This window comes from Lysinibacillus zambalensis (assembly GCF_040183165.1).
Classification (GTDB): domain Bacteria; phylum Bacillota; class Bacilli; order Bacillales_A; family Planococcaceae; genus Lysinibacillus; species Lysinibacillus zambalensis.
The window spans coordinates 1-115,343 of record NZ_JBEGDG010000011.1 but is presented as its reverse complement, the minus strand read 5'-3'; the positions used below and the strand labels follow the sequence as shown (position 1 = coordinate 115,343).

Genomic DNA, 115,343 nt, shown 5'->3' with positions numbered 1-115,343 from the left:
TAAAATAAGTAGAGTACTAAAAGATAGGAGGCAGTCGACTTGAAGAAGTTTTCAATCGGCTATCGTACATTAAAAACGGCATTTGGCGCAGCACTCGCTATTGCCATTGCCCAATACTTTGAATTAGCTTCTTATGCATCTGCTGGTATTCTAACAATATTATGTGTACAGCCAACGAAGAAAAAATCTCTTCATGCTGCTTATACACGATTTGTCGCAAGTATTATCGCAATGTTTTATGCATTTTTGAGCTTTGAGCTATTTTCCTATCATCCACTTGCATTAGCAGGTATGCTACTCATTTTTATACCAACAATCGTGTCATTAAGGGTAGCGGATGGCTTTGTCTCTAGTGCAGTTATTATCATGCATATATATGCAGCTAAAAGCTTTTCATTAGCGCTTGTTTATAATGAATTCGCATTAATGGCAATTGGTTATGGGACGGGAATAGCTATAAATATGTATATGCCAGACATTCAAAAGGAATTAAATTACTATCGAGTTAAAATTGAGGAACTTTACAGTAAGATTTTTTTAGAAATTGCCAACTATTTAAGAGAAGGCGATACATTGTGGGATGGGCAGGAAATTATTGAAGCAATTAAAGTGTTGAATAGTGCAAAATCCCTAGCGTTTAAAGATGTTGAAAATCATTTTACGAGGCGAGAAAATGACTACTACGTGTATTTTGATATGCGTGAACAGCAGCTGGAAATTATAGATCGAGTTCTGCCTAAAATAACGGCGCTTCCTGTTATAGTACAAGAGGCTGTGATCGTTGCTGACTTTTTACAAGACCTCGGTGAACATGTTCATTCAGGAAATACGGCTAGTCATTTTAGAGAAAAATTAGAGCAAGTAAAGGTAGATTTCGCCCAATTACCATTGCCGAAAAATCATGAGCAATTTTTAGCACAAGCGGCACTTTATCAATTTATTGAGGAAATGGATCGATATTTAGAAATAAAGCAGTCTTTTAAGGGAATAAAGGTAAAGAAAAAGCGCCCGCAGTAATGCGGACGCCTAGCCTTTCATTAAACTATCATCGATAGGCCGAATGCTAGAGTTGAAATTACCATGATCGCGACCATAGTATAAACTACGATTTTTTGAAATTTTTTATTACTCATATGCTCGTTCGCTCCTTCTTTTCTTATAAATAGTTTAGCAAATCTGAAAAATTTCTCAAGTAGTAGAGTTTTGACGAAAAAGTCTGTAAAATAGATTATGTACCATAACAGAAGGAGATGTCACCATGGAGAAAGTAGATCATATTGGGATTGCGGTCCGCAATCTTGATGAACGCATTACATATTATACAGAAACTTTAGGCTTAAAGCTGCTAAAAGTGGAAGAAGTAGAATCTCAACAGGTTCGTGTTGCATTCATAGATGCGGGTAATGTAAAAATTGAGTTATTAGAACCGATGAGTGAAAAAAGTACTATTCATGGATTCATCGAAAAACGTGGAGAAGGTATTCACCATGTAGCTTTCGGTGTAACGGGGATTCGTGAGCGTATGGCTGAGCTTCGTGAAAAAGGTGTACGTCTTTTATCAGAAGAGCCAGGACCAGGTGCTGGTGGTGCAGAGGTTGCTTTCATGCACCCGAAATCATCTTTCGGTGTGTTATATGAGTTATGCGATAAAAGTGGAAAAGGGGATAAGTGATCAGTATGGATATGTTCGACAAAATTAATGAGTTGTATGACCGTAAGACAGTAATTGAACTTGGTGGCGGCTATGAGCGCATCGAGAAGCAACATGATAAAGGCAAATTAACTGCTCGTGAGCGTATTGAATTATTACTAGACGAAGGTACATTTTTCGAGATCAACCCATTCATTACACACCGTACAGTAGACTTTGGCATGGACAAGATGGAAGGTCCTGGCGACGGAGTAGTAACTGGTTTCGGTAAAATTAATGGACGTCCAGTATACTTATTCTCTCAAGACTTCACAGTATTTGGTGGAGCGCTTGGTGAAATGCACGCCAAAAAAATGGCAACAGTAATGGATCTAGCAGCAAAAAATGGTACACCATTTATCGGTATTAATGATTCAGGTGGTGCTCGTATTCAAGAGGGCGTACTTTCACTTGATGGTTATGGTCATATTTTCTATCGTAATGCAATCTACTCTGGGGTAATTCCGCAAATCTCAGTTATCATGGGACCATGTGCTGGTGGGGCGGTATATTCTCCAGCAATTACAGACTTCATTCTAATGGTTGATAAAACATCTCAAATGTTTATTACAGGACCTAAAGTTATCGAAACGGTAACAGGTGAAAAAATTTCTGCTGAAGATTTAGGTGGTTCTAAAGTAAACAACGCTATAAGTGGTAACGCACACTTCCGCGCACCTTCTGAAGAAACAGCTATTGATCAAATTAAGAAACTATTAGGCTACTTACCACAAAATAATAAAGAAAAAGCTCCACGCCAGGCACGTCCAGAGGGTGACGACTATCGTCCAGAAATCGTGGATACGGTACCAATCGAAACAACTCGTCCTTATGATGTTCGTAAAGTAGTCGAGCAAATCGTGGACGAAGGTTCATTTATGGAAGTGCATTCAGAATTTGCAAAAAACGTAGTAGTTGGTTTTGCGCGTATTGCTGGTGAATCAGTTGGTCTTGTATGTAACCAACCTAAAGTATTAGCCGGTGGGTTAGATATTGATTCTTCAGACAAGGCTGCTCGTTTCATTCGTACTTGTGATGCTTACAATATACCAATCATCACATTTGAAGACGTTTCTGGTTTCTTCCCAGGCGTTAAACAAGAGCATGGTGGTATTATCCGTCACGGAGCGAAAATTCTTTATGCATACTCAGAAGCAACTGTACCAAAAATTACTGTGATTCTTCGTAAAGCATACGGCGGTGCGTACGTTGCGCTTAACTCTAAATCAATTGGGGCTGATTTAGTATTTGCTTGGCCTAATGCAGAAATTGCTGTTATGGGTGCGGCAGGTGCAGCTAATATTATCTTCGCGCGTGAAATTGCCAAATCAGAAGATCCAGAAGCAACTCGTGCAGCGAAAATTGAAGAATATAAAGAAAAATTCGCAAACCCATACGTTGCGGCATCTCGCGGTATGGTGGACGATGTTATCGATCCACGTGATACACGTATTAAGCTAATTCAAGGGCTAGATATGTTAGCGAACAAACACGAAACGCGTCCAGAGAAAAAACACGGAAATATTCCTCTATAACAATTGTACAAGCCTAGTATCCATTCGGATTCCTAGGCTTTTCTACTTTAGATAATAAAACAGTCGTATTGAATAGGAAAATATAGGTTTATTATTGGCTGATAAGAGGATTTTTTTGTTGATATTTTGCTAATGTTGCCTATTTTAACTGATTGTAGCGTAGGGCTACTCGACTCCCGCAGGAAAGCGAGTAGCCTGTAGAGGAAATCAGAGCCTTCTAATTAGGATAAAAACGGTTAATAAACACGCTTAATAATAATAGATTAATTATTAATAACAGATAATTGAAACATATTTGCATTTCATCCGTACATATATGTATGAGGAGTTGAGATGAATGGAATGGAAACAATTACAAAAAGAGCAAGGAATAATACATGCACAATTAAGAACTGCCAGTAGATTAAGTGAACAAAAGGTATTAATTGAACAGCAAATCGGGCATGCCCAACAGGAAATTGACAAACATTCTAAAGCACTCAATCAAATTCGTTTGAGACTCGATAAGTTAGAAGGCTTTTCTTTTATGAATATGATTCGTACGTGGACAGGGCAACAAGATGAGCTACGTGTAGAAAAAATTGATAAGGCAGCTATTCTTGAATTAAAAATAAATGAAGCAAAGAAGATGGATGTTGATTTGACACATGATTTGGGGCAAATAAACACCAAACTTTCTCAAATTAATGAACAAGAGTTACAAGAAGCTTTAAGCCAATTAAATGCTAAAAAGAAAGGCTACTTACAAATCTATGAGCCTGAGCAGGCAAAAAGACTTGAACAATTAGCTCATGAGGAACTGCTTACGAAACAACTACTGATAGAGATAAAGGAAGCAGAAGCGGCTGGTGAAACAGCACTTACTAAGCTTGGACAAGCAGCAGAGTCATTGCATTCCGCTAATGGGTATTCAACTTGGGATACGTTTTTTGGTGGAGGATTCTTTGTTACGCATTTAAAGCATGATGCACTGGATAAGACCGAAAATTATCTTCACAATGCTCAAATTGCGTTACAACGCTTCCATAATGAACTGCTGGATGTACATGATATGTCAACGAAATCATTACAAGTTGATACAGATGGATTTGTGAAATTTGCGGACTATTTCTTTGATGATATTTTTTCAGCTTGGTCTGTCCATTCTAAAATATCCACTGCAAGAGATCAGGTATCTCGTGTACAAGATGATGTACATAATACAATTTTGCGTCTACAGGATAAACATAACAAGGCAGATGATTATTTGCAGTCTCTGCAAAAAGAAAAAGAAGCGATCTTTTAAAACGTAGATGTAAAGTAAACTGTGAAAAGATTTTCCCTTTTTCTAACGGGTTCGGTTGATCGGGAGAAAAAAACGCTCAGTAATTTGAGCGTTTTTTTTGTGTAAAGTCCTCGTTTGACTGACGAACGTTTTTAAGTATCACCGTAGTAATCTGCAAAATGTAAAAAGCCAAATTTCCTCACGAGAAAGTTTCTTAATTCGCCATGAGTAGCTTTTTCTATTGGAGGATTTGTTAGGGAGTACGCTTTGGCATTTAATTCGGCAAATTTATCTTTATTTACTTCATTATGTTCTTTATCTTCAATAATTCCTGAAGAAATTGCGGCCTTTGGATAACCCATAAAAAATATATGTGTTCTTAATGCCATACTGGGTGTTGAATGCAACAATATAATTACAACCAACAAAGATACAATAACTATAACTTTTTTCTTCAAGTCACCACTCCAAAAAAATTGACGTTAATAATCTATAAAATATTTTAACGTAATTTTCCATTACAAAGTTCATTTAAAAACCTAACTACCAGATAAATAATACTTTTAAATTCTTGGTGATTTACATTTCAATCTATTCGTTTCCTTGAGGTGAGCAGTGTGAATTCATGAACGGTTCTGACCAGTACGTTATGAAGATAACGAAAACATGATTTGTCATGTTAGTCATCGAACTGTCCATTCTATATTTGTTCAGCCGTTTATATATATGTTAAGTGCTCATTTCCTTTCAATCTGAAACAAGGTGCTTCCAAAATTATCAGGATTTTCACCTGTATATAATTTGCGAATCGAATAGAAGTGGGTAATTACAACCATCAATTGAAAAACAATGTAATCGTTTTATTTTCCCAAACGCAGCAGTGTGCTAAAATATAGAAGATAACTATGACGTGGAAAAACACGTAAACTAAGGGAGTCCTACAACATGACAAGTCGTTTAGTAGAAGAGTTTTTTGAGCTCGTACAAATCGATTCAGAAACAAAATATGAACAAGTGATTGCGCCGGTTTTAGTCGACAAACTAACAGCGCTTGGTTTTACAGTAGAACAAGATGATGCACATACTAGAAACGGGCATGGAGCAGGTAATATACTTGCTACGCTAAAAGGTTCATTAGATATCGAACCAATTTATTTTACTTCTCATATGGATACAGTTGTCCCAGGTAAAGGGATTAAACCATCTCTTCGTGAAGATGGCTATATTGTTTCAGATGGTACAACTATTTTAGGTGCTGATGACAAAGCTGGTATCGCTGCATTATTTGAAATGGCTAAACGCTTAAAAGAGCAAAATATCGAACACGGTGATATTGAATTTATTATTACAGCTGGCGAGGAAAGTGGCCTTGTTGGCGCTAAAGAGTTAGATCCATCTAAAATTAAGGCGAAATATGGCTTTGCTGTCGACAGTGATGGTAAAGTAGGAGGAATTGTCACAGCAGCTCCATTCCAAGCGAAACTTTCCGTTAAAATAATTGGTAAAACAGCGCATGCTGGTGTTGCACCAGAAAAAGGAATTTCAGCGATTACGGTTGCTTCTAAATGTATTGCAAAAATGAAGCTAGGTCGATTAGATGAAGAAACAACAGCAAATATTGGTCGTTTTGAAGGTGGTCAGGCAACAAATATTGTGTGTGATGAAGTAACGATTCTTGCAGAAGCTCGTTCAATCGACAAAGCGAAGTTAGATGCACAGACTCAGCATATGCAGGAGACGTTTGAGCAAGTTGCTGCTTCATTAGGGGCAAAGGCAGAAGTTGAAGTAAAGCTAATGTATCCTGGATTCCGTGTAACAGAATCAGATAAAGTTGTTCAAGTAGCGATCGCAGCTGCACAGAACATCGATCGCACACCAAAGCTAGGTATTTCAGGCGGAGGTTCCGATGCTAATGTTATTGCAGGTTTTGGCATCCCTACAGTCAATCTTTCAGTTGGATACGAGGACATTCATACAACAAATGAAAAGATCCCAGTAGAAGAATTAGAAAAATTAGCAGATTTACTTGTTGAAATCGTAAAAGAATCTGCGAAAAAATAACAACAGAACCGAAGGATGTGACCGCATGGAAAGTGTGAAGGCAGTAGTTTTTGCTTGTGGTACAGAGGAATACGCAGTGCCTGTGGAGCAAGCGATTTCGATTGAAAAGTTAGAGCAAGTAACACCGATTCCTCATTTACCTAATTATCTTCTAGGTTTCACAAGAATTCGTGGCGAGCTTGTGCCAGTGCTTGATTTTGAGCGTATTCTTTATAATCGTTCCTCTAATGCTGCAACAGCACGTATTATTGTGTTGAACACGGATGTTGTGAATTATGGATTACTTGTCACAGAAGCTCGTGAAATTCTTGATTTTGATGAGTCGGTATTAAAACAGATGGGACTAGTAAATTATTCAAAAACACGCTACTTTACAGCTGTGGCAAATCTAGAAAATCGTATGATTACTTACGTTGACCCGAAAATACTTGTGAATTCATTAGAAGGTATACGTGAAATAATTAATTATTTGCACAAAATGCTTGAAAATGAAAAAGAAAACGTAGAGGCTTGAGTTTTATAAAGCTAAAAAATTAATTCAATAATACACATCAAAGTGGATGGTCTAGACAGAATTACAAATATGTGATTCTGTCTCTTTTTTAACTTTTTTCTGCCAGTGTCTTGAAGTTCATCGTCAAAACAAAGGTGGTTTCTGTTACGACGGTTACTGAGGGGGGGAGAGGTGCCGTGGACTTAGTCTGAGGTCCTCTATCTACAAGACCTCATCTTCAGAAGATATATTTCGTAAATAATTAAATAATTATTTTGGGAGGTATTCGTCACATGGATGAGAGAATTTAAGACAAAATGAATTAAAAAACAATCCTACGGGTGCTTTAAACGATGGGGTAAATAGGGGGAGTAGTGGGGATTTAAATGGTATGGGTTGGAAAGAAACGCTAGTATTAATTTTAGTGTTATTTATAGGATACATTACGTATAAATTGTTTTTCAGTTAAAGGAATATTTATAGATAATCTCTTCTATGTTTATATGTTGATATAGTAAAAATAACCTGTGTTCTTTTTTTCTAGTTGAAAGTTGTTAATAAAATTTATGCGTAATACCTACAGACATCTTCGTTTTAACGTCGTATTATGTAAGGGAAGAAAACTACTATAAATGTCCGCATCGAGATGTACATTTTTGCTTGTCTAAACATGTACACTTTCGCTCAAAATGTACTTCTCTATTCATGTGTATGAATAATTACAACTTGACTTGGAGACCTCTACTCGCATGAATCGGCAGCCAAAACCCAGCTACTACAAGGGCTGGCTAGCCGAAAAAGGCTATCATGCTCGCCACTCCAAGTAAAGTTGTAATATACATTGGTGAGCAAAAATGTACATGGTTATACGAGCGTTTTTGTACGTACTTATAAGCGCATTTATAACTACTGTAAAAGGCAAACTTCACCGAAAGGGAAGGACGCAAAGCCGTGAGTCTAAACACTATTTTTAGTGCATGATCGTCAGGTTGCCAGGTTCTGTTCTATGAGCCTCGGCAAATAGAATGGAGATGTGATTATATGGTACGTTCACTATTAAAAACAATTATTGTTTTTATAGTAACAATTGTAAGTGTGCTAGGATTAACAATGGGAAAGGTTGACGCAAAGTCCATGCAAGATAAGGCTACTTGGTTATGGGATACGACAAAGATTGTTGAAGATGAATCAGGGGTACTCTCATTTTTAGAAGGCAAACAAGTAAAGAAATTATATTTACAAATTAATAGTGATATAGAAAGTAACGATTACAAAAGTTTTATCAATAAAGCTACGACAAAAGGTATAAAAGTATATGCGTTGGATGGTTCTGCAAGCTGGGTATCAGCAGATGGCTATAAAATGCAGGATCAGCTGTTTGATTGGATACAATCATATAATGAAAATGCAGCAGTAACAGAGCAATTTTCTGGAGTTCATCTCGATGTGGAGCCTTACTTAAATAGTGGTTGGAGCTCGAACCAAGAAAAAACAATTGAATCCTATCAAGCGCTCCTCACTAGAGCCAAAGGGAGTACTGAGCAATTACAATTGCCTTTAGAAACAGATATGCCATTTTGGTTTGACGAAGTCTCATATAATAACCAATTTGGTCAAGGTTTATTAGCGAACTGGGTCATTGACCAAGTGGAAAGTGTTTCAATAATGGCTTATCGAGATGCTGCTAAAGATATTATTAAAATTGTTGAACATGAAATAGATTATGCCAAAAAAGTAAACAAATCAATTGTTATTGGTGTGGAAACAGGAGCCTCTAATGAAGGGAAAAATATTACCTTCTATGATGATGGAGAAGCCTATATGAATAAACAGTTAGCACAAGTTCATAAACAGTATGCCAATAAAACAAGCTATAATGGTTTTGCCATTCATCATGTTGATAGTTGGATGAATATGAAGCCGTAAAAAATCCTCTCCAGCGATAAGTTGGAGAGGATTATCTTTGGTATTATGAAAGTCGGCCGCTATAGTCTTCAAATTTAAATTTACGAATGACTTTAATGCCTTCTTCATCGTTATAAGAAACGATGGATGGAAGGTTTACACCATTAAACATATGATTTTTCACCATTGAGTAATGCGCCATATCTGTAAATACTAGACGATCGCCTGGTTGTAAAGGTTGTTCAAATGAATAATCGCCAATTACATCACCTGCAAGACAAGTAAGCCCGCCTAAGCGATATGTGTGAGCTAGTTCATTTGGGTGACCTGAACCGATAATCATTGGACGGTATGGCATTTCTAGAACATCTGGCATATGGCAAGTTGCCGATGTATCTAAAATTGCTAAGTCCATACCGTTTTTCTGTATATCAAGGACAGTTGCTACTAAATAACCTGTATTAAGTGCAACAGCTTCACCTGGCTCTAAATATACGAGAAGGTTATACTTGTCTTGAATGTAATTAATGATATTTACAAGCTTTTCTACATCATAATCCTCACGAGTAATATGGTGACCTCCACCAAAGTTTAACCATTTCATTTGATGTAAGACATCACCAAATTTTTCTTCGACAACTTGTATAATACGCTCTAACGTATCTGAGTTTTGCTCACACATCGCATGGAAGTGTAAGCCATCAATACCGTCAAGCTGTGACTTGTCGAAGTTGGCTAAAGTTGTGCCAAGACGAGAATTCGTGTAGCAAGGGTCGTAAAGTGCTGTTTCAATTTCAGAGTACTCAGGATTGATACGAATACCACATTCAATTGTTTTACCAGCAGATTTTACTTTGTTCTTATACTGGTTCCATTGGTTAAATGAATTAAACACAATATGATCAACATAGCCAAGTAGTTCGTCCATTTCATGCTCCACGTAAGCTGGTGCATAAACGTGAACTTCTTTACCCATTTTTTCATAGCCAAGTTGCGCTTCAAATAATGAGCTAGACGTAATCCCTGCTAAATATTCACCCACTAAAGGGAATGTTGAATGCATAGAAAACCCTTTTAAGGCAAGTAAAATACGGCAGCCTGTTCGATCTTGAATCGATTTTAAAAGTTCTAGATTTTTTGTTAATAATCGTTCATCCACTACGTAAGAAGGGGACGGAACTTTTGAGAAATCAATTGGCTTCATCGATTTAATTCCTTTGCATCTAACTCTAGGTCAAGTAATTCTGGGTTATGGCTTTCTTGCCATGGTAGACCCCATGTATTTAGTGCATCCATGAATGGATCTGGATTGAAATCTTCGACATTCCAAACGCCAGGTTTACGCCATTGACCGTTCATCACTAGCATTGCACCAATCATTGCTGGTACACCAGTTGTATAGGAAATTGCCTGTGAACCAACTTCTTTATAGCATTCTTCGTGGTCACATACATTGTACACATAATAAGTTTTTTCCTTACCATCTTTTAGACCGCGAATAATACAACCGATGTTAGTTTTTCCTTTTGTACGTGGTCCAAGTGATGCTGGATCAGGTAGTACAGCTTTAAGGAAGTGAATTGGTTGAATCATTTGTCCTTCAAATTCGATAGGCTCGATAGAAGTCATACCAACATTCTCTAATACTTTTAAGTGAGTTAAGTATTTTTCAGAGAATGTCATCCAGAAACGGATTTGCTTTAAGCCTTTAATGTTTTTAGCAAGTGATTCTAGTTCTTCATGGTATAAAAGGTAAATATCTTTTGGTCCGATTTCTGGTAAGTTATAAACCTCTTTTTTCTCAAGTGGTGCAGTTTCAACCCACTCACCTTCTTTCCAGTAACGACCATTCGCTGTAATTTCACGAATGTTGATTTCTGGGTTGAAGTTTGTTGCGAAATGGTAACCGTGATCACCAGCATTTGCATCCACAATATCAATGTAGTGGATTTCATCAAATTCGTGTTTTTGTGCATGAGCTGTGAAAACGCCCGTTACGCCTGGGTCAAAACCGCTACCAAGTAAAGCAGTTAAGCCGGCTTTTTCGAACTTCTCTTTATAAGCCCATTGCCATTTATATTCAAATTTTGCCGTTTCAGGTGGCTCGTAGTTTGCAGTATCCACATAGTGTACACCCGTCGCTAAGCAAGCATCCATAATCGTTAAGTCTTGATAAGGTAGTGCCACATTAATAACAACTTCTGGTCCAAAGGCTTTAATAAGCTCAATAACCTCTTCCGTATTGTCTGCGTCTACCTGTGCAGTATGAATCTTTGTTTTTCCGCCGTCTAGTTTTTCTTTTAGAGCGTCACATTTTGAAACAGTTCTACTTGCGATACAAATCTCCTCAAATACGTCCGAATTTTGAACACACTTGTGTACCACAACACTGGCTACTCCGCCAGCTCCTATAATCAATGCTTTACCCAATTGTCTACCCCCAAGTTCAAATAAGTATTGTCAAACAAGCTGATTATACAGAAAATTGAATCACTACTCAATCATTCTTTTTAAATTTTCTACAAAATTTTTTATTTTTCAACAATAATTAGTCGTATTCAGAGGGGAATACCACAAAAAAAGAAGCTTTTCATGAAAAAAATCCCCAAACTACTAACTGTAGAGAAGGGGAAATTTGTTTATTTTAAATCACCCGACTTATTTAGAAAAACGATTCGAAATTTGTTGTTTTTCATCCCCCCATAAATAAAAAAAGATTAGTAGTGATGTGCTTAAGAACCCCATCACAAGGGCGTATGTGCTGAGGGCCACATCCACTTGACTTTGCATAGCATATATGAAAATAGCTCCTAGTGTTAACAAATTTCCGATAATAAGTGATACAAAATGCAATCGTCTATTCAAAGTAAGCCCTCCTATTTACAGTTTACATGCCTCAAAAATGAAAATATACTTCAATTATCTCATAATTCAGAACTTTATCAAACCCTTTTTGATTTTGAGGCTTATCACTAAAACGTAGGGTTGATTTCTGTTCCGACTGGGCGCTTTATTGTTGCTGTCGCTTCGCTTTCGCACAGAAAAAACATTGTTGCTGTCGCTTCGCTTTCGCACGTTCCTCTATTGCTGATCCCCGATGAGTCACCAAGTATTAACGAAGATTAACTTCTAGTATTATGGTCTTTCTATAAAGATAGTGCTAAACAATTGATAGAATTATAGAAAAATTATTGCTATTTAGTTTGTTTTAGATTTAAAGATGGTAAAATACTTATAAGATTTTTCTTTTGTGAAGGTGAGGATTTATATAGTGATCAATCAATTTGATGAGCAAGTTCAACAAATCAATGAATTATTTATAAATGGTCATGTGAAAGAAAGCTATCAATTAGCCAAAGCACTTATAGCTAATAGTGCGTTTTCAGAACATGAATCATGTTCAACCATTCAACAGCACGTCGCATTGTTGGAAGCGAACGGTTATGCAAATATGCCTATTCCTACTGCTGAAAAAATGAAGCAAAGTGTTGAACGAACAGATGGATCTTATCTAGAGCGTGATGTACTCGCTGCATACATAGGAAGTGAGGATGAAAAGCAATTTGGTAAAGTAGTTGATGAATTGATGGTTGGATCGGCAGAGGCACAAGCGAATGCTTACTATACAATGGCCGAATATTTTGCTCTTGCTAAGGAGCATGACAAAGCACTTGTGCAATATGCGGAAGCGATAAAACTACAACCAAATAAAGCTCTTTACTGGGGAGCTTTCGCACAGTTTTTGAACCGCAATGAAGGCAGTCCGTATTTGGCACTACGTCTTATTGAAGAGGCAATTCAACTAGATAGTATGAACCCTCGCTGGTACTATATTCAAGGGAATATTTTTTTACAGCTTGTCGCAGCTACAAAAAATTTAAGCTATTTACCTGCTCTAGAAGAAGCTTGGGAAAAGGCTAAGAAACGTTGCTCAAATAAACAGGTTTCATTAAAAGTGGACATTGCGAAATCCAATGACGTGCTGTCGCAATGGAAAAAACAAATGCTATAAGACGGATGAGAAGAGAAGTTGTCCTAAAAGTTGCATGATTAAAAAATAGATTTATTGAAATAAAGGTACAATTCAAGCCTGTTAGGTGGATTTACTGTAACGGGTGGGGAAATGATTATTAAATATCAATAGAAATAGCATAATTAGATAATAAACAAGGTAGAGATTGATCATGAAACCTTTGCCTTGTTTATTATTATTTAATTAATTGAATCATATCAAATATATCTTTTCATGAAAGTCCAGCTCTTTGTTCAGCAGTATTTTGGTTAAAATAGCACTCGGTTTTTATCGATTACCGACATCTTATTATTATGTTCGAAAGCTTTCTGAATATTTTAAAGCAAGTTGCGTTCGGGAAGTTACTTGAAATTTTCGATACAGATTTTGCAGATGCTTCTTTACTGTATTTTCACTGACATATAAAAACCTAGCAATTTCAGCATTTTTAAAGCCCTTACATAAATATATTAACAACTCTTTTTCACGTTGTGTAATTTGCAATGACTCGCCTGGCTGAACATATTGATGTAATAAATAAACATTTTCAATCATCCGCTTTACATATGATAGCTTTTGACTATCCTGTGCTGTAAAGGGTAATTCTCCTTCTTTTCGTAAAAAGCCAATAGCCGCTGTTGGCATTTGCTGATTATACAGATACATAACCATTTCATCGATAAAATCATTTTTTTGTAAAAAGCGCTCAACATAATATCGCTTTTTCTTCTTTGATATTGCTTCATTTCGTTGCATTAATTGAATATCGGGTTGGTTTTTCATATTCACTGGGTGTAAAGGATCATAATATTTAAATTCATGTAAATAATTTTGTATCGTATATGTCTCTACATTGAAACAGACAGGCTGTTCATGTAATTCCCCATCTGCTACTTCCCAAAATATAGTATGTTCATATTGAAAACATTCACTCAACACTTGCAACATATTCAATTTAAAGTCTCCACTTGTTTGTTGCATATTCATATTCGAAATCCTAAACGTTGTTTCTAATAAAAACTCCACCTCTTTTTGCTCATACAAAATAATTCCTCCTTTTCTCTATTAGACTCATATATTCTCGTTCGAAACAAATTATCCTTTTGGGTAATATCGATTTTTATTATTTCAATTTAAGATGAATTTGTAAGTCAAAATTTTAACGAGGTGATCAGATGAATTTACAGGAATACGCATCATATGACGGTCTTGGATTAGCGGAGTTAGTAAAAACAAAGCAAGTGACACCACAAGAACTTACAAAATTAGCGTTACAAGGTATTGAAAAAGTTAACCCTTCGATTAATGCCGTTGCCAGTGTGTTAGAGGAACATGCTGACAAAGCGATTCCAACTTTAAATGATAATCAACCATTCGCAGGCGTCCCATTTTTAATTAAAGAAGTTGTGCTGCATGCGGAAGGTGTGCCACATAGTATGGGCAGTCGTGTTGCTGAAAATGCTGTAATGTCTGTCGATAGCGAATTAATGAAACGTTTTAAAAACGCTGGTCTTGTGTTAAGCGGTACAACCACAACGCCAGAGTTTGGCTATAATGCTGCAACAGAAGCTGTCATTTATGGTCCAACACGTAACCCATGGAACCTAGAACATAGCCCTGGTGGATCAAGTGGCGGTGCAGCTGCTTCAGTCGCAAGTGGTATCGTTCCAATCGCGCATGGTAATGATGGAGGCGGATCCATTCGTATTCCTGCATCATGTAGTGGTATCGTTGGCTTAAAGCCTTCACGTGGTCGCGTGCCAATGGGGCCTTATAATAGTGAGGCATTAAATGGGCTAGCAATTGAATTTGCACAAACAAAAACCATTCGTGATACCGCTACATTACTGGACCAAGTAGCTGGGCCAGACTTAGGATGCTACTCGATTATTCAAAGCCCAGAAATGCCTTACAGTCAAGCGATTCAGCAAAAGGTACGTCCACTGAAAATCGCCTGGACAACAGAAACAAATTCTGGTGCATTCGTTGATCCGGAATGTATCGAGGCCGTACATAAGGCCGTAAAATTATTAGAAGAATTAGGACATGAAGTAGTCGAAGCTCGACCAGCTTACGAAGAAGCACCATTTTCACGCGCAACGGTAAATATTTGGACAGCGAATATTTATAAAATGATTGTGGGGGCAGCAGAATTAACAGGTAAAACTCCATCACGCGATACTATTGAAGCAGCCATTTGGCAATGCTATGAATATGGCAAAAACTTAAAAGCTAGCGCACTTTTAGAAGCAATTAATACGAATGCACTCGTATCACGTCAAGTAGCGACATTCTTTGAAGATTATGATGTTCTTTTAAGTCCAACAATCGGCACATTACCAGCGAAAATTGGCGAGCTAAATGCAAATAATCCTAATATCTCGGCAATTGAATGGACAGAGCAGATTTTCACATACGCGCCGTTTACCAATTTGTTTAACGCAACAGGTCAACCATCATTATCATTACCACTCGCAATGAGTGCGTCTGGCTTACCAATCGGGCTACAATTCACAGGACGCTTCGCCGATGAGTTAACCCTTTTACAGCTTGGAAAACAATTAGAAGAATCAGCTCCATGGAAAGATCGAAAACCACCCGTACATGTGGGTGCAGAAGTTGTGGAAATTGCAACAACATAAAAAGTAGGTACAAGATTTTTTCTTGTACCTACTTTTTGCAATTTTACAGACATGCACGATGCTCCATTTAATTAACGTTCTTAATAGTTCCTGAACTAACTTATACCGTTCTCCATACTATGTTTATATGCGATTGTTGTTATATATTTCATTATAACAATAGTAAATCAGTGAGTTTTCAGAAGCCAAATGTTACAATTAATGTACTAAATTTGAAGGGACGATGAACAAATAATTCTATTTTTAAACGTAAAATGTATATGCATTTTCAAATAAAAATAGGATTAGTCTGTCTATTTATTATACTTTTATAAAGCTTACCTTTTCGGAGGCTTATTTTTGTACACAATAAATTTATTTACTAATCCTTCTGAAGCTATATTCAGAGGGATTTTTTATTTGTTTTTGCGTTTACATTCAAATTTAAAGGAATGGGATGATACGATGCATAGTAAAAGATAAATCTTCGAAGATATAATTCAAATAATGAAAAGAGATTATGCGGGTTTTTTAGATAAAAAGCATAGTAACTGTCCTGAAAATTATGTCATTACAGATGATATGACGGATAAAGATTTTGTAGAAACGATACAGTCCTATTTACTCGATTTTAAAGATGGACATTTATCATTTAAAGCGAAAAAGACAGAAATGCCGAATAGAGGATTTAAAGTACGACGCTATCAAAGGCGTAAAGCCACACATCTATATACCTTGGACACCACAACATTTACATGAAGATATTGATCTCAATTATGTTTTACGTTTATGTCATCAAAATCAAGAAAAATCACTTTAAGGAGATTGCGATATGCGGTACATAATAAAAAGAATTTACCCAACCGAATTAAAGGAAGTTGCCCATTTTATTGCACAGCTAAATATCGAAGAACAACATAACATTGGGTATTGTGGTCAAAATGAACAAGAACTATTGAGTACATTACAGGAAGATTTTATCGATGGTGAATTTACATCGATTGTAGCTGCTTACGATAATGAACATATACAAGCACTTATTGGATTAGATATAGACGGCGATTCAACTGAAGTGTGGGGACCATTTTCTATAAATGAAGATGTAACAATCCAAGAGAAATTACTTTGCACATTGCAGCAGATATATCCACAAATTTCGAACTTTTATTTCTTCATTAATGAACTGAATACTCGACAATTAGCATTTCTGGAGCAAATAAACGCCAATAAAACAGGTGAGCATTTATTACTTGGAGTTTCGAAAGATTCTTTTGAAAATGTAGTTGCTATTACTAGTCGTTATTATAAAACATCGGACTATGAGCAATTTAAAAAGATTCATTCAAATGCATTTTCAAAAACGTATTACGATGCAGATACAATTTTAAATAGAGTTCAATTAAATAAAGAAAATGTTTTAAGAATTATGGAAATGGATGGGGTCGTTCAAGGATATGCTTATTTTGAGATGGACTTAACGGCAAAAGAAGCCCATTTAGAATATATAGCTATTAATCCTAAATACAGAGGAAACGGAATAGGCACCAAGCTACTAAAAGAAGTTTTAACAGAAATGTTTCGATTTGATGAAATCTCTCATATAACACTAAATGTAAATAATCAAAATGATCAGGCAAATCACGTTTATTTTAAAGCTGGATTTAAAAAGAAAGCGACTTTATGGAGTTATTGTTTAAAGAAATAAAGTAAATTTTAAAGTCTAAGTTGAAATTAATAGTAGCATAAGATTTTCGAGCTTTGAGCAAGTTTTAAAACTTCTCCCTGACTTTGTTACACTAAAAATGGTTAATTCCTATCAAAAAGAATCACCTAGAACATTGTTTTGAAAACGTTCTAGGTGGTTCTATTTTTGACCGCAATAACTTATGATACAATTCTCTTCATCTTATTTACTGATGATTTGGACTTTATTTAAATTTCAATTGATTGTCAGCAGTAAAATAAATTGAAAGGGGAAGTTATAGTTTGATTGATTATTTTGAACGTAAAATTAGATTAAGGGACTTTGAAGTGTGGGCTGTTCGAATTGGCGATCAACATTATGCTTTAGCCATTTTAGATAAATTTCGACCTGCCACATTTGATGATTTTGAAATTCCAGATTTTATTTGTGAAGAAGATGACCAGTGCGCAAACTAAATCTCTGCTACATATTTCTCTGATGAAGCTGTTAAAGATGAACATAAAGAAATACTGCGTGAATTTGCACAAATGCTTCAGAACACATAGCTTTGGCACATTTTGAAGTAATTATAAAGATTTATCAAGAGAACCCTGAAAAAGCTATAGAACAAATGATATTAACGAAATATGATTTTAAAGAAACAGATATGTCATTAGTTAAATTATTGCATTTTAATCAAGGGTAGAGGGCGTTAGCTCTTATTCAATTAACGGGGCAATTTAGTTGAATAAGCATAACTCTTGTATTTAGTTGTTTTTCCATATGCTGTATAATTTTAAATAGTAATATTTAACTTTTAGTATTTCTAATAAATGATTTCGGGAGGGAAAACTTGTTATATTTAGCTGTATTAATTGGCATCATTTCAATTGTAATTACGGATAAGCTTACGCAAGCTTTTAAATTATCAAGCATTTGGGGGCCATTTGGTCAAATTTGTGCATCACTTGTAATAATAATGGTTGGCAAACTTGAGGTTAGTTATATTAATCTAGGTAATCACTTTGAATTAGGATATTTGACGATTCCGTTTACTTTATTATTTCTTGTAGGTTTTACAAATGTAATGAATATAGAAAAAATGCAAAATCCTTCAATATTGCTATTGCCATTCATTTCTTTAGTTTGTTTCTCAATGTCTGCTTTCATCATAGGCAATTCATTTGTTTTAATAACGGGAATTTGTGCCAGTTTAACAATTATGTTTATTCTGCTATACGGCTATTTTTCAGGTAAAGCATTTGTAGGAAGAACTCTTACTACGTCAATAGGCTTCGTAATAGCAGTACTTTCAATATCCCTTATTAAAATATCTATTATAACAATTTATATTCCGATATTTACTTTAGCAATACCATTCACTTTATATTATTTTATTAAAGATAAATTTACGAGTATACAATCAATTAAAGTTAGCACTTTAACAGCTATTTTATTTGGTGTATTAATGTTCATAGTTCCTTTTCATTTAATGTGGTATTTCGTTGTTGGGTTAACGATTATTTTGATTATCACGCAATTTTCACGTAAATACCGCTTTATTTAGAAACTAAAGTTCTTTTTAAACTAACGGCGCTGTTTATTTTAAGAAAGAGTAACTAATTCCTATTCGATGCTGTTTGAACCAATGATTTTATGAAAAACTAAATAATTTATGTTCAGCTAAAGGTTCCAGAATAGTTGAAGTACGAAGCAAAGAAATGGAGTAATTATTTAAAAGCGTGTTTTGAAAAGGATTGATCAAAACACGCTTTAATTCAATTTGAAGCATCCTTTAATATGACCCTTGCTCGATTAGAGCGCCCTTTAATTGAATAAGTGGTGATGAATTCTTTATTATCGGCTGGCTACTCGGGGAGTTCTATAAATTAATTTCTTCGTAAGCTTCAACCATCTGTCAACCAATTCCTTTATTTTGAAATTAAATTTAAATCATCTAGTTCATTGACTGAATTTTTCGGTATATCTCGTAGAACTTTTTGTCTTTCGTAAACAGCGGAGTTCATTTCGTTACATGTAGCTACCTCACCTTGATAGATACCAAAATTAAACCATGTTGACTCATTATCCCGAATGAGAGTTAGATGATCGAAGATGTTTTCATCATGGAAAACGATTTTTTCATAATCATAAAGATTTACAACACGTAAATTAGAGCACATCCATTTATACTCATCGCTATCAGTATTTATTTTTAAAATTTTTGCAGCTTCTTGGTGAATTATCTCTCTTCTAATATATGAGTCTTCAAGTAATACTACAAAACCAAAAATATTTTCGATGTAGAACTCATTATTACTTTCAAAAGGGGAATATTCTTTTGAAAATTTATTTTTTATATGTTTGTATAAAGATACCAGATGTGTTGTTAATCTTGATTGAGTCTTATCTATTATATCTGTTTCGAGATTCCGTATAGAAATTCTAGGTGACATACTTTAAATATAGTGGCGATGGTAGTGAGTACCTCGAATCAATAAATTCTAAATATGATTCTTCTAAAGACAAGCTTTATTTTGAGCAAGGTTTTCTAACAGAGTCTGCAACAACTAGCTTAGAAAATGATTTTAATGCAATTGTAAGAGCAATGTTCTCTGGAGATAAAATTCTCTAGGATAATATTGATAATAACCCATCTTTAAATGGAAAATTAGATTTAGCTATAAAGTTCTATCATTCATTAGACCCTATGTTTACGAAAGAATACTTCAAGAATCTATAGGATATTTTGGATATAGTTAAGTCTGATCTTTGGTGAATAATTTATAATATAGTTGATAGATGTAAAGTTCAAAATTAATCGTTCTAAAAAGAAGGGATTATCTAGAAAGTGGACAGTCTTACTAATTTAGTTGGTCTGTTTTTTCTATTTACTAAAATAGTTAAATAATGTGAAGTTAATTTATGTCCTGCTCCGCTTAAATGAAAGGTTGAGTTTCTATGGTTGGTTTACGGACGGACTGGTGACAAAAGTCTTAGAACTCAGACAAGCAGTTTATAAAAAGAACTACCTAGAACTAAGGACTTTTAATAATTCAATATCATTTATTAATAAATGTAACTACTAAGGTTATAAGAAAAGTAAAATGAGGTGAAAAATTTGAAGAACAAAGAAGATTTTTATGTTGATATTAAAGAGAGAGCGCTAAGTATACATGAACAATACCAATTTCTTATGAAAGAAGTTTTAAAAAATGAAACTTACATTTCAAGATATAACTTGAAATTCTCCATTAAGGAAGATGCAAATTTAGGAGGTAAGGCATGGTGTGATAAATATACAGATAATATACAAATAAATAAGGGAGTTATAGATAACTTTTTTGACTATTTTTATGGATTTACACAAATGCAAAGTGAAAATTTTTTGAAAAAAATGCAGATTAATGACGAAGAAGATGTTGGAGTATCATATGAGTTTTTGAAATTCGATGATAATGGAAACGCTAATATTTTTGATAGTAAAATTATAGATTATAAATTAGCAGGATTACTTACTATTTTTGTATCACGCTTTATTATTACTCATGAATTAGGTCATTTACTTAATGGGCATTGTGAATTCATAAATTCAAAAGATAAAAAAAGCTTACAATATATCCCGATGTTTGAGACAGATAATAATCAAAATTTCAAAAACGTTTCCCCACTAAATTATAGAACGCTAGAAATGGATGCAGATGCGTTTGCTGCAACAGATAATTTTAGAAATTTGATTTTACTTTATGAACGCTTTGAAGAAAAGGTGGACAGGGATTTAGATATAAAACCGATTGAATTATTTTATTGGTGGTCATTTGCAATTAGAAGTAATTTTTTAATAACACAAAGAATCTTAAATGATGAGGAATATAAAACTAACAAAACGCATTTACCAAGTGTGGCACGCTGGATTTTAATATTAGGTTCAATGTTAAATCTCATAGAAAGCGATACATATAAAGTAAACTATAGGGATGGAGATAACAAACAGAAATTATTACAAGGATTAGCAGATGGATTTATATATGCTGAAAAGTGTTATAATGAAAACTTTTATACAAATTATAATTGTATAGAAGAAACTATTAATAGTACAGATTATAAACATTATGCAACAGAAACTCAAAAAAACTGGGAAAATCTCCGAGATGAATTGGATAATTTTTCGAGATTACCTCTATATAAATCTCGCTGATATTGTATATATAAATATGATTAGAGAGTTGCTATTAGGTAGAGAGTTAAAGTAGATTAATAGTTTGTACCTTTTTCAATATAGAACCTCATTTAGACATGTTTCGGTGAACCGGATCATAAGTAAGTGCGGTTTTTGAAAAGAACCACCTAGAACGTTGGAGTGTCAGCGTTTTAGGTGGTTTTCATTTATCCAAATTCAATAATGTCAGTTTTAATAAATGAGGGTAGTAACTTTTGTACATCTTCTAATGTTGAAAAGCGATTTTCGTTTGAAAAAATATCTGTACCTTTGAAGTCATGACTAAATAAAAAAGCAGTTGTTGGTTCGTTAAAATGAATGCAAATAGTCTCCTCTATCGAAGCATCTATCCCATCTGTACGTTTCGCGTCCCAAATTCTGCTTTCTACCATAAAAGTGCTTTTTCGATTTGACCAAATAGAGCTCATATTATAATTATGCTGCCAAATCATGATAGGAATTAGGCGCATTAGTTCTTGATGATTTATGACAGTAATCATTAAATAAGTGCTCTTTTTTGATTGATAAAATACTTCAAATGGTAGCTGTGCATCATGTAATTCTTGTTTTAACTCTTCAATAATATTTCTATCACTCTGCTCGAATAAATAATAAAGTGGAAATGTGGCTAAGCTTTCTGTAAATAGAGCAAGTTGTTCGTCTGTATAGTCTGGAAAATACATTTCGCCAATATTAATGGCGTATTGAATGCCTTCATTTATAAAAAAGTAATAGCCTCCAGTTGTAGGTGCATTTTCATAATACTTTTTGGGTAAAAAGCCAATCTCTAAATTCATTACAATCACATCCTTAGATTACAGTATAAATCTGATTGGAAAAAACCGCATTTATACATATTATGTAGAACCGTATCAAAAATAAGTGCGGTTTTTAGAGGAGTATCATTCACGAATGATGCTCTTTAATTTTGTTTTAGAACCATTTTCAAAAATAAATTCCTATTACTGTCAATGAACTGTGACCTACTTTGTTGAAAAAACTATTTGAAGCAGCTAATTTATCTTTAAATAGATTAGCTATTAACCTACATTAAATGTGGATTGTTCTTCTTGGTTAGCCTTAATAGGCTTTCCGTCCTCATAAACTCTTTCTTACTCTTTCTATAAAATAAAGAGGGTAGAATCCGATATTATTTTTGAACAGCTCTTATTAGAGGTATTAATAATATGATTTTGAAGGAGAGAACGATGTTTAAAAGATTTAATATTGTTTTAATAGCTTTCATTACAACGACTTTTTTGTTTACATCTCATAATACTGCTAGTGCAAACGACACTATTAAAGTATTTGTAAACACTAAAGAAGTAGTATTGGATCAAAAACCTATAATAACAAATGATCGAACACTTGTACCACTTCGGTTTGTATCTGAATATTTAGGGAATGGTGTGAAATGGGATTCGAAAAAGAAAGTAGTCACTATTGTTTACTCTATCGAAAACACTAACTACACTGTTGTTTTACCAATTGGTCAAAAAACGGCAACTATAACTTCAAGTTCTTATTTGAATAACCATGGTGTAGAAGAAGTAGAACATATTCAATCAGATGCACCTAGTCAGATTATTAATGGAAGAACTGTAGTCCCTTTAAGATTTATTGGGGAATTGCTTGGAATAGATGTCCGTTGGGATTATCAAAATACAGATATATATATTTCTAGTATAGGTGTGAACTTGATCCCATCTGATTTTGAAAAGGATGTTTATGATAAAGAATTGCGTAAGGTGAGAGATTTTGGTAAACCTACAGTCAATTATGAAAAATTTCTAGCTCTTGATGCTGATCATTTTAACTCAATCGATCTGGATTATCTTTTTGCTAAAAAGCCTAGTGTTGACATATTTGGGGCTCCAGAATCATTCCGTGATGGCATCAATGAAATTATAATATCAGGGCCCATTAAAACAAATTATTTAAATATGATGATCTATAAAGGAAAGGATCTACCGATTTTAAGTTACCCAGATGTTACAGCCGAAAGTACGGCTACTATTATAGAAGGCATGACCTATGATGAAGTAGTCAATATATTTGGTGGTCCTGGAGTATTATCAGGTAAAGGTACTCTTCGAGAGGAATACAAATGGGTATCGTCCACAGAGAAGGGCGAAGCATATTTCACATTTGTTAAAAAGAACAATTCTCTTTATGTTACGCCATCTCCATTCAGATCATATTCTTGGGAAAAATTTTATTGAGTTTGACAATTTATTGAGTTTCCTCTAAAACAAAAAGGAGTCGACCTATATCATCTGCGGTCGTCTCCGTTGGCTGGGACTTAGAACTCTTATAACAAGCGAAGCTATGACGCTAGGATTAGGGGGGCTAACTATGATTCTTGGTCTGGATAATTCAAAAGGAGAAAGCCAAGTTCAAGCATTCTTAGATAAAGGCAAACCATTTCGTAAAAGTTTTAAGCAGGAAACAGGAGAAGGTACATACTGTTCGGACAAGGATTAAAGGTCCATTTTGCATTAGACAAAACAATACTGGAGAGTGTACTGTACGTTTATTCCTATTAGAAAACCGTTCGTTTTATAAAGACCTATATTTGAATAACATCAAAAGCAAGGAGGCAAGCTCCTCAGCCACCACAAGCGATTTTGTTCGAGCTTGCTCAGGGACAAGGCGTTGGAATCTGGAAAAAGAATCACTTGTAGAAAGTAATCCTCATGCAATAGATTTTATTATTTCTTAAAGCATTAAAAAAGCGTAAAAGCTTATGCCCTTACGCTTTTTGTATAAATTATTATTTACTTTCTTTTGTTGATGTATCTGCATCTTTAGTCGTTGTATTTGTTTCAGTTGGTGTTTCAGCAGCAGCAAAAAACTCATCTAACGCTGTTTTTATATCTTCATCTTTAATCTTGATATCAGCATCTTTCATCATTTTCGCTACTTTTGTTAATAGCGTTGAAGGTTCCGCTTTTGCTAGCTTTAATTGCTTTTCAAGCTCGGCTTTTTTATCTTCGTATGATTCTTTAATCTCACGCTTGTCCGTCACTTCGATGATATGATAGCCAAAGCTAGATTTAATTGGATCGCTGATAACATTTTTTTTCAATGCGAAAGCACCTTCTAAAAACTGTTGATCCATATTAGTTGCTTTGTTAAACCAACCTAAATCCCCACCAGTTGTTTGTGCTGCTTGTTCAATAGAATACTCTTTTGCAACTTCTGCAAAATCTTTTCCAGATACAAGTGCTGCTTTCACCTTTTTAGCAGTCTCTTCATTTTCTACTACTATATGACGTGCTTGGATTTCATTTTTAATATTTTCGTATTTAGCTTTAATATCATCTTCTGTTACTTCCACATCTTCAACTAACGCCTTTTCTTTTAACAAGTTAAGTTCTAGGAGTTTTTTGTACGAAGATTCTGTATCTCCTTGTTGTGCAATGAGGGTTTCGAAATTATCGCCATATTGCTTTTTGTCAGCTTCTAATTGAGCGTTTACTTCATCTTCTGTCACTTCATATTTCGCTGATAGTACTTTTTTAATCATTAGAAATTGAAATGCTTGATTTCCCGAAGATGCTTTCATTTCTTCATATAAATCATTTTGAGTGATATCTCCAACTTTAGAAGTAGCGATTACTTTGTCATTAGTTGCTGAATCATAACTACAAGCGCCTAATGCAAGAACTGATGCTGCAAGTGTGAATGTTAATACTGTTTTTTTCATGGAATTCTCTCCTAACTTCTTGTTGTTGCAGTTGTATAACAAAAACCTAGCTAATAATACTTCAGGACAACCGTTTAAAATTACCAATCATTATACGATTTTCCATCCAAAAAGGTTTCTTACAAAAGATATTTTAAGGTTATTTTAAGATTAGGGGATAGGGAAAGTTCAAAAGTTTAATAGCAGAGGAATCTTGATGAATGGGATACTAAGACTGGATGGCAACACATTGACAAAAAGGCATGTGTCAGGGACTGATGCTACTAAAGGAACAGCACTATTTCCATCTCTAATTATTCCAGTGAAGTGAATCCTACAATTAACATCGAGACAGATACAATATGTTTCTAGTGTTCTCGTCTGTTTATTGACATGATGGGGATTTTATTTTGTTCGATGCCTACAATTGATTAAAATTGTAGGCATTTATTTATTTGATTTTCTACATAATGAACTGACTTGTTGTCTATTGTAAATCATATGCCAAAAGTAAAAAAATTAATCAAAACAATGCCAAGATTTATAGGCAAATTCAATTGAAATCAATATAACAATTTTAAATACATTGGGTATTAAAACCAAGTTGCTTGAGAGGGTTGCTATTACTGTGTTGGCAAATATACCGTTAAGAAATTGGCGAAGATATACTTAAAATCACAAAATTTTATATAATTCCATGCTACTTGTAATCGTTCATTAGTCCTTCATCCATTATAACTTCTACCATATTTGAAGACCCCATCTTAAGTTTAGGTCTACGCTTTGAGCTCGGTGTACTATAAAGCTCCACCAAAAAATTACTTAAAAGCATCAAAAAAGTGAACAGCAATCGGAATAGGTCTCCCAATACCATCATACAAATAATTTATAAAATAATAGCATGGAGATGAATAAATATTAGTATAATGTTCTATTTATGTATTTTTATGCTATAATACAACTATAAACGGACGTATGAAACATATTCTATTGCATGAAAGAAGTGTTGATTTGAGTTTATATGTAGCGTATGTGTTGATAGGACTTGCGATTGCCATGCCTGTTGGAGCCATTACAGTAGAAATGACAAAGCAAGGACTAAAAAATGGGTTTATGCACGGTTGGGTTGTCGGACTTGGTGGTATGACAATTGATATTGTCTTGGTTTTTGCATTATATATGGGACTAGCTACCATTTTAGCAATGCCTATCATTCAAATCCCTATGTGGATTATAGGGGCTGGATTTTTATTCCTTTTAGGACTGGATTCTATCAAAAATGCTGATCATGATATTACGCTTGCAGGTGAGAAAGTGACAAAATCATTTTTTACTTCTTATCGTAATGGTTTACTAGTTGCAATTTCGCCTGGAAATCTAGTATTCTGGGTAAATGTTTTTGGTGTTGTACTAGCTAAATCATATGGGCAAGGGGAGTCATCGAACTTTCTAGTGATTGCTGCAGGTGTTTTAAGTGGCATATTGTTACATGATATAAGCTTGATGGCCATTGTTTCGGTTACCAGAAAAGCGATGAGTCGTAAAGTTATTAAATCGCTTACAATGGTAGCGGGCGTATTACTAATTGGATTTGCTGGATATTTTATTTATGAATTTATACAAGCTATAAAGAGCTATATATGAGAAAAGTGCGATCCCAAAAGATCGCGCTTTTTATTTGTGCGCCCGGCATGCATATGAACTATAGGGTGTAAGTCCCGAACCCCGAAGACAGAAGTAGAGGTTAGCCAAGAGCAAGGGTGTCCGTGGCGACGCGGAATCTGAAGGAAGCTGGAGGCAAAACACCGGTCCGAGGAACACGAACCACATAGAAGGCTAGGTATGATTGGATGAGTTTGCATATCAAAATAAAGTCCTTTCTGTCGAAGGTCATATCGAGTAAATGAGGCGGATAGATGGTGTGAAAGTGCATGTGCTTACCCGGGGAGGTCTGATGGAAACGTGAAGTACCCTTCATAAATTACTTGGTGACAAGTAGCTGAACCATCAGAAGTCAGCAGAGGTCATAGTACGATTGGGTCTAGAACTAATCGGAAGGACTGAACAACTAAGAGAGAATAGCCCTTGGCATTCCATCTTGAATGAATAAACACAGAAAACAGAGAAACCTCACGCTTAGAAAGTAATGGTGAAGTCCATGAGGGTATTTGCGGAGGGTGCAGTTCAGGTGGGCATAAGAAGACAAGCTATTCACGGAAAGGAACGAAATGGTGATGTTGAATCAAATTCTAGCACGTCCGAATATGATACAAGCATTAAAGCGAGTGGAAGCGAATAAAGGAAGCCAGGGAGTAGACATGATGCCCGTACAAACCTTACGTCAGCACATCCTCGAAAACTGGGAATCCATTAAAGCACAAATTCTAGTGGGAACCTATGAACCGCAACCAGTACTTCGTGTCGAAATCCCGAAACCAGACGGCGGTGTGCGTCTATTAGGAATCCCAACCGTGACAGACCGTTTGATTCAACAAGCCGTTTTTTATGAGCGAAAGGTATGGAGAGAGCTATTAGTCATTTGGGAAACTATTTTGTCACATCAATGCTAACAGAAGAAATACTGGATCCAGCAATTATTGTCCAGCATGAACGAGCGAAGGATATGCTTGATTATTTACATACTCATTATCAGGAAAAGATATCTTTAGAAAGTTTAGCTGCACATGTTTTTTTAAGTCGTGCAGAATGTAGTCGCTTTTTCAAAAAAATGATCGGCATGACACCATTCACATATTTACTACACTATCGTCTTCGTAAAAGTATGGAGTTATTACGTGATAGTGAGCAATCCATCACTACAATTGCTACAACTTCAGGCTTCAGTACAGTAAGTTACTATATTGAAAAATTAAAAAAATATACAGGATACTCCCACATGTTTATCGTAAACAGTTTTTTGATAAAGGATAGAATTGAAGTGGAACAGAATCGAACATTCGCTATTGCAATGAATCGCTTGATCTTAGCGATTATTGGAATAGACCGTGCTGTTTATCGTTGGGCCTATTGACAATAATAACTATATAAAATAAAGTAAAGTTAATAGTAAAGATACCTTTACTATTAACTTTACTTAAAGGAATGAATGAGTTATGGCAAAGGATGAAGAATTTATTTATAAGCTTGTGGAGGAGATAAATGAAGCTATTTATTCGATGGATAGTCATTTCATAAAGCTACATCAAAATCTAATCAGTGATGAACTTTCTCCTAAACAAATAATTTTATTAGACTTTATTAACAAAAATAGGCTAGTGACGATAGGGCAAATTGCGAGTTATATGAATATAACTTCTAGTGCGGTCGGACAGCTAGTTAGTAAACTTGAGGAACAGCACTATGTATCCCGGAGCATTAATCCGGAAAATAGACGTGAAATATTTGTGAGTCTTGAGATGTCAGGCATTAAGTATTTTGAAAGAGAGGAAGAAATAAAACGATTTATTATCTCGAGATATTATTCAAAGCTTGAGTTAAGTGAGATTGTGCAATTAAAAGAGGTTGTTCAGAAGTTAAACCAAATTGTATTAAAGGAAGGAATAATACATGAAATAAATGATAAGGGAGAGATTTAACATGATTGCATTAAAGAAAAAGCAAAATATATTTCTAGCATTTTTGTTAGTCGTACTTGCCAGTAATTTTGCGCTTTATAACACTGGGCTCGGCGCATCCATTTTACCACCTGAAACAAATGGTGTTGTTATGGGCTCATTAATTGATTTTGTCCTTATTATGCCTGCTTTATTTCTGCTTTATAAACGAAAGTTTTCTATAAAACAAGCAGTGCTTTTAGCAGCATCTGGTTGTATTGCAGCCCGTTTTATTATTCCAATAGAACATCTACAGCCATTTGTTGCGGTGACTTGGGCTGGGTTTGCGATTGAAGGTACGATTATTCTATTAGAAATTTTAATCATTGCAACGCTTGTTCGCTATATGCCGAGAATTTTAGCGGATGTACGTTCAACTACTTTACCAGATTTGTTCTCATTTCCCAAAGCAGTTGAAAAACATGCACCGAAGCATCCTATTATCCAAGTGTTTTGCGCAGATTTTGTAGTATTTTACTACGCTTTTGCAAGTTGGAAGAGAAAAGAGCAACCTGGTTTAACCTTGCAGAAAAATTCGAGCTACATTGCCTTTATCATCATGCTTATCCATGGAATCGCCATTGAAACAATAGGGATTCATTGGTGGCTACATGAAAAATCACTTGTTCTTTCTATTCTATTGCTTATTTTAAATGTATACTCTGTACTATTTTTTGTAGCGGATATGCAGGCTATTCGTTTAAATCCTGTTTATGTAACATCTGATAAACTGTATTTGTCATTAGGATTGATGAAACGAGCAGAAATTCGCTTCGATCAGATTGAAGAGCTTGTTGAGGATAAGGAGCAGTTGGAACGAAAATTAGCTAAAGATACAATTGATTTTATAGCACGTGATTTTGAAGCGGTATATCCACAGTTTATATTGAAAATGAAGGAGCCTGTGGAAGTGACTTTTATGCTGGGGATTAAAAAACGTTATAACAAAGTAGCCATTAAAGCTGACCAAGCACAGGAATTTAGAAAAATGCTTCTACAAGGAATGGAAGATAATAGATAATAAACAACAGGTGCTAGCAAACTAAGCTGGCACCTGTTTAATTTGGACAATCAAAAAATAGGGGAAATTATTTGTTAAAACACATACCATTTATATAAAAGTCAGGACGGAAATCAACCTCACGTTTTGAGCCCTAAATTACAAAAATAATAATAAAAATAATAAGAATACACAATAACGGCAGATCGACAAATCCTTTAAGTAATCGCCTGCTAGCTGCATGAATTTGTTCATTGGATACTTGAAAGATTGACCAAATTTTGTGCTCTAAAATTTGCTGGATTATCGATTGCATCAATGACCGTATAGTAAAATAAAGAATTCCAAGCATAATTATTTTCGCCCATGTTGGCACAATAATGATGAGCCCAATACCACTCAATAAAAAGCGAAGATAGCCAAAGAGATATTGTTTTTGGCGAAGCATCGTTTTGCATACTAATTCCTCTATTAAATAATCGGAACGTCGAAACATACGCTTAGAATTTTTCCATAGTAGGCGAGGCTTTTTTAATTTCGGTACTAGCTGACTTCGAAGCTCAGGAGCAATTTGGAATAAAAGACTTTGCCATTTATAAAATGCTACTTGATCGAGCTCCACCTGTTGATCAAAAAACTTAGTGCTAAAGACATAATGTTTATTATAATAGCTTGTGCAATAAACAAGAAGAATTAGATAAATAAGTGAAGTAATAATAATTGGTACATACAAAAAGCAAACTGTACCTAGAATGCACATAAAAATGTTGCTTACTAGTTGCTGCCATTTACGAAGTTTTAATTGAAAAAGTAACTTCATAAAATTAGTCGTAAATAGTAGCAATAGTAAAGAAAGCAATTCCAATATCGTTATATGGTGAATGATTATAAAGATGGGCGCTAATAAAGCAAGGCCAGTACCTAGTAAAATTAGGTGCTTACTTAACGACCAATGAAGGCCAGCTCGTTTTAAGCGTATCATTTGTTTTCGGTTTTGGATTAAAAAAAGACGATCGGCTCGTTGCAAATAAGTACGAATAGTTCCGATACGTGTAATAATAAATAACAGTACGATAAACAAAACTAGCGGTATATGTACGATCCAAGATGTACTTATATTTAAGATAAAGTCTTTATAAAGGAAAAAGCAAATGACTAGAGCAGGCACAACAACATATAAGGCGACTGTCCAATCGATAACGCTTGCCAGTATCTTAACATTTTGGGAGCGCTCTAATTTTCTTCGGTGCTGCAATATATTAGTCATGGCGATTTTCCTCAAGCAATGTGTCGAAAATATCAAGAAGAGACGCTTCGTCCTGTTTCACCGTTAAACGTAATGATGCAAGTGTACCTTGCTGTAAAATTCGCCCGTGATCAATCAAGATGAAACGATCGCATATTTTCTCTGCTGTATCGAGTGCATGTGTACTCATTAAAATGGCGGCTCCTTGCGCTTTTAATTCTTCTAAAATCGTTAAGAGCTTACGCATTGCCTGTGGATCTAAACCCATAAATGGTTCATCTAAAATATAGGTAGAATGCTTATCAAGAAATGCTAAAATAAGCATCACTTTTTGCTGCATCCCTTTAGAAAACGTTGTTGGATAATCGTGTAGCTTATGGTCCAAATGGAAAATTTCTAGTAAATCTTTCGCGCGATTTGTCAAAGAATCTTCTTTACCAGTAACACGCAAATAAAAATCTATATGCTCCCACAATGTAAAATACTCATACAAAATTGGTCTTTCAGGTACGTAGCCGTAAGTTTCTATTGTTATTTGACCATCCACTATTGGCAGTACACCCATTATTGCTTGCAATGTTGTACTCTTTCCTGCCCCATTGGAACCGATTAATCCAACGAGCTCACCACTATTTACTTGAAATTGAATGTTTGAAATAATGGCTTCATCTTCTACATAGCCACCTTTATGTATGTTAATATCTATTGTCATTCACTTCCTCTCTTTGTTTATTTACGAACGAAAGAGGTAAATGTTTCAATTTTTTACATATTTCTTCTTTGGGAATATAACATATGAGATGCTAGTTGCGGCATCAACCGCAAGTACAATACCTCAATATTTCATTATTTGAAATAGGGGAGAGGTATCAGAATTTGAACCAACGAAAAGAGACTTGGCATACAATAATCCAACACCAATTATAAAGGCACCAATATGCTGACTAAGCATTTTCATTTCATGCTTACCTTTTTTTACTCCAGTTAATGGCTCATTTTTTTGACCAGATTTTAAAAACCATTTTTGAAATTTTTCATCGGCCCATGTAATCATTGTTTTACCAAAAGCTATAGAGACACTAATATAAATCGCCGCTATTCCGTGAGATATAGATGCAGGAGTACCAGCTTTTAAATCCATAGCAGTAAGGATAACAAGTAACAAATCAATAACAGGTGTTAGTGCAAAAAAAAAATGCTCAGTTTCGGCATTTTAAAAACATATCTGCAAATAAGCCCAATAATAATAACAATCCAAAAGGCAATTTCCGCCGTAATAATCCATGCAATCATAAAAAACTCCAAACTTATTCAACATATTTTTGTTGAAAAATACCACACATTCTTAATTAATACAAACTTATTAATGCCGAAATTAGTGAACAATGGGGAAAGAAAGGTGACTATTGCAAGTGGAGACTATTTAAATGCGTTTTTCGATGGTCTTTAGCTTCATGGCGTAATGGACTTTGTACCGATGGTTAAGGGGAAAATCCTAGAAAAGGAATTAGAGCAAATTATGAAAGAATAGTCCCTTGCAATTGCTCACCTACTTAATCTAGGTGGGCAATTGCATTTATAACGTCCTCACTCACTGCATCCCAAAAATGTTGCTGCACAACATCACAATACATATATAGGTCTTTATGTTGGACATGCTCATATAGCTCGGAAATTGCTTCTTTATGAAAAAGAAGTCGATGATTTAATGCCTCCCGTTCTTCCTCAATACAAAAGGATTTATACACATCTGCGAGACGTTCGAGCTTTGCTAACTTTTGTTTAGTTTCCTCGTATTGTGTTTGATGAAAGCGTCCTACTGCTGTAGTCATCGAGATCTTTGCTCGATGCTCGTTATTTAATGTGCGCAATTCTTCCTGACGAATAGCTACTCGATACCAAAACTCATAGCGAATAGGTAAGTCTTTTAGCTCGTATGTGAGCAAGGATTTTAAAATAAAACTAACTTGCTCAAAAGTATCTACAATCTTCTCTGACTCTTTAAAAATACCAAACATACAGCCACCCCCGTTTTGTTTAATACTACGAACGAAGAGTAAAACCCTTTAAATTTTTGATAATATTCGGAAAAGTCAACGAAGCAAAAAAATACCCCAAAGAATATTAGAAATCTAGCTATAATACAAGCTCGAATTGTTGAAAAAACAAATAGAAATTCACATTCTCTCAGATGGTGCATGGAGTGTAAGTGAGTAGGGGAACGAAGCTAAGGGCATCACGTCCTGTGAAATGCTTAGTGACCAACATCTTTTTGTGGCTGACGCTTCGCTTTCGTACAGGAAACATATTGTGGCTGACGCTTCGCTTTCGCACAGGAAACATATTGTGGCTGACGCTTCGCTTTCGCACAGAAAACATATGTTTCCCAAAGCGACATTTCGGACTCCTCAAAAAAAGCGCCCGAAACAGAAAGTAATTCCACGTTATGGTGATGCGCCTTCTAATTAATAAAAACAGACAAAATGATTAATTGACCATCTACAAAAATATATATTCATTCGCACTAGTTTTTACCTAGGTTAGAATCTAGTGTTTTTTATTGAAGAAAAAAAGTTGTTGAGTTATCACAAAATTCCCTATTTTTCGTAAAGAAATAGACTGTTTTTGAGAAATAGCATTTACAAAATAAAATTAAATGTGTTAACTTAAAATTTGTAAACAGTTAACTTAAAAAGAGGGGGTAGGTTAACGATGCAACATTTTTGGGTTGTAGGGACAGATACAGACGTCGGTAAAACGATTGTCACTACATTGCTAATGCGTCAATTACAAATGCATGATCTACAAGTCACGCCTTATAAGCCTGTGCAAACTGGAGAAATTTGTGAGAATGGGTATTGTTATTACTACGATACAGCAATGTATGAAAAGTATTCATTACAAAGCCTAAAGCAAGAAAATTTAAATGGTTATTCGTTTAAGGAAGCTGCATCACCACATTTTGCTGCACAGCTGGAGGGTCAGCAAATTAATGTGGAGTATTTATTACAGCAAATTCAGTTGTTACAGCAAGCATACGATGTTGTGATTTGTGAGGGAGCAGGGGGACTTTTTGTTCCGATAGATACATATGGAGAACAGACACTGCTTGATGTCATCGTTCGAAGTAAGCTTCCAGTCGTTCTTGTCACACGAACAACACTTGGAACAATTAACCACACATTGCTTACTCTTGAGGCATTACGTGCTCGTAATATTGATGTTCTTGGCCTTGTATTTAATGGAGATACAGGCAGTCAGATGGAACAAGATAATGTAAAAATGATTCTACAACGTCATGATTTGCCGTATGCGACGATTCCAAAGCTTCGGGATATTTCACAGATTGTTGACTTCTCTATTTCACACACATCTTTGTTTGAAAGGTTGGTCAAATATGAAACAATCTTTAACTGAATTGCAGACGAGAGATTTACAGCATGTTTGGCATCCTTGCTCACAAATGAAGGACTATGAGCAATATCCGCCTATTGTTATTAAAAAAGGACAAGGTGTATGGCTGTACGATGAACATAATAATCGCTATTTAGACGCCGTATCTTCCTGGTGGGTAAATTTATTTGGACATGCGAATCCACGGATAAGTCAAGCATTAAGCGATCAAGCTTTTACATTGGAGCATACGATCTTTGCGAATTTTTCACATGAACCTGCCATTAAGGTGGCAGAAAAATTAGTTACCTTAACGCCAGACGGTTTAAATAAAGTATTTTTTGCAGACAACGGCTCGTCGGCGATAGAAGTAGCACTCAAAATGAGTTTTCAATATCATATGCAGACGGGAAAAACAATGAAAAAACGCTTTTTAGCTTTAACGGATGCTTATCATGGTGAAACACTTGGTGCCTTATCTGTTGGTGGGGTAGGGCTATATAACGAAGTGTATCAGCCACTATTATTGGATACTGTACGTGCACAAGGACCAGATTGCTTCCGATGTCCTTTTCAAGAGAATCCAGGAAGCTGTCAAGCCCAATGTATACAATTCGTTGAAGACGAGCTTCGTCAGCATCATGAAGAAATTACAGCTGTTATTATTGAGCCACTCATTCAAGCAGCTGCTGGCATGAAAATGTATCCTCCAATATATTTGAAGCGCTTACGAGAACTTTGTACAAAATATGATGTTCATTTTATCGCAGATGAAATTGCAGTAGGTTTCGGACGAACAGGTACATTGTTTGCTTGTGAACAAGCAGGGATTGTTCCAGATTTTATGTGTCTATCAAAAGGTATAACGGGTGGTTATTTGCCACTATCCGCAGTTTTGACGAATGATGATGTATACAACGCTTTTTATGATGATTACGGTACAATGAAAGCTTTTTTACACTCTCATAGCTATTCCGGTAATACACTTGCTTGTCGTGTAGCCCTTGAAGTTTTGACGATATTTGAAGAAGAGCAAGTGATCGACATGATAAAAAACAAAGGTGAACGTATGCGAAAGCTTGCTAAGCAGGCATTTGAAGAGTTGCCGTTTGTTGGTGAATATCGGCAGGTTGGACTGGTTGGCGCTATTGAATTAGTGGCCAATCGTGAAACAAAGGAGCCACTTCCAAGTGAGGAACGTATCGGTTATCAACTATCTAAACGAGCATTAGCAAAAGGCTTACTCATTCGTCCTCTTGGCAATATATTATATTTCATGCCTCCATACATTATATCTGATGACGAAATGGATTTTATGATTGATACAACAAAAGAGACGATCATGCAATTTTTTGAGGAGCGGGAGGGAGTAAGTTGTTCAAACGACAATCAACACTGTCACTTGTGATGATTGCGATGTTTGCCGCTTTAACCGCAATCGGGGCATTTATTAAAATACCGCTACCAGTAGTGCCCTTTACATTACAAATTGTTTTTGTTTTTTTAGCAGGTAGCTTGCTCGGTAGTCGTAATGGATTACAAAGTCAGCTCGTCTATATAGGGGTTGGTTTAGTTGGTTTGCCAGTTTTTACACAAGGTGGGGGGATCACCTATGTATTGCAACCGACATTTGGCTTCCTGATTGGCTTTGCACTGGCCGCATTAGTCATTGGTTTCATGATTGAAAGAGTGGATACGCCAACAAAAAAACATTTTATCGGTGCAAATATTGTCGGGCTTATTATTATTTATGGGGTAGCGGTTCCGTATTTATATGTAGCATTGAATTTCTGGTTACATGTGAAAACGAGCTGGTCACATATTTTCGTAGTTGGTTTTTTAAACAGCATTGTGGCTGATTTTTGCTTAGCGATAGCTTCTGCATTTTTGGCCGAGCGTCTTTACAAAGTTTTTCATTCAGCAAGAACAATAACTTCTTTCAGTTGAAGTATCCCACCTATACAGATGTGAGAAGAATGCATATTTAAATTGTTTTTTTAGCGGTTGATCACACATCAGCTGAAAAAGAGGAACTCAGGCTAAGAGCTTCACATCCTGTGAAAACGCCTGAGTGACCAACATCGTGTTGGCCTATAGTCTCCGGAGGGTGTCAGGGAATCGGAAAGGAGTTCTGTGCTTGCACAAAGCCGATTCCAGACGCAATTATGCCGAGGAATAATTGATAAATTATCAAGTAGAGAGGGAGAATGTCTAGATGAATTGGTTACAGTTAGCAGAGGAAGTTATTGCAGGGAAAATCCTTAGTAATGAGGAGGCTCTTGCCATTTTACATAGTGAAGATGATGAGCTCTTGAAGGTGATGGATGGTGCCTTTGCTATTCGTAAGCACTACTATGGAAAAAAAGTAAAATTAAATATGATTATGAATGCTAAGAGCGGTTATTGCCCAGAGGATTGTGGCTATTGTTCTCAGTCATCTAAATCTACAGCACCGATTGAAAAATATCCTTTCATTACGAAAGAGGAAATTTTAGCGGGGGCTAAACGTGCATTTGACAATAAAATCGGTACTTATTGCATCGTGGCAAGTGGTCGTGGGCCGACTCGGAAAGATGTCAATGTAGTTAGCGAAGCCGTTACAGAAATTAAAGAGAAGTATGGCTTAAAAGTTTGTGCTTGTCTTGGCTTATTAAAAGAAGAACAAGCACAGCAATTAAAAGAAGCGGGGGTGGATCGTTACAACCATAACTTAAATACATCTGAACGACATCACTCTTATATTACTACGTCCCATACGTATGAAGATCGTGTAAATACGGTTGAAATTGCGAAAAAGCATGGAATCTCACCTTGCTCAGGGGCCATTATTGGTATGAAGGAAACAAAAGAGGATGTCGTGAATATTGCGCGTGCACTTCATCAATTAGACGCGGATTCCATTCCGGTCAACTTCTTAAATGCGATTGATGGCACGAAACTAGAAGGGACAAAAGAATTAAATCCACGTTATTGCTTAAAAGTTTTAGCGTTGTTCCGTTATATGAATCCAACAAAGGAAATTCGCATTTCTGGTGGACGAGAAATCAATCTTGGGTCACTTCAGCCACTAGGCTTATATGCAGCAAACAGTATCTTTGTAGGGGATTACTTAACAACTGAAGGACAAGAAGCAAACAGTGATTACCGTATGCTTGAGGATTTAGGCTTTGAAATTGAATTATCAGAGAAGCAAGAAGCAGCATTCTGCTAAGTAAAACTTATCTACGCATTAACGGGCAGTAATGAACTGCCCGTAAAAGCCCGATTGGTGAAGACTAATAATCAGTGCGGGATAAGAAACCCCGCTGATAAAAGATTCACTTTATGAAATAAAATCTACTACTACTACTTAATTATCATCGAATTTGGAAAGCCGTATGTGCGTCGTGGAAAAGGCGTACATACGGCTTTTTGTATTGAATGTAGGAATGAGGCGAAGCGGTATGAAGATTGTTTTTATGCCTTGGAAAATCAAGTTTTCACAAATTGTTCAATGAAAGCGTTTTGAAATTGAACAGTTTGTGAAGGGCTTCACATAAAGCTTTAATTTTATAAAAAATCGGCGTAAAATAAGAATCGAGTAAGGAATTGTTATAAAACAGTTGGATAAAGTATCACGGTTTTCGGTGGTTGTTATATTACAAAAACAAATTGGAAGGGAGCTTTTATGATGTGGGTTATTACAGTATTTGATAAAAAGGATGTTCGAATTTTTGAATATGCAAATAAAGATGAGGCAACACAGGCTTTAGAGAAATTTAAGAAACATGCCGTTTTAACGTATACAAAATAATTGCAGAACTGAACGAAGCAACCCTTTTCGACGCTATAGCGCACGAAGAGGGTTGCTTTTTATTCTGTTAATGAACGAGATTGAAAGCTGTATACTAATAAAAGAGCCATCATGATATTAAATATTTGACGATACTGTAGTAAAATTTTTTGAAAAGCTGAACCAAATTGGGACCAACTGATCCTACAAGGTTTCCAATTTGATAATCGTATAAGGTTGTCAAAGATTTAGAAATTACTTGCAATTATCTTAAAGTTTTTGCACCAGAATATTTCTTTAGTACAGATATAGAAACGCTTCCCTTTCCGATGAAATCAATAAGCTTTGTTCCAAACCATTGGCAAATCAGGGCATACATGATCACTTTCCAATCGATCACGACACCAGCAACAAGTAATATCAAACTATTAATCCAAAATAATATGCTTCCGGGAGGTCGCTTTATAAAAGATGATATAATAAGTGCTAAAATATCCATTCCTCCTGAAGAAGCCCCCATTTTAAATAAAATTCCCACACTAAAACCGAATAAAAAGGCTCCAATTACTAAATCGACCCATACATTTCCAATTGGATGATGAATGTGTGGAGAAATTGAATGGATAGTGAAGGCAGCTGCACCGACACAAAACATCGTCCACACCGCGTTGCTTGTTCCAAGCCACTTGAAGGCTGCAATTACCATCACCGCATTTAATAACCAAATGCTCGTTGCAAATGGCACATCCCATATGTAATTTAATAACACACCTATTCCGGCAGCACCACCGGATGGAATGTAGTGAGGAAATAAGAAAATAGACATAGCTGCTCCTTGAATGGCAGAGGCCAATGCAAGAATGATTGCTTTAAATAAATGTTGCGACATAACTACTACATCTCCTTGTGTGTATCACAGTATTTCTCTTTTGTTTTACATTATATTAGTTCAATTATTAAGTGAAATATAGATTAGTGATAGTTATAATTAGAAATATTTATGATTAGAAAATGGTCAATACAGATCAAGATGCTAAAGCAGCCTTTAAACAAGAAAAAAACATTCAGAATGATTTTAATAGGGTTGAATTGCTAGGAGGGTATTAAGTGATTCTGCTGCAAAGATAAAGTAATATTAATTATTTTGATTAAACTGTTTTGATGTAAGTAAGAATTCTCTAATATTGTGTTTCGTGCTTTCATTACTTCGACTGTATACAACCAAGAATCACTTAAGATAGATGTCGAGACATTTTTAGCCACTCCTTTAAAACGGTCAATCCACAGCTTCTGAACATATATAATATAGTCGTTTTATTTATGATAAAGTCGTTTAAAAAAAGCCAGTCATGTTATTCAGCTAAAGGGGCTTTACCTGAAAATCATTAGTTGCATAAGCCTTCTTTTGAAAAAGGATATTTATCATCCCAAAGAGAATTTAGATAGAATGAATTTTTATATGGAGGATAGAAAGAATGAATATATATCTTAATAGAATTTCCTAAGACTTGGTAAATGCAAATTTGGATAATTATTGGTCAGGTTTTGATTCGGTTGCTTACGCACTATATGATAAGAGTTATGTTTATCTTTTCAATCATCCTAGAATGAAAAAAAATCAACAAAATAATTATCAAATTTTAAATTGGGATGAACAATTTATTGGGTGTACACTTATTCTTTATAATGATTATCCAACAGCAATTGTAAATATTGAATTGTTCGAGAATTATGAAAGTTTATATTCTATTCTCGTACACGAATTATTCCACGGTTTTCAATATGTTAAAGGCGAAACGCGGTTTGCGAATGAAATTTTGGGGATCACATATCCGTTAACAAAAGAAAATGTGGAATTACGAAATCAGGAAAGAGCCAATCTTTTTAGTGCGGTGTTAGAAAATAATATTATTAAAAAGAAACTATATCTTAATACTTTCATTGCCCTAAGAGAAAAAAGAGCTGTTATGTTTAAAAATAATCTATTATACGAAAACTTAATTGAGACAATAGAAGGACCTGCTTGGTATGTTGAACTAAAGGCTTACTCAGAAAAAACCCCAATAGATTACAAATCAGTTTTAAAAAAATATGGACAAGACCTGAAGGACAAATATGGAACTACTTCTGATATACGCAGGAGTTGTTATAGTTCAGGTTTGTTTATGTGTTTGTTACTAGATGAGTTTTCACCGGGTTGGAAGGAAAGTTTTTGGGGTAAAGAGGAAATATTATACGATATATTTAAACAGCTTTCGGATGATTTTATAAAAATAAGTAATGTAGGAATAAGCTCTGAAATAGAAAAAATACATTTGAAAACTTTGAACAACAAAAAGGAATTCATCTATTTGTTGAAGGTGAAATAACTGCTAAATCTTTTGACCCGATGAATATCGTCTCATTAGAAAATAGATTTTTACATAAGAACTTTTTAAAAGTAAGAATTAACAATGAAGACTATCTTGTACAACAACCTGTTATCGCATATTGTAAGGATGGACTTCAACATATAATTAAATTACACCTGATATTAAAGAATAATCCCATTGAAAATGTTGATTCACTTAAGATTGATGGAATCGGAGTAATAAAGGGAAGGTATGAGAAACAGGAAAATGTTTTACATTTATATGTGAATTAGGACCATTTCTTCTACAACGAACGGAGTGCTTTAGTTGAAGAAGATACAAAACCAGAAGTAACAATCTTTGAGGAAACAGTCTTATTTAAAGGTGAAGAGAAGGATTTATTTAACGGATAAAATATGTTAAATGAACACGAAAGCAGCTTAGAATATTTCTAGGCTGTTTTTGATCTTTATCCGATATAATCCGTATAAAAAATATCGAGTAAAAAATCAATGGATACAATATGATGTAATTGTTAAGGAGGGAAATGAAATGTTACAAGAGTTCAATCAATTAATGGATTACATCGAAAAAAATTTAACGGAAGAAATATCTGGAAAAGAAATATCAGAAATAGTTGGTCTATCTGATTATCATTTTAAAAGGATGTTTTCTTATATGGCAGGAATGTCATTGAATGAGTATATCAAAAACAGGAGATTATCGGTAGCGAATGTTGAATTAATAAACGGTGCGAAGGTTACAGATGTTGCCTACAAATATGGCTATCAATCAATCGAGGGATTTTCAAGAGCCTTTCGTGAATGGTGTGGCTTTTTACCTTCGGAAGTAACGAAAAATAAAATTCAAAAATCATTTCCCAAATTTTCATTCTTTATAGATATTAGGGGAGGAATTTCAATGGAATTCAAAATAGAAAAGAAAGAGAAATTTAATATAGTTGGAGTATTGAAAAGGGTACCAATACAGTTTGAAGGTGTCAATAATGCGATTTTAGAACTAGCTCAGTCCATTACTGAACAACAAAGAAATGAGATGCATAAATTAGCTGATTTATATCCTCATCAAGTTTTGAATGTATCTTATGATTTTGATGATGGTTACTTAGAAGAAAAAGGTTACTTAACTCATATGATTGGTTTTGCAACAACAAAAGAAAATCAATTAGCTGATTTAGAACAACTTTCTATTGAAGAAAGTTTATGGGCGATTTTCCCTAATCAAGGCCCATTCCCTGTTACCCTTCAAGAAACGACCGCGAAAATTTATTCGGAGTGGTTGCCATCTTCAGGTTATGAAATAGCCGACCTACCTGGAATTTCTTTTACAAAGCATGATGGGACTTATGAAAATGTATATAGCGAAGTTTGGATGCCAATAAAGGAAAAAAGTAAGCGTTAGTTATAACAATGAGGGTATAAGAGTTGTTTTCGAGTAGATGAACTGGTGTTCAGAAGAATAAAGGGTCATATGTATAAAACCTCATTTAAAAAGGTCACGGTGAACCTTAAAGGGTGCCTTAGTGAAAAAAGGAGTACAAAAATTATCTAATATTAAATAAAAAAGGACATTCCATTTTAATATTTTTCAGAATGGAGTTTGTATAAATTAGCTAGTTAAATAAATCTGATTTCAAATCAAGTATTACTCAATAATAGAAAGGCTTAGGAGTTGTTCCTAAGCTTTTTTGAGGATAAAAAAGCAGCTAATTTATCTTTGAATAGAGTAGCATCTTTTAAATAAGAAAAAATGGTGTGAAATTTTCACACCATCTCTTATTAATAACTTTGTTTATTTTTAAACGATTTTTATAAAATACTACCTAAGCGTTTAATGCCTTCGCGGATGACTTCTGGTGTTGCATTTGTATAATTTAGGCGCATTGTATTCACACCCGTTTTAGATGTGTAGAATGGATCGCCTGGTACGAAGGCAACTTTTTGCTCCATCGCTTTATGGAAGACGTCTAATGATGAAGTTCCATTATTCATTGTAGCCCAAATGAACATTCCTCCATCTGGTCGTGTGTAGTCCACATGTGCTGGGAAAAACTCCTCCATTGCATTTAGCATAGCATCGGCTTGATTTTTATATAACGCTATAATTTTCTGAACGTGCTCCGTATAGTCATTGTTTGCTAAATAATCATAAATGACATATTGAGAGAAAATATTTGTGTGTAAGTCAGTTGCTTGCTTCGCAGTTTCGATATGCTGCATTAATTCTTTATTTTTTGTAATGATAAAGCCAAGTCGCATTCCTGGTGTGACTGTTTTAGAGAAAGAACCTAGCAAAATACTATTTTCTAATTTACCAGCGCCAATGTATGGTAGTGGCTCGCCTTGGAAGCGTAACTCTCCATACGGATCATCCTCAATTAACGCTACATCATATTTTGATAGGATTTCGAAAATTTGCTGACGTTTTTCTTTAGAATACGTAAGACCTGTTGGGTTTTGGAAATTTGGAACTGTATACACGAATTTTACATTTGGTTGTTGTAGTGCATTCTCTAATTCTTCTAAGTTTAACCCATCATTTTCGAGTGTTACACCATAAAAGGTTGGCTCACTTAATGTGAAGGCTTGAATAGCACCTAAGTAACCAGGCTCCTCGATGACGATACCATCGCCTTTATTAATAAGTACTTTCCCAATTAGTTCAAGAGCCTGCTGTGATCCTGTTGTAATCAATACATCGTCAGCATGGACATCTAGTCCGTGTACTCGTCGGTATTTTGCAGCAATGTACTCACGTAAAGGCGCATAACCTTGTGTACCTGAGTATTGGAATAGACGACTACCGTTTTCCGAAATAGCTTTGTTCGCAGATGCCTTCAACGCTTCAACTGGGAAAGAAATTGGATTTGGAAGCCCCCCTGCAAAAGAGATGACATCCTCTGATTCTGTTACTTTCAAAATATTTCGGATGAATGAAGATGGCGTATTTAGTATCTTTTCTGAAAATTCCATAATTTATCGTTCCTTTTTTCTGATTTTTTAAAAATTATATCATTGTCATCATATGCATACAATATTATCATTGTATGCAAGACAATTAAATATTGTATGCAAAAAATGAGAGAGAAGGAGCTTAGCTTAGAATATGCCAGTTAATTCGTTTGAAGAATATCCAATGAGTTGGAAGCCGAATATTAGCGAAAGCTCGGCTCCGTTATATATAGCAAATGCTGAACAGCTGGAGCAAGATATAAAAGATGGAAAATTATCGCCAGGCACGAAGCTACCTCCTCAGCGTGAGCTAGCAGATTTTTTAGATGTTAATTTAAGCACGATAACTAGAGCTTTTAAACTTTGTGGGCAGAAGGGGCTATTTTATGCTTCTATAGGAAGTGGAACATTCATTTCATCAGATGCAGCGACAAATAAAATATTATTACCGACAAGTAATTCTTCACAGATGATCGAAATGGGCTCTGTGCTGCCAGAAAATCATGCGAATGAGGATATTACACGTTATATGAAAAAGATGATGAATGACCCTAATTTTAGCAAATTATTTCAATACGGACGACCAGAGGGAAATGCTTGGCAAACGGAAGCAGCCATGAAGCTTTTGGAAAAGGTCAACTTTCAAACGGATCAATCAGTATTACTTGGGGCAGGGGGACAAAATGCCATTGTTGGCACGTTAGCGGCATTGTTTCAGCCAGGAGATCGAATTGGTACAGATCCCATTACTTATGCAGGTATAAAAACTGCAGCAAATATGCTCGGTATCCAACTAGTAGCAATCCAACAAAGAAACGGAGAAATGACAAGGGAGGGGCTATTATACGCTTGTAAAAATGAGCATATAAAAGGTCTTTATGTTATTCCTGATTTTCATAATCCAACTACCCATACAATGTCGATGGAAACAAGGAAAATGATAGCGGAAGTTTCGAGGCAGAAAGACTTAATCGTTATTGAGGATGCGATTTATAGTTTTCTTAAAGAGAAACCACTAGCCCCAATAGCCTCCTATGCACCAGAGAAGGTCATTTATATTGCCAGTGTTTCCAAAACTATTTCACCAGGCTTACGACTATCCTATATCGTTACACCGCCAACACTACGTAAAAGAATAATGGAAACATTGTATAACATAAATATTTCAGTGTCTTTAATGATGGTGGAGCTTACGTCAAGGATGATTCATGATGGCGTTGCGCAATCCATTTTAGAGAAGCACCGTTTGTATGCCAAGCAACAAAATGCCCTTGTCGATCAATATTTAGGCGAATATAACATTTTAGGAGAAGAAGAATGTATTTTCAGATGGCTTATACTTCCCGAAAAATTCACTAGCGTTCAGTTTGAATTGCTAGCAGCAAAAGCGGGTGTGCAAGTGTACGCAGCTGAACGTTTTGCCGTAGGAAATGCGAAGCTAGTAAATGCAGTTCGTTTGGCCATCACTGCACCTGAAAATCAGCTGGAACAAGCACTCATTATTTTGAAGGATTTACTTGAAAGTGATGGTGATTATACATTTGTTGATTAAACTAAGGAGGTTTATAATAAAGTTATGTAAAGAAAAGTGGCGCTTCGATAGCGCATACAGGGTAAGCCAAAGTAAATGAGGAGATAGAGTATGAATAAAGGAAGAATCATTTTACATATTGATCTTAATTGCTTTTATGCCTCTGTTGAACAAATTTACGATGCCTCATTAAAAGGGAAGCCTGTAGCAATCGCAGGTAATCCTAAAGAGCGTAGAGGTATTATTATTACTTGTAGCTACGAAGCAAGAGCAAGTGGTGTTTATACAACTATGAATGTCGGAGAGGCGCGCCGAAAGTGCCCAGAGCTAATTGTACTACCACCTAATTTTGAACGATATAGAGCTGCCTCCAAGTCATTTTTTAATTTGTTAAAAGAGTATAGCGACATTCTCCAACCAGTTTCAATCGATGAAGGATATTTGCAACTTCCTATAGTTGAAGGCCAGCATGTATTGCAACATGTACAACATATGCAAGATAGAATCTGGAACGAACTGCAACTCCCTTGTTCAATCGGCATTGCACCGAATAAATTTTTAGCGAAAATGGCAAGTGATATGAAAAAACCAATGGGTATAACCGTACTCCGAAAGCGCGATGTTCCCGCAGTATTGTGGCCGTTGAATGTCATTGAGATGCATGGAGTAGGTAAAAGTACAGCGGAGAAATTAGGTAAATTAGGTATCAAAACAATTGGAGAACTAGCTGTAGCTGATGAATATATATTAAAGCAAAACTTTGGCATTAATGGTCTGCGTATGAAGCAAAAGGCAAATGGTGAAGATGATAGACCAGTTGATCCAGAAGCAATATACGATACGAAAAGTGTAGGGAATTCAACAACACTTTCTCGTGATACGACAGATAGAGATGAACTATATAAAGTAATCGCAACACTTTCTGAAAAGGTAGCGGAAAGATTAAAGGCCAAGAAACTTGCTGGAGTTACTGTAAGTATTATGATTCGTTCAGCTGATTGGGAAACATGTACACGAAGTAAGTCTATCAATAACGCAATTCATTCAAAAGAAGATATCGTAGAGCATGCCTGGTATTTATTTAATAAGCATTGGGACGAAGAACCTGTACGATTACTGGGTGTTACTGTATCGAATGTCAGTGATATTAAAGAAACGACACAACAGCTAACGTTATTTAATTTTGAAGAGCATGTAAAAGATGAACCAATCCTTAAACTGGTTGATCAAATTGAGCAAAAGTTCGGAAAAGGAACGATTTTGCGAGGTTCAGATATTGCCAAACCAGCTGGGAAATATCAAGCAAATACGAGTTTTAGTAAGGACTTTTGGGACGAACATAAGTAGAATAAATGATCAAACTTTAAAATCAAACAGAAAACCGTCATTTACGATTAACCTTTTTTCGAAATGACGGTTTTCTATTTGTATTTAGATTGAAAGTGGCTTATTTAAGTGGAAATATTATATGTTCGTAGAAATTTCATTTTCCTTTTGTTCATAGTTTTCACGGCGATCTTTGATTTTTTGTAATACACTATCTAGCACATTCCGTTCAGCTAGCGTTTGATATAGGACATTTTGTACCTGTGCGGCTTCCTTGTTTTCTTCTTGATTACTTAGAAATTCACTGAATGTTCCCATATAATCATGGTAATCTATATTGGAAAGTGTCTTAGCAGCAACCTGTTTGTGCTCTGTTAACGCAGAAGTAAACTGTTTACGTGCCTCATCTGGTTGGGCAGGTATTAGTTTGATTTTACCTTTTGTATTTGAGTCTCCTGTGAAGTCAAGGAATTGATAATCGAACGCCAATGGTTTAGCAAGGGCGATATGAGCGTGAAGAGCAACAGCATGGTCAGGAAGTTTTTCAGTTATCTCACGAAGGATATCGTTTCCTTTGTCAAGATAACGACTGCCATCGAATGCAAGAACTCGGCCGACTTCTTCAGAGAAATAGTCTTGAGCAAGGAATTCCTGATCGTATCCTGTAGGTGGTAAAACCCGAAGTTTTAAGTTATTTGATACGATGTTATGGCCGTTTATTTGCATAGCTACTTGAATGTTATAAAATCCTGGGTCATCAATTAACCAGCCATTTTTCCCTACGGACGCGAAAATAGTTTCGTACAGTGATTCACCAGGCATTATTACCTTATTCTCTTTGTTCCATAAATATTGAACATGAGGTAGTAATCGACGTCCTTGTTTTCCATCTTTTTTAACCATTACAGTCATTCCGTATAAATCGGACAATATATGTTTATTGATTGACTGAGGTTGATTCGAAGTATTTGTTAATTTGATTTCAATAACTGCAGGTTCTAACCATTGGAATATAGACGTTTTACGGTTAACCCTCAATTCAAGATTAAAAGAAGGGTGAATAGAATCGATCGGTTGTTCAAAACCATGATCTACAGCCCAATCAGCATTACCCATTTGTACGAAGCGCTCAGGAGCGTGACGCAAAAACAAAAGCTCTTGATCACTAAAACGATACTCAAAGTTTTTAAAGAACTCCTTACCATTAGTTTTACTATCAAAATTGTAAGGATAATTCATAAAGCTTAGAGCCTTTGGTTCAGGGATAAGAGGGCGCTCTAAAGGTTCCCAAGGATGACCGAGATGTTTTTGCCAAGAGTGCAGAAGATTAAAAGCATGTCCCATCTCATGGCAAGCACACCAAAAACGATTGCGCTGTACATAAGCTTCAGGAGAGGGGTCACCTTTTGGTGGATCTGAAATAAATGAATTATTAAAAATGGCTGTCCCCTGACGATGATTCGGACCTATACTATCAAACATAATGCCGCCCAGACCATGGCCTTCTTCAGCTTCCGAATTGGCAAAGAATGTCCACATGGACCATTGGGGCTTATTTTCAAAGTGTGACCAATATACTTGCATGGCATCATGCATCTCTTGAGTGTTCCACTTTTTATCTTTTCTTGTATAATCTTTGGAAACGATATTATTACCGTCTGATATTTTCACATCAAACCCAGTGCGTTTGAAAACTTCAGAAATTGACAAAGTTTCATCCGGCAAAGATGCTGGCTTGTCTGGATGCGCGTGTGTTTGATATGTTATGAATGGCGTTGTACCTTCTTCAGCATCAAATTCAAATTCCACAGTGTGGAAGTGAGGAGATTGAAACTTGAACGTGCTAGTTCTGTCTGTCTCCCCTCCAATCAGAAATGCGACTTCTGCAGTATGCTGTTCAGGGATTGAACCGCGTGTTACTTGTATTTTTACATTTGTATAAGGAAATGATTGTATGTCGTCTAAGTATTTATTTCGAATATTGCCTGTCCAATTATTTGGTCCATTAGCTGTTAACTTGGCAATCCAATGAATAGTAGAAGACATGTCTGAAATAATAGTCCCGCTTGCTACCATTTGTGGGTAGTATCCATCTACATCGATGCGAAGTTCCTCACTGATTTGCTGTTCACTCCATGCATATAAGCCACTAATTGGTGCGAGGGGAAATTCTCCTAAACTGGAAGGGGTAATGGCTTTTACTAATTCTTTTGTTTCGTTCGTCTTGTTTTGATCCATCTTTATTACCTCCATGTTTATTATTTTTTTTCTTTCTTCCTCAATCCCAAGAGCTACAATGTTTCAACAAAAATGCTAAATGTGTTTCAAGTATTATATATGCAACAGAAACTATAAATATGACACTAAAAACACTATAAATTGGTAAAATAAATATAATATATAAAAATATAGCCCGTAACCATAGTGTGTGGTTGATTTCCGTTCCGACTGGGCGCTTTCCTGGGGGCGTCCGATGAGCCGCTTCGCTTCGCTGCAGGGTCTCATCTGTGACGCTAATCCCCAAGGAGTCGCCCTGTCTCCACTCCAATCAACTTATAATTATGGCATGTAATTTAATAAAATTATCCATTGCTTTAGGTACTGATTCAAAATATGTAATAATAATCTGTTTATTTCCCAGGTAATACAAGAACAAAGAAAGAAGGTGTGGTAATGCAATATAAGGAGTACGGTGATCTACAGAAACCACTCATATTGTTTATTCATGGGGTGGTGTTGGAGGGTGGATGTGGGATAAACAAGTCCAATACTTTTCCCATTATCATTGCGTTGTACCAGAATTAATAGATAACGAGGCTAGTAATACCTCTGATTTTACAATCGAAGATAGTGCAAAAAAGCTTCTAAGTTTAATAGAAGAAAAAGCAAAAAATAAGCATGTCATAGTAGTCGGATTTTCACTAGGAGCTCAAATTGCTATTCAAATGGTTAGCTTAAAGCCGCAATTAATAAATTTTGCCATCATCAACAGTGCTTTAGTGACACCTTCCCCAACTGCAGAAAAATGGCTTAGACCATTGATAAAATTAACTTTTCCCTTAATAAAAAATAAATCATTCGCCAAGCTTCAAGCTAAAACATTATATGTAGATCAAGAATATTTTGAGCAATATTATGAAGATACTTCAAAGATGAAAGTAGATACCCTTATTAAAATATTGAAAGAAAATATGTCGTTTGCCATCCCCCGTAATTTTCCGAAAGCTCAATGTAACATTTTGGTAACTGTCGGTGAAAAAGAGAAAGATAACATGAAAAAATCTGCGATCCATCTTGTGAATAGCAATCCTAATTGCCAGGGTATTGTGCTATCTAATATCGGTCACGGTGTTTCATTAGCGAACCCTGAGTTCTTTAACCGTTTTGTAGAAGAGTGGATGAAGGATGGCAAGTTACCAGATGGGGAGGTTATTAATTAGTGCATCGTAAAAAAGGGATTTATTCCCTGTTTCCTGAAGAGATAGGGGGGATATTTTAAAAATATATGCTATATTTATAAGTTGATTGGAGTTATTTACTAAAGAAAAATATGAGAAAGAAAAGATTGAAGCAATGGGAGTGATAAGAGGTTTTAGCCAAACGGATAGCATCGAATAGTCCTGTTCAGTAAAAACTCATCTAACCATAATTTTATCAAAGGCTTGATAGTATAGCTTAGAAGCCATTCCTTCGTATAGCACCATATTAATGGGGAATGGAATACTACCACAAACGGATGAGTGGTAAAATATAGTAATGGAGTAATTTTAAAAATTTGACCTAAGGAGAGAAGTACAAATGGGGAAGAAGAAAAAAACCTTACCGAAAAATTTCGATGAACTAATAGAAGCAGGCGATATACCAGCATTAAAAGAAGTATTTATGCAATGCGAATTAGATGCCCGTGGCGGTTACAGTAAATCAACAGCTTTGAGCTTTTTCAATATACCGAATGATTTGGTCCGCTGGCTCGTGGAACAGGGTGCTGATATAAATGCTAGTGACAGTTACGGAAGAACGGCTCTACATAAACATTCAATAAGTTGGTGCGGTAATACTGAATTGCTACTTGAGTTGGGTGCAGATATAGAAGCCATTGATTATCAAAATGAGACACCTTTATTTGCCGCTGCAGCTTCATTCAAGCCAAATGCGGTAAACACGTTGATTGCCAAAGGAGCAAATATCAGCGCAGAAAATAAGATGAAACAGACACCCTTAGAAAAAGCTTTGGCAATGTGTAGGAACATAGATATCGTCAACATGGCGAAAGTTGCCGATATTTTGCTTAACGCTGGAGCAACTGAAACGCAGAAAATGAAAGACTCTATTAAGCGAATTGGAAATGACTTTGAGTTTCACAGAGAAGGCTTTAATAAAGAATATTTGAATCAAACAGATGAGGCACTTTTACGTCTATATGAGCTATTTGATGTTCCTCCAGTAGGGAAACGAAAGACTCACGATGGCACCTCTCCGATAGCGGTATCAACAAAGGGATGGCAGGCGCAACACAATGAACTCTGGAATTTATTAATTCCTTCACAAGGACATGCGAAAACCGTACAGGGTGAGGTTATCCGTATTACTGGTAAAGTATCATACGAAATTTTAGATAACGGCAGTATCAACTGGGATAATCAATATCGTAAAATGATTAACAGTTTAGACCATTACTTTAGCTTGGGTACGCCCTTACATCCAGATGCACTTCTGGAGGCTGAAAGATTAGTGAAAGAACTTCACAACGGCAATGGTAGTAATGAGCCTACGAGACTATGCGAACTGGCGGTGCATTGGGTACTCAGCAATCCTAATCCTATTACTTTGGAACAGCCCAACTATAAGCGATAACTTATATACGACTTAATCAGCGTATACAATAAGTTTTTTTATGTACTATACATTCTTTTTTTTAAGCGTACACCAGTAAGAAGAGGGATGAAATAAAGGGGGTAATCAAACATGACGGAACGCGTACCATGCAAGACGGAATACTGCAGCGCAACAATTCTGCCGAGTACAGCAGCCAAAACAGGCGGCATCTGCATGCCTTGCCATCAGGAGCAAGAACGAAAAAAGCAACAAGCTTATATTGAGCAGCACCGCAAAACGGTGAATCTCTATGAAGGACTAACAGATCATTTAGACATTCTCAAGGTGATGCATGCACCAAGAAGGCAAGGTCCGCTTATCCAATACACTCCATATCCTTTAAGCATGGAGCAGATGTACATATCGATATCAGATTATGAAGCGAGCGGTATACTAGAATATGCGATGGAATTACTCGCTATTAACAATGAAAGTGAAGCAGAAGACATTTTATTATCTCTAGTATGCTATCGGAATGATAATATCTCGAATGCTTTGCCTAAGCTTATAGAGCGCGGCTTGTTTCATAATCCGATTGTTTTTAAAGATGCACCACAAGATATTCAAAATCAGCTTTTGGAGCGGGTAATATGGGATGAGGACAACCGAAATCAACTCCTTCTTGTGCTCGGCTGGATTGGTAATGCCATGGTCACAGAGCAGTTTCGGGAATGGCAATTGCAGCCGCCAAAATGGGCGGAGCAGTTGTATGTATCTCCTGAAACATACGCTCTTGATGGAGGATGGGAGCTTACCCCAGACGGAGAGAAGCGTGATCTAATTAACCATTTATGTTATGCAATCAGGCAAGCAGAACAACAGAATGACGATTTAACTGAAGTACACCATGCACGTTTTCTTGAGATAAGCCATTCAACATGCCCATGGTGCAATAGGAAGTTAACAAAGTTGATGGACGTAGCTACCTCTCATCCTTCCATGCAATATCTCGACTTGCAGATGGAGAATCTGCAGGTGATAACCTGTGATTTATGTGGGGGATTTAGCACGATATACATGGAGCTGGACAATCATGGCGTGCCTGTCTGGAGCCGCCATAATCAGGAACCTGCTTATCTTCCGGATATTGATGACGTAAACAGCAGTACTGAAATCCCACCTAGTTTAGTCCTTTCACATGAGCCGCAATCACCGTATTATGCTGCAGATTGGACCATGTCACAATTAGATTCGCAGATTGGCGGCCATCCAAGCTGGGTCCAGGATCCAGAGTATCCGCTTTGTCCTTGTTGTGAACGAAGAATGCGGTATATAGGGCAAATCGATTATGCTGATTTTGATGAATATAGTGAAGGCATCTTTTATATGTTTATATGTTCAAAGGATAGGATTACGGCAACAGTATATCAGCAAAGCTGAATAACGTTCATGTTGAGGTTAGCACCGTGTCAAAGGGGGAGTACTCTTGAATTGGAAGGAAGTAAAAAGTTTAAATTCATATGTACTTTTTTGTAAAAAATCTTGAATTGAATCTTCAAATTTAAAAATTTCGAGTATAGAGTAGTTTCTTTTAGATATGTTTACTCCGTACTCTGGAATGCTTTTTTGTCCAGGTTTGTCATAGTTTCTGTCAACAAATATTTCATTCGGTACTTCCCATGCTTGAGATGGAATAAGAAAAATATCTGGTAGTTTTCCAGCTTCAAATATCAGCAAAGCAAGATAAAGATTTTTATTTGTTATATCAAACTTGCTTTTTTGCATAAATACGTAGCCTGTACCTCTTAGAGATTTCACTTGTATCTCACAGAAACGGTTATTCTTATCTTTCACTACAAAATCTATTCCATGGTCATCCACTTCCGAGGTATAGACATCGCATCCATGTGAGGCAAACTCCATTTTAATGTAATATTCTGCATATCTCCCTAATTGTTGGGGTTTGAGTTGTGTCCAATTAGTATTTGGCATAATTATTCCTCCGAGTTATTCTGATTTGCAAGTGTTCTTATTTGTTGGTATCTATACCAAATAATAACATGCGGTGATAAATTAGTAGTAGACTAATTTGGAAATTACGTTACTAAGAGCTTTTTACAGAGAAGGAGACAGCTATGGAAAAGTATTACTTTAACCTTATGCAATTGTTTGAAGGCTATGTTCGGAATTACAGGAAATTGAATTTATCTAAATTACATAATCGTTCTATGTTTACAAAACGTGAAATTGATTATTTTGCTAATTTGGGAGAAATGTTGGGTTTTGATGCATTTATAGAGGATTCAAAGTTTGATAAATCAAAGGGACGTTCCCGACCGATGGACTTATCATGGTGGAAGTGGGATGCCAGAATTGATGATGAAAACTTTTTATACCTTGCATTACATTTAGAAAGAGAATTTATTTGTAATAAAGATGTAGAGACGATTGAAAAACTCTTTTCTAATACAGAAGAAGGCTATATTCCCCATAATGTCATTGGGATACAGTACATAGAATCAGCAGACAGAATTGATTATTTAAACGACTTAATTCTTCAAAAAAATATGATTCAACAGTCTAATTGTCTAATGGTCTATCGCTATTATGATAGTGATTTGGATTTAGAACGAGTTTGTGCGTATAGCTTTACTCCACAAGGATTGAATAAAGTGAGAAATGCTATATGTAATCAGGATGACTCTGGCTACTGGTATATTTGTTTTGATGAAGACTATGTACCGTTACAAAACAATAAAAGAATCACTAATTCAATTAAGCTTTAAAAACTTAATGGAAGTTTAGATAGGATGGAGCAACTGCCCCTTTGCGAGCATCGGAAAATTTATGTTTAGGACTTGTGTAAGAGATTTTTTTATAAGCACAAGTCCTATTCTTATTAAACTATCCTTGTTAGGAGAAGAAAATGAAGCTTATTCAACAGTTGCGTTTGATTGTTGGAGAGCTAGATTATTGTTGTCTTGTAATTGATTTTGTTGCTTAGCAAAAAAGTTTCGTACTGGGACATTTATGTAAAAGAACATGCCTATAACGAAAATCGAGAAAGCCCACCCTGCGAGTTGCTTATATATCAACATGTCACCATAACCATCAATTCCGTATTTTTGGAGTAGGTATACTGTTAATCCTGCCATAAAAAGTCCTCTAATGATAAAAATAACCTGAATAAATTGAAACCATTTAAAGATACCTTTTTGAAAAAATAATGCTTTGCTGTCCATTCTTGCATAACCTTGCAAATATACAAAATCAACAGCAAAATATAAAGAAAGAGGATGCTTAATCATTAGCGTAACAATATAAAGAAATGTATAAAAAAGACTTGATATACACCATTCCAAATCATTTGCTCTGCTGAACCTGATAGCAAATCAACCGTCGTACCTAGTGCTAGTGAGCATAAAATTAATAAGCCCGTAATGTTAAATTGCTTATCTAAAATAAAGCGGTAAATGGTATAAACAATTCCAGGAATAGTTGAAATCAGCATTGCTGTATAATCACCTAAAGGCTCTCTACCAAAATTCCATATAACATAAGGTAATCCTGCATAAAACATCAACTCGAATAAAATTAATTTTTTTGTTTGAACGTTGTCTTTTCACCATATTCTCCTCCAGCTCTATTCAGCGTGCACCTTTAGAGGTTTAAACTACATAATTTTGCCCAATAGTTAAACAAGCTAAATCATTTTTCGTAAACTAAATTGCTATGTTGTTTTAATAACTGAATAATCAGACGTTTTATTCTAGTATACTACATTTACAAATGGTATTTTCAACTTAATTCGAATCATAAAACTACTTTAGAAAACAGGTTTTTAACGTTACCTATAATTCATATATATATAGTAAAAGCTAATAGGGGTAGAAATCATTGGACAAACAAAATAGCAGATATAGATGGGTTGTATTTGTTTCTGTATTGTTTACTTATTTGTTAATGGCTAGTCAACGAACCGCCCCAGGACTGATTACAGACCAATTGATGAATGATTTTAATGTAACAGCATCAACGATTGGGTTATTGACGAGTATACAATTTTTTGTCTACACGAGTTTGCAAATTCCGATGGGGATTTTAGCTGATCGATTTGGGCCGAATTTTTTTCTAATTATTGGTGCTACTCTTACAGGTTTAGGGACAATTATTTACAGTATGGGTACACATGAATTCGTCCTGTTTTTTGCCAGAATACTAACTGGGTTAGGGGATGCGACCATATGGGTTAACATGGTACTAATTTTGGCCCAATGGTTTCAACCAAAGGAATTTGTTCGATTAATTGGCCTGGCGGGCATGACAGGAAGTCTTGGTTTCTTATTGGCGACAGTACCTTACTCCACGTGGATACTTTTATTTGGTTGGAGGGTAACATTTTTCTCAGTAGGACTACTATTATGTTTGTGTGGCCTTCTCCTTTATTTTGTACTTGTGAAAAAAACAAAACAAATTTATGGGTATGAGCGAGAAGTAGATACAGCAGAAGTGCAACGTGAAAAAACATCCGTTTTACTACGAAGAATATTTACTAATCCGCAAGCATGGGCTCTATTCTGTTGCCATTTTGGGGTAGTCGGCGGTTATGTAGGGTTTATCAGTTCGTGGGCAGTACCATATGGGATGAATATGTATGATATGACTCGTTCAGATGCCAGCCAATTGATTATGATCGGTCTTATCGGGGCACTTATTGGAGCACCTCTAGCTAGTTGGATTTCAAGTCGGTTAGAAACAATAAAAAAACCGTATATTGTCGTTCATATCATTGTTTTTTTAGGTTGGTTTTCTTTCCTTTTATGCAATGGGCATCCTTCCTTTTTCTTTCTAATCATTATTTTCTTTATCATTGGCTTTGGATATGGGGCAAGTGCATTAACCTTTGCAGCTGTACGTCAATCTTTTAAACTGGAGGAATCAGGAATTGTTTCAGGGATTGCGAATACGGGCGGCTTTCTAAGTGCTGTTTTGCTACCCATCATTTTTGGATATATATTGGATCATTTTCAATCAACTTCAGGAAATCTATTTGATGGCTATTACTATGGTTTTATCACGCCAGTTATTTTCTCCATCGTTGGTTTGATTGGAGTGACTTTATTTAAGGAAAAACATCAGAGTGTAGGACAAATAAATGAATAACCGCATTTTTAACTAGTATAGTAATTGAGGAAATCAAAATAAGAAAGCAAACAGGGGTAAATGGCATGGAAGCAAAGCAACCATTCTCTGCTCCTGTTTTTTATCCTTTGTCAACCTGATTTACAAGGTATATAAAAATAGTAAGATGTTAGGTATAATGATTAATTAAGAAAAGAAAAATTATGATTAGATTAAATCTAGTAAAGAAGGGGGAGAAAACTTAAATTGACAAATAATAATAAAACGGTTATCCGTTCTATGGATATATTAAATTTATTTATCGATCATACTGAACTGACATTTCAAGAAGTAATTGAATTATCGGGAATCCCTAAAACCTCAGCCTTTCGCATGTTGAAATCTTTTGAGGAAATGGAATTTTTAGAAAAGGGAAATGATGCAAAATATAGGTTAGGTATTCTCTTCCTTAAATTTGGACATCTAGTATCAATGCGCCTAGATGTGCGAAAAATTGCAGAACCAATTATGAATGAGTTACATAATGATGTAAAAGAAGCGATTAATTTAATCGTTCGTGATGGTGACGATGCTGTTTATATCGAGAAAATAGATACGAAGCAAAAAGTTCGACTCTACACAGCAATTGGTAGAAAAAGTCCTCTTTACGCAGGAGCATGCCCTCGTGCTGTATTATCCTTTTTACCGGATGCAGATATAAAGGAATATCTTGAATCGGTAGAACTTAAATCATTTGCAATGGGGACGATTACTGAAAAAGAAAGGCTTTTTGAAACGATTGTGCAGGCTAGAGAACTTGGTTATACAATCAGCCATTCAGAATTAGAAAATTATACATCTGCTGTTGCAGCACCGATTTACGATCATAAAGGAGAAGTCGTTGCGGCAATGAGTATTGCGGGACTAGAAACCAATTATCAAGGGGACAACGTTGAAATCTTCGTCGATAAACTTAAGAAGGCTACCGCACAAATTTCTAAACAATTGGGGTATGAACAGCTTTAAAAAATGGGTAGTCTCAAAAGTTATTTGAGATTACCCATTTTGTGTTGGAGTTGCTGATTTTTAAGAAAATAATATTTTCTAAATATGCTATAACCTTTTTAAACGGAGCCCAAATGCTAATTCATTTCGTTTTTTTTCTTGATGAATTAATGCCAATTGAGCTTCTTCCAGAGTGACCTCTTTAAAATAGACTCTACCATTTGCTTGCATTTGGGCTAGTGATGGCAAATCGGCAGCAATCACTTGTGCTATTTTAGGATATCCACCAGTTGTTTGACGATCTGCCATTAAAATAATAGGTTGCCCATTGGAGGGCACTTGAATCGTTCCAAATGTAACTCCTTCGGATAATAATTCAAATGGCTCTTTTAATTGAATAGCTTCTCCTTCTAATCGATAGCCCATTCGATCTGCGTGCGTTGTGATGGTGTAAGGTGTTGAAAGGAATTTTTTTAAACTCTCCTTATCGAAATGCTCATATTCAGAGCCTCTTATAAAGCGGATTGTTTGCGTTTTTTTAAATGTAACAAAGGATGTGTAATCAGCTGACCAAGGAAGGTACGTTGGTTCTTTTTTTAATTGTTCAAAAAGATCCTCTCCTAACTCTGATCGTCTATCTAATTCAAAGACATCATTCTTCAGCAATTTTCTTCCTTGAAATCCTCCAATTTCAGCACGTATGTAGGTACTTTTACTGTTCATCACTTCGGGCACTTGAATTCCGCCACTAAACGATACGTAGGCTCTGCAACCACTAATCGCATTATTAAATTTTAAAACAGAGCCTTTTTGAATTAAAAGTGGTCGCCACATGGGCGCTTCTTTGCCGTCTATTGTAGGTTGCAAATTACCACCTGTAATTGCGATCAGTTCATCCGTTTCAAATAAAAGGGATGTTCCATAAAGTGTCACTTCAAGAGCGCCTTCTCCTTCCGAATTTCCAACAAGTAAATTCGCAATTCGTAAGGAATTTGAATCCATTGCTCCTCCGACAATAACACCAAACTTTTGTAGCCCATATCTTCCTAGGTCTTGAATGGTTGCCAGCATTCCTGGCTGTAATACTTTTATGCCCATGTTTTCATCTCCCATTCGCTCTTATATTCTTCCAACGAAATTGGTACAAACTGAATTCGATCACCCGGTTGTAATAAGGTTGGAGGAGATTGTTCAGGTAGAAACAAACGAGAAGGTGTTCGCCCGATGATTTGCCATCCCCCTGGAGTTTCTAATGGGTAAATCCCTGTTTGATTTCCCGCAATTCCAACAGATCCCGGAGAAATCGATAACCGTGGAGTTTCTTTACGAGGTGTTGCTATTTGTTTGTCCATTCCTCCCATAAACGGAAAACCTGGAGCAAAGCCTATCATGTAAACAAGATATTCTACAGAAGAGTGAATGTTAATAACTTCATTAGGTGTTAAACCATGATAAGAAGCTACAAATTCTAAATCTGGTCCCATTTCACCACCATATACTACCGGGATTTTTACGACACGTTCCTTGCTTGTTTCAACTATGTGAGATTGATTCATTAAAGAAAGAATTGTTGCTTTCACCTTTTCGTAAGGCATTTCTCCTTCTTTTCCTATATTTGAAAAGTATACTTCAATCGGATTGTAATAAACCGTCACATTATTATAGGCAGGCACAACCTCGATGAATCCTTCAAATGGATTTCTTTCTAATAAGTTCAATATATTTTTAACTTTGTTGTGATTTGCCTCACTGATTCCTTCACCTACATGAATGACTAGTGCAGAATCACTCAAAGGTCTTATCTGTACATTCTCTTTTAAATTCATCATAAAAACCATCTCCTGAAGTTTCGTAATTCGGTATGTAAGTTTTAAATAACGGATTATTAATATTATATTTAAACAATAAACGAAAACAAGTTTAATTTAAATGAAAATTTCAAAAAAAAAATTATTTCTCAAAATTTTAAATTCATACTTTTCAGTAACAATAAAATATGTTAAGATTTTTTAAAATTTCAAAACTTAAGTTCCGAATATCGGTACAAATGTTTGTAAACGTATTCAGTGTAACTATTTTAGTGGGAAGAAAATGGGGGAAGAAGATGTTTCGAGTTGATTTAAACTGTGATTTAGGGGAAAGTTTTGGTCGTTATCGACTTGGAGAGCAAGAAGAAATCTTAAAATATGTAACCTCTGCTAATATTGCTTGTGGATTCCATGCTGGAGATCCAACAGTCATGCGAGAGACAGTTAAGCTAGCCATTGCTAATGGTGTGAAAATCGGGGCACATCCAGGATTACCGGATTTAAATGGCTTTGGACGACGTGAGATGAACATCACACCACAGGAAGCCTATGATATGGTTATTTATCAAGTTGGAGCATTGCAAGGTTTTCTAACGACTTACAATGAAACTATGCAGCATGTTAAGCCACATGGTGCACTTTATAATATGGCTGCTAAAGATCCAGCAATTGCTGAGGCAATCGCACAAGCCATTTATGATATTTCACCTTCACTTGTGTTATTCGGTCTCTCTGGTAGTGAATTAACAAAAGCCGGAGAAAAAGTAGGGCTTCAAACAGCCCATGAAGTGTTTGCAGATCGTACCTATCAGAAGGATGGTTCTTTAACATCTCGTAAACAACCTGATGCATTGATTACCGATAAGGAACAAGCTGTGAATCAAGTCGTGAGAATGGTGAAAGAGGGAATTGTGCTGTCACAACAGCAAATCGATGTCCCATTACAGGCAAATACTATTTGTATTCATGGGGATGGGGAACATGCTGTACAATTTGCAGAATATATTCATTCAAGATTAGCAGAACATCAAGTATCAGTATGTGCAATCAAGGAGGGGTAAGCCAATGGTAGCAAAAAAATCGGAAGTTAGTGAAGCGGGAATCGAGCAAGCGAAAAAAGGTAAATTTGTTAAGAAAACTGCAAGTAAAAGTGTGTTAATAGGAGCTGCCTTTTTAATGGCTACCTCATCTATCGGACCAGGTTTTTTAACACAAACGACAGTATTTACACAGCAATTAGCGGCTAGCTTTGGATTTGTAATTTTAATTTCATTAATTCTAGATATTGTCGCACAGGTAAACGTTTGGCGAATCATTGCTGTTTCCGGTTTACGAGGGCAAGAAATTGCCAATAAGGTGTTACCAGGATTAGGTGTTCTCCTTGCAATTATGATTGTTATAGGTGGTTTAGCATTCAATATTGGGAACGTTGCTGGAGCTGGATTAGGGTTAAATGCAATGCTTGGCGTAGATCCAGCTATGGGTGCCATTGTAAGTGCCCTTTTTGCTATTTTTATATTTATCTATAAAGAAGCAGGGAAGGCAATGGACAAGGTTGCGCAAATTGCTGGTGGTGTTATGATTTTACTCATGCTGTTCGTTGCTTTTAAAACTTCACCACCTGTAGGAGAAGCGATTGTGAACACCGTTTGGCCTAAAGAAATTAGCTGGTTTGCGATTGTAACTTTGGTTGGTGGATCAGTTGGTGGTTATATTACTTTTGCTGGTGGTCACCGCCTTTTGGACGCTGGCATCAAAGGACAAGAATCCTTGCCAGAAGTAACAAAAAGCTCTGTGACAGGGATATTGATTACTGGCGTAATGCGTGTTGCTTTATTTTTAGCAGTTCTTGGTGTTGTTTCAAAAGGTTTAGTTATTGATCCTGCCAATCCACCTGCATCTGTTTTCCAACTAGCTGCGGGTAATATTGGATATCGTATGTTTGGTATGATTATGTGGGCTGCAGCGATTACTTCTGTTGTAGGTGCAGCTTATACATCCGTTTCATTTATTCGTTCATTCCACCCTAACATTGAGAAACATCATAATTGGGTGATTATAGCATTTATCGTCATTTCAACAACAACTTTTACCTTGGTTGGAAAGCCTGTTAATGTGTTAATTTTAGTAGGTGCATTAAATGCACTGGTTTTACCATTAGCACTTGGCATTATATTAGTTGCTACACACAAAAAAGAAATTGTTGGTACATATAAGCATCCACGTTGGTTAACTGTAACTGGAGCAATTGTAGTTGTACTTATGGGATATCTCAGCATTAATACATTAATTGAAGAAATCCCTAAAATTTTTAGTTAATCTAACAACCAACCATCCATCCATGTGCATCTTTTCATGGATGGTTATTTTATAAGGAGTGAATTGATGATGATAAAATATAGTGCTTTAGAGCCGAATGAAATCCGTAAACTTATTCGCAATCAAGAAATTTCTGGACCAACTTCTGGCATGGCGATTGGATTTACACAAGCAAACTTAGTGATTTTGAAGAAGGAGCATGCCTTTGACTTTCTACTATTTTGTCAGCGAAACCCAAAGCCATGCCCATTATTAGACGTGACAGAACCTGGATCATTTAACCCTTCAAAAATTGCTAAAAATGCAGATATTCGCAAGGATATTCCGAAATATCGTATTTATCGGGATGGTATTTTAACTGAAGAAGTATTAGATATTACAGATTATTGGGAAGAGGATATGGTAGGTTTTTTAATAGGGTGTAGCTTTACATTTGAAACACCTCTTCTTGAAGCAGGTATTCCAATAAGACATATTCAAGAAAACTGTAATGTGCCAATGTATAAAACAAATATCGCGTGTGAAAAAGCAGGTATGTTTGAAGGACCAACTGTTGTCAGTATGCGTCCAAAGACACCAGAGGATGCGATTCGTGCAATTCAAATTACTTCGCGCTTTCCAAATGTACACGGTGCACCAATTCATATTGGTAGTCCAGAACAAATCGGTATTACGGATATTTCAAAACCAGATTTCGGTGATGCCGTATCCATTAAGCCAGGGGAAATACCCGTATTTTGGGCTTGTGGCGTAACCCCTCAGGCAGTAGCAATGGAAAGTAAACCTTCTATTATCATTACTCATGCACCGGGTCATATGCTAATCACTGATATAAAGGAAACAAGCTTGAGCATACTTTAAAGTATATTCGAGGACATCTATTTATAGTAAGCGTCAAGAGGATGGACAAAACCAATTTCTGAAATCTAAAAAGCTGGCGAAATTTTACGATTAGTAAAGTTTCACTAGCTTGAATTTTTTTCAAAAGCGGCAGGGTGTCGTTCAATTCATGGATCTTGAGGGGAAAGAAATACGGGTCGTGACAAGTTTAATAGAAATCATTGCTTAAGATATTGCCAACATGTATAAATCTCGTTGGTCGATTGAAAGTTTTTTCCATTGGATTAAATAAAAAAATGATGATTTTTGTATTGAAGAATGGGTTTAGTCCATATTCAGTGTGCTTGAGCACAAGAGCTTTGAGAAGGGCTTCAGCTTTAGATAAAAAAGACTTTAGTCGTGGACATTCATGACAAAACCCACCTGCTTTAGCAGGTGGTAAGTTAAAGCACTCTTACCTTAACTGATGTTAAAGTGAGAGTGCTTATTTTTACTTATTATGCATTATATATCAAATGTTTCGACTTGAACGCCATTACTTAAAGCACATTAATCATTGAAAATGCTTGTCATTTTCTCTGCAACCTCTTCGGTAATCGCAAGAAATCGTTTGGAAATTGATGTCATGTAACGATCCTTAAGTGTAATTATATTAAGTTTTGTTTGTAACACTGGATTTGCTAGTGGTCTAAGTACCGGTAAATCAGGAGAATTAAGTAGCTTGAAACAGCTAGGTACAAAACAAATTCCTGCGCCTTTCATTACCATCATAAGTGTTGGTAATGTTTCTGTCCCCCAGTAAACGACATTAGGCGTAAATCCACTTTTTTGGCATGCCTCGATCACATCATCAGCAACACCTGATCCATAAGATGTTGTATTTAAAAGAAATCGTTCGTTTCTCAAGTCTGCAATATCAATAGAATCTTTTTCACATAGATGATGGTTGGGTGGAAGAGCTAAAAGTAAAGGTTCTGTTAGTAGTGTTGAAGTATGGATGTCCTCCGCTCTCACGGAAGTTCGGACAATTCCAATATCTATTTTATGACTTCTTAGTTCCTCTAAAATATATGATGTATTACCTTCGCGAACATGTGTAACTATGTTAGGAGTTTCCTTTTGAATTTTTTTAAAGACATTTGGCAAAATAAATAGATTTGCTGAAGTAGTACAACCCAATTTCACAGTACCTCTAATTCCTTCATGAAACTCGATTAATTTCTTCTCCGTATTCTCAGATAAATCAAGTAATTCTTTTCCTTTTTCATATAAAAATACGCCACTTGGTGTTAACTCAAGAGATCTACCTAAACGATTAAACAAAGTGACATTTAATTCTTGTTCAAATTTTCTAATTAAAATACTTAAGGGAGGTTGAGTCATTTGCAGTGCAGTAGCAGCTTTTGTAATGCTACCTTCCTCAACTACTGTAATAAAACAATGTAAACGATGAAGGTTCATTTTGATAACTCCTCCTTTTAGTATTCATAAAATATATGGAAGTCATATAAATATTATAATTTACATTATAAAAATGTAAAGATATAATATTTTCATAATTAAGAATAGTTAAAAAATGGTTCTGGATTGTATTTCAGTTTGAAGTTAGTTGATAGCAGAGTGTGTCTATCCAATCGCAAATTATTAATTTATAAATGGAGGTTTTATCAATGACAACTAAAATTACTCAACAATCAAAAACTGTAGAGTTAGCTAAACTGGACAAAAAGCACTTACTACATCCAGCTACAAATCCGAAGGCTCTAATTGACAATGGACCACCTATTATCTTTGTTAAAGGTAAAGGCGTTACAGTTACAAGTACAGATGATGTGGAATACATCGACGGGATGTCAATGCTTTGGAACGTGAACTTAGGACATGGGAATCAAGAACTTGCAGATGCTGGTAATAGTCAATTATCTACCCTCGCGTATGCATCATCATTTAAAGGATTCTCAAATGAACCATCCATTCTACTTGCTGAAAAATTAGCTGAGTTAGCACCAGGAGATTTAAATAGTGTATTCTACACTTCTGGTGGGTCAGAATCAAATGATACAGCAATTAAATTAGCTCGTTTCTACTGGGAGCTTAAAGGGAAATCAGAAAAAAGAAAGATTATTGCGCTAACGAATGCTTATCACGGTGTAACAATAGGAGCGCAAACAGCTACTGGTCTTGCAGCATACCACAAGTTCGCATCATCAAATATAGATGGAGTTGTTCGTGCAACAGCCCACCTATTAAACAGCGAGTTAGGTGATAAAAGTGACCCGAACTATGCAGATTCTATCCGTGGAACAATTGAAAGAGAAGGTGCGGAGACGATTGCAGGAATTATTATTGAACCTGTGCAAGGAGCGGGCGGAGTTAATATTCCACCAGAAGGTTACTTAGAAGCAGTTCGTAAAATCTGTGACGAGCACAATATCCTTTTCATGGCAGATGAAGTTATTTGTGGATTTGGTCGTACGGGGAAAATGTTTGGTATAAACAACTGGAATGTTGTCCCTGATATGATGTCAATTGCAAAAGGAATTACGAGTGGTTATTCGCAACTTGGCGGTGTCATGATGAATGATGAAATTAGAGAAACAATTGCTAAATTCGATGCTGTTATCCCACATGGTTTCACATATAGTGGCCATCCGACTGCTTGTGCGATTGGACTGAAAAACATTGAAATACTAGAGCGTGATAATATTATTGACCACGTAAACGAAATGGAGAAAGAACTTAAAAAAGGTTTAGATTACTTAGCTGAAAAACATAGTATTGTAACAAATTGCAGAGTAATTGGTCTGTTGGCTGCATTTGAACTTTATGAAGATCCAACAAGTGGAAAATTGTTTGATCCAACTGTTTTCCCAGCAAATGCGGTAGTTGACGCATGTTTTAATCGCCAATTAATAGTAAGAGCGCTTGGAGTATATAACCAAATTGTGGCAATTGCGCCACCGCTTATTATTAACAAAGAAGAAATTGAAAAAATGATTCAAATTATAGACGATTCGATTACTGCTTTTAAGAATACACGCAACTAAACTATTCCTATAAAGTAAGTTGAGTAGTGGTGGTTATAGTTAAAAAAGGGGAGGTTCTCTAGTGCTTTATATAAATGGTGAATGGCGAGATACAGGAAATAAATTAGATGTAACAAATCCTGCGACAGGAGAAATAATTCGATCTGTTGCTACAGGTGGTAAAACTGAAACTAAAGAAGCAATCGAAAGTGCGAAGAGAGCATTTGAATTCTGGGGTAAGACAACTGGAAATGAGCGCAGCAACTACTTGTTTCAAGTGGTTCAATTGATGAAAGAAAAAACAAAAGAATTAGCTGAAACGATTACGCTTGAAAATGGTAAGCCTTTACCAGATGCTACTCGTGAAGTAGCAGGTGCGATCGGCTATCTAGAATGGTATGCAGAGGAAGCTAAGAGAATTTATGGGGAAACAATTCCTGCATCTGCAGCTGAAAAACACTTAATGGTGATTCGGGAACCTGTTGGGGTATGTGCAGCTATTACACCATGGAATTTCCCGTTATCGATGATTACAAGAAAAATTGCACCTGCACTTGCTGCAGGTTGTACGATTGTTTTAAAACCGGCTGACTTAACTCCTCTTTCGGCGATAAAAGTATTCGAATGCTTTCATGAAGTTGGACTACCGGCTGGAGTTGCAAACCTGGTAATTGGCCCAGCTGAAGAAATTGGGAACGAGATGACGAGTAACCCAGACGTTCGTAAAATCACATTTACTGGCTCGACGCGTGTGGGGAAAAAACTTATCCGTGATTCGTCTGATACAGTGAAGAAAATATCAATGGAGCTTGGTGGACACGCACCGTATATTGTGTTTGAGGATGCTGATATTGACGCAGCAGTTAATGGTATCTTAGTGTCTAAGTTTATTAACGCAGGTCAAACTTGCATCAGCACCAACCGGATTTACGTAGCAGAAACTGTAGCTGATGAATTCTCAGGAAAGTTAGCTGAAAAGGTATCTAAATTAGTTGTAGGAAATGGTTTAGAAGATGGCGTAAATATCGGTCCAGTAATTAATAAAGCGGCTCTTGAAAAAGTGAAAAGTCAAGTTGAAGACGCTGTGAAACATGATGGTAAAGTAATAGCGGGTGGTAATGTATTTACATTAAATAATGGAAGCGGTTACTTCTTTGAGCCGACAGTTATTCAATATGCAAGCGATAATATGAAGATTACAACAGAAGAAACATTTGGACCAGTTGCACCAATTTATACATTTAAGACGGAAGAAGAGGTAGTTGAAAGAGCAAATCATCCTGAATATGGTCTTGCAGCTTATTGTTATACGCGAGACATTGGTCGAGGCTTACGAATGATGCGTGCTTTAGAGTTCGGGATTGTTGGTATTAATGATCCAGCTCCAGTGGTTATACAAGCTCCGTTTGGTGGTATGAAGGAAAGCGGAATGGGGAAGGAAGGCGGTTGGTACGGACTTGAGGAGTACTTGGAGAAGAAGTTTGTATCGATCTTTATAAAGTAATTAAAAAATTGTTACTAATCTAGGGGCTCTATATCAAAGTGTGTACTTGACAGCACATTCCACTACAGGCGGACGCTTTCCTGGGGGCGAACCTGGAGTCTCCTCGTCGCTAACGCTCCTGTGGGGTCTCAAGTTGTTCGCTAATCCCCAAGGAGTCGCCCCTTTCGTTCCATGTGCTTACATGGCATAAGATTTACATTAAATCAAGTGCATATTGTGGTAGACTTTTCTGCATTCTGCCAAAGATTACTTTCCTCATACTTAGTTTATAAAGGATGTGATTAAATCTACACAATTAATAAAGTAATGAACTTTAACAGGCGTGTTGATTAGGGGTTTATTGAATAATTTCACCCTTATTCCTCAGCTTCCTAATAAAATTTACCGTATAAATAATTCCAATTTTATAGATTGTAGAGAAGGGCTACTCGACGCTCGCCCGCAGGAAAGCGAGTATCCCGTAGCGGAAATCAACCTTTTCCTTCATTAGAATTAGATAAAATTAGTTAATCAACACACCTGAAACTTTAATTTAATTTCAATAAAATAAGAGGGAGGATTTATTATGTCTCAAGTAAATTTAAAAAATAATGGACAAGAAATAGTTGTCCGCAATATTTTAAAAGAGGATCTTGCTGAAGTCGCCTCACTTTCTATGAAGTGTTTTGGACCTGATATGGCATTAAAATATGAGCATTTTGAAAGTCAGATTGAGTTGTTTCCAGAAGGTCAAATTTGTTTAGAATATAACGGTAAAATTGTAGGAACCGCTTTAAGTCTAATTGTAAATTTTGAAGATTACGGAGATAGTCACTCATATTTTCAAATCTGTGATTTAGGATTTATTCGAAATCATAACCCTAATGGTAGAAATCTATATGGTATTGAAATTGGAGTACACGAAGATTTTAGAGGGTTACAATTGGGACGTCATTTGTACGATGGCCGAAAAAGAATATGTGAGAAACTTAACTTAGAAAATATCTTAGTAGGTGGTCGTATACCTTTTTACTATAAATATGCTGAGCAGATGAGTGCAGATGAGTATGTACTAGAGGTAATGAAAGGGAAAATATATGATCCTGTATTAACATTCCAATTGAAAAACGGATACGTATTAAATAAAGTAATGCCAGGCTATTTACCTGGGGATGTTGAGTCATTAGAATATGCAACGCTTTTGGAATGGAAAAATCCAGTTTACAAGCTTAAATTAGTATGAGTCTTTTGTCCGTTATGTTCGCCTATTTTAATAGGCGAACAGTGGATGGCCATTGTTTATTGCGATTATTTAACTTCTTTAGTTATGTAAGCGCTTTCAATTGATTGTTATAAGAGTTCCATTAGAAGTAAATCTTAGGTAAAGAGAGGAGTTATATATGGTTATCGCTGATAAAGTTATTTCGAGTGAAGCAGTATTTACAGGTTTAGAAAATGAAGCAAAGCCAGCTGCTATTGCGATTAAAGGTAACAAAATCATTGCGGTAGGTTCGATGGAGGAAATAAAACCATTTATAGGTTTAGACACGAAGGAATATCATTATGGCAACCAACTCATTATGCCAGGATTTCATGATGCGCACCTTCATCTCATGTTTGGTAGTCTTTTCTCGCATGCAAGTATCAATTTATCGGATGCTTATTCGGAAGAAGAAGTTGCTAGTTTAGTAAAGCAATTCTCGGAAAACGTTCATGCTGATGAGTGGATTATAGGCTATGGATGGGATCATACAAATTGGGCAGAGAAATGCTTGCCGACACGTTTTTCTTTAGACAAAGTAGTTCCTAATCGCCCGATTATTCTTTTCCACGCAGAAGGTCATTATTTGTGGGTTAATAGTTTTGCACTTGAAAATGCTAAGGTTACAAATGAAACTGAAGACCCTCCTAATGGTACGATCCAAAAAGATGAAAATAATGAAATCACAGGAATTCTTTTTGAAACAGCAATGAATTTGGTTGTGGATATTGCTCTCGCATTTCCGGATAAACGGAAAGAAGAATTGTTTGAAGAGTTCTTAAAAAAATCAGCTCAATTAGGCATTACATCAGTAAATGATTTGTTTGCAAGTAGTTTTGATAAGTTAAATAGTTTCGATATGTATAAGGCATATGATGAAGCTGGAAAACTTACGACTCGAATTCATCTTTACCCTGAGTTAAATGATGATATAGATAGAGCAATAAGCTTGCGTGAAAAGTACAATTCCGAAAAATTACAGCTTGCAGGACTTAAGCAGTTTATTGATGGCGTTGTAACTGGACATACCGCATACATGTTAGATCCTTACTTAGACAAACCTATAACACGAGGGAGTACTGCTTTTCCTGTAGAAACGATCAAAAACTGGGTGACAAAAGCCGACAAAGAAGGATTTCAAATTCGCTTCCATACAATTGGTGATGGAGCAGTAAGGCTTGCTCTAGATATATTTGAAGCAGCAAGGATGGATAATGGTGTGAGAGATTCACGACATGCGCTAGAGCATATTGAAGTGATTCATCCGACAGATATTAAGAGATTTAAAGAATTGGGGGTTGTTCCATCTGTACAGCCTTCTCATCTAGCATTGATGCCGAAAGAAAGTCATACATTGCGTGTCGGTAAAGAAAAAGATCCTTATACGTATTTATGTAAAACGTTATATGACGTAGTCGAGTATATTGCTTTTGGTACAGACTATCCAATAACAACATTAGATCCTTTTAAAGAAATTTTCCATGCGATTACGAGATTAGACTTTACTGGTGATTATGAGTGGAATAGTCAAGAGCAGATAACACTCGCAGAAGCGTTGAAAGCGTATACAAAAGGTTCAGCATACAGCACATTCAGAGAAAAAGATTTGGGTACATTAGAAGTTGGAAAATTAGCAGATATTATTGTACTAGATAAAAACCTCTTTGAAGTAGAAAATAAAGAAATTCTGCAAACGAAAGTTTTGTTAACAATTATGGATGGTGAAGTTGTTTATCTTCATTCAGCAGAAAACTCCCACCTCTACAGGTAGTGAGATGAATGCGGTTTTGGTTCCTTTTCAGTGGGTGTCCAAACACCTACTGAAATAGAGGAACTCAGTCTAAGAACGCCACGTCCTGTGGCAACAACTGAGTGACCAACATCATGCTGCTGACGCTACGTTAGCACTACGCTTTCGCGCAAAAAACATTTGTTGGCCCAAAGCCTCCGGCGGATGTCACGGATTTTGAATTGTGCGGGCACAATTCAAAATCCGGACGCATTGTTTATCTGCGCGAAAGCGAAGCGTCAGCGGCAATTACGCCAAGGCGAAATTTATAGTGAATCAGTCTACTATCCTACTATTTTAGTTAATTGATCATTTTACTAGGAAGATTTTTTAATTACTATTCGAGGAGTGAAAAAAATAAAACATCCAGTTAATTTGTCTAGATCGCTTTCTTTAACGTCTCTTGTTGTTACTGGGATGGCCTTTATGGCTTTAACTACAGTGTTTAGCACATACGGTATAGCCTCTAAAATATCTCATGGTATGGTCGCTGGATCGTATGTAATTGCATTAATTGTGATGATGTTTACGGCTCATAGTTATGGTCAAATGGCAAAAGCGTACCCCATTGCGGGATCTGCCTATACCTACGCGCAAAAAGCGATTAATTCTCATGTTGGTTTCTTAGTGGGATGGGCAATTTTAATGGATTATCTCTTGATCCCAATGGTTAACTTTTTACTATTTGGTATTTTCTTCTCAGCTGCTATACCTGAAGTTCCACAGTATGTTTGGATATTTACATTAATAGTTCTTGTGACGTTTGTAAATGTTAGAGGTGTAAAGTTAAGCGCAAATATCAACATGATTGTAATAGGCTTATCAGCATTATTTATAATTGTCTTTTGCATCTTATCAGTTAAATCAATAGTAACTGGAACCGGGACTGGCATTTTATTTAATCTTGATCCCTTTATTAATACTGAGGAGTCATTTAAGTATATAGTTGCTGGTGCTGCACTATTATGTTTCTCTTTCCTCGGTTTTGATGCAGTTTCTACTTTTTCAGAAGAAGTAAAAAATCCGGAGAAAAACATACCGCGTGCAATATCTTTAGTAACTATAATTGGGGGATTATGTTTTGTAGTCGTATCTTATTTTGCACATAATGTTTGGCCAGATTATACGAGTTTTAAAGATGCTGATTCTGCTTCCTATGAAATTGTTTTCCTAGTAGGCGGGAATGCCTTACAAGCAGCATTCCTAGCAAAAACTGCAGTGGTTGTATTTGGTTCCGCGTCCGCATCTCAAGCAAGTGCTGCACGTGTATTATACGCAATGGGAAGAGATGGACAATTACCTAAAAATTTTTTTGGAAAACTAAATAAAAGAACGAGAACCCCGGCTAACAACATTTTATTAATTGGTTTTTTATCATTATCTGCATTGTTTTTAAGTCTAACCTTTGTCGCGTCTTTCATTAACTTTGGCGCCTTACTTGCATTTACTGCTGTGAATCTATCCGTTATTTTTTTATATTACGGTAAGCGAAAAGAACGCTCCTTAAAGGGGATTATCTTCTATCTGATTTTTCCATTAATCGGAGCAGTACTTACAACTTCTTTGCTTTTCAACCTAGATGTTTACTCGATTGCTCTTGGTAGTGTTTGGTTAGGAATTGGTGTTATTTATTTATTATTTATGACAAAAGGTCTTAAGTATAAACCACCAGTGCTCAAAACAGATGAGATTGATTCGTCGCAGTTTAATGAAGCAGCTAAAAATATGTAAGGGGATGGATGAATGACAGATAACACTACGCTCAAAAGGTCATTAGGTGTTTGGTCAATTGTTGCACTGGGATTAGGATATATGACGCCTACAGTGGTCTTTGATACGTTTGGAATTGTATCAAAATTAACAAATGGTGTAGTACCAATGGCGTATTTTGTCGCCTTGTTAGTAATGGTATTGACAGCGATTAGTTATGGAAAGATGGTACAGGTATTCCCGGCTGCTGGTTCAGCATATACATACACCCGGGAAACAATGGGGTCTCACCTAGGATTCCTCGTAGGATGGGCATCGTTATTAGATTATTTATTATTACCTTTAGTTAATGCATTAATTATTCGAATATATATGGAATCTCTGTTTCCGAATGTACCTGTTTGGATTTGGGTTTTTGCTTATGTCATTGTAGTTACTGCAATTAATGCTTATAGTATGGAATCAACATCCAGCTTAAACTTTATACTCGTTGTTTTCACGATTTGTTTAATAGGTATATTCATATTACTTGCTTCTGTACAACTTTATCACGGTATGGGAAATGGTACTTTATTCACGATTCATCCACTATCACATGAAAATGTGAAATTAATAGCCGTTTTAACTGGGGCAACAGTAGTAGCTTTCTCGTTTATCGGTTTCGACGCAATAACAATGTATACGGAAGAAGCAAAGGATACATCAACAGTTCCTAGTGCAATCCTTCTAACTGTTTTAATCGGTGGGGGTATTTTCTTTATTGCTTCTTATTTTACACAAGCATTATTCCCTGATGTTTCTGTGTTTGAAAATGTAGATGATACATTGCCGGAAATTGGTCTATATGTAGGAGGGAAGTTATTCCAACTGCTTTTCATTGCAGGAGCTTTCGCTGCTACTGTAGCTTCAGGACTTGCATCTCATGCAAGTGCTTCTCGTTTGCTGTTTGTTATGGGCAGAAATGGTGTACTACCTAAAAAAACTTTCGGATACTTACACCCTAAATTTAGAACGCCTGTTTTTACGATTGTTTTGACGGGAATTGTATCATTATTTGCAATAGGACCAAATTTAGAATTAATTGCTTCAGTCATTAACTTTGGGGCATTAATTGCATTCACATTCGTTAACCTATCTGTTATTGTTCATTTCTATATTCGTCAGAAAAGGAGATCAGGCAGTGAAACCTTTAAGTACTTAATTATGCCAACTTTCGGAGCATTAGCTACCGGAGTTCTTTGGTATCATTTACACGTTGATGCATTTATAGGTGGAATCGTTTGGCTTATAATCGGAATCATTTACATGCTGTTTATAACAAGATTCTTTAAAAAAGAACTTGGAAGCATGGACTCTATTGATGACTTGGAGTCATTAGATAAAGAGATTTTTAATGAAGATAAGATTAAAGTCTTGAATTAACTATTTAGAGGATGAGAATCTCTTAAATCTTCCTCTTTTTAATGACACAAGAAGTAAATAAAGGAGTGATTGCTTTGAAAGAAAAAATTCGACTGTATATAGAAGAAAATAAAGAAGAATTATTTAAAACAATTCAAGATGTCGTACGTATAAAAAGCGTTGTTGGTAATGAACAAGAGATGCAATTATACATGAAAAAAAAATATGAAGAACTTAACTTGATTTTGCATGAGATTGAACCAAAATATGAGAAGGTTTCAGCTCATGAAGCGTTTATTGATTCAGGTATTCCGTTTGAAGACCGAAAAAATATTATCGGAATACATAAAGGTGTCTCCGATGGTAAGTCATTAACGATTCATGGGCATGTAGATGTTGTTTCTCCAGAACCATATTCAAACTGGACGATGGACCCATGGAGTGGAGATATTATTGGAAATAAGTTATACGGTCGAGGCTCCGCCGACATGAAAGCAGGACTTATTTCAAATTGGTTCGCATTGAAAACATTAATTGATTTGGGTTATCCAATTGCTGGAGATGTTCAGCTACATTCAGTAATAGAAGAAGAAGCTGGTGGTGGAGGCGGAGCTTTAGCATGTTTGGAAGAAGGCTTCGTAACAGATGGGTACATTTCGACAGAGCCACATAATTTGAATATGACAATAAGTCATGGGGGGATTATGTATTTCCGAGTGTACGTAAAGGGAAGAACAGCGCATGCTGGTTTAGCGCATGAAGGCATAAATGCTATTTCAAAAATGATGAAAATCCTTAGTGCGCTGGAAGAATTAAGTGAATGGCGTGCGAAAAATGTTAAGTTTGATTTATTTGAAAAGGGGTCTGGACAGTCCGTTCACTTAAACTTAGGTGTACTAAAGGCTGGTGACTGGGTATCGACGGTTCCAGGAGAAGCGATCCTCGAAGGAAGAATTGGTTTTATCCCAGGGGAAACTCGCGAAGAAATTAAGCAACTAGTACAAGACACGATTATGAAATCTGTCTTAGGAGATGAGTGGATGGATAAAAATCCACCTGTAATAGAATGGTTTGGATGGTCAACGGAGCCATGGTACCAAGATCCTGAGAACCCTTTTGTAAAATTATTCATCGAAAATGCAGAAGATGTTATGGGACATAAAATAATAATGGTTGGAAGAGCTGGAGGAAATGATGCACGATTTACTCAGTATTATGGAAATCAAGGATTGTGCTTTGGGCCAATTGGAGAAAATATGCATGGACCAGATGAATGTGTTCATTTAGATAGCGTAGTAGAAGTAACTAATGTTTTGGCAAATTATATTATTAAGTGGAGCGAGAGTTAATCATCGTTAACTTTTGGGAATACCCTTTCAAACTAATATTGTGTTTCTCATAATGCTTCTAGCTTGGGTAACTGAATGATTAGGAATGTTATGGAAAATGGGAGTAGGGTTAATGAAATTGGTATTAGATTTAAAACAAAATCTAGCATTAAAAATGACACAAGAAATGCAACAATCTTTGCAACTTCTATAAATGTCGTCTTTTGAATCGCATGACTATTTATCTTTATTCAGCAGAAAACTCCCACCTCTATATGTGGAGAATGAATGCGATTTTGGTACCTTTTCAGTGGGTGTCCAAACACCTACTGAAATAGAGGAACTCAGTCTAAGAACGCCACGTCCTGTGGCAACGACTGAGTGACCAACATCGTGTTGGCCTAAAGCCTCCAGCGGAAGTCACGGATTTTCAAAGGTATGAATTGTGCTGGAACAATTCAAAATCCGGACGCAATTACTCCAAGGCGTAATTGATCGTACAAGGCGATCGAAAACCATTTAATAAATATTGAGAAGAGGCACTTATGAATAATCAGCCTAGCACTGCTAGTACAACCAAACGAATAAGTGAGGATTTTTTGTACACTAAAAAATCTTTTAATCAGGAAATTCTTAGTGTGGAAAACCATTTGATAAAACAAATCTCTCTTAACAATTAAACTGATGAAACAATTCCTATGTTCAAAGTTAATTGAAAATTAGAACAATTAATTTCCGAGATGTAAGTAAATCACATTTTAGTAGTTGGCAAGCTTATTGTTTATTAATTGTGAGTGTATTGTTTAAAAACATGTAAAAGGGAGGATGTATTTTTATGAAAAGAGATTATTCTGTTGAAGAACTTAAAGTGTTAGACCAAAAGCATTTTCTACACCCTACTTCACCAGTAAAGACTGAAAATGGACCGGCATTTATTTTTACAGAAGGAAAAGGTGTTTATCTGTATGATATTACAGGTAAAAAAGTTATTGATGGTATGTCTTCACTTTGGAATGTGAATATCGGACATGGTAGAACAGAACTTGGTGAAGTAGCGAAGGAACAAATGGATAAATTAGCCTTCAGTTCTTGTTTTGCAACGTTTAGTAATGAGCCTGCTATTCTATTAGCAAAAAAGTTAGCAGAATTAGCACCTGGTGATTTAAATACTACATTTTTTACGTCCGGTGGTTCCGAATCCAATGATAGCGCCTATAAATTAGCTCGTCATTATTGGATATTAAAAGGGGAAATTTCTCGAAAAAAAATTATCTCAAGATCGAAATCTTATCACGGGGTGGCAATCGGTGCTACAAGTGCGACGGGTTTAAAAGGATTTCGTGATTTTACAAATTCAAATGCACCGGATTTTCTATTCGTAGATCATTTCTCCATACGGGCTTTACGTGATTTGATTGAAACTGAAGGTCCAGAAACAATAGCTGCTTTCATCACCGAGCCAGTACAAGGTGCAGGGGGGGTGCATGTTGCACCGGATAATTATTTCAAAGAAATTCGTGAAATTTGCAATGAGTACGGTATTTTGATGATAACAGATGAAGTTATCACAGGATTTGGTAGGACGGGTAAGTTCTTTGCAATGGAACATTTTAATGTGGTACCGGATATGATGTGCTTTGCAAAAGGTGTTACTAGTGGATATGCACAATTAGGTGGTGTAATGATCTCAGAGAAAATACGCCAAGAATTTTCTGAGTTATCAGAAGGAACTATATTGCATGGATACACTTATAGTGGTCATCCAATGGCCTGTGCAGTTGGGTTGAAAAACATTGAAATTATAGAGAAAGATAATTTAGTAGCAAATTCAGAAATTCGTGGTCAAGAGCTATTAGCAGGGTTAAAAGTATTACAAGCGAAGTACCCATTTATTGTAGATGCAAGAGGTTTAGGTTTAATGGCAGGTATAGAAATCTCTTATGATGGAAGACTCCTCGCTCCGCAAATAGTGACAGAGGCAGCAAAGTTGGGATTAATATGTCGCTCTGTTGTACTAGAAGCTCAAGATATTGTTGTATTTTCACCACCATTATCAATAAGCCAAAAGGAGTTAAGAGATTTATTAGATATTCTAGAACAAGCGATTCAAGAAGTAGAGAATCAGGTATTGGCAAATAAGTTGTAATACGAAAGGTGAGGTAATTATAATGAGGAAAAATTTATTTATCAATGGGGATTGGGTGGAAGCAGCAGAGTATACACAATTATGCTCTCCATATAGTAGCGAGGTCATTGCAGAAATACCGAAGGCAAATGTCGAGGAAGTAGAAGCGGCTTTAGTAGCTGCCGATGCTGCACGTAAAACGATGGCGAATATGCCTTTGTATAAGCGTGCGATTATTCTTGAAAAATTAGCTTCTTTATTAGAAGCACGTGCTGAAGAAGCAGCAGAGCTAATAGCACTAGAAGCTGCCAAGCCTATTACAACCGCCAAAGCTGAAGTTCAGCGTACAATTCAAACGTATAAATTTGCTGCTGAAGAAGCAAAGCGAATACACGGAGAAACAATTCCTGTGGATGCTGCCCCCGGTGGAGACGGGCGCATTGCCTATACGGTTCGTGAACCATTAGGCATCGTGGCAGCTATTACACCTTTTAATTTCCCAATGAATCTAGTAGCTCATAAAGTAGGGCCAGCAATAGTATCAGGAAACACGGTTGTATTAAAACCTGCAAGTCAAACACCATTAACTTCCTATTTTATTGGTGAATTAATAGTAGAAGCAGGATTACCGAAGGGTGCGCTAAACATCGTTACTGGTGCAGGTTCTTTAATTGGTAACAAATTAGTCACGGATAATCGCGTGAAAAAGATTTCTTTTACAGGTAGCCCCGCTGTAGGTATTGGCATACGCAATCAAGCAGGTCTTAAGAAAGTAACGCTTGAATTGGGTTCTAATGCGGCTGTTATTATCGATGAAAATGTAAATATTGATAAATTAATTTCACGTGTCGTTTCCGGTGCATTTACATTCCAAGGGCAGGTATGTATTTCAGTTCAACGAATTTATGTTCACGAAAAAATGTATGATTTGTTTGTAGATAAATTTGTAACAGCTACAAAAGAGTTGAAACTTGGTGATCCCCTAGATCCTACAACGGATGTTTCAGCCTTAATTAGTCCACAAGATGTAAAGCGAACATTAAGTTGGATTGCAGAAGCAAAGGAGCAAGGGGCAATTATTGCAACTGGTGGAGAATCTGAAGGAAATATCTTACAACCTACAGTACTATTAAATGTAAAACCGGAGCAGAAGGTTTCCTGTCAGGAGGTATTCGCACCAATCGTATCTATTATGAAGTTTACATCTATTCAAGAGGCATTTGATCAAGTAAATGACTCCAAATATGGTTTGCAAGCTGGTATTTATACAGATAATATCCATGTTGCTTTACAGGCAACGCAAAAACTCCATGTAGGTGGTGTCATTATAAATGATATTCCTACATTCCGTTTAGATCATCTACCATATGGTGGCGTAAAGGAAAGTGGTATGGGAAGAGAAGGACTGAAGTATGCAATTGAGGAAATGACAGAAATGAAACTTGTAGTTATAAACCAAAACAAATAAAAAATAGGTAGGAGGAAAAATATAATGATAATTGGTGTACCTAAAGAAATAAAAAATAATGAAAATCGAGTAGGAATTACTCCAGCAGGTGTTGTAGCTTACAAAAAAGGTGGTCATGAAGTAATAATTGAATCGAGTGCAGGGCTAGGTAGTGGATTTACAGACCAAGATTATTTAGATGTAGGCGCTCAAATTACTAAATCGACTAAGGAAGCTTGGGATGTTGATATGGTGATTAAAGTGAAGGAGCCAATTCGGGAGGAGTACAAATATTTTAAAGAGAATCTAATTCTCTACACATACCTACATTTAGCTCCTGAGCCAGAATTAACGAAAGCTTTGCTTGAAAGTAAAGTTACTGGAATTGCTTATGAAACAATTCAATTAGATTCAGGTGCCTTACCGTTGTTAACACCAATGAGTGAAGTTGCAGGCAGAATGTCTGTACAAATTGGTGCACATTTTTTAGAAAATTCAAAAGGAGGAAAAGGAGTTCTCTTAGGTGGTATTCCTGGTGTTGCACCTGGAAATGTAGTGATTGTAGGTGCTGGAGTTGTCGGGACGAATGCTGCGAAAATGGCAGTAGGATTAGGTGCAAACGTAACAATTTTAGACGTTAATATTACACGCTTAAGTCAAATAGATGATATGTTCCAAGGACGTGTTCGTACACTTGCATCAAATACCTACAATATCGCTGAAACAGTGAAAACAGCAGATTTGTTAATTGGTGCTGTGCTAATTCCAGGTTCACGTGCACCACAATTAGTTTCAAAAGAAATGATTCAAACAATGCAAAAGGGGTCTGTTGTAGTGGATGTAGCGGTAGATCAAGGGGGTTCTATTGAAACAATTGATCGAATTACTACTCATAGTAATCCTACTTATGAAGTATACGGTGTTGTGCATTACGCAGTTGCGAATATGCCAGGTGCTTGCGCGCGTACCTCAACAATGGGCTTGTCAAATGTAACTGTTCCATACGGTTTGCAAATAGCTAATAAAGGCTATCGCCAAGCTGCTTTAGATAATCCTATTTTAGCGAAGGGGATAAACGTAGTAAATGGAAAAATAGTATATAAAGCGGTAGCTGATGCACATGGATTACCTTATACGGATCTACAAGTAGAATTAGCAGCAGATTCAACTTCGGCGTTAGCAGTTAAATAGAATAAGAGAAATAATGTTTTTTGAAATGAAAAGAAGGTGAAAATTGGTAGGGAATGTAATCTACCAAGCTTTCACTTTCTTTTCTATTTGATGTGGAGGTGCTTTTTTCTTTGGCAAAGAAGGGGGAATTTGAAATACAACTTTAATATTCCGTTTTAATATTGATACAACCTTATCAAACTTCGCACGGAAACCCTCTACCATGGATTCTTTTCCATATATTGATCTGGCTATACCAATCCACCATGTACATCAGATCAAGCACATTTATGAAAACCCTTAATCCTTACAGTGAGCACCTTGTCTTTTTATATCTATTCTTACATTAAGGATTCCTTGATGATGATACTTCGATAGAATAGTAGAGGAAGGTTCTTTAAATAGGAGTTTTTTCACGCGCATTGAAACATTGGTTATAAAATAGAAAACGAAGATTGATTTTATTAGTGGATGGCTAAAATAACAATAAAGTGGATGGTATATTACAATTGAAATAATATTAATATATAATTTTTTACCAGGAATAACACAGCTAAAAGAAGAAAGCGTAAGTTTGAAGGAAATAATGAGGTGAGTATAGTTGGATTGGAAACCTGATAGAAAAGCGAAAAAAGCTATCTATAAACAACTCGCAGAATATATTGAAAAGGGAATTGCAAATGGTACATTTCCACCTGATAAACCATTGCCATCAGAGAGATATTTAGCAAGTGCTCTACATTTAAACAGAAGTACTGTCGTTCATGCATATGACGAATTAGAATCGATGGGGCTAATTGAAAGGACTAGAGGAAGCGGTACTACCATTAGTAAAGATATATGGGGTATAACAAAAAAGCGGATTCCTAGTTGGAATAGGTATATTGAGGCGGGTTCTTTTTTACCGAGTCAACCTGTCACGAAAAAAATACGAAAAGAGGCTATTGAACATAAATTAATAAATTTAGCTTCCGGTGAATTGTCAGAAGAACTATTCCCAAAAAGGTTTTTAAGCGAGATAACGTCAACACGTTCTTTTATTGGAAGCTTAGGGTACGATCATCCACAGGGGAATGGAATCCTTAGAACTACCATTGCAAAACACGTGAAAAAAAGTCGGGGAATCGACACTAATCCTTCTTCAATACTTATAACATCAGGAGCGCAACAAGCATTACATTTAATTGTACAATGTTTGTTAAAGCCTGGAGATGCAATAGCAATAGAAGATCCTTCTTATAATTATAATCTTCCAATTTTCAAATCGGTAGGTATACAAATACATTATCTACCTGTCGATAAAGATGGAATAAACCCAGAAGATTTAAAGTCATTATATAAAAAGCACCGAATAAAAATGGTTTTTTTAAATCCATGTTTTCAAAATCCAACGGGCTCTTTATTGAATAAAAAGAAAAAAGAAGTGATTTTAGACATATCCTCAAAGCTTGGAATTCCAGTAGTAGAAGATGATCCTTATAGTTTAACAGCATTTTCAGGAGATAAAATCTCTACCCTTAAATCAATGGATAGAAATGGCAACGTATTATACATTAGTTCTTTGTCCAAAATTGTTGCCTCAGGATTAAGAATAGGGTGGATTATTGGTCCAACATCGGTGATTGAAAGATTATCCGATGCGAAACAACAAATCGACTTCGGTCATTCTAGCTATACACAATGGGTGGCGAATGATTTTTTAGAATCTGAAAATTTTCATATTCATATAAAAAGTTTAATGAAGGAATTAGAAAAAAGAAGAGATAAAATTATAAAAAGCCTTGATACGTATTTAAAAGATCAGGTGGAATATTCTATTCCTCAAGGCGGTATTCATATATGGTGTAAAATACTTAAAGATTATAATGAAACCCAATTGCTTGAAGAATCCATTAAAAGAGGCGTCATTTATGTTCCTGGTTCTACACTGGGATCCAAAGATGGTTTTGTTCGTTTTACTTTCGCAAAGGAAGATGAAGACTCAATCGACGAAGGAATCAAAAGGTTTGCAGAAGCCCTTAATAGTATATAGACAATTGGATGACTAAAAATGTGTTAGATAGGATGGCTAAAATATTTACAGGTGTATTTATTTGGAAAAAATAGGTTTTTTGAGCGATGAAAGGATTTTTTGTTACCAATTTGCTAATATATTTTCATTTTAACTGATTGTAGCGTAGGGCTACTCGACGCTCGCCCGCAGGAAGCCTTTGCTCTGCGCGAAAGCGAAGCGTCAGCGACTAAGCGAGTAGCCCGTAGCGGAAATCAGCCTCTTCGAGTGTATAAAAATGGCCAATCAACACACCAGATATTTTATCCCTAGGGTAAATGGATGGTCAAAAAAGCATCAAATTGGATGGTTATAAAAAATATAAATCCCTTATCATGGAGAGGAAGATGTTAAAACATCGATATAGTTTAATTACTAATTATTCTTTATGAAACAATGGGCAATGAAGATAATAATATAGTAATTGCTACTAAAATGCTTAACTTATTGAAAGAGTTGATATGATATGACAACAGGTATGATTATTACGCTAGTGATTGGATCTATTCTTAAATTGATAATGAGCCCTCCCAGTATAGCTGTAGGATGGGGGGTAAGTAAATTTGAACTTCATAAAAAACTTGATTCAAAAGATGTGACGGTAACATTCAATGGAAAGAATTTAAATGAGGAAGAAAAAAATAGATTTACAGACTATTTTAATAAAGCTTCCTTTTTGAAAAAACATTATATATTTCCAGGTAATGAAAAATTATTTTTACAGCCAGAGACTAATGTTACTCCAATTATCATGAACGTAAAAAGAGGCAAAAAAGATGTTAATTTCTTTGTTTTTAGTTATGACAATCACGTTGATGTAGTCAAGAAGTACAAGGAGAAGGTTGTTTCATATAGTATTAGTTCTGAACATCTACAAAATTTCGCAGCTTTAACTACAAATGCAAACCATTGAATAAATTAGGGATTCGGTCACTGACCTAGAATCCCTTTTTAATACCCTGAAAAATTACGTGAATATAGTAGCGAAATTATCTTCCAATTCAATTGAATGGAGGATTGTGATTTTATTATGACCAAAAAGTTGGGATTATTGCTACTCATCCTAGCACTCAATACTTGATGAACGACTTCCTTTAATAGAAATAGGAGTAATCTACCATAAGAGGAATAATTCTTGCTTCACTATTTTATTCCATAATAGCTGGTATAATAATGGTAGAATCATACATTCATAAAGGAGAGAAATTGATGACAGCTCAACAACAAGCAGCAATGCAATCCATGATCGACTGGCTAGCAGATGAACACGAACTTGGGCAAGAACCCAAGAAAATAGAAATTGCAGCAGAATTTGATTTACATGATATGCACTACTATATATTCAAGTATAAAAAATCATTGCTAGGAAAATGGCTCCTTGGCGTATGTGGAGGCTATGAGGATCCGTCTGACACTGAGCATTGCGGCCATGTATTCAGTGAGATGCAACCTTATGACCCTGCGACTGCAGAGCAAGAAGCTGTAAAGATGGTAGAATTAATCCGAGAATACTGGATGCAGCAGGCTGCAGCATATGAAGCTGCTCAATCTATGGAGGACGAGACAGAAACGCAAGGTAATGGTTCTGGTATTTTTAACGGTTTCGTTCTGCTTAACTCTGCAGAATGTGATATTGATCAGATAAAGGCAAACCTTTTGAATGATTGGGACATCAGCTGCTCGTCAGTAGAGGATGAGGAAAACGACGAAGAAACAGAGGAAGGAACCTTGGTCTTTGAAGTGGACGACTGCATGTTAGCGGTTAGTTTTGTCGAAGCACCCGTACCAGATGGTGAGGCTGAGTATTATGCACAGGGAAATTACATGTGGAAGGAAGCTGTGGAGGTTACTCAAAAGCATGTAGCTCAAATCATCCTAGCTGCATTTACTCGCTCCGGTTCCCCGCTGGACAGTGGCAGGCTATACACTAAGCTGGCGGCAAGTTGTTTAAAGCTTCCTAACGCAATAGGGATCTATACATCTGGCACCGTATTCCAGCCTGAACTTTTTCAAGATATGGCTGAAGTCATGAAGAATGACGACATGTTTCCTTTACTGAATCTTGTTTATTTCGGCCTGGTCGGAACGGAAAAAGGGGTAGATGGATATACTTATGGGTTAAAAGCCTTTGGCAAGGATGAAATTGAAATTCTGGACAGTCAAGCAACTCCTGCCGAACTGCGTGATTTTTTGATTACGATTTCCGGATATATTGTAGAAGAGAATGTCACTTTAAGGGATGGAGAGACGATCGGCTTCTCAGCAGAGCAAAAGCTGCCGATTTCCCGTTCCGAGGCAGTTTATGTTGATGGGGATACTCTTAAAATCAAATACTAGTTTCATGATCAAAAGACACCGTAGCAGGTGTCTTTTTTATGCATCATAATCCCCGACTTCCAACTGTAAGGTGAGGGGAGGGATATCATCGATGTCAGCTTAGTCGAATGTTGAAATGTGGTCGTTCCAGAATGTTGTACTTACTTAAACATTTTGTTCGTGTATGATTAGGATTAGTCCCTCTAGAAAAAGTTGATTTATGAACCTTATTCATTTATTAAAATATTTTTATGTTGTATAGCAAGGTTAACCAACTTAAATTCACCTTCGCTTATATCTCCCTTGATGTTGTTTAGCTCGTTCCAAGCCAAATCATACAGGGATTTATCAATGATGCCTTTTAAATAAGCTTCTTCTAATTCATCAGCATCTTTTTCAATCAACTCTCCTGATGGTAACAAAATAAGATCTAAAAATAGATCATCCATATAAGGAACATTATTTTCTATTGCGTTTTTATGGCATATATCGATATACCATTGAATTATTTCTCCGTTAGCATTAAACATAGTTGTTACAGAATGGTTTTTTTCAAGGGGAAATTGTTGTAACCATATATAGCCGTTATCAACAATACATAGTTTTTTCTCTCCATAATTCATGAATAAAGGTTCAGTAACTAGGACTGTTTTCAATAAAGTTATAAAACCCTTGAAGTCTCTAGTGTCAAGGTACGACTGATTATACTTTCTTTCGATAACTCGTGACCATTCCGAACGGTCTCCGAACTTTCTCTTTAGCATACTGAACCTCCAAACTCATTTAAAATAATGAGGATACAAATCTTTATGCTGCCATATCCAGTTTTTCGTCTCAAGGATCATTTCTTCATAGCTCGGTACGGTAAATGAAAAATCTTTTCTTGTGTTGACTAATGTTTTATCAATGTTAACGAGGGGATATGGCTGGATTGTACTTTTATTTTCCTTGAAATGCGTATTGAATAATTGCAGGAGATCATACTTTGAAATACTGCTATTGTTGACGAGGTGGTAGAGGCCTGTTGTACCTTCAAGTGTTGCACGTTCAATTGCTTTTGCTAATGTTAGGGTCGTAACTCCAGTCCAAATTGCACCAGTATAGCCGCGAATAGTATTTTGTTGTTTCATAAACCAATTAAAAAGGCCAATGCCATCCTCCTTCAGATCAGGACCGATGATAGAATTACGAAACGTTAGATGTTGAGTACTTTCGATTTCTCCTAGTCCCTTCGTACGATCGTAAAAGGTTTCCCCATCGCGAAGGCTTTTTTCATGATAGGGAGCGGCTTTTCCTGAGAATACACAATCTGTACTTAAATGAATAAGCTTAGTGTTACTGTTTTTTAATAAAGACTCAATGGCATGAGGCAAATAACTATTGAGATATACACTTTTCTCGCGGTCTGTTTCACAGGCGTCATTTAATACACCGATACAATTCACCACAACATCATAGTCGTGATCTAAAATTAGTGATTTTAAAAAATTTGTATCTGTAATATCTCCCGTAATATTATTTCCGCAAGAAAAGGCGGATCGCGAATAGGTTGTTACATCATGCCCTTGGGCGTACAAATAGAGTGAAATTGTGTGACCAGCCATTCCAGTAGCTCCAAGTACTAAAAATTTCAAGGTTTTCCTCCCATCCAATTTTGTAATTCTTCTTGAATGAGAGGAAGCTTTAATAATTTTTCTTTTATTTCAGCGACGGATAGTATTTTCGTATTAGTAGAGTTATATTCGTCGGTCAATGTAATTTTAGGAGAGCCCTCATCAAGATATTTTCCATAATTTAAATCACGGTTATCTGCAGGGATTCTATAAAAATTCCCCATATCAATGGCCTTTGCAGCTTCTTCCTTTGTTAATAACACTTCGTAAATTTTTTCGCCATGCCGTGTTCCAATAGTTTGTATTTTATTTTGAGCTTGAAAAATTTCTAGTAATGCCTGTGCTAAATCCTCTATATAAGCAGCTGGTGATTTTTGCACCATAATGTCCCCGTTGTCAGCGTGTGAGAAGGCGTATAAAACTAATTCTACTGCCTCATCAAGGCTCATCATAAAGCGTGTCATTTTAGGATCAGTAATCGTTAAAGGCTTGCCGGCTTTAATTTGTTCGATAAATAAAGGAATAACAGAGCCCCTTGAAGCCATGACATTTCCGTATCGTGTTCCGCAAATTAATGTTTTCTCCGGATGAACCATTCTAGACTTAGCAATAAACGTTTTTTCCATCATAGCCTTCGAAATTCCCATTGCATTTACTGGATAAGCAGCCTTATCTGTTGACAGGCAAATAATTTTTTTAACACCAGCTTGAATAGCCGCAGTTAAAACATTATCAGTGCCTAGGATGTTCGTCTTGACTGCTTCTAGTGGAAAAAATTCGCAAGAGGGGACCTGCTTAAGAGCGGCTGCATGGAAAACAAAATCGACATCATACATCGCATTATGAATGCTTTGGATGTCACGTACATCGCCTATAAAAAATTTAATTTTCGGATGTTGATAGAGTTTACGCATATCATCTTGTTTTTTCTCATCTCTTGAAAAGATGCGTATTTCCTTAATGTTGGTATTTAAAAACCTCTTTAATACTGCATTACCAAAAGAGCCGGTGCCGCCAGTAATGAGAAGAACTTTATCTTTAAACATTGTATTGTTAATTACACCTCCTGCATGCATGGAAATAAGGGCGTTATTTTAATCCTCTTCGATGTAAATCATATTCAGAATTTTCTCTCGGGAAGTTATACCAGTATGCTAATTCATTTGTATATTTACTTGTCGGGTTTTTATCCATTAAAGCACAATTAAAATCCCAATCCCCTGCAATATCTTTTCTTATGGTAAAGGTTGCATCACCTATAAAACTTCTTCGAATAATTTTAAATTGTCCAGGTAATGTGTATCGATTTGATTCATCTTTTATAAATGCATAGCCTTCCTTTGTAAGCATGTTGTAATAATAAATATCAAACTGACCATCTACTTGGCCTAAGACGTTTCGAATAGCAGGTAAGTAGTGATCATCACTATCTATGATAGCTACATAATCACCAGTTGCTTCTGCGATACATCGATTATAGGCTACACTTGCACCCAAATTAGTTGGATGAGTAATTATTTTTAAGGCTGGACAGTTTTTTTGATAGTCCTCTAATAGGGCTAAAGTATTGTCGGTTGAGCCGTCATCGCATACGATAATTTCATAGGCGTATTCTTTAGGAATACTTTCTAACAATGTCAATATCCACTCTTCACTATTGTAGGCTGGTGATAAAAAACTAATTTTCATATAAAACCTCGATTCTTTTTTTGTTAGTAGAAGTGTTCAATAGGCGTAAGTAGAGTTTTAGAAAGTCTATACTTTTTACTTTGATTGACATAACGGATTCTTTATTACAATATGCGTTGTAAGAGTGGTTCTGTAGGCAATGGCTTACATTCGTTAGTTATTTAAAAGAGAGAAAAGCATTTTAAAATAAGGTGATTTTACTAGTGTGATAATGGTACTTATACTAATCTTTTCACATTATTGAACAAGAAATCATAATTTAATGAAACGCTTCATTTAAAAAAGGGGGATGTTATGTCAAAAAAGATAGCCTTCATATGTAGTGTGGAATCGTATAAGCTCTCCGATGCACATATTTTCAAAGATTTATGCCTAGTTCCTATTTTGTTAGGTGAATACTTAGGCTATGATGTTACTATTGTAACGACTGAAATGAATGAAGCATTATTGAAACAAACCTTTCCTTCTGTCACTTTTCAACATATTCCGTTTGAGGATGACTATGTTGCTAATATGAATAGTTATTTAATAGAGCATGCGAAGGACATCGATATTGCATTTGCGATAGGGCCTTATCCATCGTATTTATCGATCTTAAAAACATATAAAAAGTTTAATCCAAACGGAAAAATTTATATGAAATTAGATGTTAATCGGTTTTGGTTAAGTCGATTAAAAACTTATCCGTATTTTACAGAGTTACTCCAGCTTTGTGATGTACTTTCGTCCGAATGTGAATCTATTCAAAGCTCTATTCATGAATTTACCAATTTGGATATTAAACGTATTCCTAATGGCTTTTATGAGCTGTTTCAAACAGAGCCTGTTCCATATAAAGAGAAAGAAAATAGAATAGTAACGGTAGGTCGTTTAGATGCTCCTGAAAAACAAATTCTTCTAGCGGTAAAAGCATTTTTAGAAGCACAGCTTGCAGATTGGGAGTTTCGATTAATAGGTCCAATGTCAGAGGCGTTTAGACAGGAGCTGTTGAACGTGCTGAATGGAAATCCATTTGCAGCACAGGTCATAATGTTGGGACCGATTTATGATAAGGTGCGACTGGAAGAGGAGTATAGAAAGGCTAAAATTTTTTGCCTTACCTCTGTAGTAGAATGCTACGCTCATGTATTTGCTGAGGCCGCAAAGAATGGTTGTTATATCGTTACGACTGATGTCGATGGGGCAGCAGATATTACCCATAATCAGCGCTTTGGGACAATTCATCCGACACATGAATGGCAAAGTGTTGGGCGGACATTGCAGCAAGTAACGAAACAGGAAGCTTTATTGGCTGATGCATGTGAACACCTCCAAACTTTCGCAAGAGCGGAATTAAATTGGAAACATATTGTGCAAAAAGTAGCCGAATATTTAGAGGAAAAGCCAATCGGATAAGAGGAGTATATTCCGAGAATGGAGTGAAAACAGGGCGACCATATTTATATTAGCGTCGCTAGAAGGGGAATAAAGCATGCTTCTTCTTGACCAATACCCTATAAATAAGAACCCCTGAAAAGAGTGCATAGTTGGAGCGGAAATAACTCTCTCGTTATCGTGAATAAAACACGAATACTTCATAAAAAAGTAAGCGCCAAATACTACAAACCACCTAATGAATATTAATAATCGTGAGACAATCACAATAATCATTAGGTGGTTTTTTCATGACCAAATCAGAACGTTACCGCTTATGGTACTAACATATCGGGCCTTTAAGACAGTAGTGAAAAAAGTGTCGTTGCCTGGTTTTTCAAACAGGACGTATCTGTTAAAGTATGTATTGTTAGTAAAAAAAGACACGCTCATAAAATCCAACTTTTATTTAAGAAAGATACGTTAGAATTTAAAAACTTATTTTTGTAACAGAAATTAAATGATAACCATTAAAGGTTAATTTATATACATCAGGTTTTTCTGTAGATTTCCAGAAATAAAGTGATCATAATAATTATTTTCCATATGTATTCCTCAACGAACAAGAGGAGTGAGCAATACTTTTCGATGAATATCAAAAAAGCGCGAGAAATCAACGTTTCTAAAATTGATTTCTTGCGCTTTTTAAAGTTTTGACCTGCTTTGTTCCAACTTTATCTTCTACACTATCTTCAACCGAAAATTCTATCTTTCTATTACATCATTTTTCAATCAAAGGAGGTAAATATTTTATTTTATTTCAAGTGTATATGGTTGAGAACTAGCTTTGCCGTAATATTCACTTACTTCAATAAAGTAAGTTCCTTTATCAAGTGTGATTGTACCTACCTCAGCATCTCCAGCTCCGTAATAATCAAAAGTTTCTACTGTTTTTCCTTTTGCATCAATAATACGGATGACGCCATCTAGTGCTTTTTCTGTTTTAAGAGAGAAGGACACATCGCGTTTGCTGTCGTTTTTAAATTCGAAATAGTCTTTATCACCAAATTGAACACCAGCATTTAAATATTGATTAGCCACCCATTTACCGTCTTTTTTCGTAAGTACAGTCGGTTTTGTCGGTACACCGTTAACTAACTTGGAATCTGCATCTTCATCAGCTTTTTTATGATCAAACAAAGTTAAATTATACGGTTGGATTGATAATTGACCATTATTGCTTCCGTTAATAACAATAAAATACCCGTGAGCCTGTTTTGCTTTAAAAGAAGTATTTACATCTGTTGTCCCGCCAAGACCGAGTAGCATTTCGATAAGATCTTCACCTTGTCCAAATTGAATTTCTGTTGCCATTTCTTTTGGATCAATTTTTCTATTGCCATTTGTATCTTCAATAATGGAGCCTGAAAACTTCAAGTCATTTTGAAGTTCTTTAGGTAACTTATCTAGCTGCTCTTTTGTATATGGTACAGAAGAAATAAGAAGACTCATGATTTCGTCTTTGCCATATTGTTTATAATAGTAGAAATCTGTATCATCTTGATAAATGATATGATCTTTGTAAGTTGTACCAGGTTGAATTTTAATAGCAGTTTTTGGTGTATTATTATTTGTATTATCCTCTTTTGGAATAGTTGCCATTTTACTTGTTTTAAGTGTATACGGTTCAGAAGAACGGTCACCTAGATTCATTACTTTTACAACATAGGTTTTATCCTTTTTCAATGCAATTGTCTTCGCTTCGTTTTCATCAATTGATGATCCAAGAAGTAGACTAAGTATCCCCATATCGTTAGTTAATGAAGAAACTGGGATTAATTCTTTTGTTTCCTCATCGTATTCGAATATATTACCAGCTGGTGATTGGTTAATACCTTTTTGAATGTTGAACCCATAAACGGCATTATCTTTAGCTGTAAATTTGAAGTAATCTTCATCATCTTCAGTTTGGAAGTATGCTTTTTGATCTTGACCAATATCAAAAGGAATCGCTTGTTCCATAATTTGCTCAACGTTTTCTGGTTGTTCCATAGCATCTGGATTCATGAACATATTCATAAAATCATTCTTTTGATTACGTTTTTTTGCTGTATATTCATTAAAAGATAAAAGATCGTCATCGTTTTCTATGCTGCTTTCTAGCATTCCTTCTAATGAAAGGCCGTCTTCATCTTCTGGAAGGGTAACGACTTCACCTTTTAATGTGTAAGGAATGATGGATTCACTAACAGTTGCTTCAGTATCAATACCGCCGCTATAGAACATTTCAAGTGTAGAATTGAAACTGTTTTCATTAGAGACGCCGATTACATATTTTTCATTAGGCTCAGCATCGACAACTAAGCTTACTCCATCGCCTGTATCCGTGCCGTAAGATGCTCGGATTGGGTATGCCTCACCAAATTCTTCTGCATCGACTTCCTCTGACTGTAGCAGATCAAAATCATCTTTTAGATAAAGCTCCATGGATGCTGTAACACCTGGAATTCCAGTTAAATCAAATTTCAGTGTAGTTGGTTCATTTACTGAAAATGTAAAATAATCTTTGTCACCTAGATGATCTTCAGAAAGTAGTGTATAGTTTTTCCCTTCTGTACTGAATGGGAATTTTTCAATGTTCTCCATATGCTCCATATCTAATGAATCAACTGGTAATTCTTTAGTCGTTTGAGCTGTGAAGACATAGTTAGAAGCACCTTTTGAGCTATAGTTGCCATTATGGTCTTTAACTCCAATAAGAAGGGTTCCTTTTTGATCTGCATTATATAAGTATCCTTCTTGCTTGCCTACGCGAACATCATTGACGTTAATTGGTTCTACTTTTTTATTAGAACCTTCAGGGTAGAAGTACAAATCAAATGCATAATCATATTTGTCTGCACCATTTAATGTCAGTTGAGCATATTCATTTTCATCTAGATCAACCTTGTACCATTTCTTTTCGTCCGGTTGGTTGAATGAACCTTTTTCAGTATTTAATGTATCCTTTTTCAGGACTTTAGCGTTTTTCAAGCGCTCTTCTTTTGTTTCTGAATACTGTTTTGGTAAATCTTTTATATTAAACTGTAATGCTTTCACAGGATCTACTAGACCATGTCCAAATGTAAGATCATAGCCCGTCTCACCTAAATCCTTTGCAGTCTGTTCGAGAATAGCTTCTATTTCATAAGGCTTTAAATCTGGATATTTTGATTTTAAAAGTGAAGCTACACCGGCAACAACAGGAGATGCCATCGAAGTTCCACTAAATTTTACAAAGGATGATCCTTTTTTCTCATCATGAACAGTACTATAAACATCTTCACCTGGAGCTACTAGATCAACCGATGGACCATAGTTTGAATAGCTTGATAATTTGTTTCGATCATTCGTAGAACCTACACTAATAACGCCTTCAAAGGAAGCGGGGAAGGAGTAATTATCTGTCGATTCATTTCCGGCAGCAGCTACAATGGTAACTCCTTTTTCAATCGCTTTCTGAACGGCTTCCTCCATTAATGGAGATTCACCATAGCCGCCAAGACTCATATTGATAACATCAGCGCCTTGCTCGATAGCATAAAGGATGCCTTGTGCTATGACGAAATCATTAGCACCATCTTTTCCGTTGAATACATCGATCGGAAGAAGCTTGGCCTTTGGATTGATCCCGTGTCCTCCAACACCATTATCTTTTGCAGCGCCAATAATTCCTGCTACATGTGTTCCGTGGTCACCAGGATAAGAAGTATTGGCAGGTGCTGCAGCATTATATGGAGGTAGCACTTGAGATTTTAAATCTGGATGTTTAAAATCCACACCAGAATCGATAACTGCCACTTTTACATCATTTTTACCTGCTAATTGTAATGCTTTATCAATTTGAAGTAGATTTAAATGATACATTTCCTGTTTCTTTGGATCTGTTTTCGTACCAAATGAATGGTACACATAGCTTGGGGATACACTTTTAACCCCTTTTTGCTGAGCGTAATATGAAACTGCTTTTTCTAAATTTGTTCCTTTGTTCAGTTGGATAACATCGTAACCTAATGAAGGAATAGAGCGGATCACTTTTGTTCCAATTTTGTTATGCACACTTTTATCAAGACCAGAATGTTTGACAATAATCGTATCCTGACTAATCCATTCTTTTTGATTTTTGAATGCTTGGTCCTTATTGCTAGCTACTTTCACTAAATCTTGGCTCTTTGTTGTTTTTTGTGGAGCTTCAGCAAAGGCAGAAGCAGCAGGAACCATTAGTGCAGCAGATGCTACTAGAGCGACTGATTTTTTCTTCCAGTTTTTCAACTGTTTTCCCTCCTTGGGTGTATTAAATATTTGGGCAATCTCTACTATTACGAATAAGTAATAGAAAAGTTTCATAAATGAGGATATATTTTTCTCAGTTTCCAATCTATATTTTACCATTATGTTCTGCCCATCGTAAAGATTGGTAGAAAGTAGATGGAATCCCCATAGGATCACTAAAGTAAAATTCACATCCTTCCAGATAGCAGCTGCCATTCCTACTCGAATTGTGAAAGAGTAGTAGAATGTATTAGCCACAATAAATTTCAATTATGGACAAATTGTCTTAAAGTTGCTCTATAAGTTTGTGTAAATCTTCCTTAGAACGAGGCATTTTGATGCTTTTCTCAAATAGTTTTTTGTTTTGTAAAGCAGTGGCCATTTCGAAGACCCATGGGCGTTCAAGATGGGCTCTTTCAAGTAAATCATCTTGAAAGAACAGTTCAACGGGATCACCATTATAAATAATTCTCCCATCTTCCATAACGACTATTTGATCTGCCCATTCATAGGCTAACGGGATATCATGTGTTGCCAGTAAAATAGTTCGTTCGCCGTTTTCTAACGTAGCTAAATATTGTAAAACTTGTGCACTATAATAATTATCTAGTCCAGCGGTCGGTTCATCTAATAAAAAAACAGAAGGTTCCATTGCAAGTACTCCTGCCATTGCGACACGTTTTTTTTGTCCAACACTTAAAAAATGTATCGGTTTATCGAGCAATGCTTCAACCTCGGTTTGAGAGATAGCCCAAGCAATTTTTTCTTCAATTATTTCAGTTGTCCAGCCAAGATTCAGAGGTCCAAACGCAATATCTTGTTTAACAGTGCCAGAAAAAAGCTGGTTGTCTGCATCCTGAAAAACAATACCAACCTGTTGACGTAATTCTTTTAATGCTTTTCTACTATAGTTGAGTGCTTTCCCTTGAAAGGATATACTTCCAGCTGTAGGCTTCAAAATTCCATTTAAATGCTGAAATAATGTTGATTTTCCAGCACCATTATGACCAAGTAAAGCAATTTTTTTCCCTTTTGGAATTTGAAGTGTAATGTCTGTTAAAGCATGAGTTCCATCTGCATAAGCGTAAGATAATCGTGTTAATTCAAAGTACAAATCTGTCATGAGAAAAAACCTCCATAAATGATGAGGAGTATAAAAATTGCTACAATACCTAGCCAATTTTTCATGTTATAGGTAATCTCCTCCTGCCAATAGACCGTCTCGCCACCCCGTGCTTCCATCGCATTGTTTAGTTCACGACTACGTTGGAACATCTCAACAAATAAAGCTGCAATCAGCATGGAGACCGAGCGAAGCCAATGCATAGGGGAGCTATATCCTAGACGAGCCTGCTGAGCAAGATGAATTTTTTGCATACTATCTAAAAAGATAAAAATAAAACGATACGTTAGTTCTACTAGCTCTACGAATAGAGTAGGCAGTCGCCATTGTCGTAGGACATAACAAATAGATTGGACTGATGTCGTAAGAATTAAAAAATACAAACAGCTTATACTGCCAAGTACGATGAAAAAAAGCTGTTGCGCTGTCACTAAGCTCACACTGCCAACAAATATTGTCCAATGATGAATAGAAATTGACCAAATAGTTGGAGGTAACGTGCTTGTTGCTGGCGCTATAGAAATTAAAATGGATGCTAAACTCGAAAGTAAAAAAAATCCGGGTAGCAATAGTAATTTTGCGTAATATTTAGCTGGGATTTTTGCACCTACAATGATAAAAGCACTCATCACAATAAATGTAATGAGTGAGATTCGTTCATCTCTCATGATAAGCGACAATAAAAGCAGTCCAAAGGAAAACGTCATTTTTTCTAGCGGATGAACAGACGCTAGTTTATTCATATAAGCATACTTATCAATGAGTAACATCGCTTAACCCTCTTTATGTTTACCACGCATTAAGCCGATGAAATAGCCAATAAATCCGGCTCCAATAGCAGCTTGGAGTGCGAATAATAAGCTTTCTATTTCACCACTTGGTGGCTCCCATAAGCTTTCAAACCAAGGCTCGTAGTTAGCATCTATTTCACCAATTGCTGCCTCCGCTTCGCCATCAGCACCTTCAAAATCTGCGCCTTTTTGAATGAAGAGGGGGATGATTGCTAACAACACAACAATTGCTAAGAGCAGTAAATTTTTTTTCATGTTAGTGAGCCTCCTTTGCCGAGAAAACGCGTAAAGCTTTTAATTCGCTCACATTGTATTTTTTTAAGAAGTTCATAACGATCACTGTTAAAATGCCCTCGCTAACAGCAAGAGGAATTTGAGTGAACGCAAAAATACTAGCAAACTTTGTAAATGAAGCTATAAAGCCTCCGACCTCAGAAGGGAAGGCGAGAGCTAATTGTACAGAAGTGACAATATATGTACCTAAGTCACCAAGCATTGCTGCTAAAAAGACAGCTACTGAAAATGATAATCCCATTTTCTGAGAGCCCTTAAAAACATAATAAGCAATAATAGGACCAGCAATTGCCATAGAAAAGGCATTAGCACCTAAAGTTGTCAACCCACCATGTGCTAAAAGTAAAGATTGGAATAATAATACGATTGTCCCGATAACACTCATCGCTAATGGTCCAAAAAGAACTGTCCCAAGTCCGACCCCTGTCGGATGTGAACAACTACCTGTTACAGAAGGGATTTTTAAAGCTGATAGTACAAAGGCAAAGGCACCAGATAATCCTAAAATCATTTTTGTTTCAGGATTTTCATCAATAGTTTTACGAATAGAACGTAATCCTAAAATAATAAATGGAATGGATAAGACCCACCAAAAAATTGCCCATTCAATTGGCAAAAAGCCCTCCATAATGTGCATTGCAAATGCACGATCTGGCACGAATAAAAATGCCAATAAGAAATAACTAAGCTTCCAACCTGAGAATTTCAAAACCTCTCCTCCTCACATTAAAATAGTTAGAATTAGTATGCGATGAAATCAAAAAAGCACTTCTCCAATTGTGGAAAAGTGCATAGCTAAAAATGCAAATAAAATTCTAATTTGCTCAGCCGCACACCTATCCTCGTAGGTTTAAACGATCACATATTTTTCGGCAGGTCTCCTGGCTTTAGTTCAACGTTTTATAGGTCTTCCCATCCTTTGGACAGTGACATTATCTATAAAACTCCCTAGTACAGTGGCGGGACCGCGCCGGACTTAAACCGGCTTCCCTTTTAAGCGAAATGATGAACAATTCGCACCGAAAAAAGATGAAGTTGTGATTTCACGACAAAGTGTAACATGATTTTCCATATATATGCTATACTTTTTAAGAAAAAATTTTTAATTGAGTGTCTATGTCGAAAATTTAGATAAATAGAAAAGGAATGTCATATTTTTCTTTTAAAAATTACTGGAAATGTCACAAATTTAGAAAGAAATATTGAAATTTTAAAAAAATAAGCTATGATAGAAACAGTTTTTAATTTTTAAAAAATAATAATTTCATATAAAACATCCATAAGTGCTTGAATATTTTCAAGATAATAGGGAAATCGGTGAGAATCCGATACAGCCCCCGCTACTGTAATAGCTGATGAAATCGCGGATGCCACTAGTGAAAACTAGGAAGGCGCGAAAGTAAAAGGAAGCTTAAGTCAGGAAACCTGCTTATGTGATGATACATGCAAACTTTTCGGAGGGAGAAGTTGAAGCGAGAGCGAGTACCTGTATATATTCGTTTTTATTTGGCTTCTACTAAACCTTTACTCTTCGTCTAGAGTAAAGGTTTTTCTTTTTCCTAAAAGCAAATGAGGGGAGAAAAACTATGACAACTTGGAATTTAGAGGGGATGAAAACACATCTTTTTATATGCAATGGTAGTAGCTGTATGAAAAAAGATGCTGAGGACATTACTCAGGCAATTCGTGATGAAATACAGGTACTGGAACTTGATAAGGAAATACATACGACAAGGACTCGCTGTAATGGTAGGTGTAAAGATGCTTGTGTTGTCATTGCTTATCCTCAAGGGAATTGGTACCGCGTGCCGACAACATCGCATGCGAAGGCACTCGTACAAGATTTAAATCATGAATCTTTACATAATGAGCATGTCTTTACTTTACGTGAAGGATCTTTACAGCGTACAGCACAAACAACAGCCATTAAAGGTATTGAAAAGGTGAAAGAGGGGTAACAAAATGGCGCAAAAAGGTAAGATTTTCGTAGTTGGCTTTGGCCCTGGAGACTTTAAACATATTACGACTCGTGCTGTAGAGGCACTACAACAAAGTCATATGATTATTGGTTATAAAACCTATGTTGAGCTTATTCAAGATTTAGTTAGTGCAAAGTCGATTATTAGTACTGGTATGACAGAGGAAGTTTCACGTGCACAGGAAGCGGTACGTCAAGCAGAGGCTGGAAGTATCGTATCGGTTATTTCCAGCGGTGATGCCGGTGTTTATGGGATGGCTGGATTAGTGTATGAAGTATTAATCGAGCTAGGATGGACTGAAGCTACTGGTATCGAAGTAGAAATTGTTCCAGGTATTTCTGCTATTAATTCGTGTGCAAGTTTACTAGGTGCTCCTATTATGCACGACGCTTGTACAATTAGTTTGAGTGACCACTTAACACCTTGGAATTTAATTGCTAAGCGAGTAGAAGCAGCGGCGATGGCGGATTTTGTTATTGCGCTTTATAACCCAAAAAGTGGACGTCGTACGAGACAAATTGTAGAGGCTCAACGAATTTTATTAGAATATCGTTCGCCAGATACACCGGTTGGACTTGTGAAAAGCGCGTATCGTGACCGTCAAGAAATTACGATGACGACTTTAGCAGAAATGCTTGAACATGATATCGGCATGTTAACAACCGTTATTATCGGGAATTCAACAACATTTTTCTATGACAATAAAATGATTACACCACGTGGTTATCAGCGTAAATATACACTTGGAGAAGAAAAACAGCCGTTACGACCACATCAACGACTAAAGGAAGAAAATGAACCATGGGCAATGAATCAAGAAACTGGGGCAGCGCGAAATGATTTTGCAACAGATCCGAATGCCAATCGTATAAAGCCCAGTTTAGCTATAACACCACAACCAAAGCCTAAAAAGTCATCCCTTGAAATGGCAACAGCAGCTCTGGCAAAGGTGAAGGGAACTAGCGCTGTGAAAGTAACATCTAAGCTCGTTCAACAAAAAATCGAATCGGTTTTTGAATTAGCTGTTAGTCCTGGGGTAGCCAATAAGTTTTTTACTCCTCAACAAATGATGACCTTAGCTGAAGTAGTTGGTGAGGAAGGAACGATGGAGTATACACCAGACCACCAAATTCATTTAAAAATTCCTACGTCTGAGCCAGGAGAGATTACAGCAAAGCTTCGCGAAGTAGGCTTTTTACTAACACCAATTGGTGACGTGCTTTCGTTAAAGGCTTGTGATTTCTGTTACGGAGAAAAAACCGATTCGATCCCATATGCGGAAGAGATTCAAGAAAAGCTTGGTGGCATGTCGTTACCGAAAACATTGAATATTGGTTTTAATGGCTGTGGTATGGCGTGTTATCGAGCCGTATTTGATGATATTGGCATTGTTTATCGTAAAAGTAAATTCGATGTTTTCATTGGTGCCAAGCCAGTTGGTCGGACAGCACATGCGGCTCAGCCTGTAGTTGAGGGATTAGAACCTGAACAGCTAATACCGCTTATTACCGACATTATCGAAGAATATAAAGCAAATGCACATCCAAATGAACGTTTGTTTAAATACTTCAAACGTGTGAAAAAGATCCTACATTTTACGTATCAGGATATGTCTTCAAAAATAAAAGTTGAGCCAGCTCCATGCGGCGACTAGTGAGGGGTAATGAGATGAAAGCAATTTTATTTGTCGGCCACGGGAGCCGTTTAGAAGCAGGAAATGAAGAGGTACGCACGTTTATCGAGCAAATGAAACCTCGTATTGATGAGCGTTTTTTAGTAGAAACATGTTTTTTAGAGTTTGCCTCGCCGAACATCGAAGAAGGTATTACGAATTGTGTGAAGAAGGGCGCTACAGAGGTGCATGTTATTCCGATTATTCTTCTTCATGCTGGACATTCAAAAATGCATATTCCAGCAGAAATCGAACATGCGCGTGAGCATTATCCAAATATTACGTTCACATATGGTCAAACAATCGGTATCCATGAAGAAATATTTGCGATTTTAGAAGATCGTTTAGCAGAAATTGGAATTAATGCTGAAGAAGAACATAAGGATACTGCGGTTTTATTAATTGCACGAGGCGGCAGCGACCCATATGCAAATGGTGATTTTTATAAAATTACACGCCTGTTATGGGAGAAACTCCCGGTTCAATATGTAGAAAGCGCATTTATGGGGGTTACAGATCCTCGTGTTGAAGAAGGAATTGAGCGCTGTGTGAAGCTTGGTGCTAAAAAAATCATAATGCTACCGTACTTTTTATTCACTGGTATCTTAATGGAACGAATGAATGGTATGTGTAAGCAATTTAACGAAAAATATGCTGACTGTGATATTCAAATTGCCAATTATTTTGGCTATCATGATCGTTTACAAAATGTGTTATTAGAGCGAATTGAACAAGCTGTGAATGGTACATCAACAGGTATGCAAGATTTAGAAAATTATCGTGCTTATGCGGCGGTTCATGGACATGCGCATCATCATCACCATCATGACCACGATCATGACCATGATCACGACCATGAACATCGTCATCATGAAGAGGAGCCAGTGCAATGATATTCATGTTAGCGGGGACGAGCGATGCAAGGAATCTAGCACTTGAATTACAGTCAGCAGGTTACGCTGTGACAGCAACCGTCGTTACTGATTCAGCAGCCTCAAGCCTTGCAGAAGTGGGCCTATCATATTTAATCGGTCGATTAACGGCTGAGGAAATGGCGACGATTATTACGGAGCAAGGATACCGTTTAGTTGTAGATGCCTCTCATCCATTTGCTGAAGAAGCTTCAAAGAATGCGATGGCAGCAGCTGAAAAAGCAAATGTTCCGTATATTCGCTATGAACGTGCTCATGAGCATTATGCCCATCCACTAATTACGGTTGTGAAGGATTATGAGGAAGCTGCCCATGTAGCAGCGGAAAAACGTGGAGTCATTATGCTAACGACGGGCAGTAAAACACTAGCGACTTTTACAAAGGTGTTACATGGCTTAGAAAATACACGAGTGATTGCGCGTATGCTTCCTCGACTCGATAATATGGAAAAATGTGAAGCACTTGGTGTGGCACAAAGAGATATTATTGCTATACAAGGCCCTTTTTCAAAGGAATTAAACGAAGCTCTTTTTCGTCAATATGGTGTGACATTGATGATTACGAAAGAAAGCGGCAAGGTTGGCTCGGTGGATGAAAAGCTGGACGCTGCCCTTGCATGTGGCATTGAAACGATTTTAATTGCAAGACCAAATATCAAATACGGACAGCAATATTCTACATTTGAAGATGTATTACAAGCTGTACAAAACACACTTTAGGAGGCAATTCAGATGGACTTTAAAACAGATTTCAAACCATTAACAGTAGACCCAGATAAAATTTACGATTACAGTTTCTCAATTATTGCAGAGGAAATGGGCGAGCATAACTTCTCAGAAGACGAGTGGAAAATTGTACGCCGCATCATTCACGCTTCTGCTGACTTTGAACTAGGACGTAGCGTTATTATTACACCAGGAGCGATTGAAGCAGGTATTAAATCAATTCTTGCAGGTCGTCATGTCATTGCAGATGTGCAAATGATTGAAAGTGGTTCAGGGAAAAAACGCTTCCAAAAGCATGGTGGCGATCTACACTGCTATATTGCAGATGAAGACGTTTCAATTGAAGCGAAAAAACAAAACACAACACGTGCGATTATCTCTATGCAAAAGGCTGCTAAATTACATGAAGGTGGTATTTACGCAATTGGTAATGCGCCGACAGCATTGCTTGAATTAATTCGTTTAATTAAAGAAGGTTTAGTGAAACCAGATTTAATTATCGGAATGCCAGTCGGCTTCGTTTCTGCTGCAGAATCGAAGGAAGAGCTATTAAAAATAGAAGGTATTCCGTACATTACAAATGTTGGTCGAAAAGGCGGTAGTACAGTGACGGTTGCCGCATTGAATGCTGTCTCACTTTTAGCGGATGAACAGGCGAAAAAATAATGGAGCGGAAGCCTAAAAAAGATCCTAAAGACATGCGTCACGGTTATACAACGGGATCCTGTGCGACTGCAGTAACGAAGGCTGCATTACTTGCCTTAATTACAAATGAAGAGCAAGAAACTAGTACCATTCATTTACCGATTGGGCGAGATGCGACCTTTACGATAGAAAAATGTACATTTCAGAGCGATGCTGTTAGCTGTGAAACGATTAAGGATGCTGGTGATGACCCAGATGCAACCCATAAAGCACTCATTGTTGGCACAGTAAGCTGGTCAGATATACCAGGCATTCATCTGGACGGTGGAATTGGTGTCGGGCGTGTAACAAAGCCCGGCTTACCAGTACCTGTTGGAGAAGCAGCCATCAATCCTGTGCCACGAAAGATGATTCATAGTACTGTACAAGGCGTACTCGATGAATTTCAAATTAAACGAGGCGTTAACGTAGTTATTTCCGTCCCTGAAGGTGAGGAAATTGCTAAAAAAACGTTAAATGGGCGCCTTGGTATTATTGGAGGCATCTCCATTTTAGGCACAAGGGGAACCGTCGTGCCTTTTTCGAGTTCCGCGTATATGGCCAGTATCGTCCAAGCGATTAGTGTTGCAAAAGAGGCTGGTTGTGAGCATTTAGTTGTCACTACAGGTGGACGCAGTGAAAAGTATGCAATGGCACAATACCCTGATTTGCCAGAGGAAGCGTTCATTGAGATGGGCGATTTTGTTGGCTTTACATTAAAGCATTGTAAGCGACTTGGTATGAAGAAAGTATCGCTTGTTGGGATGATGGGGAAATTCTCGAAAGTGGCACAAGGTGTCATGATGGTGCACTCCAAAAGTGCTCCTATCGATTTTAATTTTTTAGCTCAATTAGCAGTAGATATAGGGGCTGATGAAGAAACCGTAGCCGAGGTACGAGAGGCTAACACTGCTTCACAAGTCGGTGAAATTATGGCGGAAAAAGGTTATGATTCATTTTTCAACCGTTTATGTGAGGCGTGCTGCTATTCATCCATACATCACATTAAGGGCGGTTTAACGCTTTCCACATCGATCTATTCGATGCAGGGACAATTATTAGGAAGGGCTGATGACATTGCATCGATCGATGAAATTGATTGGGATCGGGGATAACGGACAAGAAAGCTTACTACCACAATACGAGCAGTGGATTGAAGACTGTGAGGTGCTTGTTGGTGGAGAGCGTGTTCTAGAATTTTTCCCGAACTTTACCGGTGAAAAAATGTTGATAAAAGGTGGTCTTTCAGCGCTAGTTGAAAGATTGTCTGCGGAAACGAGAAATACAGTTATTTTAGCGTCAGGAGATCCATTATTTTACGGAATCGGTGGGTATTTAGCGAAAAAGCTAGACATTGAGGTTTATCCATATATGAGCTCAGTGCAGCTTGCTTTTTCTAAGATGGGAGAAAGCTGGCAGGATGCGTATGTCACAAGTATTCATGGGCGCTCGATGAAAGGTTTAGCACAACGTATTGATGGTAAAAAGAAAGTGGCACTGCTAACAGATGCAGAGAATAATCCAAATGAGTTGGCACGTTATTTAAAGCATTTTGGCATGACAGAATACCGTGCATTTGTCGCAGAAAATTTACAGGGCGCAAATGAAAAATTCGGCTGGTATTCGCTTGATGAATTAGAAATGGCTGATTTTTCTCCTTTAAATGTAGTCATTCTTCAGCAAACTACAGTGCCGAAACGTTATGCACTCGGTATTGATGATGAAGAATTTTCGCAGCGTAAGCCCGATAAAGGTCTAATTACAAAAAAAGAAATTCGTGTCTTAAGTTTACAAGCAATGCAGCTACAAAAGGATAGCATCGTTTGGGACGTTGGTACATGTACTGGTTCCATGGCTATTGAGGCCGGTAAGCTTGCACCAGAAGGCCAAATATTTGCCGTAGAAAAAAACGCACCTGATTTAGACAATTGCTTGCAAAATCAGCAAAAGTTTCGTGTAGATATTACAGCTATTCATAGTAAAGCACCAGTGGGACTTGAAAACTTCCCTGACCCGGATGCGATATTTATCGGTGGTACAGGAGGAGAAATGGTGGAGCTCTTACAATTATGCTGTTCACGTTTAAAGGCAAACGGTCGTATTGTATTGAATGCTGCAACTATTGAAAATTTATATAAGGCTGTCGAAGCGTTTAAATCTTGTGGCTTTGCTGTTGATATATTGCAGGCGCAACTTGCACGCAGCAAACCAATATTAGATATGACACGTTTTGTTCCATTAAATCCGATTTACATTATTTCTGCATATAGAAAGGAAGAAAATCATGAGTAATCTTGGTATTTTATATGGCTTGGGCGTAGGTCCTGGCGATCCAGAGTTAATAACAGTTAAGGCATTTCGTGTCATTCAGGAATCCCCTGTTATCGCGTATCCGAAAAAACTAAAGGGCAGTAAAAGCTACGCACATCGTATCGTCGATGTCTACATTAACCCAGAAGAAAAGGATATGCTTGGTTTAGTATTTCCAATGACAAAGGATGAAGCAGTATTAGAACGTGAATGGACGAAATCAGTTCAACTTGTCTATGAAAAATTACAAGAAGGTAAGGACGTTGCATTCGTAACAGAAGGAGACCCATTATTATATAGTACGTTCATCCATATGATGAAGCTTATGCAGGACATGCACCCTGAAGTGGAAATTCGAACAGTTCCTGGTATTTCTTCGTTCAACGGTTCAGCATCACGACTTGGAATTGCGCTGGCAGATGGCGATGACCGTGTTGCCATTGTACCTGCTCATGATGATTATGAGGCTATGCGTGAAGCGATTGAAAGTCACGACGCAGTAGTGTTCATAAAAGTAGCGAAGGTTATTGATTTAATGCTTGAGGTACTACGTGATTTAGACTTACTTGATAAGGCATCAGTCGTAACGAAGGTAACATCTGATGAGGAAATCATTTGGGATGTACGCGAACTAGACGGTGTCGATTTAGAATATTTAACGTTAATGGTGGTGCGTAAATAATGAAGAAAATATATATTGTCGGCGCTGGTCCTGGTGATCCAGATTTAATTACAGTTAAAGGCTTACATATGCTACAAACAGCAGACGTTGTTATGTATACAGATTCTTTAGTGAATGAAGACCTGATCGCAAAGGCAAGACCAGATGCTGAAGTTATTCGTACAGCAGGTATGCATTTAGAGGAAATGGTAGCGGTCATGGTAGATCGTGTTAATGCAGGTAAAGTAGTAGCTCGTATGCATACGGGAGACCCTGCTATGTATGGTGCGATCATGGAGCAGGTGGCCCTATTAAAAAAAGAAGGCATTGGTTATGAGGTTATTCCTGGTGTAAGCTCTGTCTTCGCTTCTGCAGCGGCAATCGGGGCTGAATTAACAATTCCTGACTTAACACAAACACTTATTTTAACGCGTGCCGAAGGACGTACCCCTGTACCAGAATTCGAAAAGCTACGCGATTTAGCGAGTCATCACTGTACGATCGCATTATTCCTAAGCGCAACGCTAACGAAGAAAATAGTAAAAGAATTACAAAGTGCTGGCTGGGCTGATGATACACCAGTCGCTGTTATTCAACGAGCTTCTTGGCCAGATCAAAAAATCGTACGTACAACATTAATTGAACTGGATGAAGCAATGCGTGTGAACGGTATTCGTAAGCATGCGATGATTTTAGCTGGCTGGGCATTAGATCCGACTATTCATGATAAAGATCAATATCGTTCGAAATTATATGATGCTACTTTCACACATGGCTTTAGAAAAGGTGTGAAGACAAGTGATTGAGTTACAAGAGGGCGTCTTACCAGAGGTTGACCAACGAAATCCATATGCAGTTGTCGCCATTACAAAGCATGGTGTTCAAATTGGACGTCGCTTGCAGCATACTTTTGCTGCGAGCGACTTATATTACATGAGCAAATTTGAGCAGGGGGATGAAGCAGAAAAGCATATTCAAATGTTTACAGGTACTGTGCGTTTACTGCTTCCTACTCTTTTTAAGCAATATAAAGGCTTAATTTTAATCATCTCACTCGGTGCAGTTGTTCGCATGATAGCACCGATTTTAAAGGATAAAAAGACAGATCCAGGCGTAGTTGTTATTGATGATCGTGGTGAAAATGTAATTAGTGTTTTATCGGGACATCTTGGTGGCGCCAATGAGCTGACGCATGAAGTTGCTGCGGCGCTTGGAGCAAATCCAATTATTACGACAGCTTCAGATGTGCAAAAAACGATTCCGGTTGATTTATTTGGGGCACGTTTTGGTTGGGTATGGGATAGTGCTGATAAACTGACACCTGTAAGTGCCTCTGTTGTAAACGAGGAGCACGTCGCAATCGTTCAGGAAACGGGGGAACGTGACTGGTGGATGCGTGACACACCGATGCCAGAGGAAATTAAAATTTATCCGTCAACATATGCGGCGATTACAGCGAAACCACATGCGACATTGCTCATTACTGATCGCATCATTGAACAAGAGGAAGAAGTGCTTCTTGAAAATGGTGTTATTTATCGACCGAAATCCGTCGTGCTTGGTATGGGCTGTAATCGCGGGACATCTGTGGAAGAAATTGAGCAAGTTATTGATGAAACTCTTGCTGAGCTGAAGCTTTCGAAAAAAAGTGTCAAAGCGTTATGTACGATTGATTTAAAGAAAGACGAGCAATGCTTCCTTGAAATAACGAAGAAATGCGATTGGGAATTTGTTACATATTCACCGGCGGAATTAAATGAAATTGATTTCCCATCACCTTCGGAAACCGTTTTTAAATATACCGGAGCATACGGAGTGAGTGAGCCTGCCGCAATGCGTTATACGCAAGTGAAGTCGCTTGTGCTAGAAAAGAAAAAATCAGGAAATGCTACTATTTCTGTTGCTAGATTAACATTTTAAGGAGGAAGCCTATGCAAACAAATCGCTTTGTACTTGCAGGTACTGGCAGTGGAGTTGGTAAAACAACCTTTACTATTGGACTCATGAAAGCATTACAAGAAAAGGGCAAAATTGTGCAGGGCTTTAAATGTGGTCCAGATTATATTGATCCTACTTATCATACTGCTGTTACAGAACGGGTATCACGTAATATCGATAGCTGGATGTTTTCACATGAAGCAGTGCGTGATATAGTTGCGCGCGCAAGTGAAGATGCTGATGTTTCCATTATTGAAGGAGTAATGGGCTTTTATGATGGCAAAAGTCCACTATCGGATGCTGGCTCTGCAGCAGACATTAGTGTTGTAACAGAGAGTCCTGTTATTTTAATTGTCAATTGTGCGAGTATGGCACGAAGTGTAGCGGCAGTTGTGAAAGGCTTCCAATTGTTGTCCGATCAACCGAATATCGTTGGTGTTATTACCAATCAAGTAGGAAGTGTCGGCCATTATGAAATTGCGAAAGCTGCTATTGAGCAGGAGTGCGGTATTCCTGTGATCGGCTATTTGAAGCGTGAGCAAGGGATTGATATTCCTAGTCGCCATTTAGGGTTAGTGCCAGCGATTGAACGAGGAGAACTCGATACATTTTTTGATAAGCTAGGCTCTTTAATGGCGGAAACGATTGATTTAGAGCTATTGCTTGAATTAACAAAGGCTCCTGTTCTACAAGAATCAGGGCAACTATTTGCAGAACAACCATCACAAAATATTTGCATTGCCGTAGCAAAGGATGCCGCGTTTAACTTCTATTATGAAGAAAATTTGGCGCTGCTACGTGCAAAAGGAGCAGAGCTGCAATTTTTCTCACCACTTGCGAATGAGCCTGTTCCCGCAGAAGCAGACGGTTTGTATATAGGTGGGGGATTCCCAGAGGAATTTGCAGATATTTTAGCGGAAAATTCGGATGTCAAAAAGTCTATTCGTGAAGCGGTTGCCAAAGGTCTACCGACATTAGCTGAATGCGGAGGCTTCATGTATTTGACGGAGGCTATTACGAATAGTAATGGTGACCGTTATGACATGGTTGGTGTTATTCCTGGAGAAGTAGCGATGCAAACAAAGCTAGCAGCTCTAGGTTACCGTGAAATTTTTGGCACACAGCATAATTTTTTAATTGGTACGGATGAAGAAGCTAAAGGACATGAATTCCACTATTCTAAATATAGCGGCTCACACAATACGCCTGCCTATGAAACGAAGGGGCGCTTGGGTAACAAACAAGAGGGCTACCAAGCAGGAAATTTAGTAGCTGGCTACACTCATTTTCATTTTGTATCGAACCCAAAGCTAGTTGACAATTGGTTAACAGCTTGTAAGAAGGTGAAAAATCATGACTAATTATTTTCCTATTCACATGAACATTGAATATAAAACCGTAGTAATTGTTGGTGGGGGGCACGTTGCAACACAAAAGGTTGCATCACTACTACCGGCTAAAGCGAATATTGTCGTTGTAAGCCCTACTCTAGATAACTCATTGTTGCCACTTGCGGAATCCGGTCAAATTACGTGGCATGAAAAAGAATTTGAACCGCGTGATTTAGATGATGCATCACTCATTATTGCGGCAACAAATGATACGTCCGTAAATGAGGCTGTACAAGAAGCAGCCCAGCATTGGCAGCTCATCAATCGTGCTGATGCACAGGCTGAAAGCGACTTTATAACGCCTGCAACAGTGCGCCGTGGTCCTTTAGTGTTAACTGTTTCAACGTCAGGTGCCAGTCCAGCGCTAGCGCGTAAAATTAAAGATGACCTCGAAGAGCAATTTGATGAAGTCTATGATGACTATGTATGCTTCTTACAGCAAGCACGTTTAATGATTGCTGCGAACTTTGAAAAAGGTCCAGAAAGACGCAACGCTCTACAAGCATTACTGGAACCGAGCTTACTAGAATGGACACGCAATGGAGAGATTGATAGACGTGAAGCATTTTTACAACAAATACTGATGGGAGTAGCGCGATGAAAGACGGAAAAGTGTATTTAGTTGGAGCTGGACCAGGAGATCCGAAGCTCATTACAGTGTACGGGCTCGAATGTATTCAAAAGGCAGATGTCATTGCTTATGACCGCCTTGTGAACCCGAAATTACTAGAGTTTGCAAAAAAAGATGCTGAGCTTGTGTACTGTGGTAAATTACCTGGAAAGCATCACTTAATTCAAGATGAGATTCATACATTACTCGTCGAAAAAGCGCAGGAAGGCAAGATTGTCACACGTTTAAAGGGTGGCGATCCATTCGTTTTTGGTCGCGGTGCAGAGGAAGCGGAAATCTTAAAAAATCATGGTATTGCTTATGAAATTGTACCTGGTATTACAGCAGGAATTGCTGCACCGGCGTATGCTGGTATTCCTGTAACACACCGTGATTTTGCAACAAGCTTTGCTCTTGTAACAGGGCACGGTCGTGAGGAAAAAGGACAGGACTTTTTAAATTGGCCTGCACTTGCAACAGGTATTGATACAGTTGCCTTTTACATGAGTGTTGGTAATATTGCTTATATTTCTCGAAAACTCATCGAAAATGGTCGTAAGGCAACAACCCCAGTCGCTGTAATTGAGTGGGGAACAACAGATCAACAGCGTACCATTACAGGTCAGCTTGATGAAATAGCTACTATTATTGAACGAGAAGGCTACCATAACCCGTCCATGATTGTCGTTGGCGAGGTTGTCAATGTACGAGAGAAAATTCAATGGTTTGAAGAGCAAGGACTTGCCCTTTCATAAAAAGTTATTTGAGCATAAGGAGGAAACACATCATGACAGTTATGGAGGCTTTAAAAAATCGTCGGGCGATTCGCAATTACACGAAACAGCCTGTTGAAAAAGAGAAAATCGAGCAAATTTTACAAGCTGCCACATATGCTCCAAATGACCGTATGCGTGAGCCTTGGCATTTTTATGTTATTCAAGACGATGCGATGAAACGCTATGAGGAAATGGCAAATGCTTATTTACAGGAGCGATTCCCTACAAAGCCCAATTTAGTAGAAAGCTCGCTAAAGGTTGTTCAAACAACGCCTGTTGCCATTGTTGTTACAGCAGATATTGTTGAAAATGATGCTGATGCAACAGCAGATAATGTCTTTGCCGTATGCAGTGCCATCATGTCTATGTGGCTTGCCGCAGAGGAGCTAGGGCTTGGCTTTGTATGGCGTACACGCGGTGTAGGGCTAGTTCATGACCCACGTATGCATGCATTTATAGGCGCAAATGAATCACAAAAAGTAGTAGGAACAATCTTTATCGGCTATCCAGAAGAGCAAGAGCTTAAAGACAAGAAAAGAAGTCCAATCGAAGAAAAAACAACATGGCTTTAAGGGAGGCTTAAACAATGGCTAGAAAAGGTTTGTTTTTAGTTTATACAGGTGAAGGAAAGGGCAAAACAACAGCTTCCCTAGGTGTCACATTACGCGCAGTTGGTCGAGGCCTAAATGTCCGATATATGCAATTTATAAAATCACCCGAGCGCACATACGGAGAGCAAATTGCTCTTCGAAAGCTTGGCGTAGAAATGGAGCAAATGGGCATTGGCTTCACTTGGACAAAAACACCCGAGGAACATCGTGCCGCTTTAGCAAAGGCATGGGAAAAAACAAAGGCCGCCCTGCAAGACGACAGCATTGATCTACTCGTATTAGACGAACTCAACAACGCACTTGCAATAACAAAATTCCCAATCGATGATGTGCTCCCATTATCCGAAGTTATCGAAGCCATTCAGCAACGCCCACCTACCATGCATTTAGTAGTAACCGGACGTAGCGCTAACCCAGCACTTGTGGAAATGGCCGATTTAGTATCAACAATTGATGCGACTAAGCACTATTATGAGGAAGGCATACCAGCAGTTAAAGGTTTAGAATTTTAATTGATGCACAGTGAATCGGAAAGGGTACCCGCGCTTTGTGGTGAAATACCCGCGGAAGGAAGCGGAATACCCGCGATTTGAAGTGAAATACCCGCGGAACGAGGAAGAATACCCGCGTTATGGAGCAATACCCGCGGAACGAGGCGGAATACCCGCGATATGGAGTGAAATACCCGCGGAAGGAAGCAGAACATCCGCGCTTCAACAAAAAATAAGGGAGGGGAAAGACTATGCCAGCAAAATCTATCATGATTCAAGGAACGGCTTCTGATGTAGGGAAAAGTATGATATGTACTGCGCTGTGCCGTATTTTATCTGACGATGGGTTAAAGGTAGTACCGTTTAAATCGCAAAATATGGCCCTGAATTCGTTTGTTACTCAAGATGGCGGGGAAATTGGTCGTGCACAGGGTGTACAAGCAGAGGCGGCACGTGTTGTCGCTACTACGGATATGAATCCGATATTGCTAAAACCTAAGCAGGATATGGTATCGGAAGTGATTGTTCATGGTAAGCATTTTTTAAATATGGACGCTAAAAGCTATCGCAATCAATTCGTCCAAGAAGCGATGCCAATCGTTGAAAAGTCAGTGCGGACTTTACAAAATACATATGATGTCATTGTCCTTGAAGGTGCGGGAAGCCCGGCAGAAATTAATTTGAAAGACCGTGATATAGCTAATATGCGCATGGCTCATCTAGCGGATGCTGCGGTTGTGCTAGTTGCAGATATCGATCGAGGAGGCGTGTTTGCATCGATTGTTGGAACGCTCGCATTACTTGACGATGCAGAACGGGCACGTGTAAAAGGGCTGATTATTAATAAATTCAGAGGAATGCGTGAGTTACTTGATGATGGCATTGAATGGGTAGAACGTGAAACGGGGATTCCTGTCCTTGGAGTTGTACCGTATGTAGAGGTCAATATAGAGGCTGAAGACTCACTAGCATTATCTTCATTACGCTTTAAAAAGCCTAAGCCTGGAGAGTTTGCGGTGGATGTGGCCATGATTCGCTTGCCGCGCATTTCAAACTTTACAGATGTTGATCCATTTTTTGATGAGCCAGAGGTTGGTGTACGTTTAATCGGCAATGTCAATGAGCTTGGTACGCCCGATTTACTTATATTACCTGGAACCAAAAGTACAATAGATGATTTAGCTTGGTTAAAGGCACAGGGATTCGATCAAGAGATTGCTAATTTACGTGCACGAGGGACAAAAATTATTGGCATTTGTGGTGGCTTCCAAATGCTAGGTGAAACGTTGCTAGATCCTGATGCAGTAGAAGGAAATGGCGAGTCAGCGCAAGGCTTAGCATTATTGCCAATGGAAACTGTATTTGTTGGCGATAAAAAGACAGTTCAAATGACAGGAACAAGAGGGCAGGATACGTTTACTGGTTATGAAATTCATCTAGGACGTACAAAAATTTTGCGTGATGAAGTATCGCCATTTTTACAGCTTGCAGATGGGCGCTTAGATGGGGCAGTAAGTGCAGATGAATTAGTAATCGGAACATATTTCCACGGTTTATTCCATAATCGCACCTTTACACGACAGCTCATCAACGACATTCGCCTGAAAAAGGGCCTCTCTGCTTTACCAAGTGATGTAAAAAGTGACGCAGAACGTAGAGAAGATGCATACAATATGCTGGCAAAGCATGTGCGTGCGAATCTTGATATGAAAAAAGTATACGAAATTATGAATTTAGAGGTACCTGTATGACAAGAAAAGGTCCGTTAGCCATTGATTATGAGGCGTTATGGCAGGAAGGTATGAAAGACTGGCATGGCCAAATGCCTGAAAGAATGATCAATGATCAATTAGAGGAGCAGTTTTGGGCGCAGTCCATCGCCCGTAAAAAGGCTGGACAAACAGATCCTTATGCTGCAAAAATTTTTCAAGAAATTAAAAAAAGTATTCAGCCCGAGCAATCGGTATTGGAAATTGGTCCAGGTTGGGGCAATTATACATTTCCGCTTGCTGAGCATGTGCGAAAGCTAACTTGTGTAGATAGCTCAGCAAGTATTCTTACCTATTTAGAAAATTGCATGGAAGCTAGGCAACATGTTTCTTATCTTCACGCAAAATGGGAAAACCTTGCTGAGGATGAAGTAGAAGCGCACGATATCGTCATCGGTGTCAATTGCTTCTATCGTATGTATGACATCAAATCAGCACTTTACCATATGAATCGTCTAGCTAAAAAGCGTGCAATTATTGGCATGACGACAGGGCCGATTCAACCCCATTATGAAATTTTATACGAAAAGTATGGCTACGATATTAAATTTCCACGAAGAGATTATATAGAATTTTTAAACTTGCTGTATGAAATGGATATTTATGCCGAATGCAAAATTATCCCATTAGAACGAGTATATGAATATGACAGCTATGAGCAGCTTGTAACAACACAAAGTAAAAAAATATTGAATGATTCTTTTAATAGAGCACATGTTGAAGAGTCGCTTTTGCCATTTATTGAAGAAAAGAATGGGCGTTATTATTATCGTCATGATTTCCACGCTGCGCTCGTATCATGGGAGCCGAAATAATTACGAAACCTTTGGACTGCACTTAATGACCAAAGGTTTTTCTTATTGTGCACGATAAGGTACAATAAAGCGATAGAAATAGAAGTGAGGTGGCATATGTGCAACTACATTTTTTAGGAACAGGCGCAGGAATGCCTTCAAAGGAACGAAATACAAGTGCCTTAATGGTGAAGCTTTTAGATGAAGTGGGGGAAATGTGGCTGTTTGATTGTGGGGAGGCGACTCAACATCAAATTTTGCACACATCGTTAAAGCCACGTAAAGTAACGAAAATATTCATTACACATTTACATGGTGACCATATTTTTGGCCTACCTGGCTTTTTAAGCTCTCGTTCATTTCAAGGTGGAGATGAGCCATTAACAATATTTGGCCCTCAAGGTTTACAGCAATGGATTGAGCAAACCTTAGCCTTATCAAAGACACATTTAACATATCCATTACAATTTGTTGAAGTCCATGAAGGTGTTATTTATGAGGACGAACACTTCACAGTAAGTGCAAGTGAATTGCGACATGTAGTTCCATGCTTTGGCTACCGTATAGAACAAAAAGATTTACCTGGTGAATTGTTAATGGAAAAAGCACAGGCTCTAGGTGTTCCTAAAGGCCCGATATTAGGACAACTAAAAGCTGGGAAAGATATTGAGCTTGCAGATGGCACTATTGTTTATGCAAAAGATGTCGTTGCTCCGCCGAAAAAAGGCTTTACACTCACAATATTAGGCGATACAAAATACTGTCCAGAGGCTGTTTCATTAGCTAATGGAGCAGATATCGTTATTCATGAAGCGACCTTTGATGGCACTACGACAGATTTAGCAGCGAGCTATGGACACGCTACAAATGTCGAAGCGGCTAATGTAGCACAACAAGCAGGTGCAAACTATTTGCTTCTGAACCATTTAAGTGCCCGCTTTTTACCACAAGATTTACCGGAATTTTTAGCAGATGCACAGGAGATTTTCCCACAAACCTTCCTTACATCCGATCAATCAGTATTTACATGGAATAACAATAAGTTAATTTAACTTCTTTCAGCCAAAAACGTAAAGTAGCTTTTAAATGACATTTCATTTAAAAGCTACTTTTATCTTTATTTAGCAAAGTGTTTTCTGTGCGAAAGCAACAACAATTAATTTGTCTCTGCATCAAAAGCATGGACGGAAGACCTTTTTATCGATATAATTCAACGATTTGATTTGCTATATACTCGGAGCTAAAATGTACCCCATTTCTGAGCCACCACATAAGGATCCCCAGTATTGAAGAGGCGAGAATATCCATTGATAGTGTACTATCAGCACCTTCACTTTTACGTTGTATGACAATCAAGTCCTTTAATGTCATATGCATTTTTTTATTGAAACCAGGGTGCTCAAATAGCACAGCTAAAATTTTCCTGTGCTTATAAATATAATCTAAAAACGTAATTAGTTGTTCTTGATTATTTAAATTATCAATTTGTAAAGTTGGAGACATTTTCGACAACAGGTCGTCGAAAATATCGTAAACTACTTGTTTTAATAAATCATTTATATCGACAAAATGTAAATAAAAAGTTGCTCGATTTAGCTCTGCACGTTGGGCTATTTTTTGTACTGTAAGTTTCGAAATATCTGGGTTTTCGATTAATATATCTACGACAGCTTCTTTAAAGACCCGTTTAGAGCGAATAGCTCGTGGGTCTTGCTTTTTTTGTGTGGGCAATTTCATTCTCCTTTATCTATTAAATACAAATTTAATTAATAGTATTTTTATTTTTGTTGTTTAATTGACACTTCTTGAAAAATTGTAAATAGGAATCAAAAAATAAACGTGTTATTATCTATTTTATTGACATGTTGTTAATAAAACAAGTAGAAAGAGGCAGAATGAAATGTCGGAATCAATAAATAAAAAAGTATTATTAACAGTATTAATTTTCGGGTGTTTTTTATCTACTCTTAATCAAACGCTGTTAAACGTTGCATTGAGTAATTTAATGGACGTATTTTCCGTTTCTGCTACAACAGTCCAGTGGTTAGCTACTGGATTTATGTTAGTAAATGGGGTGCTAGTCCCTATTACAGCATACTCAATGAAACGTTTTTCAACACGACAATTATTTATAAGTTCAATGCTGTTTTTATTAGTAGGCTCTATTTTTTGTGCAATAGCTCCGAACTTCACAACTTTACTAATAGGTCGTATGATTCAAGCGGTTGGAGCAGGAATTATTATGCCATTGCTAATGAGCATCGTAATGTTTATTTTCCCTCCTGAAAAAAGAGGTAGTATGATGGGGTTAATTGGGCTTGCAATGATTTTCGCTCCAGCCATTGCACCAACTTTAGCAGGTTTCATTATCGATTATTATTCATGGCGTTGGTTATTTATCGGAATAATTCCATTTGTCGTGATCGTTATATTCATGGCAATGAAATATTTAATTAATGTTTCAGAAACAGCAAACACGAAGTTAGATGTAGTGAGTGTTATTTTATCGACAATTGGCTTTGGTTTTATTTTGTATGGTTTTAGTAATGCAGGTAGCCATGGCTGGAATGATAACATTGTAATAGTTACTATAATTGTGGGGATAATGACTACTGCATTATTCTGTCTTCGCCAAATGAAATCTTCTGATCCACTTCTTAACTTATCCGTTTTTAAAAATAAACTATTTACGCTAACGTCCATCATCAACATTATTGTCACAATGATGATGTATGCGGATATGATTTTATTACCGATGTATTTACAAAATGGAAGAGGGTTTACGGCATTAGACGCTGGTTTATTATTATTACCGGGTGCTCTTGTAAATGCCTTTATGTCTCCAGTGACCGGAAAAATGTATGACCGCTTTGGTGCAAAGCCGTTATTTATTATCGGTTTGATTTTCGTCATTCCTTCCATGTGGGTTGTAACAGATTTAACAGAAACAACAACATTTAGCTTTTTAATGATACGTACCATTTTTCTACGTATAGGGTTGAGTTTTATCACAATGCCATTGAACACAGCTGGTTTGAATGCATTACCTAAAACACTTGTCACACATGGTACAGCAGTGAATAATACATTACGACAAATTGCAGGTGCAATCGGTTCTGCTGTTGTCATTACAATTTTCACAGCACAAACAACAAACCATGCAAAAACATTGCTAGTAGAAACACCGAATGCGACGGCTGAAGGTATACGTACGCTTGCTTCCATTTTAGGTTCAAGTGATGCTTATTATTTCATGACCATCTTAGCGATACTCGCATTTATTTTAACTTTATTTGTTCCATCTAAAAAAAGAGTAAACAATAGTTTGTGAATGTATAGATTTGAATAAATAACTTTGAAAACATACTAACATTAGTAGTACAAACCAAGGCCATGGTTTGTGCTACTATTTTTTTATAGTAGAAGTGAAGAAAA

Annotated in this window: 107 protein-coding genes, 3 pseudogenes and 3 riboswitches; of the genes and pseudogenes, 77 read left to right on the top strand and 33 right to left on the bottom strand. The window is 36.7% G+C overall.

What is annotated here, in order from left to right; genetic code table 11:
- Positions 1-39: 39 nt before the first annotated feature.
- The gene (locus ABNX05_RS15625) at positions 40-1,017 is read left to right on the top strand and encodes an aromatic acid exporter family protein (protein WP_349660566.1); all 978 of its coding nucleotides are present in this window, start codon (positions 40-42) and stop codon (positions 1,015-1,017) included.
- 20 nt (positions 1,018-1,037) lie between these two features.
- Here the strand turns inward: ABNX05_RS15625 and prli42 are convergent, their stop codons facing one another.
- Complete coding sequence (gene prli42 / locus ABNX05_RS15620) at positions 1,038-1,133, bottom strand: stressosome-associated protein Prli42 (RefSeq protein ID WP_323647026.1); 96 nt, start codon at positions 1,131-1,133, stop codon at positions 1,038-1,040.
- A 125-nt stretch (positions 1,134-1,258) separates the two neighbouring features.
- Between prli42 and mce the strand changes: the two genes are divergently transcribed.
- The 3 genes from mce to ABNX05_RS15605 all read left to right on the top strand — a co-directional run bounded on the left by mce (position 1,259) and on the right by ABNX05_RS15605 (position 4,510).
- Positions 1,259-1,672, top strand: a complete 414-nt coding sequence (gene mce, locus ABNX05_RS15615) for a methylmalonyl-CoA epimerase (RefSeq protein WP_197141038.1) — start codon at positions 1,259-1,261, stop codon at positions 1,670-1,672.
- Positions 1,673-1,677: 5 nt separating this feature from the next.
- Positions 1,678-3,225, top strand: a complete 1,548-nt coding sequence (locus tag ABNX05_RS15610; protein ID WP_349660565.1) for an acyl-CoA carboxylase subunit beta — start codon at positions 1,678-1,680, stop codon at positions 3,223-3,225.
- A gap of 337 nt (positions 3,226-3,562) precedes the next feature.
- Positions 3,563-4,510 (top strand): hypothetical protein, encoded by a 948-nt coding sequence (locus ABNX05_RS15605; protein ID WP_349660564.1) that lies wholly within the window; start codon positions 3,563-3,565, stop codon positions 4,508-4,510.
- 131 nt (positions 4,511-4,641) lie between these two features.
- Here ABNX05_RS15605 and ABNX05_RS15600 read toward each other — a convergent pair whose 3' ends face one another.
- Positions 4,642-4,947, bottom strand: coding sequence for a YjcN family protein (locus tag ABNX05_RS15600; RefSeq protein ID WP_349660563.1), 306 nt, complete (start codon positions 4,945-4,947; stop codon positions 4,642-4,644).
- A gap of 487 nt (positions 4,948-5,434) precedes the next feature.
- Between ABNX05_RS15600 and ABNX05_RS15595 the strand changes: the two genes are divergently transcribed.
- From ABNX05_RS15595 to ABNX05_RS15580, 4 genes and pseudogenes are all read left to right on the top strand, one after another.
- Positions 5,435-6,550 (top strand): M20/M25/M40 family metallo-hydrolase, encoded by a 1,116-nt coding sequence (locus ABNX05_RS15595; RefSeq protein WP_349660562.1) that lies wholly within the window; start codon positions 5,435-5,437, stop codon positions 6,548-6,550.
- Positions 6,551-6,575: 25 nt separating this feature from the next.
- Positions 6,576-7,064 carry a chemotaxis protein CheW gene (locus ABNX05_RS15590; protein ID WP_053483746.1) on the top strand — a complete coding sequence of 163 codons (489 nt, stop codon included), beginning with the start codon at positions 6,576-6,578 and terminating at the stop codon, positions 7,062-7,064.
- 292 nt (positions 7,065-7,356) lie between these two features.
- A pseudogene (locus tag ABNX05_RS15585) lies at positions 7,357-7,512 on the top strand (DUF6366 family protein); the annotation flags it as partial.
- A 438-nt stretch (positions 7,513-7,950) separates the two neighbouring features.
- Positions 7,951-8,040, top strand: a riboswitch (cyclic di-GMP riboswitch).
- A gap of 44 nt (positions 8,041-8,084) precedes the next feature.
- Positions 8,085-8,969 (top strand): amidase, encoded by an 885-nt coding sequence (locus ABNX05_RS15580; RefSeq protein ID WP_349660561.1) that lies wholly within the window; start codon positions 8,085-8,087, stop codon positions 8,967-8,969.
- A gap of 43 nt (positions 8,970-9,012) precedes the next feature.
- On the opposite strand, the gene nspC is transcribed toward ABNX05_RS15580, so the two are convergent.
- From nspC to ABNX05_RS15565, 3 genes are all read right to left on the bottom strand, one after another.
- Entirely contained in the window at positions 9,013-10,152 is a 1,140-nt protein-coding gene (gene nspC, locus ABNX05_RS15575) for a carboxynorspermidine decarboxylase (RefSeq protein ID WP_349660560.1), read from the bottom strand.
- Positions 10,149-11,378, bottom strand: a complete 1,230-nt coding sequence (locus ABNX05_RS15570; RefSeq protein WP_349660559.1) for a saccharopine dehydrogenase family protein — start codon at positions 11,376-11,378, stop codon at positions 10,149-10,151. The genes nspC and ABNX05_RS15570 overlap by 4 nt, the downstream gene beginning before the upstream one ends.
- A gap of 228 nt (positions 11,379-11,606) precedes the next feature.
- Entirely contained in the window at positions 11,607-11,813 is a 207-nt protein-coding gene (locus ABNX05_RS15565; RefSeq protein ID WP_197141027.1) for a hypothetical protein, read from the bottom strand.
- A gap of 406 nt (positions 11,814-12,219) precedes the next feature.
- On the opposite strand from ABNX05_RS15565, the gene ABNX05_RS15560 reads away from it, so the two are divergent.
- Positions 12,220-12,960, top strand: a complete 741-nt coding sequence (locus ABNX05_RS15560; RefSeq protein WP_349660558.1) for a tetratricopeptide repeat protein — start codon at positions 12,220-12,222, stop codon at positions 12,958-12,960.
- 312 nt (positions 12,961-13,272) lie between these two features.
- On the opposite strand, the gene ABNX05_RS15555 is transcribed toward ABNX05_RS15560, so the two are convergent.
- Complete coding sequence (locus ABNX05_RS15555) at positions 13,273-14,004, bottom strand: response regulator transcription factor (RefSeq protein WP_349660557.1); 732 nt, start codon at positions 14,002-14,004, stop codon at positions 13,273-13,275.
- Positions 14,005-14,135: 131 nt separating this feature from the next.
- Here ABNX05_RS15555 and ABNX05_RS15550 point away from each other — a divergent pair, with 131 nt between their 5' ends.
- From ABNX05_RS15550 to ABNX05_RS15525, 6 genes are all read left to right on the top strand, one after another.
- Positions 14,136-15,602, top strand: coding sequence for an amidase (locus tag ABNX05_RS15550; protein WP_349660556.1), 1,467 nt, complete (start codon positions 14,136-14,138; stop codon positions 15,600-15,602).
- Between the two features lie 486 nt (positions 15,603-16,088).
- On the top strand, positions 16,089-16,340 hold the full coding sequence (locus ABNX05_RS15545; protein WP_349660555.1) for a hypothetical protein: 252 nt from the start codon (positions 16,089-16,091) through the stop codon (positions 16,338-16,340).
- A 73-nt stretch (positions 16,341-16,413) separates the two neighbouring features.
- Positions 16,414-17,286 carry a GNAT family N-acetyltransferase gene (locus ABNX05_RS15540; RefSeq protein WP_349660554.1) on the top strand — a complete coding sequence of 291 codons (873 nt, stop codon included), beginning with the start codon at positions 16,414-16,416 and terminating at the stop codon, positions 17,284-17,286.
- Between the two features lie 281 nt (positions 17,287-17,567).
- Positions 17,568-17,741, top strand: coding sequence for a hypothetical protein (locus ABNX05_RS15535; RefSeq protein ID WP_349660553.1), 174 nt, complete (start codon positions 17,568-17,570; stop codon positions 17,739-17,741).
- A gap of 92 nt (positions 17,742-17,833) precedes the next feature.
- On the top strand, positions 17,834-17,971 hold the full coding sequence (locus ABNX05_RS15530; RefSeq protein ID WP_349660552.1) for a hypothetical protein: 138 nt from the start codon (positions 17,834-17,836) through the stop codon (positions 17,969-17,971).
- Between the two features lie 147 nt (positions 17,972-18,118).
- Entirely contained in the window at positions 18,119-18,832 is a 714-nt protein-coding gene (locus ABNX05_RS15525) for an MraY family glycosyltransferase (RefSeq protein ID WP_349660551.1), read from the top strand.
- Positions 18,833-19,196: 364 nt separating this feature from the next.
- Here ABNX05_RS15525 and ABNX05_RS15520 read toward each other — a convergent pair whose 3' ends face one another.
- Entirely contained in the window at positions 19,197-19,721 is a 525-nt protein-coding gene (locus ABNX05_RS15520; RefSeq protein WP_349660550.1) for a hypothetical protein, read from the bottom strand.
- Between ABNX05_RS15520 and ABNX05_RS15515 the strand changes: the two genes are divergently transcribed.
- Together ABNX05_RS15515 and ABNX05_RS15510 are read left to right on the top strand one after the other, a co-directional pair.
- Positions 19,715-19,900 (top strand): hypothetical protein, encoded by a 186-nt coding sequence (locus ABNX05_RS15515; protein ID WP_349660549.1) that lies wholly within the window; start codon positions 19,715-19,717, stop codon positions 19,898-19,900. The genes ABNX05_RS15520 and ABNX05_RS15515 overlap by 7 nt on opposite strands.
- 486 nt (positions 19,901-20,386) lie before the next feature.
- A complete protein-coding gene (locus tag ABNX05_RS15510; protein WP_432760150.1) occupies positions 20,387-21,463 on the top strand; it encodes a hypothetical protein in 1,077 nt (358 codons plus the stop codon).
- Between the two features lie 188 nt (positions 21,464-21,651).
- Here ABNX05_RS15510 and ABNX05_RS15505 read toward each other — a convergent pair whose 3' ends face one another.
- On the bottom strand, positions 21,652-22,281 hold the full coding sequence (locus tag ABNX05_RS15505) for a hypothetical protein (RefSeq protein WP_349660547.1): 630 nt from the start codon (positions 22,279-22,281) through the stop codon (positions 21,652-21,654).
- 411 nt (positions 22,282-22,692) lie between these two features.
- Here ABNX05_RS15505 and ABNX05_RS15500 point away from each other — a divergent pair, with 411 nt between their 5' ends.
- Positions 22,693-23,706, top strand: coding sequence for a copper amine oxidase N-terminal domain-containing protein (locus ABNX05_RS15500; protein WP_349660546.1), 1,014 nt, complete (start codon positions 22,693-22,695; stop codon positions 23,704-23,706).
- 133 nt (positions 23,707-23,839) lie between these two features.
- The gene (locus ABNX05_RS15495) at positions 23,840-23,968 is read left to right on the top strand and encodes a hypothetical protein (RefSeq protein WP_349660607.1); all 129 of its coding nucleotides are present in this window, start codon (positions 23,840-23,842) and stop codon (positions 23,966-23,968) included.
- Positions 23,969-24,257: 289 nt separating this feature from the next.
- Here ABNX05_RS15495 and ABNX05_RS15490 read toward each other — a convergent pair whose 3' ends face one another.
- Positions 24,258-25,193, bottom strand: coding sequence for a peptidylprolyl isomerase (locus ABNX05_RS15490; protein ID WP_349660545.1), 936 nt, complete (start codon positions 25,191-25,193; stop codon positions 24,258-24,260).
- A 990-nt stretch (positions 25,194-26,183) separates the two neighbouring features.
- On the opposite strand from ABNX05_RS15490, the gene ABNX05_RS15485 reads away from it, so the two are divergent.
- The 5 genes and pseudogenes from ABNX05_RS15485 to ABNX05_RS15465 all read left to right on the top strand — a co-directional run bounded on the left by ABNX05_RS15485 (position 26,184) and on the right by ABNX05_RS15465 (position 29,807).
- A complete protein-coding gene (locus tag ABNX05_RS15485; RefSeq protein WP_349660544.1) occupies positions 26,184-26,816 on the top strand; it encodes a LysE family transporter in 633 nt (210 codons plus the stop codon).
- Positions 26,817-27,403: 587 nt separating this feature from the next.
- A pseudogene (locus ABNX05_RS15480) lies at positions 27,404-27,673 on the top strand (group II intron reverse transcriptase/maturase); the annotation flags it as partial.
- A gap of 17 nt (positions 27,674-27,690) precedes the next feature.
- Positions 27,691-28,203, top strand: a complete 513-nt coding sequence (locus ABNX05_RS15475) for a helix-turn-helix transcriptional regulator (protein ID WP_349660543.1) — start codon at positions 27,691-27,693, stop codon at positions 28,201-28,203.
- 82 nt (positions 28,204-28,285) lie between these two features.
- Positions 28,286-28,768, top strand: a complete 483-nt coding sequence (locus ABNX05_RS15470) for a MarR family winged helix-turn-helix transcriptional regulator (protein ID WP_349660542.1) — start codon at positions 28,286-28,288, stop codon at positions 28,766-28,768.
- 1 nt (position 28,769) lies between these two features.
- Positions 28,770-29,807, top strand: coding sequence for a beta-carotene 15,15'-monooxygenase (locus ABNX05_RS15465; RefSeq protein WP_349660541.1), 1,038 nt, complete (start codon positions 28,770-28,772; stop codon positions 29,805-29,807).
- Between the two features lie 133 nt (positions 29,808-29,940).
- On the opposite strand, the gene ABNX05_RS15460 is transcribed toward ABNX05_RS15465, so the two are convergent.
- From ABNX05_RS15460 to ABNX05_RS15440, 5 genes are all read right to left on the bottom strand, one after another.
- Positions 29,941-31,053, bottom strand: a complete 1,113-nt coding sequence (locus ABNX05_RS15460) for an ABC transporter permease (protein WP_349660540.1) — start codon at positions 31,051-31,053, stop codon at positions 29,941-29,943.
- Positions 31,046-31,744, bottom strand: coding sequence for an ABC transporter ATP-binding protein (locus tag ABNX05_RS15455; RefSeq protein ID WP_349660539.1), 699 nt, complete (start codon positions 31,742-31,744; stop codon positions 31,046-31,048). The genes ABNX05_RS15460 and ABNX05_RS15455 overlap by 8 nt, the downstream gene beginning before the upstream one ends.
- A gap of 123 nt (positions 31,745-31,867) precedes the next feature.
- On the bottom strand, positions 31,868-32,173 hold the full coding sequence (locus tag ABNX05_RS15450) for a hypothetical protein (protein ID WP_349660538.1): 306 nt from the start codon (positions 32,171-32,173) through the stop codon (positions 31,868-31,870).
- A 412-nt stretch (positions 32,174-32,585) separates the two neighbouring features.
- Positions 32,586-33,050 carry a hypothetical protein gene (locus ABNX05_RS15445; RefSeq protein ID WP_349660537.1) on the bottom strand — a complete coding sequence of 155 codons (465 nt, stop codon included), beginning with the start codon at positions 33,048-33,050 and terminating at the stop codon, positions 32,586-32,588.
- A gap of 236 nt (positions 33,051-33,286) precedes the next feature.
- Positions 33,287-33,430 carry a hypothetical protein gene (locus tag ABNX05_RS15440; RefSeq protein WP_349660536.1) on the bottom strand — a complete coding sequence of 48 codons (144 nt, stop codon included), beginning with the start codon at positions 33,428-33,430 and terminating at the stop codon, positions 33,287-33,289.
- Positions 33,431-33,744: 314 nt separating this feature from the next.
- On the opposite strand from ABNX05_RS15440, the gene bioD reads away from it, so the two are divergent.
- The 5 genes from bioD to ABNX05_RS15415 all read left to right on the top strand — a co-directional run bounded on the left by bioD (position 33,745) and on the right by ABNX05_RS15415 (position 38,218).
- Positions 33,745-34,449 carry a dethiobiotin synthase gene (bioD, locus tag ABNX05_RS15435; protein ID WP_349660535.1) on the top strand — a complete coding sequence of 235 codons (705 nt, stop codon included), beginning with the start codon at positions 33,745-33,747 and terminating at the stop codon, positions 34,447-34,449.
- Positions 34,430-35,833, top strand: a complete 1,404-nt coding sequence (gene bioA / locus ABNX05_RS15430; protein ID WP_349660534.1) for an adenosylmethionine--8-amino-7-oxononanoate transaminase — start codon at positions 34,430-34,432, stop codon at positions 35,831-35,833. Before bioD ends, bioA begins: the two co-directional genes overlap by 20 nt.
- Positions 35,800-36,372, top strand: coding sequence for a biotin transporter BioY (locus ABNX05_RS15425; RefSeq protein ID WP_349660533.1), 573 nt, complete (start codon positions 35,800-35,802; stop codon positions 36,370-36,372). Before bioA ends, ABNX05_RS15425 begins: the two co-directional genes overlap by 34 nt.
- 268 nt (positions 36,373-36,640) lie before the next feature.
- Positions 36,641-37,636, top strand: a complete 996-nt coding sequence (gene bioB, locus ABNX05_RS15420; RefSeq protein ID WP_349660532.1) for a biotin synthase BioB — start codon at positions 36,641-36,643, stop codon at positions 37,634-37,636.
- A 456-nt stretch (positions 37,637-38,092) separates the two neighbouring features.
- Entirely contained in the window at positions 38,093-38,218 is a 126-nt protein-coding gene (locus tag ABNX05_RS15415; RefSeq protein ID WP_349660606.1) for a hypothetical protein, read from the top strand.
- A gap of 244 nt (positions 38,219-38,462) precedes the next feature.
- On the opposite strand, the gene ABNX05_RS15410 is transcribed toward ABNX05_RS15415, so the two are convergent.
- Positions 38,463-39,086: a YitT family protein gene (locus ABNX05_RS15410; protein WP_349660531.1), complete on the bottom strand. Its 624-nt coding sequence runs from the start codon at positions 39,084-39,086 to the stop codon at positions 38,463-38,465.
- 634 nt (positions 39,087-39,720) lie between these two features.
- Here ABNX05_RS15410 and ABNX05_RS15400 point away from each other — a divergent pair.
- From ABNX05_RS15400 to ABNX05_RS15390, 3 genes are all read left to right on the top strand, one after another.
- A complete protein-coding gene (locus ABNX05_RS15400) occupies positions 39,721-40,566 on the top strand; it encodes a peptide ABC transporter permease (protein ID WP_349660530.1) in 846 nt (281 codons plus the stop codon).
- Between the two features lie 20 nt (positions 40,567-40,586).
- Positions 40,587-40,841, top strand: coding sequence for a hypothetical protein (locus tag ABNX05_RS15395; protein ID WP_349660529.1), 255 nt, complete (start codon positions 40,587-40,589; stop codon positions 40,839-40,841).
- 259 nt (positions 40,842-41,100) lie between these two features.
- Entirely contained in the window at positions 41,101-41,970 is an 870-nt protein-coding gene (locus tag ABNX05_RS15390; protein ID WP_349660528.1) for an AraC family transcriptional regulator, read from the top strand.
- A gap of 407 nt (positions 41,971-42,377) precedes the next feature.
- On the opposite strand, the gene ABNX05_RS15385 is transcribed toward ABNX05_RS15390, so the two are convergent.
- A complete protein-coding gene (locus tag ABNX05_RS15385; protein WP_349660527.1) occupies positions 42,378-43,541 on the bottom strand; it encodes an aminotransferase-like domain-containing protein in 1,164 nt (387 codons plus the stop codon).
- A 133-nt stretch (positions 43,542-43,674) separates the two neighbouring features.
- Between ABNX05_RS15385 and ABNX05_RS15380 the strand changes: the two genes are divergently transcribed.
- A complete protein-coding gene (locus tag ABNX05_RS15380) occupies positions 43,675-45,072 on the top strand; it encodes an aminotransferase-like domain-containing protein (RefSeq protein ID WP_349660526.1) in 1,398 nt (465 codons plus the stop codon).
- Positions 45,073-45,162: 90 nt separating this feature from the next.
- Positions 45,163-46,398 (top strand): DNA polymerase IV, encoded by a 1,236-nt coding sequence (locus tag ABNX05_RS15375; RefSeq protein ID WP_349660525.1) that lies wholly within the window; start codon positions 45,163-45,165, stop codon positions 46,396-46,398.
- A 117-nt stretch (positions 46,399-46,515) separates the two neighbouring features.
- On the opposite strand, the gene ABNX05_RS15370 is transcribed toward ABNX05_RS15375, so the two are convergent.
- Positions 46,516-48,615: a hypothetical protein gene (locus ABNX05_RS15370; RefSeq protein WP_349660524.1), complete on the bottom strand. Its 2,100-nt coding sequence runs from the start codon at positions 48,613-48,615 to the stop codon at positions 46,516-46,518.
- Positions 48,616-49,050: 435 nt separating this feature from the next.
- Between ABNX05_RS15370 and ABNX05_RS15365 the strand changes: the two are divergent.
- The 3 genes and pseudogenes from ABNX05_RS15365 to ABNX05_RS15355 all read left to right on the top strand — a co-directional run bounded on the left by ABNX05_RS15365 (position 49,051) and on the right by ABNX05_RS15355 (position 52,632).
- Positions 49,051-49,817: pseudogene (locus tag ABNX05_RS15365) on the top strand (alpha/beta fold hydrolase).
- Between the two features lie 358 nt (positions 49,818-50,175).
- Entirely contained in the window at positions 50,176-51,231 is a 1,056-nt protein-coding gene (locus ABNX05_RS15360) for an ankyrin repeat domain-containing protein (protein WP_349660523.1), read from the top strand.
- Positions 51,232-51,342: 111 nt separating this feature from the next.
- Complete coding sequence (locus ABNX05_RS15355) at positions 51,343-52,632, top strand: DUF1963 domain-containing protein (protein ID WP_349660522.1); 1,290 nt, start codon at positions 51,343-51,345, stop codon at positions 52,630-52,632.
- Between the two features lie 18 nt (positions 52,633-52,650).
- Here the strand turns inward: ABNX05_RS15355 and ABNX05_RS15350 are convergent, their stop codons facing one another.
- Positions 52,651-53,184 (bottom strand): DUF4365 domain-containing protein, encoded by a 534-nt coding sequence (locus tag ABNX05_RS15350; RefSeq protein WP_349660521.1) that lies wholly within the window; start codon positions 53,182-53,184, stop codon positions 52,651-52,653.
- A gap of 143 nt (positions 53,185-53,327) precedes the next feature.
- Here ABNX05_RS15350 and ABNX05_RS15345 point away from each other — a divergent pair, with 143 nt between their 5' ends.
- A complete protein-coding gene (locus ABNX05_RS15345; protein WP_349660520.1) occupies positions 53,328-53,978 on the top strand; it encodes a hypothetical protein in 651 nt (216 codons plus the stop codon).
- A gap of 147 nt (positions 53,979-54,125) precedes the next feature.
- On the opposite strand, the gene ABNX05_RS15340 is transcribed toward ABNX05_RS15345, so the two are convergent.
- Together ABNX05_RS15340 and ABNX05_RS15335 are read right to left on the bottom strand one after the other, a co-directional pair.
- Positions 54,126-54,500 carry a hypothetical protein gene (locus tag ABNX05_RS15340; RefSeq protein WP_349660519.1) on the bottom strand — a complete coding sequence of 125 codons (375 nt, stop codon included), beginning with the start codon at positions 54,498-54,500 and terminating at the stop codon, positions 54,126-54,128.
- Positions 54,500-54,772 carry a VC0807 family protein gene (locus tag ABNX05_RS15335; protein WP_349660603.1) on the bottom strand — a complete coding sequence of 91 codons (273 nt, stop codon included), beginning with the start codon at positions 54,770-54,772 and terminating at the stop codon, positions 54,500-54,502. Before ABNX05_RS15335 ends, ABNX05_RS15340 begins: the two co-directional genes overlap by 1 nt.
- A gap of 317 nt (positions 54,773-55,089) precedes the next feature.
- Between ABNX05_RS15335 and ABNX05_RS15330 the strand changes: the two genes are divergently transcribed.
- Both ABNX05_RS15330 and ABNX05_RS15325 read left to right on the top strand, forming a co-directional pair.
- Positions 55,090-56,355 carry an MFS transporter gene (locus ABNX05_RS15330; protein WP_349660518.1) on the top strand — a complete coding sequence of 422 codons (1,266 nt, stop codon included), beginning with the start codon at positions 55,090-55,092 and terminating at the stop codon, positions 56,353-56,355.
- Positions 56,356-56,580: 225 nt separating this feature from the next.
- A complete protein-coding gene (locus tag ABNX05_RS15325; protein WP_349660517.1) occupies positions 56,581-57,339 on the top strand; it encodes an IclR family transcriptional regulator in 759 nt (252 codons plus the stop codon).
- Between the two features lie 87 nt (positions 57,340-57,426).
- On the opposite strand, the gene ABNX05_RS15320 is transcribed toward ABNX05_RS15325, so the two are convergent.
- Together ABNX05_RS15320 and pxpB are read right to left on the bottom strand one after the other, a co-directional pair.
- The gene (locus ABNX05_RS15320) at positions 57,427-58,416 is read right to left on the bottom strand and encodes a 5-oxoprolinase subunit C family protein (RefSeq protein WP_349660516.1); all 990 of its coding nucleotides are present in this window, start codon (positions 58,414-58,416) and stop codon (positions 57,427-57,429) included.
- Complete coding sequence (gene pxpB, locus ABNX05_RS15315; RefSeq protein WP_349660515.1) at positions 58,407-59,147, bottom strand: 5-oxoprolinase subunit PxpB; 741 nt, start codon at positions 59,145-59,147, stop codon at positions 58,407-58,409. Before pxpB ends, ABNX05_RS15320 begins: the two co-directional genes overlap by 10 nt.
- 275 nt (positions 59,148-59,422) lie before the next feature.
- Between pxpB and ABNX05_RS15310 the strand changes: the two genes are divergently transcribed.
- From ABNX05_RS15310 to ABNX05_RS15295, 4 genes are all read left to right on the top strand, one after another.
- A complete protein-coding gene (locus tag ABNX05_RS15310) occupies positions 59,423-60,187 on the top strand; it encodes a LamB/YcsF family protein (RefSeq protein WP_349660514.1) in 765 nt (254 codons plus the stop codon).
- Between the two features lie 4 nt (positions 60,188-60,191).
- A complete protein-coding gene (locus ABNX05_RS15305) occupies positions 60,192-61,445 on the top strand; it encodes an NRAMP family divalent metal transporter (protein ID WP_349660513.1) in 1,254 nt (417 codons plus the stop codon).
- Between the two features lie 69 nt (positions 61,446-61,514).
- Entirely contained in the window at positions 61,515-62,306 is a 792-nt protein-coding gene (locus tag ABNX05_RS15300) for a putative hydro-lyase (RefSeq protein ID WP_349660602.1), read from the top strand.
- Positions 62,307-62,517: 211 nt separating this feature from the next.
- A complete protein-coding gene (locus tag ABNX05_RS15295) occupies positions 62,518-62,577 on the top strand; it encodes a hypothetical protein (RefSeq protein ID WP_349660601.1) in 60 nt (19 codons plus the stop codon).
- Between the two features lie 257 nt (positions 62,578-62,834).
- Here the strand turns inward: ABNX05_RS15295 and ABNX05_RS15290 are convergent, their stop codons facing one another.
- Entirely contained in the window at positions 62,835-63,746 is a 912-nt protein-coding gene (locus ABNX05_RS15290; protein WP_349660512.1) for a LysR family transcriptional regulator, read from the bottom strand.
- Between the two features lie 209 nt (positions 63,747-63,955).
- Between ABNX05_RS15290 and ABNX05_RS15285 the strand changes: the two genes are divergently transcribed.
- The 13 genes from ABNX05_RS15285 (at position 63,956) to ABNX05_RS15225 (ending at position 83,412) form a co-directional block, all read left to right on the top strand.
- Positions 63,956-65,332: an aminotransferase family protein gene (locus ABNX05_RS15285; protein WP_349660511.1), complete on the top strand. Its 1,377-nt coding sequence runs from the start codon at positions 63,956-63,958 to the stop codon at positions 65,330-65,332.
- Between the two features lie 61 nt (positions 65,333-65,393).
- Positions 65,394-66,815 carry an NAD-dependent succinate-semialdehyde dehydrogenase gene (locus tag ABNX05_RS15280; RefSeq protein WP_349660510.1) on the top strand — a complete coding sequence of 474 codons (1,422 nt, stop codon included), beginning with the start codon at positions 65,394-65,396 and terminating at the stop codon, positions 66,813-66,815.
- Between the two features lie 565 nt (positions 66,816-67,380).
- Positions 67,381-68,037, top strand: a complete 657-nt coding sequence (locus tag ABNX05_RS15275) for a GNAT family N-acetyltransferase (protein WP_349660509.1) — start codon at positions 67,381-67,383, stop codon at positions 68,035-68,037.
- Between the two features lie 157 nt (positions 68,038-68,194).
- Positions 68,195-69,826, top strand: coding sequence for an amidohydrolase (locus ABNX05_RS15270; RefSeq protein WP_349660508.1), 1,632 nt, complete (start codon positions 68,195-68,197; stop codon positions 69,824-69,826).
- Between the two features lie 366 nt (positions 69,827-70,192).
- Positions 70,193-71,575 carry an APC family permease gene (locus ABNX05_RS15265; RefSeq protein ID WP_349660507.1) on the top strand — a complete coding sequence of 461 codons (1,383 nt, stop codon included), beginning with the start codon at positions 70,193-70,195 and terminating at the stop codon, positions 71,573-71,575.
- A gap of 12 nt (positions 71,576-71,587) precedes the next feature.
- Positions 71,588-72,976: an APC family permease gene (locus ABNX05_RS15260; protein WP_349660506.1), complete on the top strand. Its 1,389-nt coding sequence runs from the start codon at positions 71,588-71,590 to the stop codon at positions 72,974-72,976.
- A gap of 74 nt (positions 72,977-73,050) precedes the next feature.
- Positions 73,051-74,304, top strand: coding sequence for an ArgE/DapE family deacylase (locus ABNX05_RS15255; protein ID WP_349660505.1), 1,254 nt, complete (start codon positions 73,051-73,053; stop codon positions 74,302-74,304).
- A gap of 814 nt (positions 74,305-75,118) precedes the next feature.
- Entirely contained in the window at positions 75,119-76,429 is a 1,311-nt protein-coding gene (locus ABNX05_RS15250) for an aminotransferase family protein (RefSeq protein WP_349660504.1), read from the top strand.
- A gap of 22 nt (positions 76,430-76,451) precedes the next feature.
- Entirely contained in the window at positions 76,452-77,876 is a 1,425-nt protein-coding gene (locus ABNX05_RS15245; RefSeq protein WP_432760149.1) for an aldehyde dehydrogenase family protein, read from the top strand.
- 24 nt (positions 77,877-77,900) lie between these two features.
- On the top strand, positions 77,901-79,046 hold the full coding sequence (ald, locus tag ABNX05_RS15240) for an alanine dehydrogenase (protein ID WP_349660503.1): 1,146 nt from the start codon (positions 77,901-77,903) through the stop codon (positions 79,044-79,046).
- A 580-nt stretch (positions 79,047-79,626) separates the two neighbouring features.
- Positions 79,627-81,057 carry a MocR-like pyridoxine biosynthesis transcription factor PdxR gene (gene pdxR / locus ABNX05_RS15235; RefSeq protein ID WP_349660502.1) on the top strand — a complete coding sequence of 477 codons (1,431 nt, stop codon included), beginning with the start codon at positions 79,627-79,629 and terminating at the stop codon, positions 81,055-81,057.
- Positions 81,058-81,541: 484 nt separating this feature from the next.
- Positions 81,542-81,988: a YfmQ family protein gene (locus ABNX05_RS15230; RefSeq protein WP_349660501.1), complete on the top strand. Its 447-nt coding sequence runs from the start codon at positions 81,542-81,544 to the stop codon at positions 81,986-81,988.
- A 296-nt stretch (positions 81,989-82,284) separates the two neighbouring features.
- Positions 82,285-83,412: a DUF4261 domain-containing protein gene (locus ABNX05_RS15225; protein ID WP_349660500.1), complete on the top strand. Its 1,128-nt coding sequence runs from the start codon at positions 82,285-82,287 to the stop codon at positions 83,410-83,412.
- A gap of 206 nt (positions 83,413-83,618) precedes the next feature.
- Here the strand turns inward: ABNX05_RS15225 and ABNX05_RS15220 are convergent, their stop codons facing one another.
- From ABNX05_RS15220 to ABNX05_RS15205, 4 genes are all read right to left on the bottom strand, one after another.
- Positions 83,619-84,014, bottom strand: a complete 396-nt coding sequence (locus ABNX05_RS15220; protein ID WP_349660499.1) for a ribonuclease FAU-1 family protein — start codon at positions 84,012-84,014, stop codon at positions 83,619-83,621.
- 156 nt (positions 84,015-84,170) lie between these two features.
- Positions 84,171-85,025 (bottom strand): SDR family oxidoreductase, encoded by an 855-nt coding sequence (locus tag ABNX05_RS15215; protein ID WP_349660498.1) that lies wholly within the window; start codon positions 85,023-85,025, stop codon positions 84,171-84,173.
- Positions 85,022-86,050, bottom strand: coding sequence for a polysaccharide biosynthesis protein (locus tag ABNX05_RS15210; protein ID WP_349660497.1), 1,029 nt, complete (start codon positions 86,048-86,050; stop codon positions 85,022-85,024). Before ABNX05_RS15210 ends, ABNX05_RS15215 begins: the two co-directional genes overlap by 4 nt.
- 43 nt (positions 86,051-86,093) lie before the next feature.
- Positions 86,094-86,693, bottom strand: coding sequence for a glycosyltransferase family 2 protein (locus ABNX05_RS15205; protein WP_349660496.1), 600 nt, complete (start codon positions 86,691-86,693; stop codon positions 86,094-86,096).
- A gap of 294 nt (positions 86,694-86,987) precedes the next feature.
- On the opposite strand from ABNX05_RS15205, the gene ABNX05_RS15200 reads away from it, so the two are divergent.
- Positions 86,988-88,088 (top strand): glycosyltransferase family 4 protein, encoded by a 1,101-nt coding sequence (locus ABNX05_RS15200; RefSeq protein ID WP_349660495.1) that lies wholly within the window; start codon positions 86,988-86,990, stop codon positions 88,086-88,088.
- Positions 88,089-88,856: 768 nt separating this feature from the next.
- Here the strand turns inward: ABNX05_RS15200 and ABNX05_RS15195 are convergent.
- The 5 genes from ABNX05_RS15195 to ABNX05_RS15175 form a co-directional block, all read right to left on the bottom strand.
- The gene (locus ABNX05_RS15195) at positions 88,857-92,357 is read right to left on the bottom strand and encodes a S8 family peptidase (RefSeq protein WP_349660494.1); all 3,501 of its coding nucleotides are present in this window, start codon (positions 92,355-92,357) and stop codon (positions 88,857-88,859) included.
- Positions 92,358-92,643: 286 nt separating this feature from the next.
- Positions 92,644-93,480 carry an energy-coupling factor ABC transporter ATP-binding protein gene (locus ABNX05_RS15190; RefSeq protein ID WP_349660493.1) on the bottom strand — a complete coding sequence of 279 codons (837 nt, stop codon included), beginning with the start codon at positions 93,478-93,480 and terminating at the stop codon, positions 92,644-92,646.
- A complete protein-coding gene (gene cbiQ / locus ABNX05_RS15185; RefSeq protein WP_349660492.1) occupies positions 93,477-94,250 on the bottom strand; it encodes a cobalt ECF transporter T component CbiQ in 774 nt (257 codons plus the stop codon). The genes ABNX05_RS15190 and cbiQ overlap by 4 nt, the downstream gene beginning before the upstream one ends.
- A gap of 3 nt (positions 94,251-94,253) precedes the next feature.
- Positions 94,254-94,526, bottom strand: a complete 273-nt coding sequence (locus ABNX05_RS15180; protein ID WP_079561978.1) for an energy-coupling factor ABC transporter substrate-binding protein — start codon at positions 94,524-94,526, stop codon at positions 94,254-94,256.
- 1 nt (position 94,527) lies between these two features.
- A complete protein-coding gene (locus ABNX05_RS15175) occupies positions 94,528-95,274 on the bottom strand; it encodes an energy-coupling factor ABC transporter permease (RefSeq protein WP_349660491.1) in 747 nt (248 codons plus the stop codon).
- 145 nt (positions 95,275-95,419) lie between these two features.
- Positions 95,420-95,604: riboswitch (cobalamin riboswitch) on the bottom strand.
- 226 nt (positions 95,605-95,830) lie between these two features.
- A riboswitch (cobalamin riboswitch) is annotated at positions 95,831-96,012 on the top strand.
- Positions 96,013-96,151: 139 nt separating this feature from the next.
- Between ABNX05_RS15175 and ABNX05_RS15170 the strand changes: the two genes are divergently transcribed.
- The 18 genes from ABNX05_RS15170 to rnz all read left to right on the top strand — a co-directional run bounded on the left by ABNX05_RS15170 (position 96,152) and on the right by rnz (position 112,960).
- Positions 96,152-96,523 (top strand): (2Fe-2S) ferredoxin domain-containing protein, encoded by a 372-nt coding sequence (locus ABNX05_RS15170; protein ID WP_349660490.1) that lies wholly within the window; start codon positions 96,152-96,154, stop codon positions 96,521-96,523.
- Positions 96,524-96,527: 4 nt separating this feature from the next.
- Positions 96,528-98,198, top strand: coding sequence for a precorrin-3B C(17)-methyltransferase (gene cobJ / locus ABNX05_RS15165; RefSeq protein WP_349660489.1), 1,671 nt, complete (start codon positions 96,528-96,530; stop codon positions 98,196-98,198).
- Between the two features lie 14 nt (positions 98,199-98,212).
- Positions 98,213-99,109, top strand: a complete 897-nt coding sequence (locus ABNX05_RS15160) for a sirohydrochlorin chelatase (protein WP_349660488.1) — start codon at positions 98,213-98,215, stop codon at positions 99,107-99,109.
- Entirely contained in the window at positions 99,106-99,867 is a 762-nt protein-coding gene (gene cobK, locus ABNX05_RS15155) for a precorrin-6A reductase (protein WP_349660487.1), read from the top strand. Before ABNX05_RS15160 ends, cobK begins: the two co-directional genes overlap by 4 nt.
- Positions 99,868-99,879: 12 nt before the next feature.
- Positions 99,880-100,539 (top strand): precorrin-8X methylmutase, encoded by a 660-nt coding sequence (locus ABNX05_RS15150; RefSeq protein WP_349660486.1) that lies wholly within the window; start codon positions 99,880-99,882, stop codon positions 100,537-100,539.
- On the top strand, positions 100,539-101,672 hold the full coding sequence (locus ABNX05_RS15145; protein ID WP_349660485.1) for a cobalt-precorrin-5B (C(1))-methyltransferase: 1,134 nt from the start codon (positions 100,539-100,541) through the stop codon (positions 101,670-101,672). Before ABNX05_RS15150 ends, ABNX05_RS15145 begins: the two co-directional genes overlap by 1 nt.
- A complete protein-coding gene (gene cbiE, locus ABNX05_RS15140) occupies positions 101,629-102,849 on the top strand; it encodes a precorrin-6y C5,15-methyltransferase (decarboxylating) subunit CbiE (protein ID WP_349660484.1) in 1,221 nt (406 codons plus the stop codon). The genes ABNX05_RS15145 and cbiE overlap by 44 nt, the downstream gene beginning before the upstream one ends.
- Positions 102,842-103,549, top strand: coding sequence for a precorrin-2 C(20)-methyltransferase (gene cobI / locus ABNX05_RS15135; RefSeq protein ID WP_349660483.1), 708 nt, complete (start codon positions 102,842-102,844; stop codon positions 103,547-103,549). Before cbiE ends, cobI begins: the two co-directional genes overlap by 8 nt.
- Positions 103,549-104,334: a precorrin-4 C(11)-methyltransferase gene (cobM, locus tag ABNX05_RS15130; protein WP_197143132.1), complete on the top strand. Its 786-nt coding sequence runs from the start codon at positions 103,549-103,551 to the stop codon at positions 104,332-104,334. Before cobI ends, cobM begins: the two co-directional genes overlap by 1 nt.
- Positions 104,327-105,448, top strand: coding sequence for a cobalt-precorrin 5A hydrolase (locus ABNX05_RS15125; RefSeq protein WP_349660482.1), 1,122 nt, complete (start codon positions 104,327-104,329; stop codon positions 105,446-105,448). Before cobM ends, ABNX05_RS15125 begins: the two co-directional genes overlap by 8 nt.
- Positions 105,449-105,459: 11 nt before the next feature.
- On the top strand, positions 105,460-106,827 hold the full coding sequence (locus tag ABNX05_RS15120) for a cobyrinic acid a,c-diamide synthase CobB (protein WP_349660481.1): 1,368 nt from the start codon (positions 105,460-105,462) through the stop codon (positions 106,825-106,827).
- Positions 106,820-107,458 (top strand): precorrin-2 dehydrogenase/sirohydrochlorin ferrochelatase family protein, encoded by a 639-nt coding sequence (locus tag ABNX05_RS15115; RefSeq protein WP_349660480.1) that lies wholly within the window; start codon positions 106,820-106,822, stop codon positions 107,456-107,458. The genes ABNX05_RS15120 and ABNX05_RS15115 overlap by 8 nt, the downstream gene beginning before the upstream one ends.
- A complete protein-coding gene (gene cobA, locus ABNX05_RS15110) occupies positions 107,455-108,222 on the top strand; it encodes a uroporphyrinogen-III C-methyltransferase (protein WP_349660479.1) in 768 nt (255 codons plus the stop codon). The genes ABNX05_RS15115 and cobA overlap by 4 nt, the downstream gene beginning before the upstream one ends.
- A 32-nt stretch (positions 108,223-108,254) precedes the next feature.
- Complete coding sequence (locus ABNX05_RS15105) at positions 108,255-108,815, top strand: nitroreductase family protein (RefSeq protein ID WP_349660478.1); 561 nt, start codon at positions 108,255-108,257, stop codon at positions 108,813-108,815.
- Between the two features lie 14 nt (positions 108,816-108,829).
- Complete coding sequence (locus tag ABNX05_RS15100; protein WP_349660477.1) at positions 108,830-109,366, top strand: cob(I)yrinic acid a,c-diamide adenosyltransferase; 537 nt, start codon at positions 108,830-108,832, stop codon at positions 109,364-109,366.
- 230 nt (positions 109,367-109,596) lie between these two features.
- Entirely contained in the window at positions 109,597-111,096 is a 1,500-nt protein-coding gene (locus tag ABNX05_RS15095) for a cobyric acid synthase (RefSeq protein ID WP_349660476.1), read from the top strand.
- Entirely contained in the window at positions 111,093-111,929 is an 837-nt protein-coding gene (locus ABNX05_RS15090) for a class I SAM-dependent methyltransferase (RefSeq protein ID WP_349660475.1), read from the top strand. Before ABNX05_RS15095 ends, ABNX05_RS15090 begins: the two co-directional genes overlap by 4 nt.
- Before the next feature lie 98 nt (positions 111,930-112,027).
- Positions 112,028-112,960 carry a ribonuclease Z gene (rnz, locus tag ABNX05_RS15085; RefSeq protein ID WP_349660474.1) on the top strand — a complete coding sequence of 311 codons (933 nt, stop codon included), beginning with the start codon at positions 112,028-112,030 and terminating at the stop codon, positions 112,958-112,960.
- A 145-nt stretch (positions 112,961-113,105) separates the two neighbouring features.
- On the opposite strand, the gene ABNX05_RS15080 is transcribed toward rnz, so the two are convergent.
- Complete coding sequence (locus ABNX05_RS15080; protein ID WP_349660473.1) at positions 113,106-113,639, bottom strand: TetR/AcrR family transcriptional regulator; 534 nt, start codon at positions 113,637-113,639, stop codon at positions 113,106-113,108.
- 169 nt (positions 113,640-113,808) lie between these two features.
- On the opposite strand from ABNX05_RS15080, the gene ABNX05_RS15075 reads away from it, so the two are divergent.
- Positions 113,809-115,239: a DHA2 family efflux MFS transporter permease subunit gene (locus tag ABNX05_RS15075; protein ID WP_349660472.1), complete on the top strand. Its 1,431-nt coding sequence runs from the start codon at positions 113,809-113,811 to the stop codon at positions 115,237-115,239.
- Positions 115,240-115,343 lie beyond the last annotated feature (104 nt).

Bases quoted from the DNA above. Each gene is read 5' to 3' on its own strand.
- prli42 (WP_323647026.1), bottom strand. From the start codon at position 1,133: ATGAGTAATAAAAAATTTCAAAAAATCGTAGTTTATACTATGGTCGCG.
- mce (WP_197141038.1), top strand. From the start codon at position 1,259: ATGGAGAAAGTAGATCATATTGGGATTGCGGTCCGCAATCTTGATGAA.
- ABNX05_RS15610 (WP_349660565.1), top strand. From the start codon at position 1,678: ATGGATATGTTCGACAAAATTAATGAGTTGTATGACCGTAAGACAGTA.
- ABNX05_RS15605 (WP_349660564.1), top strand. From the start codon at position 3,563: ATGGAATGGAAACAATTACAAAAAGAGCAAGGAATAATACATGCACAA.
- ABNX05_RS15595 (WP_349660562.1), top strand. From the start codon at position 5,435: ATGACAAGTCGTTTAGTAGAAGAGTTTTTTGAGCTCGTACAAATCGAT.
- ABNX05_RS15590 (WP_053483746.1), top strand. From the start codon at position 6,576: ATGGAAAGTGTGAAGGCAGTAGTTTTTGCTTGTGGTACAGAGGAATAC.
- ABNX05_RS15580 (WP_349660561.1), top strand. From the start codon at position 8,085: ATGGTACGTTCACTATTAAAAACAATTATTGTTTTTATAGTAACAATT.
- nspC (WP_349660560.1), bottom strand. From the start codon at position 10,152: ATGAAGCCAATTGATTTCTCAAAAGTTCCGTCCCCTTCTTACGTAGTG.
- ABNX05_RS15550 (WP_349660556.1), top strand. From the start codon at position 14,136: ATGAATTTACAGGAATACGCATCATATGACGGTCTTGGATTAGCGGAG.
- ABNX05_RS15545 (WP_349660555.1), top strand. From the start codon at position 16,089: ATGAAAAGAGATTATGCGGGTTTTTTAGATAAAAAGCATAGTAACTGT.
- ABNX05_RS15540 (WP_349660554.1), top strand. From the start codon at position 16,414: ATGCGGTACATAATAAAAAGAATTTACCCAACCGAATTAAAGGAAGTT.
- ABNX05_RS15520 (WP_349660550.1), bottom strand. From the start codon at position 19,721: ATGTCACCTAGAATTTCTATACGGAATCTCGAAACAGATATAATAGAT.
- ABNX05_RS15505 (WP_349660547.1), bottom strand. From the start codon at position 22,281: ATGAATTTAGAGATTGGCTTTTTACCCAAAAAGTATTATGAAAATGCA.
- ABNX05_RS15500 (WP_349660546.1), top strand. From the start codon at position 22,693: ATGTTTAAAAGATTTAATATTGTTTTAATAGCTTTCATTACAACGACT.
- ABNX05_RS15495 (WP_349660607.1), top strand. From the start codon at position 23,840: ATGATTCTTGGTCTGGATAATTCAAAAGGAGAAAGCCAAGTTCAAGCA.
- ABNX05_RS15490 (WP_349660545.1), bottom strand. From the start codon at position 25,193: ATGAAAAAAACAGTATTAACATTCACACTTGCAGCATCAGTTCTTGCA.
- ABNX05_RS15475 (WP_349660543.1), top strand. From the start codon at position 27,691: ATGGAGAGAGCTATTAGTCATTTGGGAAACTATTTTGTCACATCAATG.
- ABNX05_RS15470 (WP_349660542.1), top strand. From the start codon at position 28,286: ATGGCAAAGGATGAAGAATTTATTTATAAGCTTGTGGAGGAGATAAAT.
- ABNX05_RS15465 (WP_349660541.1), top strand. From the start codon at position 28,770: ATGATTGCATTAAAGAAAAAGCAAAATATATTTCTAGCATTTTTGTTA.
- ABNX05_RS15460 (WP_349660540.1), bottom strand. From the start codon at position 31,053: ATGACTAATATATTGCAGCACCGAAGAAAATTAGAGCGCTCCCAAAAT.
- ABNX05_RS15455 (WP_349660539.1), bottom strand. From the start codon at position 31,744: ATGACAATAGATATTAACATACATAAAGGTGGCTATGTAGAAGATGAA.
- ABNX05_RS15450 (WP_349660538.1), bottom strand. From the start codon at position 32,173: ATGGATTTAAAAGCTGGTACTCCTGCATCTATATCTCACGGAATAGCG.
- ABNX05_RS15445 (WP_349660537.1), bottom strand. From the start codon at position 33,050: ATGTTTGGTATTTTTAAAGAGTCAGAGAAGATTGTAGATACTTTTGAG.
- ABNX05_RS15440 (WP_349660536.1), bottom strand. From the start codon at position 33,430: ATGTCGCTTTGGGAAACATATGTTTTCTGTGCGAAAGCGAAGCGTCAG.
- bioD (WP_349660535.1), top strand. From the start codon at position 33,745: ATGCAACATTTTTGGGTTGTAGGGACAGATACAGACGTCGGTAAAACG.
- bioA (WP_349660534.1), top strand. From the start codon at position 34,430: ATGAAACAATCTTTAACTGAATTGCAGACGAGAGATTTACAGCATGTT.
- bioB (WP_349660532.1), top strand. From the start codon at position 36,641: ATGAATTGGTTACAGTTAGCAGAGGAAGTTATTGCAGGGAAAATCCTT.
- ABNX05_RS15415 (WP_349660606.1), top strand. From the start codon at position 38,093: ATGATGTGGGTTATTACAGTATTTGATAAAAAGGATGTTCGAATTTTT.
- ABNX05_RS15410 (WP_349660531.1), bottom strand. From the start codon at position 39,086: ATGTCGCAACATTTATTTAAAGCAATCATTCTTGCATTGGCCTCTGCC.
- ABNX05_RS15395 (WP_349660529.1), top strand. From the start codon at position 40,587: ATGAATATCGTCTCATTAGAAAATAGATTTTTACATAAGAACTTTTTA.
- ABNX05_RS15390 (WP_349660528.1), top strand. From the start codon at position 41,101: ATGTTACAAGAGTTCAATCAATTAATGGATTACATCGAAAAAAATTTA.
- ABNX05_RS15385 (WP_349660527.1), bottom strand. From the start codon at position 43,541: ATGGAATTTTCAGAAAAGATACTAAATACGCCATCTTCATTCATCCGA.
- ABNX05_RS15380 (WP_349660526.1), top strand. From the start codon at position 43,675: ATGCCAGTTAATTCGTTTGAAGAATATCCAATGAGTTGGAAGCCGAAT.
- ABNX05_RS15375 (WP_349660525.1), top strand. From the start codon at position 45,163: ATGAATAAAGGAAGAATCATTTTACATATTGATCTTAATTGCTTTTAT.
- ABNX05_RS15370 (WP_349660524.1), bottom strand. From the start codon at position 48,615: ATGGATCAAAACAAGACGAACGAAACAAAAGAATTAGTAAAAGCCATT.
- ABNX05_RS15360 (WP_349660523.1), top strand. From the start codon at position 50,176: ATGGGGAAGAAGAAAAAAACCTTACCGAAAAATTTCGATGAACTAATA.
- ABNX05_RS15355 (WP_349660522.1), top strand. From the start codon at position 51,343: ATGACGGAACGCGTACCATGCAAGACGGAATACTGCAGCGCAACAATT.
- ABNX05_RS15350 (WP_349660521.1), bottom strand. From the start codon at position 53,184: ATGCCAAATACTAATTGGACACAACTCAAACCCCAACAATTAGGGAGA.
- ABNX05_RS15345 (WP_349660520.1), top strand. From the start codon at position 53,328: ATGGAAAAGTATTACTTTAACCTTATGCAATTGTTTGAAGGCTATGTT.
- ABNX05_RS15340 (WP_349660519.1), bottom strand. From the start codon at position 54,500: ATGATTAAGCATCCTCTTTCTTTATATTTTGCTGTTGATTTTGTATAT.
- ABNX05_RS15335 (WP_349660603.1), bottom strand. From the start codon at position 54,772: ATGTTTTATGCAGGATTACCTTATGTTATATGGAATTTTGGTAGAGAG.
- ABNX05_RS15320 (WP_349660516.1), bottom strand. From the start codon at position 58,416: ATGGGCATAAAAGTATTACAGCCAGGAATGCTGGCAACCATTCAAGAC.
- pxpB (WP_349660515.1), bottom strand. From the start codon at position 59,147: ATGATGAATTTAAAAGAGAATGTACAGATAAGACCTTTGAGTGATTCT.
- ABNX05_RS15310 (WP_349660514.1), top strand. From the start codon at position 59,423: ATGTTTCGAGTTGATTTAAACTGTGATTTAGGGGAAAGTTTTGGTCGT.
- ABNX05_RS15305 (WP_349660513.1), top strand. From the start codon at position 60,192: ATGGTAGCAAAAAAATCGGAAGTTAGTGAAGCGGGAATCGAGCAAGCG.
- ABNX05_RS15300 (WP_349660602.1), top strand. From the start codon at position 61,515: ATGATAAAATATAGTGCTTTAGAGCCGAATGAAATCCGTAAACTTATT.
- ABNX05_RS15290 (WP_349660512.1), bottom strand. From the start codon at position 63,746: ATGAACCTTCATCGTTTACATTGTTTTATTACAGTAGTTGAGGAAGGT.
- ABNX05_RS15285 (WP_349660511.1), top strand. From the start codon at position 63,956: ATGACAACTAAAATTACTCAACAATCAAAAACTGTAGAGTTAGCTAAA.
- ABNX05_RS15275 (WP_349660509.1), top strand. From the start codon at position 67,381: ATGTCTCAAGTAAATTTAAAAAATAATGGACAAGAAATAGTTGTCCGC.
- ABNX05_RS15270 (WP_349660508.1), top strand. From the start codon at position 68,195: ATGGTTATCGCTGATAAAGTTATTTCGAGTGAAGCAGTATTTACAGGT.
- ABNX05_RS15260 (WP_349660506.1), top strand. From the start codon at position 71,588: ATGACAGATAACACTACGCTCAAAAGGTCATTAGGTGTTTGGTCAATT.
- ABNX05_RS15250 (WP_349660504.1), top strand. From the start codon at position 75,119: ATGAAAAGAGATTATTCTGTTGAAGAACTTAAAGTGTTAGACCAAAAG.
- ABNX05_RS15245 (WP_432760149.1), top strand. From the start codon at position 76,452: ATGAGGAAAAATTTATTTATCAATGGGGATTGGGTGGAAGCAGCAGAG.
- ald (WP_349660503.1), top strand. From the start codon at position 77,901: ATGATAATTGGTGTACCTAAAGAAATAAAAAATAATGAAAATCGAGTA.
- ABNX05_RS15230 (WP_349660501.1), top strand. From the start codon at position 81,542: ATGACAACAGGTATGATTATTACGCTAGTGATTGGATCTATTCTTAAA.
- ABNX05_RS15225 (WP_349660500.1), top strand. From the start codon at position 82,285: ATGACAGCTCAACAACAAGCAGCAATGCAATCCATGATCGACTGGCTA.
- ABNX05_RS15220 (WP_349660499.1), bottom strand. From the start codon at position 84,014: ATGAATTATGGAGAGAAAAAACTATGTATTGTTGATAACGGCTATATA.
- ABNX05_RS15210 (WP_349660497.1), bottom strand. From the start codon at position 86,050: ATGTTTAAAGATAAAGTTCTTCTCATTACTGGCGGCACCGGCTCTTTT.
- ABNX05_RS15205 (WP_349660496.1), bottom strand. From the start codon at position 86,693: ATGAAAATTAGTTTTTTATCACCAGCCTACAATAGTGAAGAGTGGATA.
- ABNX05_RS15200 (WP_349660495.1), top strand. From the start codon at position 86,988: ATGTCAAAAAAGATAGCCTTCATATGTAGTGTGGAATCGTATAAGCTC.
- ABNX05_RS15190 (WP_349660493.1), bottom strand. From the start codon at position 93,480: ATGACAGATTTGTACTTTGAATTAACACGATTATCTTACGCTTATGCA.
- cbiQ (WP_349660492.1), bottom strand. From the start codon at position 94,250: ATGTTACTCATTGATAAGTATGCTTATATGAATAAACTAGCGTCTGTT.
- ABNX05_RS15180 (WP_079561978.1), bottom strand. From the start codon at position 94,526: ATGAAAAAAAATTTACTGCTCTTAGCAATTGTTGTGTTGTTAGCAATC.
- ABNX05_RS15170 (WP_349660490.1), top strand. From the start codon at position 96,152: ATGACAACTTGGAATTTAGAGGGGATGAAAACACATCTTTTTATATGC.
- cobJ (WP_349660489.1), top strand. From the start codon at position 96,528: ATGGCGCAAAAAGGTAAGATTTTCGTAGTTGGCTTTGGCCCTGGAGAC.
- ABNX05_RS15160 (WP_349660488.1), top strand. From the start codon at position 98,213: ATGAAAGCAATTTTATTTGTCGGCCACGGGAGCCGTTTAGAAGCAGGA.
- cobK (WP_349660487.1), top strand. From the start codon at position 99,106: ATGATATTCATGTTAGCGGGGACGAGCGATGCAAGGAATCTAGCACTT.
- ABNX05_RS15150 (WP_349660486.1), top strand. From the start codon at position 99,880: ATGGACTTTAAAACAGATTTCAAACCATTAACAGTAGACCCAGATAAA.
- ABNX05_RS15145 (WP_349660485.1), top strand. From the start codon at position 100,539: ATGGAGCGGAAGCCTAAAAAAGATCCTAAAGACATGCGTCACGGTTAT.
- cbiE (WP_349660484.1), top strand. From the start codon at position 101,629: ATGACATTGCATCGATCGATGAAATTGATTGGGATCGGGGATAACGGA.
- cobI (WP_349660483.1), top strand. From the start codon at position 102,842: ATGAGTAATCTTGGTATTTTATATGGCTTGGGCGTAGGTCCTGGCGAT.
- cobM (WP_197143132.1), top strand. From the start codon at position 103,549: ATGAAGAAAATATATATTGTCGGCGCTGGTCCTGGTGATCCAGATTTA.
- ABNX05_RS15120 (WP_349660481.1), top strand. From the start codon at position 105,460: ATGCAAACAAATCGCTTTGTACTTGCAGGTACTGGCAGTGGAGTTGGT.
- ABNX05_RS15115 (WP_349660480.1), top strand. From the start codon at position 106,820: ATGACTAATTATTTTCCTATTCACATGAACATTGAATATAAAACCGTA.
- cobA (WP_349660479.1), top strand. From the start codon at position 107,455: ATGAAAGACGGAAAAGTGTATTTAGTTGGAGCTGGACCAGGAGATCCG.
- ABNX05_RS15105 (WP_349660478.1), top strand. From the start codon at position 108,255: ATGACAGTTATGGAGGCTTTAAAAAATCGTCGGGCGATTCGCAATTAC.
- ABNX05_RS15100 (WP_349660477.1), top strand. From the start codon at position 108,830: ATGGCTAGAAAAGGTTTGTTTTTAGTTTATACAGGTGAAGGAAAGGGC.
- ABNX05_RS15095 (WP_349660476.1), top strand. From the start codon at position 109,597: ATGCCAGCAAAATCTATCATGATTCAAGGAACGGCTTCTGATGTAGGG.
- ABNX05_RS15090 (WP_349660475.1), top strand. From the start codon at position 111,093: ATGACAAGAAAAGGTCCGTTAGCCATTGATTATGAGGCGTTATGGCAG.
- ABNX05_RS15075 (WP_349660472.1), top strand. From the start codon at position 113,809: ATGTCGGAATCAATAAATAAAAAAGTATTATTAACAGTATTAATTTTC.